Origin of the sequence: Streptomyces sp. NBC_00012 (genome assembly GCF_045040875.1) — a bacterium.
In the GTDB taxonomy this organism is placed as follows: Bacteria; Actinomycetota; Actinomycetes; order Streptomycetales; family Streptomycetaceae; genus Streptomyces.
In genome coordinates this window covers 1,827,463-1,942,134 of record NZ_CP108309.1, presented here as the reverse complement: position 1 = coordinate 1,942,134, position 114,672 = coordinate 1,827,463, and the positions used below count along the sequence as shown (strand labels likewise).

Here is a 114,672-nt window from a genome sequence, read left to right as displayed (position 1 = left end):
GTCCCAGTGATCATCTTCACCATCGCCTTCGTCTACACACCGTCGCTGGCCCGCGTGGTCCGCGCCAATGTGCTCTCCCAGTACGGCGAGGACTACGTCGCCGCCGAGAAGGTCATCGGCGCCCGGCGCGGCTACATCGTGCTCCGCCACGTCACCGTCAACTGCATGGCCCCGGTCATGGTGTTCGCCACCGTCATGGTCGCCGAGGCGATCATCTTCGAGGCCAGCCTCTCCTTCATCGGCGCCGGGGTGCAGGACCCCGACCCCAGCTGGGGCAGCGTCCTCGCCTACGGCCGGCAGATCCTCCTCGCCGGCGGCTGGTGGGCCACCTTCTTCCCCGGCCTCGCCCTGCTCATCACCGTCCTCGCCCTCAACATCCTCTCCGAGGGCCTCACCGACGCCTCCGCCGCGCCCAGGAGCGCCAAGGCCGTCGCCGGCCCCACCGAGGTCACCGCACCCGACCCGGTCGAGACCGCCTCCGCCGTGGACGTCGACGCCGCCCTCACCAGGCTCGCCGACCGCATCAACACCACCGGGCCGACCATCACCCCGGTACGGGACGACGCCGCCGAACTCCTCGTCGTACGGGACCTGTCGATCCGCTTCCCCTACCGATACGGACAGATCCCCGTCGTCGACTCGCTGAACTTCACCGTCCACGAGGGCGAGACGCTCGGCCTGGTCGGCGAGTCCGGCTGCGGCAAGTCCATCACCAGCCTCGCCGTGATGGGCCTGCTCGCCCGCAACGCCGAGGTCGGCGGCGAGATCCTGTACCGCGGCCGGAACCTGCTGGACCTGTCGCCCAAGGAACGCCGGGCACTGATGGGCCCGGAGATCGCGATGGTCTACCAGGACGCGCTCTCCTCCCTCAACCCCTCCGTCCTGGTCGGCACACAGCTCGAACAGCTCACCTCGCGCGGTGGTACGAAGACCCCGGCCGAACTCCTGGAACTGGTCGGACTCGCCCCCGAACGCACCCTGCGCAGCTACCCCCACGAGCTCTCCGGCGGCCAGCGCCAGCGCGTCCTGATCGCCATGGCGCTCTCCCGCGACCCCCGCCTGCTCATCGCCGACGAACCGACCACCGCCCTGGACGTCACCGTCCAGGCCCAGGTCGTCGAGCTTCTCGTGAAACTCCGCGACGAACTCGGCTTCGCCATGGTCCTCGTCTCGCACGACCTCGCCCTCGTCGGCGACCTCTCGCACCGCGTCGCCGTGATGTACGCGGGCCGCCTGGCCGAGATCGGCGCCACCCGTTCCGTACTCACCGGCCCCACCCATCACTACAGCCGCGGCCTGCTCGGCTCGGTCGTCTCCCTGGAGGCCGGCGCCGACCGGCTGCACCAGATCCCCGGCATCGTCCCCGCACCCCAGGGCTTCGGCGCCGGCTGCCGCTTCGCCTCGCGCTGCGACGCCGCCACCGACCTGTGCCGCACCACCGCACCCGAACTCACCACACACGACGCCGTGAACGACCACGGCTTCGCGTGTCACCACCCCGCGAAGGCCGCACAGCCGGAAGGGAGCGCCCTGTGATCAGGATCGACGGCGTCCACGTACGCCACAAGGCACGCAGCGGCGGACTCTTCCGCCGGGACTCCGTGCACGCCCTGACCGATGCCAGCCTGGAGGTCGAGCGCGGCGAGATCGTCGGCCTGGTCGGCGAGTCCGGCTGCGGCAAGTCCACCCTGGCCCGGGTACTGACCGGACTGCAGAAACCCACCGAGGGCCAGGTCAGCTTCCACGGCCGCGATCTGTGGGCGATGTCAGCGGCACAGCGCCGCGACGACTTCGGCTCAGCCGTCGGCGTCGTCTTCCAGGACCCGTCCACCGCTCTCAACCCCCGGCTCACGGTCCGTCAGATCCTCCGCGACCCGCTCGACGTGCACAAGCGGGGCACCCGCGAGGCGCGCGAGGCACGCGTCGAGGAGCTCCTCGACCTGGTCGGCCTGCCCGGCCACACCCTCGCTGCCCTGCCCGGACAGCTCTCCGGCGGCCAGCGCCAGCGCGTCGCCATCGCCCGCGCCCTGGCACTCGAACCGGAACTGATCGTCGCCGACGAACCGACCTCCGCCCTCGACGTCTCCGTCCGCGCCCAGGTCCTCAACCTCCTGGTCGACCTGCGGGAACGCCTGGGCCTGGGCATGGTGTTCATCTCGCACGACATCCAGACGGTGCGCTACCTCGCCGACCGCCTCGCTGTCCTCTATCTCGGCCGGATCGTCGAGGAGGGGCGGGCGGCCGATGTGGCGGGCGCGCCCGCGCACCCCTATACGGAGGCGCTGCTCTCCGCGACCCCGAGCCTGCTGGAGACCACCGAGCGCATCGTGCTCACCGGCCCCGTGCCCTCGGCCACCAACCCGCCGTCCGGCTGCCCGTTCCGCACTCGCTGCTGGAAGGCCGACGACGCCTGCGCCCCGGTCTTTCCCGTCGCGGCCTCCGGCCGGGACGGACACCGCTGGCACTGCGTCCACCCCCAGATCCCCACGTCCCCCGTACCATCCGCAAGGAGCACCGTATGACCTCCCGGAACCCCCGCTGGACCGGCGTGATCCCGCCCGTCGTCACCCCGCTCACCGAGGACGGCGAGATCGACCGCCCCTCCCTGGAACGGGTCGTGGGGCATCTGCTCGACGGCGGTGTCAGCGGCCTGTTCGCCCTCGGCAGCTCGGGTGAGACCGCCTATCTGACGCCAGGCCGGCAGGACGAGGTCATCGAGGTCATCACGTCCGCCTGCGCCGGTCAGGTCCCGGTACTCGTCGGCGCGATCGAGACCACCACCGACCGGGCGATCGAGCGGGCCCGCGCCGCCGAGGGGCTCGGCGCCGACGCCGTCGTCGTCACCGCCCCCTTCTACACGCGCACGCACGCCACCGAGATCGACCGCCACTTCCGCGACATCGCCGCCGCCCTCGACCTGCCGGTCGTGGCGTACGACGTACCGGTCTGCGTACACAGCAAGCTCGACCCGGAGCTGCTGCTGCTGCCGCTCGCCGCGGACGGTGTGCTGGCCGGGGTGAAGGACTCCAGCGGCGACGACGGCTCGTTCCGCCGTCTGGCCATCGGGGCCCGTGAACTCCCGGAGTTCTCCGTGCTCACCGGGCATGAACTGGTGGTCGACGCGATGATGCTGGCGGGCGCGGACGGCTCGGTCCCCGGGCTCGGCAATGTGGACCCGCACGGCTACGTACGTCTGCACGAGGCTGCGGTACGGGGCGACTGGGGCGCGGCCAGGGCCGAACAGGACCGCCTGGTCGCTCTGTTCGACATTGTTCGCGCGGCCCGTCCCGGCACGGCGTCCGCCACCGCCGCGGGCCTCGGCGCCTTCAAGACGGCACTCATGCTGCGCGGGATCATCGGGACGAACGCGATGAGCGCGCCGATGCGCCGCTTGGACGCGGTCGAGACCGCCGAGATCGCGGCCTGCCTGGACCGGGCGGGGCTCAGCCGGGTCTGAGCCCCGCCCTGGAACCGGAGGACAGCGGTCCGTCGTCACAGCCCCGGCTGCGACGACGGACCGCTGCATTTCGGGGGTCCGCTGTCTGTCGACTATCCAGCGCCTGAGCCGGTCAGCTCCTCGAGGCGCGGGTACGGCGGACCAGCAGGGTTCCCCCGAGCACCATGGCCGCGGCGGCCCCGCCGGCCATTCCCAGGTTGGCATCGGCACCGGTGTGCGCCAGCTGCCCGGCGGTGGCCTTGGGCTCGACGCCGGTCCGCGGTTCACCGTCGCGAGGCGTGACCGGGGGCGTGACCACCGGGGGCGTGACCGGGGGCGTGACCACCGGGGGCGTGACCGGGGGCGTGACCACCGGGGGTGTGACCGGGGGCGTGACCACCGGAGGCGTGACCGGAGGCGTGACCACCGGAGGCGTGACCGGAGGCGTGACCACCGGGGGTGTGACCGGGGGCGTGACCACCGGAGGCGTGACCACCGGAGGCGTGACCACCGGAGGCGTGACCGGGGGCGTGACCACTGGAGGCGTGACCGGGGGTGTGACCACTGGAGGCTCGACGGGCGGTTCGACCACGGGAGGCTCGATCACCGGCGGCTCGACGGCCGGCCCGTCCACGTTCCCGCAGGTGTTCCCGGCAGCCGGGTTCAGCGCACCGATGACACCCACGGTGTTGCCGCAGGCATTGACCGGAACGTCCACCGGAGCCTGGATGTTGTTGCCGGACAGGACCCCGGGGGAACCGATCGCGCCGCCTTCGGCGCTTGCGCCCCGGCCCCCCGCGCCCTGGCCGTCCGCGTTCACGCACTCGTTGCCGAACGCGGGGTTCAGCAGGCCGATCACATTCACCGTGTTGCCGCACACATTGACCGGCACATGCACCGGCACCTGCACGTTGTTGCCCGAGCCGACACCGGGCGAGCCGACGGCCGCACCGTCGGCGGAGGCGTCCGCGAACGCGTATCCACCGGCTGCGGTCAGGATCCCCGACGCCGCCGCCATCACCAGCACGCTCTTACTCAAGGCTTTTCGCATTGGTTGCCCCTTCTTAGGACATTCCGTGCGAGCAGAAGGCTCGCGGTTCTTCATCAGGCCGGTGCGGAGACCGCCGGGCGGCCATCCCGGCGGCGCCCGTGCACGACGCGGCAAGCGGCGGTCACGGAAAGCGCAGAGACCACGAAGAGGCGTTCTTCGTGTGATGAGTCCTGCTTCTGCCGGTCAAGCGCGCCCGAACCTGCACGCTTGTGTCACTCATAACGAGGAGAATTTGTTGAGGAAACCCGATCGGTCGTGGAAATTTTATGACCACCCGAATGGAGTACACATACGGCTCGGCACGGGCTCGTCCGGCGCGCATGGGCGCTCGACTCGACGGGTGCGAAAAAGGCTGTTGGGTGCGGCGGGGCGACGGGGCGGAAACGTTTTCGCCCGCACCCCTCCGAAGTGCCGTTTCGTACTGCTGTGCGCACCCCTGGGCATTCGGGTGAATGGAGAGAACCAAACGCCCGGTGGTGAGTTGGGCAGGGGGCTCCGGTACGGGGCATCCAGCACGAGAAGGGTTAATCGTGATCAAGAAGGTTCTGGCTACGGGTGCCGTTGCCGCCTCCATCCTTGGCCTGGGCGCGACGCAGGCCATGGCCATCGGCGACGACGGCGGCACGACCTCGGTCAACGGCAACGGAGCCTCGCAGTCGTTCGGCAACGCCGAGACCCACGGTGACGGCAGCCCCCAGTTCGGTCTGGTCCAGGGCAGCCTGAACAAGCCCTGCGTCGGCCTGCCGGCCAAGGTCAACGCCGGTTCGCTCATCGGCCTGGTCCCGGTCGCGGTCCAGGACGTCAACGTGCTGTCCTCGCCGCAGAACCAGCAGTGCGCCGAGAACTCCACCCAGGCCAAGGGTGACGAGCCGCTGTCGCACATCCTGGACGGCATCCCGGTGCTCTCCGGCAACGGTGCCGGCAATAGCTGATCCGCAGCTGATCCAGCCGCAACGACAGGCCCGGGCCGCCGGCGTTCCTCCTCCGCGCGGCCCGGGCCTGTTGCTGCCATTCCCCGGAATGGATGCATCAGATTGTCGGAAGATCCGGCCGGCGATGTCGAGCGTTCGGCATTGCGTCATTCGGGCGGTTTTCCGAGAATCTTCTGACTGAAGAGTTTCGTCTCCAGTCTTAAATCGTTATGAATTGCAGCGGCGGAGTTACGAGTGATCAGGATCGCGCTCGTGCGGCACGAAAGACGTTGCTGCTTCGGACTCCGTCGAAGAAAGGGAACAAAAGTGAAGTACACCAAGGTTGCCGCCATCGCCGCCGGAACCCTGATGGCGATGGGTGCCGCCGCCCCCGCCTTCGCCGACTCGGGCGCCGAGGGCGGTGCCGCCCTCTCCCCGGGCGTGCTGTCCGGTAACTCCATCCAGATCCCGGTTCACGTCCCGATCAACGCGTGCGGCAACACCGTGGACGTGATCGGTCTGCTCAACCCCGCTTTCGGCAACAACTGCGCCAACGTCTGACCTCTGGTCGGACGGGCCGAACGCTCGTGACCGGAAGGCCCCGGAACGCATTCGATGCGATCCGGGGCCTTCCTGCTTTCTCTCCGGCATTCGATCGGGTGGTTCCGCAGAAAAGCGGCCCCGTCCAGTTGCCGTGTCGCAACCGCATCGTTACCCAGGGCGAAAGCGGCAGAAGGCACGGCTAAAGAAGGCTCGTGCGGCGCGGGTGCGCGACCGAAGAGATGCCGCTGCAGAAGGGAACCCGAAAAAAGTGAAGTACGCGAAGACTGCTGCGTTCGTTGCCGGTTCCGTGGTTGCGCTCGGAACGGCTGCTCCCGCCTTCGCCGTCACCAACGCCACGGCCCCCAACTTCAGCCTCAACGGAGGCATCAACCAGGTGGTGGAGAGCGCCCCGCAGGCTGTCGACCCGATCGTCGACACGGTCGGTGGCGCCGCCGAGTCGGTGCAGAAGAACGGCACCGTCACCAAGCTTGCCGACCAGGCCACCGGTGCGGCCAAGGGCGCGGCCCCGCTCATCGGCGGCCTGCCGGTCGGCGGCTGACCGGTCGCGGCACAGCGGTTCCCGGCCGGCCCCGGCCTTTCGCATTCCTCCGGTGCTGTGAATTCGGCGAACAACCGAACATATAAGCACCGTTCGAGTGAACCGGCACAACCATCCCCGTCGTCGCGAGTTGATCAGGACGCTCCGGACAGGCGGGAAACAGAAAACCCAGAAGGGCTATTTCATGATCAAGAAGATTATGGCCTCGGCAGCAGTCGCTGCTTCGATCGTCGGCGTCTCCGCCGCGATCGCCCCGCAGGCCATGGCCATCGGCAACGACGGTGGCACGACGTCGGTCAACGGCAACGACGCCATGCAGTCGTACGGCAACTCCGCCACCCACGGCGACATGAGCCCGCAGTTCGCGCTCATCCAGGGCTCGCTCAACAAGCCCTGCATCGCGCTGCCGGCCAAGGCCAACGTCGGTTCGGTCCTCGGGGTCGTTCCGGTCTCGGTCCAGGACATCAACGTCCTGGCCTCCCCGCAGAACCAGCAGTGCACGGAGAACTCCACCCAGGCCAAGGGTGACGAGGCCCTCTCGCACATCCTGGACGACATCCCGATCCTCTCCGGCAACGGTGCCGGCAACAACTGAGGCCGTACCGCTCCGGACGCTCCTCGCTGACCTCTACGGATCGGCACGGGAGCGTGCCGCGGGCAGCTTCGAGCCCGCCTGCACGCAGTAGCTGAAACACCCGTGGGGCCGTCACATCGACGCGGCAGCCGTTCTCCGGCCGCCCGGATGTACCGGTCCCACTCGTGTGTCCGGGGCGCCGCGCCCCCTCGAAGGGGCGGGCGGACTGGGCCGGTTGCCGTAGTGCGGGCAGCCCTCACCCGTCGCACCGGGTAGGGGCCACACATGGACCAGTACGACAGTCAACGCCCCAGCGGCCCGCAGTGGCACGCACAGGACGGCACACCCATCTACGACCGGCTGCTCGCCGAGTGGCAGGCGGCCCACGGCGGTCCGGGGCACGCACCGCCGACCGGGCCCGACCGGTCGTGCGCGGGCGGCCGGGTTCCAGCGGCCCGCACCTCCGGCGAGGTCGCCGACGGGTAACCACCAGCCGTCGAACTCATGCCGGATCGAACCCTTTTGAGTGGTACTGCGGAACCGACGCTTCCGTAGCGGGTTGATCAGTACGTTCCACAACGGGACGCTCCGAAAGGTGAAGCGTGATGAAGAAGATGATGGCCGGCGCAGCAGTGGCCGTGTCCCTGGTCGGTCTGTCCGCCGCCGCGGCCCCCGCGGCCATGGCGATCAGCAATGACGGGGGCACCACGTCGGTCAACGGCAACGGCGCCGTGGACGAGTTCGGCAACAGCGTGACCCAGGGCGACGGCAGCCCGCAGTTCCAGCTCGTCCAGGGCACGCTGAACAAGGCCTGCGTCGGTCTGCCGCTCAAGGCCAACGCCGGTTCGCTCGTCGGCGTACTGGTGCCGGTCGCGGTCCAGGACGTCAACGTGCTGTCCTCGCCGCAGAACCAGCAGTGCGCCGAGAACTCCACCCAGGCCAAGGGCGACGAGCCGCTGTCGCACCTGGTCGACGACATCCCGGTGCTCTCGGGCAACGGGATCGCCAACGACTGACGCACCCGAGGTGCGGGCTGCCCGGGGGATTCACCCCGCGGCCTCCCGTACCGCGGTGCACAGCAGGATCCGGGGCAACCGCCCCAGGGCCCCACGCACAAGGATGCCCACCGCGCCACGGGGACGGTGGGCATCCGGCGCACCCGGGGCGGGTCAGCCCAGGCTGCGTACCGGGACGACGCAATGGGCGGAGGTCGTGATGACCTCCGGGTCGGCCGCGAAGGACCGCAGCAGCTCCTCGCTCACCGGCCGGCCCGGTGTGCCCTGCGGCCACGGGCGGGTGGCGAACATGGTGTGCACCTCGCCCCGTTGGCCGGCCGCGGCCAGCCACTCGGGCGGTGCGGGGTACTGCGCCGTGAAGTGGGGCAGCGTGAGGACCGCCTGGCCGGCCTGGACGAGCAGCTTCACGGGGAGGCCCGGGTTCTCGGCGGCGTACACCGGAGCGCTGCCGACCGGCAGTCCCGCTCGCTCCAGGGCCGTGCGCATGGCGGCCTCGCCGACGGCCGGGCCCTCCGCGCCGTCGCCCAGCGAGTAGACGAGCAGGAAGGCGACATCGTGGCCGTCGGCAGGGTGTTCGCCGCTCCATCCGATCAGCGTGATCGTGCCCAACTGGGCTTGTGTGAACGTGCCGGTGGAGGTCTGGGGTGAGGTCATGCTCGGCACCATAACGGCCCCGGACTGGTCGTTGTGCATGTGTTTCACCTGATCGAGGTATATAGCTGGATATCTCCGGTGAAACTGATCCGGGCCGTCTCTGTCCGAAGTGCTCAGGGACGCGGATCGCCGGCCTCGATCAAATGTGTTGAGCCGGTCGATGCGCCCGGGCTATGGTGTCCACTGTTCCGGACGGCGGAGACCGATTCCCGCTGTCGGTCCCGTGCTTGAACCTGGAGGTGAGGACTGTGATGACTGTCGTTGCGATGGGCGCTGCCCACAACTCGAAGAGCATCGTTCCCACCCCCGTGGTCGCCGGCTGACCTACTCCGCAACTCTCCGCGCCCGTGTGCGCGTTGCCGGGGCCACCCTTTGAAGGGTTTCCCTTGTCTTTCCCGTCCTTCCTTTCTTCTGTTTCCTCTCTTCAGGGTTCGTCCGCGTCGCATCCGCTGTCCCCGTACGGCTGGGACGACGCGTGGGCGGCCGAATTCGCACCGTACGCCGAGCAGGGTCTGCTGCCCGGGCGCGTGGTGCGGGTGGACCGTGGTCAGTGTGATGTCGTCACTCCGCAGGGCACGCTCCGCGCCGACACCGCCTTCGTCGTCCCGCGCGATCCGATGAAGATCGTCTGCACCGGCGACTGGGTCGCGGTCGACCCCGACGGCGACCCGCAGTTCGTACGGACGCTGCTGCCGCGGCGTACCGCCTTCGTCCGCTCGACGTCCTCGCAGCGCTCCGAGGGCCAGGTGCTCGCCACCAATGTGGACCACATCGTCATCTGCCTCTCGCTCGCGGTCGACTTCGACCTGGGGCGGGTGGAGCGCTTCCTCGCGCTCGCCATGTCCAGCTCCAGCGGTGACGCGCTGCTGGGTGGCGGGGGGCCGGCCGGTGACGGCGCGACCGAGCCGATCGTCGTGCTGACCAAGGCCGACCTCGTACCGGACGCCACCACGCTGTCCTACCTCGTCCAGGACATCGAGGGCGTCGCGCCCGGTGTGCAGGTGCTGACCGTCAGCTCCGCCACGGGGGAGGGCGTCGATGTCTTCTCCGCCATCGTCTCGGGCGGTACGAGCGTGCTGCTCGGGGCGTCGGGCGCGGGCAAGTCGACCCTCGCCAACACCCTGCTCGGCCGTGACGTGATGGAGGTGCAGGCCGCGCGGGACGTCGACGGCAAGGGCCGGCACACCACCACCACGCGCAATCTGCTGCTCCTGCCCTCCGGGGGCGTACTGATCGACACCCCCGGGCTGCGCGGGGTCGGACTCTGGGACGCGGAGGCCGGCGTCGGCCAGGTCTTCTCCGAGATCGAGGAGCTGGCCGAGCAGTGCCGGTTCCACGACTGCGCCCATGAGTCGGAGCCCGGCTGCGCGGTGCTCGCCGCGGTCGAGGACGGTTCGCTGCACGAGCGGCGCCTCGACAGCTTCCGCAAGCTGATCCGGGAGAACCAGCGCATCGCCGCCAAGACCGATGCCCGGATGCGGTCGGAGATGCTGCGCGACTGGAAGCGCAAGGGCGCCGAGGGCCGGTTCGCCATGGAGGCGAAGCGGGGCCGGGTGCGGTAGGCGGTGTTCCCCGGTCGGTGGCCGCTCATGGCCGCCGACCGCTGGTCCACGTCCGAAAACCGCCAGTCGGGGACCGGTGGGTGCCGCACACTGGACGGTGTGATGGACGAACGGACCAGGTACGAGGCGGTGAGCAGCCGCGACGCCCGTTTCGACGGGGAGTTCTTCTTCGCCGTCGAGACGACCGGCATCTACTGCCGGCCGAGCTGCCCCGCCGTCACGCCCAAGCGGAAGAACGTCCGCTTCTACCCGACCGCGGCCGCCGCGCAGGGCCACGGCTTCCGGGCCTGCAGGCGCTGCCGCCCGGACGCGGTGCCGGGCTCCGCGGAATGGAACGTACGCGCCGATGTCGTGGGCCGTGCCATGCGGATGATCGGCGACGGTGTGGTGGACCGGGAGGGCGTGCCCGGTCTCGCGCACCGGCTCGGCTACAGCTCACGCCAGGTGCAGCGGCAGCTCAACGCCGAGCTGGGCGCCGGCCCCGTGGCGCTCGCGCGTGCCCAGCGGGCCCATACCGCACGGGTGCTGCTCCAGACGACGGCGCTGCCCGTGACGGAGATCGTTTTCGCTTCGGGCTTCGCCAGCGTGCGCCAGTTCAACGACACGATCCGGCAGATCTACGCCCGCACACCGAGCGCGTTGCGGGCCGAGGCCAGGACGGGGCTGGGTGCGGCGGTCCGGGAGGCACGCACCACCGGGATCCCGCTGCGGCTCGCCCACCGCGGGCCGTACGCGACCCGCGAGGTCTTCGACCTCCTGGCCGCCGAGACGGTCGCCCGGATCGAGGAGGTCAGCGGTGAGCCGGGTGCCCGTATCTACCGGCGCACCCTGCGGCTCCCGTACGGCACGGGCATCGTGGCCGTCGACGAGCGGTCCGCCGGGGCCTGGCTGGACGCCCGGATCCATCTCACGGACCTACGGGACCTGACGACGGCCGTCCAGCGGCTGCGGCGGCTGTTCGACCTGGACGCCGATCCGTACGCCGTGGACGAGCGGCTCGGCGCCGACCCGCGGCTCGCACCGGGCGTCGCCGCCCGTCCGGGGCTGCGGTCGCCGGGCGCCGCGGACCCGGATGAGTTCGCGGTACGGACGCTGGTGGGGCGGGAAGAGGCGGAGCGGCTGGTGGAGACGTACGGGAAGGTCCTGGACGTGCCCTGCGGCGGGCTGACGCATGTGTTCCCCGAGCCGGGAGTGCTGGCCGGTGCCGACGGCGGCCCGGAGCTGCGGGCGCTGGCCACCGGACTCGCCGACGGGGACGTACGGCTGGACGCCGGGGCCGACCGCGACGAGGCCGAGCAGGCGCTGCTGCGGCTGCCGGGGATCGGCCCGGCAGCCGCGGCGCTGATCAGGATGCGTGCGCTCGGTGACCCGGATGTGGATCCGGCCGGCCGGCCCGAGGCGGACCGGTGGCGGCCCTGGCGTTCGTACGGGGTGCGACACCTGGGGCTGTTGTGACGTTCGAGATCCGGTGAGTTGCTCCGGATCTCGCTGATCCCCGCACACGATCAGCTTCCGCCGACGAGCCCGTTCCGGACGAAACCGAGGTCGACAGGGGTCGCGGGCGCACCGGCTTCCCGCACGGCGGCGAGCAGTTCGGGCAGTTGCGGCGGCCACAACGGCTCGGAACCACCGGCCATATCGGCCGGCGACCACCATCGCCACCGGAGGATCTTGTCCGCGGCGTGCGAAGCAGCGAGGTCTCCGACCGGGTCCTGGCGGGGGCCACGCGCGAGGAAGATGTGCTCGTGCTGGCGAACCGGCACCCCGGCCCTGGTGAAGTCGTGCTCCCACAGGCAGAGCAGGGTGCCGTCCATCTCGATGTCGGTCCATCCGGTCTCCTCGCGCAACTCGCGCCGAGCCGCCTGCAGCGGTGATTCGCCCGGATCCATCCCGCCGCCGGGCATGGCCCAGTGGACGCCGACTTCCTCGTTGTCGTACCGGAGCATGAAGACCGACCCCGTCGGGTCCAGGATCGCGACTCTGGCTGCACGTCTGGGTATCCGCATCGCGCCAGCCTGCCAGTTGCCGGACGCCGCTGTCGATCGGCTCACTCGGGCAGGCCCCAGCGCGGCGCGGGTTCGTTCGCCGGCACCGGGCGGACGGTCAGGTCCGGGCGGTCGCCCCGTGCCGTGATCAGTGCCGATTCGCCCTTGCCCAGGCGGATGCGCACCATGCCGTCGGCCTGCTCCTCGTGTTCCAGCGGCCGTCCGTGCCGGTCGCGGACCTCCACCGGGCCGTCGATGCCATGGCGTACGACGCAGGGTGCGCCGGCCTCGCTGGTCAGCCGCACCCAGCGGGTCCGGCCCTCCTGGCGTACCGCGCTGAGCAGGAAGGCGCCCTGGGTCCGGAAGTCGTGCACGGTCAGCTCGCGCCAGGCGGCGGGCAGCGCCGGGAAGACCCTGATCGTGCCGCCCCACGACTGGCAGACCATGTCGTGCAGGGACTGGGCCGCCGAGAGCGGGGTCTCGATGACCGGGCCCGACTCCTTGTACATGGTGTTCGCCTGGATGAAGTGGCTCATCAGCTGCCCGAGGTACTTCAGCGCGTCCTCGCCCTTGCCGAGCAGCGCGGACATCGACGCGGCACCGGTGAACGTGTAGCCCTGCAGGGCGCCTTCGAAGCCCACCCAGTGGGCGAGGGACTTCTCGATCAGGGCGCGTTCGTCGGCCGTCGCGCCCGTCAGTTCGTACAGCGGGTACACGGCGAGCATGTGCGAGTAGTGGCGGTGCGACTTCGCGAACGGCACCCCTGCGCCGATCACGAACCCGTTGGTGTCGACCGGGTACGGCGCGAGCCTGGCGAGCACCTCCTGCCAGCGGGCGGTCAGCGGGTCGCGGACACCGAGCTGCTCGGCGGATTCCAGCAGGGTGCGGCAGCCCCAGCGCAGCAGCATCAGGTCGTAGTTGCAGTCGGGGGCGTTGACTCCGTACTCGGGGGAGAACGTCGCCGGGAGGTGCAGTCTGCCGTCCGCGCCGGGCGTCAGGAAGTGCAGGTAGTAGTTGACGGCCTTGCGCAACAGCGGGAAGAGCGTGTCGCGCAGGATCGACTCGTCCATGGTGTGGCGGTAGGAGAGCCAGACGTTGTGCAGCGCCCAGGTCAGATTGCCGACCTCGGGGGTGGGCGGGTCCTGGCCGGGGATGCCGACCCCGTAGCCGCCGTCGGTCACCGAGGCACCGTTGACCAGTTGGGGATCGGTGGTGCGGGGGATGCCGGCCGAGTCGGCCCGGTAGGGGCGGCGACCTCGCGCGAGAGCTGGTCCCGGAATTCGCTCAGGGCGCGGGTGACGGCGTCCAGTTCCAGGTGGTTGGAGCCGTGGATCAGCCAGTACTCCAGCTGGACGTTCAGGTTCCACCAGGTGTTGGGCCAGGGCGTGGGCTCCAGCCAGGGGCCGGAGGTGGCCATCACCGGGGCGTCCTTGCGGGCCGCCGACGCGGTCTTGTAGAGCTGGATCCAGTAGAAGCGCTGCAGCCGGGCGTCGGGCAGGGACAGGAAGCTCTTCCGGTAGAACCGGTCCCACCAGGTGCGATGGGGTGCGGCGAGCGCGCTGTACGGGAGCTCGGAAGCGGCACCGACGGTACGCAGCGCACGGTCGCGGGCCGAGGTCGCGGGGTGGGAGTGCGCAACCGTGACGTAGAGGGTGCGGGTCGTGCCCCTGGCGCGTTCGCGCCAGGCGGTGACGTGGTGGCCGCCCGCGAGCAGTGGCTGGACGGCGGCGGTGGTGTCGCCGTGCTGTTCGGTCACCGCGGGAGGGTTGCCGGTGTAGCCGTCCGGCAGGGGCTTGAAGGCGGCACGCGGGCTGATCGCCTCCGCCGGGTGGAAGACCCACCGGAAGTCCTGTTCGCCCGCGCTCGGGGTGATCTCCACGGCGAGCAGATCACTGGTGGAGTGGACGAGGGCGCGGAGCTTCAGGGTGCCCGCGGTCGTGGTGATGGTGCCTTCGAGCTGGGCGGTGCGCAGCCGCATCCACCACTCGATGCCCGTGATGGTGCCGACCGGCTCCAGGGTGAAGTGGCCGATGGGGAGGCGGGCGAGGCCGAAGAGCGAACCGAACTCGGCGCGGTGGTCCTGGACCTCGGAGTGCTGGACGTTGAAACGCACGGCGCGGGTGGTGGCGCCGGGCTCCGCGTAGATGCCGGAGCCGAGGCGGCCGTTGCCCAGGTACGGGCCTTCGTACCAGGTCTTCGGCAGCTTCTGCCAGAGCAGGTCGGCGTCGTCGAGGACCGTGCGCCAGCTGTCGTCGGGGGAGTGCACGGTGGTGGGGGCAGGGGCGGCCGGTGCGGCCGGGGTGGCGGCCAGGACGGGGACGGCCGTGCCGGCCGTCACGAGTGCGCCGCCGATCGCGGTGCCGGTGGCGAGCACGGTCCTGCGCGAAGGGGCGGGGCGGGACGGGGATGAGGCTTCGGTCCGGGGCGGGCGGGAGGGGTCCGGTGCTGTGGGCAAGGCTTCTCCTGGCGACTCGTACGCAGGCGCTTCAATTCATCCGAGCTATTCCTTGAGGGAAGGTAGGTGCGGGGTATTGCCGCGTCAATGGAGCAGGAGAGATCCGATGTATTTTCGCGTATCTGGACAGTGTCCAACCAGATGTCAGGAGGGTGGGATCTGATCCAGATGCCACAGGGGCGGGACGTGATCCAGATGCCACGGGCCGGGATGTGATCAGCCCCAGATCACCGCGCCGAGCCAGGCTCCTGCCACCAGCAGGCACGCGAAGAGCTCGACGAGTACCGAATAGCCGGTCGCCCGCATCACCGAGCGCACCGATGTCCACCCCGCCCCGTGGCTGCCGAGCCGCAGCCGCTCCGCCCCGTAGATGGTCCCCACGTATCCGGCGACCGCACCGATCACCGGCACCACGAAGAAGCCCACGATCGCGCCGATCCCGCCGAGCATCAGGGTCTTGCGCGGCGCTCCCGTCTCGCGCGGGCGGCGCGGCGGCAGCAGTGGCTTCAGCGCCTGGTTCAACAGCAGCAGTGCCGTCGCGCCGATGAGTACGCCCCAGGCGACCGGCGTCATGTCGGTCAGCGCCCACCACAGCACGGCGGCCCAGACGATCGCCTGCCCGGGTGCTCCCGGTACCAGCACGCCCAGCAGGCCGAGGAGCATGACGAGGCCGACGGCGACGAGTTGCCACACGCTCATCTGACCAGCCTGCCGGAGTCCGGCCGGTCCCGCCCGTCAGCGCACCCGGGGCCGAGGGCGTCGGCGCAGCTCAGGGCCGTACCGGAGGCGTGACGGTGTGCTGTCGCGGCTGCCGGGCCGGGGCTTCCCAGGCCGGGCCGGGGCTTCTCAGAACCGTGGCGTGCGGGAGACCCAGCCCCGTTCGTACGCGTGCCAGCCCAGCTGGAGCCGGGTCGACACGCCGGTCAGCTCCATCAGGCCCTTCACCCGGCGCTGCACGGTCCGCAGCCCCAGCTCCAGCTGTTTCGCCACGCTCGCGTCCGTCAGGCCGGCCAGCAGCAGCGACAGGATCTCCAGGTCCGTCGGATCGGGCCCCGTCTCCTCGTCCCGGAGCTGGTTGCCCTCGCCCAGCCTGAGCGGCATCGCCTCGCGCCACACCGCCTCGAAGAGCCCCATCAGCGACTCCAGCAGCCCGGAGGCATGGACCACCAGGGCGGCGGGCTCCGCACCGCGCCCGGTCAGCGGCACCATCGCCAGGGCGCCGTCGGCGACGACCAGCTTGGTCGGCACCCGGTCGATGACCCGGCACTGCTCGTCGCGGCTCAGCGCCGCCGACAGCTCCATGATCCCGGACGGCATCGAGAGCAGCTCGCGCTCGACCACCACCCGGTACGACACCCCGCGCGTCGCGGCCTGCTCCTCGGCCTCGTTCTCCATTCCGCTGACCGCGATCGGCTTCCCGGTGACCAGGGCGCACACCTCGCTCGTCGCGCCGAGCTGCAACTGGTGGAAGCGGTGCGACACCGCACTCGCCCCCGTGACCACCTCGACCAGATCGTGCACGGCCGGCTCGGCGGCCTCCGCCCGGTACTCCTCGGCGAGCAGCGCCGCCGCCAGCTCCGCCTGCTCCAGCTCGTGGCGCTGCTGGGTCAGCAGCGCCCCCAGTGCCACGCCGGGCGGAGCCGCCACCCAACGTCCCGTGCGGGCCGAAGCCTGCGCGGCCAGGCCGTGCTGCTCCAGCCTGCGCAGGGCCCGCTCGGTGTCCGGTTCGGGAAGCGCCAGCCGGTGCGCGAGATCGGACACCTCCGCGGCCCCCACCGCCACGAGCGCGCGGTACGTCGACTCCTGTATCTCGTCGAGCCCTATGGCTCCCAGCATCCCCGGACCCCTCCCGGACGCGTTGATTCCGCACGATGTCGCCGTCGCCGGGTGTCCGTCCATGGCGGAAAGCGGCCACGGCGTAAACCCGCCGTGTACATCATCCCTTTATCGCTCGGCGCTCTGCCAATGTGGCGCCACCGAAGTACCAACAACCTCCGGAAGACTACGGTTTGCTCCGGTTGGTTACGGATTCAATTGGGGAGAGCGATGCGTCCGATATCGCGCACGGCCCTGGGGGCGGCCACCGCCGCCGTCCTGGCCGTCACCGCGATCGCACCGTCCGCGGCTCAGCCGCAGGACGAAGCGACGGGGAAGAGACCACTGACCGGCAGTGCCGCAGCCGGCGCCAAGCAGGGCAAGCCCGTCACCGTGACGCTGGTGACCGGCGACAAGGTCCTGGTGAGCACGGACAGTTCGGGGACCGAGTCGGTCACCGCACTGCCCCGCGAGGACGGAACCGTTCCCCTCCTCCAGACCAGGCAGTCCGGCAAGAACCTCTACGCCTACCCCGACACCGCGGTGGAAGCGCTGGCCGCCGGCAAGGTCGACGAAGAGCTCTTCAACGTCACCGGCCTCATCCGCCAGGGCTACGACGACGCGCACACCAAGTCGCTGCCGCTGATCGCGGTCCACGGCGAGGGCCAGGCCCGTTCCGCCTTCGCCACCCCGCGCGGTGCCAAGCGTGGAATCGCGCTCGACGCCATCGACGGCGTCGCGCTCAAGGCGGACAAGGAGAAGGCCGCCGACTTCTGGGCGGACGTCACCGACACCCGTACCCGCTCGGCCTCCGGCGTGAAGAAGCTGTGGCTCGACCGCAAGGTTCGGGCCACCCTCGACAAGTCGACCAAGCAGGTCGGTGCCGACCTCGCCTGGGCCGCCGGATACGACGGCAAGGGCACCAAGGTCGCCGTCCTCGACACCGGCGTCGACGCCGAACACCCCGACCTCAAGGGCCGGGTCGCCGCCTCGGAGAACTTCACCGACTCCGACTCCACCGACGACCGGCAGGGCCACGGCACCCACACCATCTCCACCGTCGGCGGCTCCGGCGCGGCCAGCGGCGGCAAGAAGAAGGGCGTCGCCCCCGGCGCCGACCTGCTCGCGGGCAAGGTCCTCAACGACAACGGCTCCGGCGCCGAGTCCTGGATCATCGCAGGCATGCAGTGGGCCGTCGACCAGAAGGCCGACGTCGTCTCCATGAGCCTCGGCAGTCCGGAACCGACCGACTGCACCGACCCGATGAGCGTCGCCGCCGAGGAACTCGCCCAGAACAAGGGCACCCTGTTCGTGATCGCGGCCGGCAACTCGGGCCCGACGCTGAACACCGTCTCCTCGCCCGGCTGCGCCCCGAGCGTGCTGACCGTCGGCGCCGTCGACCGCGACGACACCACGGCCCAGTTCTCCAGCCGCGGCCCGGTGATCGGACCGCACACCCTCAAGCCCGAGATCACCGCTCCCGGCGTCGCCATTTCGGCCGCCGCGGCAGGCGGCCGGGGCGTCTACGCGTACCAGTCGATGTCCGGTACGTCGATGGCCACCCCGCATGTCGCGGGTGCCGCCGCCATCGTGAAGCAGCGTCACCCGGACTGGACCGCCCAGCAGATCAAGGCGGCCCTCGTCTCGTCCGCTAAGAGTGACATCCCCGGCGACGTACGCGAGACCGGCGGCGGCCGCCTCGACGTCAAGGCCGCCATCGACACCACCCTCGTCGGCGCCCCCGCCGTCCAGGGCGGCACCTTCAACTGGCCGCAGGACCGCTCCGACCGCACCACGGTCGACGTCCCGTACACCAACTCCGGCACCAAGCCGGTGAAGTTGTCACTGAAGGTCCAGGACGTCACCGGAAACGACGGCTCCGCCGTCCGCTCCTCCGTCGCGAAGCTCGACGCGAGCACCGTCACCGTCCCGGCCGGAGCCACCGTCAAGGTTCCGCTGGAGATCGACCCGACGGCGAAGCTGAAGGCCGCCCAGTACGGTGACGTCACCGGACGGGTGCTGGCCACCGGCCCCGCCGGCGCCAAGGTCTCCACCCCGTTCTCGCTGTACGTCGGGGCCGAGACCGTCACGCTGCGGGTCAAGCTCGTCGACCGTGAGGGCAAGCCCGCCGCCGGCGCCTCCTCGCTGGACGTCATCGGCACCGACACCGCCGGCGGCGAGCGCCGCTTCAACGACGGCGCCACCGACCAGGTCTTCCAGGTGCGCCCCGGTGCGTATTTCGTCTCCAGCTTCGTCACCACGTCCGACCCGAAGGACGCCACCGGGCGACTGGCCGAGTCCGTCGCCTACCTCGCGCGGCCGCAGCTGAACGTCACCAAGGACACCACCCTGGTCCTGGACGCCCGCAAGGCCCACCGGCTCCAGGTGAAGACCGCGGACCGCGCCTCCGAGAACCGCTCCACGACGCTCGCGTTCGGCCGCAGCTGGGACGACGTCTGGCTGCACTCGGGCTCCATCACCGGCGGCTCGGCCGTCAAGAACTACCTGGCCGATGTGCAGGGCAGGGCGAGCGACGGCGACTTCGAGTTCGCCAGCTTCTGGCGCGCGTACGCCCCGCAGATCTCGAAGCTGTCGGTCGTCGGCGGTGCCGAACTGCACCCGAGGGTGGCGAGCACCGGCTCCGTCAACCTCGACGGTACGGGCGAGGCGGCACTCGTCGACGCCGGAAAGGGAACCCCCGACGAGCTGAAGGCCGCGGGCGTCGACGGGAAGATCGCCCTGGTCGAGGTCGGTGACGAGGGTTCCATGTACACCCAGGCGCGCGACGCCAAGGCCGCCGGCGCCAAGGCCGTCATCGCCCACCGCCCCTCGGCGGGGCCCTGGCAGCCGTCCGTCGGCTACGCCCAGGCGCCGGTGCCCGCGCTCGGTATCGAGACGGGCGAGGCCGACGCGCTGAAGGCCGCCCTGGCCGAGGGGCCGGTCGAGCTGAGCTGGAAGGCCACCGCCGTCAGCCCGTTCGTCTACAACCTGGCCTTCCCCGAGACCGGCCCGGTCACCTCGGACCGCACCTACACGGTCCGCGACACCAAGCTCGGCAAGGTCACCGCCAACTACGAGGCGATGGGCCTCGCGGCGGACTACGTCGACTTGATGATCATCAACCGGCCGTACGGCGGGACGTTCTCCGCCGTCACCGACTCCGTCGCGGTCCCCGGCAAGCGCACCGAGTACTACTCGGCGGGCGACACCGCGTGGGTGCGGTACCTCTCCTCCAGCTTCCCCTGGGGCGAGATGATGGTCGACCAGCCGCGCACCTACACGGCCGGTTCGAAGCGTACGGAGAACTGGTACCGGGGCATCCTGGTCCCGGCCGCCCCGCGCGACGCCGCCGGCAAGCTCCAGCTCGCCGGCGAGCGCCAGGACAACCTGATCGGTGTCGCACCGGGCTTCTGGAGCGACAGCGAGCACGCCGGTCTCCAGGGTTCCTTCGGTGACATGGGCAACATGCGTCTGAGCAGCGGTGGCAAGGTGATCGGTGAGTCCGGCTGGCCGTCCGGGGCGTTCACCGTCCCGGCGGAGGACGCCGCGTACGAACTCACCATGCAGACAACCAAGTTCGGTCAGCCCGCCGCCGTATGGAAGCGGTCCACCAGCACCGAGACCACCTGGAAGTTCCGTTCGAAGCGGGACGAGAACGTCTACTCCCAGAGCCTTCCACTGCTCTTCCCGGGCTACGACCTGGCGGCCGACGGGCTCAAGACCCTCGCGGCGGAGGACGGCCAGAAGATCGGCCTGAGCGTCACCGGTCACGCCGGCTACACACCCGGCAAGCTGACCGCGGCCAAGGTCTCGTACTCCTACGACGGTGGGAAGACCTGGACCGAGGCGGCCACCGCACAGCAGGACGGCCGGTGGACCGCGACCGTGAACCACGCGGGCGCGGCCGGCAAGCCGGTCACGCTGAAGACCGAACTGACGGACGCCAACGGCAACTCCGTCGTCCAGACCGTGAACGACGCGTACGCCGTGCGTTGATCACTGCCTGACCGGTCCGCCGGGCGTCCTTCCCGTGGGGGGTGGGGGCGTCCGGCGGACCCATGTTCGCGGCCACTTTTTCCGGATGACCCGTTTTCGTACGGCCCGCGCGGTCGACAATAAGGACATGAGTCAGCAGGGGGAGAGGCCCGCCGCCCACGAGGACGACTGGTGGCGCAGGCTGTACGACGAGGACGCCCGGGACACCGGGACGAGCGACGCGGCCGACAGCCTCGACGACCGTTTCGACTCGGCGTCCGACGCGGTGGGTCCGGGCGGACGCGGGGGATCCGACGGGGGTGCGGGGGCGCCGTCCGAGGCGGAGACGGCGGTGTCCGAGCCGGGGACGGTGGAGCTGCCCCGGCCGGTGCGGGAGGGCGCGGTGCGAGAACGTGCTCCGTGGGAGCCGCCCGCCGCGACCGTACGTGCGCCGGGGGCGCCCCCGGCCGGCCCGACGCAGCCGCGCACCTTCGCCGCCCCGCCGGTTCCCGTGGGTCCTCCGCCCGTGCCCGGCCCGGCTCCGGAGCTGCTGCCGTCCTCGATGGAGCGGAGTGCTCCGGAGCATCCGATCGCGCCTCCGATCGCGCCTCCGCCTCCTTTGTCTCCGCCGGCGGTGCCGACCGCGCCTGCGTCTCCCGCCTCTCCGCCGGCGGTGCCGCCGCTGCCCAGGCGGCCGGTCGCCGAGAAGCCCGTCGCCTCGCAGGCACCCGTCACCGCGTCCACCGCACCTGTCGCACCTGGCAAAACACCTGGCACACCCGCCGCCCCCGTCGCGCCCGCACCGGAGGCCGAACGCGGATCCGGTCCCGTCCCGCGCCCGGTGATCGGCCATGTGGGTGACCGGCCGCCCACCTACGACGCCGAGCCCACCGCGCTGCCCGCCACCGTCCCGCAGGAGCTGGACGGCATCGTCGCCGACACCGTGCTCGACGGCGCCCGCTACGGCACGTACACCCTGCGCGCCGCCTCCGTGCGCGGGGACTCCGCACGGTTTCGTGGCGAGCCCCGCCGCGACGCACTGCTCACGGCGCGCTTCGGCACCGACGAACGCGCTCTGGTCCTGGTCGCCGTCGCCACCGGGGCCCGCGCCGCCGATTCGGCACACCTGGCGGCGGCCGACGCCTGCCGCTGGATCGGCGCAGCGGTCGGCCGCAGCCACGTCCGGCTCTCCGAGGACATACGGGCGGGCCGCCGCGGAGACCTCAAATCCGGCCTGAACCGCCTCACCGACCGGACGTACGGCAAGCTGCGGGCCCGCGCCGCCGAGCTGGGGGTGGAGCCGCATCAGTACACGGCGGGCCTGCGCTGCCTCCTGCTGTCGGCGGACCCCGACTGCCGTACACGGGTCTTCTTCGGCATCGGCGCCGGTGGACTCTTCCGGCTGCGCGACGGCGTATGGCAGGACCTCGAACCGGTGGTCCCGGCAGCCGGTGGCACCGGCACGGACCCCAGGTCCGGAGCCGGGACCGGCCCCTGGGCCGGATCCGGCCCAGGGGCCATGTCCCCCGCGAGCGGCCCCGACGGTGACCGGCTCACCACGGATCAGGCCGTCACCGCACCCGCACCGACCCATGCCGAGGTGCCGCCCGACCCGCCCGCAGAACCGTTCCGCTTCCGGGGCTCGGTGGCCCGGCCGGGAGACACCCTGCTGCTGTGCAGCCCCGGACTGGCCGAACCGCTGCGCGGCGAGCCCGCTCTGGCCCAGGAACTCGCCGGACGCTGGGCCCCCGACCCCGTACCCGGGCTCGTGGCGTTCCTCGCGGACACCCAGCTCCGGGTGAAGGGGTACTCCGACGACCGCACGGGCGTGGGCGTCTGGGAGGCGTAACAGCGCTCCCCGTGGGTTGATGGATCCGGAGTCCGGAAGCCGAAGCGCGGAAAGGGTACGCACCCATGGCCAAGCAGAACGTGTCGGAGCAGTTCGTCGACATCCTCGTCCGGGCGGGCGTCAAGCGTATGTACGGCGTCGTCGGCGACAGCCTCAACCCGGTCGTCGACGCCATCCGCCGCAACCGGGCCATCGACTGGATCCAGGTCCGGCACGAGGAGACCGCCGCCTTCGCCGCCGGTGCGGAGGCCCAGATCACGGGGTCGCTGGCGGCCTGCGCCGGATCGTGCGGCCCCGGCAATCTGCACCTCATCAACGGCCTCTACGACGCCCACCGCTCCATGGCTCCCGTGCTCGCCCTCGCCTCGCACATCCCGTCGAGCGAGATCGGGCTGGGCTACTTCCAGGAGACCCACCCGGAGCTGCTCTTCCAGGAGTGCAGCCACTACAACGAGATGATCTCCAACCCGCAGCAGATGCCCCGGCTGCTCCAGACGGCCATTCAGCACGCGATCGGCCGGGGCGGGGTCAGCGTCGTCACGATGCCCGGTGACATCGCGTCGCTGCCCGCCCCGGAGAAGTCCATCGAGCACGCGCTGGTCACCTCGCGGCCGACGGTCCGGCCCGGTGACGAGGAGATCGACAAGCTCCGCCGGATGGTCGACGAGGCGAAGCGGGTGACTCTGTTCTGCGGCAGCGGCACGGCGGGCGCCCACGCCGAGGTGATGGAGTTCGCCGAACGGGTGAAGTCGCCGGTCGGGCACGCGCTGCGCGGCAAGGAGTGGATCCAGTACGACAACCCGTACGACGTCGGGATGAGCGGTCTGCTCGGCTACGGCGCCGCCTACGAGGCGACCAACGAGTGCGATCTCCTCATTCTGCTCGGCACCGATTTCCCGTACAACGCCTTCCTCCCGACCGATGTGAAGATCGTCCAGGTCGATGTGCGCCCCGAGCACCTCGGCCGCCGTTCCAAACTGGATCTGGCGGTCTGGGGAGATGTCCGCGAGACCCTGCGCTGTCTGACCCCGCAGGTGAAGGTCAAGACCGACCGCAGGTTCCTCGACCGGATGCTGAAGAAGCACGCCGACGCGTTGGAGGGTGTGGTCAAGGCGTACACCCGCAAGGTCGAGAAGCACGTCCCGATCCATCCGGAGTACGTTGCCTCGGTGCTGGACGAACTGGCCGACGAGGACGCCGTGTTCACGGTGGACACCGGTATGTGCAACGTGTGGGCCGCGCGGTATCTCTCCCCCAACGGCAAGCGCCGGGTCATCGGATCGTTCAGCCACGGCTCGATGGCCAACGCGCTCCCGCAGGCCATCGGCGCCCAGTTCACCGACCGGAACCGTCAGGTCGTCTCGATGTCCGGCGACGGCGGATTCACCATGCTGATGGGCGACTTCCTGACGCTGGTGCAGTACGACCTGCCGGTGAAGGTCGTACTGTTCAACAACTCCTCGCTGAGCATGGTCGAGCTGGAGATGCTCGTCGCGGGTCTGCCGTCGTTCGGCACGACCAACAAGAACCCGGACTTCGCCGCGATCGCCCGCGCCTCCGGGGCGTACGGGGTGCGGGTGGAGAAACCCAAGCAGCTCGAAGGCGCCCTCAAGGACGCCTTCAAGCACAAGGGACCGGCGCTCGTCGATGTCGTCACCGACCCCAACGCCCTCTCCATCCCGCCGAAGATCAGCGCCGAGATGGTGACCGGCTTCGCGCTCTCCGCGAGCAAGATCGTGCTGGACGGGGGAGTGGGCCGGATGGTCCAGATGGCCCGCTCCAACCTGCGGAACGTGCCCCGCCCCTGAACCGGGCCGGCCCCTGGGCCGGGCTCGTCCCTGGGCCGGGCCGGTCCTTGAACCGGGGCCCGTCACGCCGGGGTCAGGCGCAGTGTCAGGATCTGGAACGGCCGGAGCGACAGCACGAGGCCGTGCTCGTCGGTGTCCGCCTCGCGCAGCGGCCGTTCCAGCAGGTCGGTGACCATGGCCCGTACGACGGGGAAGCCGACCCGCAGTGTGGTGCCGGCGCGGCCGCCTGCCGACTCGTACAGCCGCACGATCACATCGCCACCGCGGTCCTCGGCGAACTTCACCGACTCCACCGTGACCGCCGGATGCCCCGTGTCGACCAGCGACGGCAGGACCGGCGCCACCGCCGCCCGCAACGGCAGGTTGAGCGCGAGCCCCTCCCGTACCGCGTCGGTGATCTCGCCGCCCGGCACCAGCGCGTAGCGGAACCGGTGCCGGCCGAGGTCGGTTTCCGGGTCGGGGCTGTGCGGGGCGCGCAGCAGCGTCAGCCGTACGGTCGTGCCGAGGCCCGAACCGTGCTGGGTCCGGGTCACGTCGTGCCCGTACGTCGAGTCGTTGAGCAGGGTGACGCCGTATCCCGGCTCGGCGACCCGTAGCCAGCGGTGGGCACAGATCTCGAAACGGGCGGCGTCCCAGCCGGTGTTGTCGTGCGTGGGACGGTGGATGTGGCCGAACTGGATCTCGGACGTGGAACGTTCGGCGTGCACATCGAGCGGGAACGCCGCCTTGAGGACCTTCTCCGACTCCCGCCAGTCGACCTCGGTGTCGATGTCGATCCTGCGGCTGTCCGCGCTCAGCCGGATGTCCTGTGTGACATGTGACTGCCCGAAGGACCGCCGGACGCGGACCGCGGCCCGCAACGGGCCCTCCTCCACCAGCTCGACGGAGTCGGCGTCGGTGAGATTGGTCCGGGTGCGGCGGTAGTGCCGGTCGATGTCCCAGGCGTCCCAGCGGTTGGGGTGATCCGGGTGCAGCTGGAGGAGGTTGGCCCGGTGGCCCGGAGCGAGGATGTCCCGCCCGGCGCCGAGATCGCGGACGGCGGCGATCAGTCCGTCGCCGTCGACCACCACCCGCAGCAGGCCGTTGTCGAGCACGAGACCCTCGCCCGCCGACCCGGTCGCGGAGACGGGGTGCTCCGGCACCGCCGAACCGTTCAGCGGACCCGCGCCGAGGCCGGGTGACTCGGCCGGCACCACCGTACGGCCGTCGTCCAGGTGCTGCACCCGGGCGCCGGACGGCAGTACCGCGCTCGCCTCCGGGTCCAGCTCGACCACCTGACGGCGGTGGTACGGGGAGGAGTTGAGCGCCACCAGGCCTTCGGCGCCGCCCAGGGCCGCCACCGCGTCCGCCACCAGATCCGCCAGTTCCGCCCGCACCCGCTCGTAGGTCTCGCGGGCCTCACGGTGCACCCAGGCGATCGACGAGCCGGGCAGGATGTCGTGGAACTGATGCAGCAGGACCGTCTTCCACAGCCGGTCCAGCGCCTCGTACGGATACTCGTAACCCCGGCCGGGGTTGCGCAGGGCGGCCGCCGTGGCCCACAGCTCCGCCTCGCGGAGCAGGTGTTCACTTCGTCGGTTGCCCTGCTTGGTCTTGGCCTGGGTGGTGTACGTGGCCCGGTGCAGCTCCAGGTACAGCTCGCCCGACCAGACCGGAGCCTGTGCGCCGTACTCCTCCTCGGCCGCCGCGAAGAACGCCGCCGGCCGCTCGACGGTGACCTTCGGCGAACCCTCCAGGTCCCTGAGTCTGCGTGCCTTCTCCAGCATCTCGCGGGTGGGCCCGCCCCCGCCGTCTCCCCAGCCGAACGGGACGAGGGAGCGGGTCGCCAGTCCCTTCTCGGCGAAGTTCCGTTCGGCGTGGGCGAGTTCACTGCCGTGGAACTGGGCGTTGTAGGTGTCCACGGGCGGGAAGTGGGTGAAGACCCTGGTCCCGTCGATGCCCTCCCACCAGAAGGTGTGATGCGGCATTCTGTTGCTCTGGTTCCAGGAAAGCTTCTGGGTCAGGAACCACTTCACCCCCGCGAGCCGGGCCAGCTGCGGGAAGGCGGCCGTGTAGCCGAAGGAGTCCGGCAGCCAGATCTCCTCGGTCTCCACCCCCAGCTCCTGTTCGAAGAACCTCTTGCCGTGCACGAGCTGCCGGGCCAGTGCCTCACCACCGGGCATGTTGGCATCGGACTCCACCCACATCGACCCGACGGGCGCCCAGCGACCGTCCGTCACGGCCTGCTTGATCCGCTCCCAGATGTGCGGCTGGTGTTCCTTCACCCACGCGTACTGCTGGGCTTGCGAGGCCGCGAAGACCAGCTCCGGATAGTCCTGGGCGAGCGCGGTGACATTGGCGAAGGTGCGTGAGGCCTTGCGCACTGTCTCCCGCAGCGGCCACAGCCACGCCGAGTCGATGTGCGCGTGACCGGCGGCCGAGATCCGGTGCGCGCTCGCCGAGGCCGGGCGGGACAGCGCTTGGGCCAGCTCGTCCCGGCCGGCCCGCGCAGTGCCCGCTACATCGTGCAGATCCAGCGCGTCGAGCATGCGCTCCAGCGACCGCAGGATCTCGTGGCGCCGGGAGCGTTCGACGGGGAGTTCCCGCATCAGCTCGGAGAGCACCTCGATGTCCAGGACCAGATGCCAGACCTCCTCGTCCAGCACCGCCAGGTCCGCGACGGCGAACCGGTAGAGCGGCCGGCCGCCCGCCGTCGTCAGGTCCCCGAGCGATGTCGGCGCGAAGCCGTGCTCCAGCACCGACGGGTTGGCCGCCGCCTCCAGCAGCAGCGACACCGGCTCGCCGCCCGCTGCCGGGGAGGCCAGCGTCAGATGCCGATTGCGCGGATGGATGCCCTTGATGGGGACGCCCGCGGGGTCGTACAGCATGCCCTCGGCCTGGAAGCCCGGTCCCTGACCGGAGAACCCGGGATCGACGACCACCTCGACCCGCTGCCCCGCCCACCGTGCGGGCACCGTCCCCTCCAGCCGGAACCAGCTGGTGGACCAGGGCTTCCCCCATTCGGTGCCCGTACTGAACGGCTCGAACGACTGCTGGAGGACCTGTGCCACCGGAACGGGTTCGCCGGGGATGTGCCGGACCGAGAGCGCGAGCGGGGTGCGGGCCGGGTACTGGGCGGGGCGGATGAACTGGTGAAGGGCGCGTTCGAGGCGGTCCTCCACCAGGGTGCGGTCGTCGTGCATCACGGCTCCAAGGGGTCGGCGCCTGCGGGTGTCCAAGGCTCCACTTCCCCGGCGGCCGATCCGGCACCCCTGCGGGCGGCCCGACGGGGTGACGATTGATCAACTGGCCCTGTGCGCACCCTTGGCGACCCTTGAGCAATGTGACATATTACTGTCGTGCTCACGAGACACTCCCTGGATGTCGTCATCGTCGGGGCCGGAATGGTCGGTGCCGCCTGCGCCTACTACACCTCCCGGTCCGGACTGTCCGTAGCCGTCGTCGACCGCGGGCCGGTCTCCGCCGGCACCACCGGAGCCGGCGAGGGCAACCTCCTGGTCTCCGACAAAGTGCCTGGACCGGAGTTGGAACTGGCCCTGCTCTCCGCCTCCTTGTGGCGGGAACTGGCCGAGGAGCTGCCCCCGGAAATCGAGTACGAGCTCAAGGGCGGCGTGGTCGTCGCCGCCTCCGAGGACTCCCTGGCCACCCTGTCCGCGACCGCCGCCGGTCAGCGGGCGGCGGGTGTCGAGGCGCACCACATCGCATCCGACCAGCTCCGCGACATCGAGCCCCACCTCGCACCGGACCTGGCCGGCGGCTGCCACTACCCGCAGGACGCCCAGGTCCAACCGGCCCTGGCAGCAGCCGAGTTGTTGCGTTCGGCTGCTCGTGCCGGCGCGCTCGTGTGCCCGGGGGAGGAGGTGGTCGGGATACTCAGGGACCGGGAGGGCGCTGTACGCGGGGTACGTACGACAAGGGGCGAACTGCGCGCCCCCGTCGTGGTAAACGCGGCAGGTACCTGGGGCGGCGACCTGGCCGCACTGGCCGGGGTGAACCTGCCGGTACTGCCGCGCAGAGGGTTCGTACTGGTCACCGAACCACTGCCCCGGCTGATCCGGCACAAGGTCTACGCGGCGGAGTACGTGGCCGACGTGTCGAGCGGGTCCGCGGCGCTCCAGACCTCGCCCGTGGTGGAGGGCACGCCCTCGGGTCCGGTGCTCATCGGGGCGAGCCGCGAACGGGTCGGCTTCGACCGGACGTTGTCTGTGCCGGTGGCCGCCCGGCTGGCGGCCGGGGCTGCCACGCTCTTCCCCGTACTCGCCGATGTGCGGGTGATGCGCGCCTACCACGGATTCCGCCCCTACCTGCCCGATCACCTCCCCGCGATCGGACCGGACCCCCGGGTGCCGGGGCTCTTCCACGCCTGCGGCCATGAAGGGGCCGGGATCGGGCTGGCGCCCGTGACCGGACTGCTGATCGCCGACGCGATCCGGGGAGAGCGGCCCGCACTCGATCTCGGACCGTTCGCACCCGACCGGTTCGATGCCACATGCGATGTCACATGACGGTGGAGAGCGGGGCGCCCGTGCCCCAGGAGAGGACCCAGTGAGACGCACCCGCGCACGCACCCCCGCCGAACTTGTCGGGGCCGCGCCCGAACCGGAGTTCCAGCTGACCTTCGACGGCCGCCCGATCCGCGCACTGCCGGGCCAGACCATTGCCGCCGCACTCTGGTCGGCGGGCATCCTGACCTGGCGCACCACCCGGGTCCACGGCCGCCCGCGGGGCGCCTTCTGCGGCATCGGTGCCTGCTACGACTGCCTGGCCACCGTCAACGGCCGGCCCAACCAACGTGCCTGCCTGCTGCCCGCGGGACCGGGCGACGCCATCACCACACAGGAGGGCGACGGGCATGCCGCACTCGACGGATGAGCCCCGGGCGCGGGAGGCCGACCGCGCCGCGCTCGCCGTGGTGGGCGCGGGACCGGCGGGCCTGGCCGCAGCCGTCACAGCCGCCGACCATGGGCTCGACGTGATCCTGCTGGACGCGGCCGACGCACCCGGCGGGCAGTACTACCGCAGCCCGGCCGACGGACTCGGCGCCACCCGGCCCGGGGCCCTGCACCACAACTGGCGCGCCTTCACGGAACTCTCCGCACGGCTGGCCGCACACCGCGACACCGGCGCGATCCGCCATCTCGCCGGCCACCAGGTGTGGACGGTCGAACGAACCGGTGACGGGGACTGGATCCTGCACGCGGTCACCGGGGAAGCCGACGACGAGGCTCGTACCGCCGTCCGGGCCCGCCGGATGATCCTGGCGACGGGCGCCCACGAGCGCCAACTGCCCTTCCCGGGCTGGACCCTTCCGGGGGTGGTGGGCGCGGCGGGGGCCCAGGCCATGCTCAAGTCCGGGCTGGCGCTGCCGGGGCGCCGCATCGTGGTCGCGGGCAGTGGGCCGCTGCTGCAGGCGGTCGCCGTCTCGCTGACGCGTGCGGGGGCGTGCGTCCCGGCGCTGGTCGAAGCCGCCGGCTACGGGGCGTACGCCCGTGCTCCCCGAGTGCTGGCCGCCAACCCCGGCAAGGCGGCGGAAGGGGTCCGCTTCGGGGCGGAGCTGGCCCGGGCCCGGGTCCGGGTGCTGAGCCACCGGGCGGTCACCGAGGTGCACGGCGACGAGCGGGCGGAGGCGGTGACCGTCAGCAGAGTGGACCGCCAATGGCGCCCCGTCGCGGGGACCGGCCGCCGGATCGCCTGCGACGCGCTCGCCGTGGGACATGGGCTCGTGCCACAGCTGGAACTCGCCGTGGCAGCCGGCTGCGGTACGCGTACGGGCCCCGACGGCACTCACGCAGTCACCCTCGACGAAGAGCTGAGGACCACCGTCCCCGGGATCTGGGCGGCCGGCGAGTCCGGCGGCATCGGCGGTGTGGAACTCGCTCTGAATGAAGGCGAGTTGGCGGCACTGTCCATCATTCGTGAGGTATGGGGCGGGGTACGGAGGCAGGAAGCGCGCAGAGCCGTCGCGCTGCGCCGCTCCCGCCGTCGCCTGCGGGCCTTCGCCGCGCTGATGGGGACCGTGCACCGGCCGGGGCCCGGCTGGAGCGAGTGGCTGACCGGCGACACGGAGGTCTGCCGCTGTGAAGAGGTCACGGCGGGCCGGATCCGTACGGCGTGCGAGAAGCTGGGAGCCGGTGACACCAGGACCGTCAAACTGCTCACCCGGGCCGGAATGGGGTGGTGCCAGGGCCGGACGTGCGGATTCGCCGTCCGTGAACTGGCCGCCGCGCACGGCGCCGGACAGGAGCCGGGTGGCCCGGACCGGCGCCCGCTGGCCTGCCCCGTGAAGCTCTCCACGCTCGCCGACCTGTCCGGCCCCGGGTAGTCCGCGGCCGGTTCTCCACTCGGAGCCCGACGGCACGCCGCGACAGGTTCCCGCACACCGGAACGTCGCGTCCATCGACTGTCCTCCGCCTTTCCGCCACACCGTGACATGTCACACCTCTCAAGGAGCCACGATGCAGACGAACACCGACTCGCGCACCCGCCCCTGGCACGGGGTCATGGTCGCCACCCCGCTCACCCTGCGCGACGACTGCACCATCGACTACGACGCCTACGCCACGCATGTGCGGCAGCTCATCGAGGCGGGCTGCGACGGAGTGGTGCCCAACGGCTCACTGGGGGAGTACCAGACCATGACCGACAGCGAACGGGACGAGGTCGTCCGGGTCGCCGTCGAAGCCGCGGGTGACGGCAGCCGCGTCATGCCGGGCGTCTCCGCGTACGGCAGTGCGGAGTCAAGGCGCTGGGCGGAACGGGCCGCCGAGGCGGGCGCCGGTTCCGTACTCCTCCTGCCGCCCAACGGCTACCGCTGCGACGAGGCGGCGGTGCGCGCCCACTACGCCGATGTGGCCGAGGTCGGGGTGCCGGTCGTCGCGTACAACAACCCGTACGACACCAAGGTGGATCTGACTCCGGACCTGCTTGCCCGCCTCCACCAGGACGGCAGCATCGTGGCCGTCAAGGAGTTCACCGGCGATGTCCGCAGGGCGTACGAGATCGCCGAACGAGCGCCCGGCCTCGACCTGCTCGTGGGCGCCGACGACGTACTGCTGGAGCTGGCACTCGCCGGCGCCGTCGGGTGGATCGCGGGTTGCCCGAACATGCTGCCGTCCTGCTGCGTCGATCTGTACCGGGCTTCTGTCACCGGTGACATGGCAACTGCCCTGCCGCTGTACCGGGAGCTGCACGAGCTGCTGAGGTGGGACTCGAAGCCGGAGTTCGTCCAGGCCATCAAGGCATCCATGGACGTCGCCGGACGCCACGGCGGCCGCACCCGGCCGCCGCGGTTCCCCCTCCCCGCCGACGACGCGGCCGCCGTACGTGCCGCGACGGAGAAGGCACTCGCCGGGGGCCTGCACTGAGACCGGCGCCAGGCCCGTACGTCCGGGCGGAGCCGCGCCAGGCTCTGCCCGGGCCGGGCTGTTCCGCCCCGTTCCCGCGTTCTTCGTGTACGCCGTGACCCATCAGGGGGAGCCTTGCAGACACGTCACATTTTCCATGCCGTCGACTCACACACCGAGGGCATGCCCACCCGCGTCATCACCGGCGGCATCGGCACCATCCCCGGTGCGACGATGGCCGAACGGCGCAGTTACTTCCAGGAGCACCGGGACGCCGTACGCACCCTGCTCATGTACGAACCGCGCGGCCACGCCTCCATGAGCGGCGCGATCCTCCAGCCGCCCACCCGGCCGGACGCGGACTACGGCGTCCTGTTCATAGAGGTCTCCGGCTATCTGCCGATGTGCGGGCACGGCACCATCGGGGTGGCGACCGTTCTGGTGGAGACCGGCATGGTGGAGGTCACCGAACCCGTCACCACCGTGCGGCTGGACACCCCGGCCGGGCTCGTCAGCGTCGATGTGCAGGTGACGGACGGCGCCGCCACCGCCGTGACCCTCACCAACGTTCCGGCGTTCAGCGTCGCGCTCGACCGGGCGGTGGACGTACCCGGCTACGGGAAGTTGCGCTACGACCTCGCCTACGGCGGGAACTTCTACGCGATGGTTCACCTGTCCGACCTCGGACTGCCCTTCGACCGGGTGCGCAAGGACGACATCCTGGCCGCCGGGCTCGCCCTGATGGACGCGGTCAACGCCACCGACCGGCCCGTCCACCCGGAGGACCCCGACATCCACGGCCTCAAGCATGTGCAGTGCATCGCACCCGGGTCCGACGCCCGCCACTCCCGGCACGCGATGGCCATTCACCCGGGCTGGTTCGACCGCTCACCCTGCGGGACCGGGACCTCGGCACGCATGGCCCAGCTGCACGCACGCGGCGAACTCCCCCTGGACACCGACTTCGTGAACGAGTCGTTCATCGGTACCTCGTTCACCGGACGTCTCGTCCAGGAGACCACCGTGGGCGGGCTGCCGGCCGTTGTCCCCACCGTCACCGGCCGTGCCTGGATCACCGGTACCGCACAATTCTTCCTGAACCCGTCCGACCCCTTCCCGGAAGGATTCCTGCTGTGAACCTGCCCCTGCTCGGCGCCGACGACATCGAGGCCCTGGGACCCACCGGAGCCGTGGACGCACTGGAGGCGGCGCTGCGCAGGGGCCTGGATCCGGAGACGGCCCCCGCCCGGCACCATGTCACGGTGCCCGGCGGGGAGCTGTTGATCATGCCCGCCACCACCCAGCAGGTGACCGGCGTGAAGATCGCCGGGGTGGCCCCTGCCAACCCGGCGCGCGACCTGCCCCGGATCACCGGAAGCTATCTGCTGCTCGACGCCCCCACCCTGCTGCCGCTCGCCCTGCTGGACGGGGCCGCGCTCACCACCCTGCGCACCCCGGCCGTTTCCGCGCTCGCGATCCGCCACCTCACCGGGCCCGTCGTGCATCATCTGGTGCTCTTCGGAACGGGCCCCCAGGCGTACGGGCACCTGGCCGCGGTGCTCGCGGAACGCCACGTCGAACGGATCACCGTGGTCGGCCGCAATCCGCACCGGGCAGACGCGCTGGCAGCGCATGCCCGTCGACTCGGGGTGGACGCCCGTACGGCGGAGGTGCCCGGCGTCAAGGAGGTCGCCACGGCCGACCTGGTGCTCTGCTGCACGACCTCCGCCACTCCGTTGTTCGACGGCGCCCTCGTACCGGACGGGGCGACGGTCGTCGCGGTCGGTTCGCACACCCCCGATGCCCGGGAGGTCGACACCGCGCTGGTGGCACGCTCCGCCGTCTTCGTCGAATCGCGGTCGGCGGCGCTGTCCGAGGCGGGCGATCTGCTGATCCCGATGGCGGAGGGAGCCTTCCGGGCCGAGGACATCCACGGCAACCTCGCCGAGCTGGTGACCGGTTGCGCCCCCGGCGGAGAGCCCGCCCGCTTCGAGGGCCCCCGGTTCTTCAAGAGCGTCGGAATGGGCTGGGAGGACCTCGCCGTCGCCGCCGCGGTGCACCGGAATTCGGCGCTCTGAGCGAGTTGTCCACAGCTCCGGAGCGACGGGCCCTGACGGAAACGTGACATTGTATTCTGAGGCCCCGCACGGTGCTGGAGGAACAGATATGGCCCGCCTGACGACGCTCAATGCCATCTCCGCGCAGGAGCACTTGCGTGACCAGGTGGCCAACGCCCTCAGGGCGGCCCTGATCGCAGGGGAGCTCCGTCCGGGCATGATCTACTCCGCTCCCGCGCTCGCCGCCGACTTCGGGGTGTCCGCCACTCCGGTCCGTGAGGCCATGCTCGACCTGGCGCGTGAGGGCCTGGTCGAAGCGGTGCGCAACAAGGGCTTCCGGATAACGGAGTTGACCGAACAGGATCTCGACGACTTCACCGAGCTGCGGGTCTTGATCGAGGTTCCCACCGTCGGCCGCATCGCCCGGATGGGCAGGACCAAGGAGCTGGAGGCGCTGCGGCCACTCGCCCAGGCGATCGTCGCAGCCGCCGCCGAGCACGACATCCTCGGTTATCTGGAGGCTGACCGCCGCTTCCATCTCGAACTGCTCGGCCTGGCGGGAAACCGCCGTTTGGTGGAGGAGGTCGGCAATCTGCGCAAGCGGTCGCGCCTCTTCGGGCTGAACCGACTCGACGAAACCGGGCTGTTGGTCCAGTCGGCGGAGGAGCACGCCCAGCTGCTCGACCTCCTGATCGCGGGGAACGCGGAGCGCGCGGAGCGGTGCATGCTGGGTCATATGTCACATGTCAGGAACCTCTGGGCCGAGGACGAACCCAATGACACGGGCGCGGGAGGCAAGCGGATCAGAAGCGTGAGGATGCCTGCCGCAGAGGCCTGATCCACCGCTCGCCGCTCGCCGCTCTTCCACGGAAGCCCTCGACCACCGGCTGCCCCGACCCTCAACGGCCGCCCACCGGACGGCCGTTGAAGCGGCTCTCAGGCCCGGCTCTCAGACCCGGGTCTCCAGCAGCGAGCCCATCCACTCCTCGATTCCGTCGGCGGTGCGCGGCAGCGCGGACGACATGAGGCGGGCGCCGTCGGCAGTGATCACGAGGTCGTCCTCGATCCGCACCCCGATCCCGCGCAGCGCCCGGGGCAGCGTCTCGTCGTCGGGCTGGAGGTAGAGCCCGGGTTCCACCGTCAGCACCTGACCGGGCTCCAGCCGCCCGTCCAGATAAGTGTCGGCACGCGCCTGCGCACAGTCGTGCACGTCCATGCCGAGCATATGGCCGCTGCTGCAGAGCGTGTACCGGCGGTAGAAGCCGTTGTCCGCGTCGAGCGCCTCGTCCGCAGACATCGGCAGCACACCCCACTCGTGCAGCCCTTCGGCGATGACCCGCATGGCCGCCATATGGAAGTCACGGAATCGCGCCCCCGGGCGCAGGGCCGCGATGCCCGCGTCCTGTGCCGCCAGCACCAGTTCGTAGACCGTTCGCTGGACAGGGGAGAAGCGGCCGGACAGCGGCAGGGTGCGGGTGATGTCGGCCGTGTAGAGCGAGTCGGTCTCCACCCCGGCGTCCAGGAGCAGCAACTGATCCCTTTCCAGCGGTCCGTCATTGCGGATCCAGTGCAGCACACAGGCGTGCGCCCCGGCTGCGGCGATCGTGGAGTAGCCCGGACCGTTCCCCTCCGACCGGGCCCGGAGATCGAAGACGCCCTCGATCCAGCGCTCGCCGCGCGGGTGGAGCAGCGCCTGCGGCAGGCTGCGCACCACATCCTCGAACCCGAGCGCCGTGGCATCGACGGCCTGCTGCAACTGCCCGGTCTCCCACGGGTCCTTCACGAGCCGGAGCTCGCTGAGCACCGCTTCGAGCCCGGCCGGTGCCGAGCGCCCGAGCGGGAACCCGCGGCAGGAGCGCAGGAGTTCGTCGACGGACGGGTCCACGCCGGCCAGCACCCGGACCGGCGGCTGCGGCCCGGTGAGCAGCTTCTCCCGGTCGTCCAGATGTGCGCAGCGGATGCCGGTCAGCCGGGCGGCCTCCGCCAGGTCGGGCCTGCGCCCGACCCAGAACTCCCCGTATCTGCGGTCGCAGTAGAACTCCTGGCCGGTGCGCGGTGACCGGGGCCGCAGGTACAGCACCGCTTCGTGCCGCTCGTCGCCGTCCGGTTCGAGTACGAGGACGTGGCCGGCCTGGTCCTCGCCCGTGAGGCCGGTGAGCCAGGCGTAGCCGGTGTGCGGCCGGAAGCGGTGGTCGGTGTCGTTGGAGCGGACCGAGAGCGCGCCCGCCGGAATGATCAGGCGCTCGCCGGGGAAGCGGGCGGCCAGCCGGGCCCGGCGGGCGGGGGTGGCGTCGATGGAGGGGACACGAAGGTCCGTCGGCAGCGGGGACTTGGCCCACCCGGTGCCCATGAAGGCGTCCAGGGCGGGTGACACCGGCAGATCGTGGCTGCCGCTGCGGGGCGCGGAGAAGGAACGGGACACGGGCATTGCTCCTCGGGGGCTCTGTGGGACCGGGGTCGGGGCCGGAATTCCGGCTCTCCGGGGACACGGTGGTGCGGTGGTCGGGAAACCGGTGGTGGCGGCCGGTGCGTTCGGGGCCGTGTGTCATATCCCGTGCTGCGACGAGAAGTTGTCGCGCAGATGAATGTGCGCGAGAGGGGTTCCAAAGAACATGTGACATGTGCCATTGTACAGCGCGCAAGGGGAAAGGAGCCGTGCTCATGTCACGACGTGAGTGCAGTTCAGACCCGGTCCGGCACCGACCTCTTGCATTCCCCCACAACCGCGCCTTGTCGCGCGGTCACCACTCCGCTGGAGGCGGCACGTGAAGAACCTGAGGGTTCGGCAAAAGATAACCGGCTTGTCCACTGCGGCCCTGGCAGCATGCCTGGGCGTGGGCCTGTTCACGGCACCGAGCCAGGCCGTCGAGCAACGCCCCGCCGTGTCGACCGCGACCCCCCACTCCTCGGGCGCCGCCCAGAAAGGGGCGCAACCCCGGACCGAGGAACCCGGTGGCCCCACCGCCGAGTCGCTGACGGCACCCGCCGACGATGCCGCTCACGTCCAGCGCAAGCCGCTCAAGGCCGCCGACCAGCCGCCGCTGTCCGCGTCGAAGGACGCGCTCAAGCGGGACTACGACGACCAGACCACCGCGCTTCCGAGCCACCAGGCACCTTCGATGAAGGCCGAGGAGCGCCGCGCCAAGAAGCTCGGCAGGGCCGCGGCCGAGTGCAACATCACCGATTTCACCAACAACACCGGAAGCGCCCTGGTCGAGAAGGTCAAGGCGGCGACCACCGATTGCGTCAACACGCTGTTCCGCATCCAGGGCCAGGACGGCTACAACGCCTTCCGCGAGGACCAGATGGTCACCATCGCCGATGCCATGCGCGACGCATCGGCCTCCTACCCCGGCGACGACAGCACCAGCATGGCCCAGCTGGTCCTCTTCCTCCGGGCCGGCTACTACGTGCAGTACTACGACCCCGACACCGTCGGAGAGTACGGGCCGCGCCTGCGCACGGCCATCCAGGGCGCGCTCGACGGCTTCTTCGGCTCCTCGCACGCCTTCGACGTCACCGACGCCAACGGCGAGAGCCTGTCCGAGGCGATCATCCTGGTCGACAGCGCCGCGGAGAACGCCCGCTACCTGAACATCGTCAAGAAGATGCTGGCCGACTACGACGAGTCGTACAACAGCTCGTGGTACATGGTCAACGCCGTGAACAGCGTGTACACGATCATGTTCCGCGGTCACCAGGTACCGGAGTTCATCAGCGCCATCGAGGCCGATTCCAGCGTGCTGACCTCGCTGCGCGACTTCGCCGCGAACCACCTCGACTTGCTGGGCACCAAGAATTCGTTCCTGGCCGCCAACGCGGGACTCGAGCTCGGCCGCTTCCTCAAGGAGGACTCGCTTCGCGACAAGGCGAGCCCGCTGGCGATCGACCTGATGGGCAAGAGCTCCATCGACGGTCCCACCGCCCCGCTCTGGGTCAACCTGGCCAAGATGGTCGACGCCTACGACAAGGACAACTGCGCGAAGTACGACGCCTGCAACCTCGCGGAGCGTCTTGAGAAGTCCGTCCTGCCGGTCAAGCACACCTGTAGCGACAGCATCACCATCCGGGCGCAGGACATGGCCGCGGCGGAGCTGGAGGCCAGCTGTACCAGCCTGAACAACCAGGACGCCTACTTCCACGAGGTGGCCCGGGACAACGGTGCGGTCGCCGATGACAACAACAAGACCATCGAGGTCATCGCCTTCGACTCCAGCGCCGACTACCAGACCTACGCCGGCGTGATCTTCGGTATCGACACCAACAACGGTGGCATGTACCTGGAGGGCGACCCCAAGGCCGAGGGCAACCAGCCCCGGTTCATCGCCTACGAGGCCGAGTGGGCCCGTCCCGACTTCCAGATCTGGAACCTCAACCACGAGTACACGCACTACCTCGACGGCCGCTTCAACATGTACGGCGACTTCGCCGCCGGAATGACCACGCCGACCGTCTGGTGGGTCGAGGGCTTCGCGGAGTTCGTCTCCTACTCGTACCGCAAGCTCGCCTACGAGGACGCCATCGCCCAGGCCGCGAACCGCACCTACCCCCTGAGCACCCTGTTCGACACCACCTACGAGAACGCCGACCAGACCCGCGTGTACAACTGGGGCTACCTGGCCGTCCGTTACATGCTCGAGTCCCACCGCTCGGACGTCGACACCCTGCTCGGTCTCTACCGCAAGGGTGACTGGGACGGTGCCCGCACCCTGCTCACGTCGACCATCGGCAACCGTTACGACGCCGACTGGAACACCTGGCTGGCCGCCTGCGCGGCCGGTGCCTGCGGCGGCGGGTCCACCAACCCGCCCGGCGAGATCACCGAGTGCAAGGACGCCGACACCAGGATGCTGGACCGGAACTGCATGCGCAGCGGGCTGAAGGCCGTCAAGGGCGACTACGCCTACCTGGCCGTCATCATCCCGGCCGGCACCACCCAGCTGAAGATCACCTCGTCAGGCGGCACGGGTGACGCCGACCTCTACTACAGCTCGCAGGACTGGGCGACCACCAAGGTCAACACCGACAAGTCGGTCGGGGCGGGCAACGAGCACACCCTGACCATCAACAACCCGGCGCCGGGCTACCACTTCATCAGCCTCTACGGCAACGAGGCGTTCGACGGCGCCAAGGTCACCACTGAATTCTGATCCCCGCGACCCCCACGGTATCGGCCGGCCGAGTGATGTTCCCGCTCGGCCGGCCGGTGCCGTCGCCCGGGGCCGGCCCGCCGGGCACGGCCCCGGGCTCACGACAGCCGCAGTGTGCCGGGGGTCGCCTCGTCCGCCAGGACCGCCGCGATCAGGTCGAAGAGGGTCGGACCCCGTCCGGCCAGGGCCTCGTCGAGCCGCTCCCGCATCGCGGGCCGGTTGGTGGGATGCGCCCGCTCCAGACTCCCTCGCAGCCGGCGGGCCGTCTCCTCGTGGCCCAGGGCCCGTGCGGAGAGCGCGTGGTCCCGCCACTCGAAGACGAAGTCGCCGTCGTCCGGGGTGCCCATCCCGCCGCTCAGACAGTCCGCGAGAGCGTCGAGGTTGCGGCCGAAATACCCGCCCGGACCGTTCACGGCCTCGCCGATCACTTTCCAGAACTGCTCCAGGCCGGTGACCCGGGAGCCTTCGATCACATAGGTCACGGTCATGAGGGGAGCGTACAAGTCCGTCCGCCTCGTCCGGTCCGTGATCCGCGCCGCAGGTGGGGGGCTACGGCGCGGATCGGTCCGGAGGGGCCGGGCTTCAGCAGCCCTGGTCGATCAGGTCGAAGGTGGCGTAGTGGTCGCTGGTGTAGTAGTCCTCCTGCGCCTCCTCGCCGGTGACGATCCGACGCGCACCGCGGGTCGGGGAGTTGGGTGTGACGACCGTGTACTCGTGGTAGTAGCCGGTGCTCTGGCCGGGAAGGACGCCTTCACGGTTCTGGAAGACGGAGCCGTCCTGCGAGTACGGGAACGGGCCGCCCTCATCGATCAGATCGAGGGTGTCGTGGGCCTGGGAGGGCAGCGCCGAGTAACAGATGCTGCCCACCGAGTCGGTGGACGGGTTCGATGCGGTGGCCGTGGTGACCGGGCCGCCGACGAGGAGGACGGACAGGAGGGCGGCTGCGCCACCGAGCGTGGTGATCCGTGGGGGGATTCGCATAGCCACCATGATGACGCGCGTAGACACGGTCCCGTCAACGCCAACCGATGTGAATTTTTTGGAAGTTAACCCAGCGGTAGGAAATGTGACGGGCTGATGTCCTGGGGTCCGCGGGCCGGCGCCGGTCCTCCGTTCACTTATTGATGAGTCGACAAGCGTGGCGGCCCGTCAGTGGGGCATGCATCCCCGTGAACGTGTTCCGCGAAGGAGTTCGACGAGCAGCAGACACCCACGGGAAACGGGACCACGAGCAGGGGGCGATGCACTGTGCGGGCGGGGGAGACGATGGAGTGTCAGGGAGATGCCGAATTCATGACGGGCGAGGCCTCGCACGATCAGGGGGCGCAGGACCGGCGGCCGGTCCGGCTGCATCGCAGACTGGCCCACACCGATCTGTCGGCCGTGGGCGAAGTCAGAGGTGCGTTACGGGAGTTCCTGCGCTACCGGTGGAAGGAGGAGCCGGCCCAGGTGGCGGAGCTCCTGCTCAGTGAGTTGGTGACCAATGCGCTGATCCACACCCGGCACGGCGCAGTCGTCACGGTGAGCGTGGCGCCCGCCAAGTTACGGGTGGAAGTACGGGACTTCGTGTCCAGACTGCCCATGTCGTACGTACCGAACGCCGACGACGGTACGCATGGCCGGGGGCTGTTCCTGGTGCAGAGCCTCGCGGACGCCTGGGGGGTCGGTGCCCATGCGCTGGGCAAGGTCGTCTGGTTCGAGCTGGACGGCGAACGGCCCTGACCGAGGCCGCCGAACCCATGACCGGACGGCGAAGGGCCCTGACGGACCGGATGGGACCGGGCCGTCAGGGCCGCCGGCTTCAGCCGAACTGCTGCTCCAGATCTTTCAGTTTCTGCTCCAGTGAGTCGAGCCGGGGCAGTGCCTGGGTGTCGTCCTCGGCAGTGAGGTCGACGGTGACCGGATCATCCGGGCTCCGGTCCGAGGTGCCGGTACTCGGACCCGTCACGGCTTGCAGGGATGGCCGGGGGCGCAGAGGCAGTTGTCCCGGCTCGGATATGGCGGGCTCCACGACGGACTGCGCGGAGCCCGTCGTGGCGGGGAGGGCCTGGACATCCACCTGGGTGCCGCGGCCGACCCGGCGCCAGGCCCGGTTCTGCCGGTTCAGTGCCTTGATGTGGGCCCGGTCCAGCTTCTCCTGGTCCTTCCTGCGGAGACGGTTCTGCTCCTTCTCCCGCCTGTCCTCACGCACCTCGTCGACCGCCTCGTCCAGGGTGCGTACGCCTTCCAGCAGCATCAGCGACCAGGCGCCGAAGGTCTCCCGGGGGGCGCGCAGCCACCGTACGATCCGGATCTGCGGCAGCGGGCGGGGCACCAGGCCCTGCTCGCGCAGTGCGGCCCGGCGGGTCTGCTTCAGTGCCCGGTCGAAGAGCACGGCCGCCGAGAGCGACATCCCGGCGAAGAAGTGCGGGGCGCCCGCGTGATCGATCCCGCGCGGCGCGTGCACCCAGTTGAACCAGGCGGCGGCGCCGGCGAACGTCCACACGAGCAGGCGCGAGCCGAGCGCCGCGTCACCGTGGCTGGCCTCGCGCACCGCCAGTACGGAACAGAACATGGCCGCTCCGTCGAGGCCGAACGGGACGAGGTACTCCCAGCCCCCGGAGAGGCCGAGGTTCTGCTCGCCGAAGCCGACGAGCCCGTGGAAGGAGAGCGCGGCGGCGACCGCCGCACAGCAGAACAGCAGGACGTACGAGGCCGTGGCGTACATGGCCTCCTTGCGTCTGCGGCGCTCCTCGCTGCGTTCCCAGCTGTCGTCGGCCGCGGATGTGTCAGCGGCACGCTTGCCGCGTGCGACCACCGCCACCGCCGCCAGGACTCCCACGAGCAGCACGGCGCCCGGAAGCAGCCAATTCAGCGATATGTCGGTCAGTCTCATGCGCGGTCCCTTGCATTGCGTAGGGCATTTCGGGCGCCATGATTGCCGAAACCCCCACATGCACAGGGGGTTTCGGGGCAAGAGAACGCCATTGGGTCGGCACGGCGTGCGGATGACGGGGATCCGGTCGAATGACCGTACGCGGCCGACGAGTTGCGTTCGAATTGTACTACTCGCGCGGGTGGTGTTGATCAGTGAGCGGGCGTCAGCTTCCGTACGCGGTCGGCATCGCAGGTACGCGGACACGTGACGCAGGTGTCCTCGGGGCGCAGCGTGTAGAAGAGGCAGCAGCTCGCCCGGTCGCGGGTCGGCAGCGACTCGCCGTCCGGCCCGGTCAGTTCACGGAAGCCCGCGGTGCCGACGTAGGGCTTCGTGGTGCCTGGCAGCAGCGCCTCCAGCTCGGTCATCGCGCGCCGCTCCTCGCCGAGCAGATGGGCGATGTACCAGAGTCCCTCGACGATCTCGTCCGTCGCCATGCCCCACAGTGCGCGCCTGCCGCGCCGCATCCGAGGTCCGAAGCCGTCGAGCACCGGGCCGATGTGGTCGGCCACCGCCGCCAGCACCTCGGCCCGCAGCGCCGCCTCGTCGGGCACCACACGCGCGCCCGGCAGCGCGGCGGCCGGATCGTCCGGCAGGCAGGCGAACTCCCGCACCCGGAGGGTCAGATGGCCCAGCGCCCGCTGGAACGCCACATCCCCGACGGGAATCCGGGGCACCCGCCGGTGGAGGAACCAGGGCACCGTCACCAGCAGACAGGCGGGCCAGGCGTAGCGGTGCAGTCCGAAGCTGGCGACCACGTCGGGGCGGGGCTGCTGCCCGTAGTCCCGGACCACCTGGGCGTGGTCCCAGTCGAGGAAGGTGTCGAGTGCCGGGCCCCCCGCCGCGAGCTCGTCCGCACCCACCCAGCCGGCCCCGCGAGGCGCGGTCTCGTCGTCCGCCAGCACCTGGGCCCGCAGGCCGGGAAAGACCTCGGCGAGGCGCGCGTACGCGTCCGCCACGGCGGACGCCGTGGTGCCGGGAAGCAGGGCGGGGAGTGTCATGCGGGGACCACCGAATCGCTACCGTTTGCAGGTTAGCCTTACCTTACCCGAACGGATCGATGTTTGAACTGCGGCGTCCTGCGCCTATCGTGCACAAGGGGCATGGCGCACGCGAGCCGCGCCCACGGCAGGCCGAGGAGGTCCGAGTGGAGCAGGGCAGAGCGCGTGAGGCGTACGGCACCGCCGTGCCCGCGACCGCCCCGGCGGCCGTCCGGGTGCCCGAGCAGGCACGTGGCGAGCACACCCACAGCGAGCCGCCCGCACCGCGGGCGACGGTGCAGCGGCACTCCGTACGCGGCCAGATCCTGGAGGCGCTGCGTGCCGCCCTGGTCGACGGCCGGCTGGCGCCGGGGCAGGTCTACTCGGCCCCGGCCCTGGGCGCCCGGTTCGGGGTCTCCGCCACCCCGGTGCGCGAGGCGATGCAGCAGCTGGCCATCGAGGGCGCCGTCGAGGTCGTGCCCAACCGGGGGTTCCGGGTGTCCGAGCGGGGCCCGCGCGAGCTCGCCGAACTGGCCGAGGTGCGGGCCCTGATCGAGGTCCCCGTGATGCTGAGGCTGGCCCGTACCGTCCCGCCCGGTACCTGGTGCGCCCTGCGCCCGCTGGCCGACGCGACGGTGGCCGCCGCGGCCGTCGGCGACCGGGCGAGCTACGCCGAGTGCGACCGGGCCTTTCACGGGGCGGTCCTCGCGCTCTGCGGGAACGACCAGCTGGTGCAGGTCGCCGACGAGTTGCACCGCCGCTCCCAGTGGCCGCTGGAGAGCAACCCCGCCACCCGCCGCGCCGACCTCCTAGCCGACGCCGCCGAACACACCGCGCTGCTCGACGCACTGATCGCCCAGGACCTGCCCGTCGTGCAGTCGCTCGTACGGGAACACTTCACCGGCGCCGAGGGACAGGGCCCGTCCGGCGGATCAGGACCGGACAGGCGCTGACCGGGCCGGCCGGAAGCTGCTCGGCCCCGGCCTCAGTTGGCCTCGGCCGTCTCCGCGGGAGGCGGGTCCAGGTGCGGGGCCAGCCACGTCGGTACGCCCCCGAGCAGCCGGAACAGCCGGCCCGCCTCGGCGCGCAGCCGGGTCGCCAGCTCGGGCTCCGGCTCGGAGTCCGCGAGGGCGATGAGGGCCGGAGCCGTACCGATCAGGTAGCCCAGTTCCTCCCTTATCCGCAGGGACTCCGCGAAGCCGTGCCGGGCTTCCGCCACTTCGCCCTCGCGCAGCGACAGCAGAGCGAGGTGGCGCCAGGTGGAGGAGAGCAGCAGCGAGTCGCCCTGGGCGGTGGCCCCGGCGTGGGCCCTGCGGTACGCGGCGCGGGCGGCCTGCGGTGAATCGGCGATGTTCTGCGCGATCAGGCCCCGCCGGAAGTCCAGCAGCGGGCGGCCCGGCGCGGACGGGGCGAGCAGGGCTGCGGCCCGGCTCAGGGCGACACTGGCCTCGTCGGCCCGGTCGCGCACCCCCAGGAGTGTCGACGCGTAGGCCAGATGGCCGCGTTCACAGGCGGCCGCGCCGCGTTCGGCGTCGTCGTGGGCCAGCGCCTCCGCGGTGCGCAGCGCGTCCTCGGCGTCGGTCCAGCCCTTTCCGGTGTACAGGCACCGTTCGGTCAGCAGGGCGGTCCGCTGGAGCGCGGCGGCCGGATCGGTGTCGGCGCCGGGTTCGAGCAGAGCGGCGGCGTCCGTCCAGCAGGCGCGTGACCGCAGCCGCCATACCGCTGTCTGGAGCGGCGGATCGTCATCTGCTGTCGTTCCGGAACCAGACATGGCGGTATGCGCCACATTGCCCTCCCCGAGCGCGCCATCGAGCTGTTGAGTCTGGCGGCATCTCAGCACGGATCCGCACGCCGGGCCAGAGGTTCGTTCAATCTCAGGTGAAAGATTTCACAAACGAACGGAGCCGCCAACAGCCCTGAGCGGGCCGGGAGATCAGCTCATACGCAGGGCGAGGAAGAAATCGAGCTTGTCCTCCAGCCGCGAAAGATCACGTCCCGTCAACTGCTCGATTCGTCCGACCCGGTAGCGCAGTGTGTTGACGTGCAGGTGGAGCCGGGCCGCGCAGCGGGTCCACGAACCGTCGCAGTCCAGGAACGTCTCCAGCGTCGGGATCAGCTCCGCGCGGTGGCGCCGGTCGTAGTCACGCAGCGGGTCGAGCAGGCGTGCGGTGAACGCGCGGCGCACGTCGTCCGGCACGAACGGCAGCAGCAGCACGTGCGAGGCCAGCTCGTGGTGGCCGGCCGCGCAGACCCGGCCGGGGCGGGCCGCCGCCACCCGGCGGGCGTGCCGGGCCTCCTCCAGCGCGCCGCGCAGCCCCTCGGGCGAATGGACGGCCGCACTGACCCCCAGCGTCAGCCTTCCGTCGTCGGCGAGGCCCGCGGAGAGCGGTTCGCGGACGGCGGCGAGCAGCACGTCGGCATGGAGCGCCGGATCCCCGTCCGCAGGCTCCTCGGCGCGTTCGGCCTCCGGGTCCGGTGCGGGCGCGCCGACGGCGGGCAGCGGTACGAGGGCGACGGCCTCCTCGCCCGTGTGGGCGACCGCGATCCGATCCGCCGAGTCGGGGCCGGTGACCGCGGGGTCGACCAGGATCTCCTCCAGCAGCGCCTGGGCGACCGGGCCGCCCGCGATGTCGGAGCCGGGGCCCGTCGGGGCGCCGGCGGCGGACCGGCCCTCCGCATCGCCCCACTCGACCTGCGCCACCACGACCTGCCAGTGCGGTGCCGTCCCGAGGCCCGGCAGCAGCACCGGGGCCGCGACGCGCAGCCTGGCGGCGATCTCGGCCGGCGGGGCGCCCGCCTGGACCAGCTCCAGGACCTCCTGGGCGAGTCTGCGGCGCACCGTACGGGCCGCGTCGCGCCGGTCACGCTCGACGGCGATCAGCTGGGTGACGCCCTGGAGCAGGTCCAGCCGGGCCGGCGGCCAGTCGCTCGCGTCCGCCTCGACCGCGAGCAGCCAGTCCGAGAGCACCGACTCGCGGACGTCGCGGGAGGCCGGGAGGGCGCCTCGGCCGGTGTTCCGGATCGGGAAGAGCGAATACGTGGTGCCTTCGACCGTGGCCCGGTGCGGGGCGCGGCGGCCGGTCCGGGCGGCGGCCAGATGATGGCCCGCGAGCGCGGCACCGACCGGTCCGGGCAGTGGCGTCTCACCGGCACCCGCGATCTGTCGCCCGGTGGGTGAGAGCACCCAGGCATGCAGGTCGAGGTCGGATCCGAGCAGATCGAGCACCACCTCGGGCCCACCGCCCGCCGGGCCCGAGGTCATCAGCCTGCGGTGCCGGTCCACCACCGCCGCCAGATCGCCCGCCCGCTCACCGGACACCTGGCGCACCACATGCTCGGTGATCGTCGCGAACGCAACGGTCTCGTTGACGGCGAAGAGCGGCAGCCGGTGCTGGGCGCAGGCCTCCACCAGATCGCCGGGGATGTCGCCCAGCTCAGCCTCGCCCGCCGCGAGCCCGGCGACGCCGGCACCCGCCAGGATCCGCACGAACGGCTCCGCGTCCGCCGCGTCCCGGCGCCAGGCCAGGCCCGTGAGGACCAGCTCACCGCCCGACAGGTAGCGGCTGGGATCCCGCAGGTCGGTGGTCATCACGCCGCGGACCGTGCGGTCCAGCTCGTCCTCGCCGCCGAGCAGCCGCAGGCCCAGCGCGTCGGTCTCCAGCAGTGCGCGCAGCCGCATCTCGTCGCCGCCGATCTTTTCCGTTGGTGCGGGTGAAAACTGGGTATTGCGGTGAGGTCACCGCTCCCCGTCATTCGTTCGAATCTACAAGACGAGGAGATCGCCCAGCCAACTCCTTCATATTTTCGGTGACTGCACCGGGTGGAGCACGGCTTGTGTACTGGGCCCCACACCGCGTTAACAAAACATGGACGCCAAGTCGAGGGCCGGCCGCACACCGCCCCCAGTGAACGACCCGATTGAGAAGAAGAGAGCCACTCATGGACTTCCTTCGCCCCGCCAGCTGGGAGGAGGCGCTCGCCGCCAAGGCCGAGCACCCGACGGCTGTGCCCATTGCGGGTGGCACCGATGTGATGGTCGAGATCAACTTCGACCACCGGCGGCCCGAGTACCTCCTGGACCTGAACCGCATCGGAGAGCTGACCGAGTGGGAGGTGGGCCAGGAGAGCGTACGGCTCGGCGCCTCCGTCCCGTACAGCCACATCATGGAGCACCTGCGGGCCGAGCTGCCCGGACTGGCGCTTGCCTCGCACACCGTCGCCTCGCCGCAGATCCGCAACCGCGGCGGCGTCGGCGGCAACCTGGGCACCGCCTCGCCCGCCGGGGACGCCCACCCGGCCCTGCTCGCCGCGGGTGCGGAGGTCGAGGCCGAGTCCGTACGCGGAACCAGGATGATCCCGATCGACGCCTTCTACACCGGCGTCAAGCGCAACGCCCTCGCACCGGACGAGCTGATCCGGGCCGTGCACATCAAGAAGGCCGGCGGGCCCCAGCAGTACTCCAAGGTCGGCACCCGCAACGCGATGGTCATCGCCGTCTGCGCCTTCGGCCTGGCCCTGCATCCCGAGACCCGCACGGTGCGCACCGGAATCGGATCGGCCGCCCCCACGCCCGTACGGGCGAAGGAGGCCGAGGAATTCCTGAACGCCGCGCTGGAGGAGGGCGGGCTCTGGGACAGCCGCAAGATCATTACACCGTCCGTCGCCAAGCAGTTCGCGATGCTCGCCGCCGGCGCCTGCAACCCGATCGACGATGTGCGCGGCACCGCGAGCTATCGCCGGCACGCGGTCGGGATCATGGCCCGCCGCACCCTCGGCTGGACCTGGGAGTCGTACCGCGGCAACGGCCGCAGCACCGAAGGAGCTGCCTGATCATGCGCGTCAATTTCACGGTCAACGGACGCAGGCAAGAGGCGGACGACGTCTGGGAGGGCGAGTCCCTCCTCTACGTGCTGCGCGAACGGATGGGCCTGCCCGGCTCGAAGAACGCCTGCGAACAGGGCGAGTGCGGCTCCTGCACGGTCCGCCTCGACGGCGTCCCGGTCTGCTCCTGCCTGGTCGCGGCCGGGCAGGTGGAGGGCCGCGAGGTCGTCACGGTGGAGGGCCTCGCGGACTTCGCCGCCCACCGCGCCGAACAGCACCCCGGCAGCGGCTGCGCCTCCGGCGCGTGCGGCACGACGCTCGACAAGGCCCGGCGCTGGGAGGCGGAGCCGTCCGGCGAGGAGAGCCGGGAAACCGGTGAACTCTCCCCGATCCAACAGGCGTTCATCGACGCCGGAGCCGTCCAGTGCGGCTTCTGCACCCCCGGCCTGCTGGTCGCCGCCGACGAACTGCTGGAGCGCAACCCGGAGCCGTCCGACGCGGACATCCGCGAGGCGCTGTCCGGCAACCTCTGCCGCTGCACCGGCTACGAGAAGATCCTCGACGCGGTCCGCCTCGCGGCCGCCCGCGCGGAAGAAACGGTCTGACGATGGGCGTAACCGGCAACCCCACCAGCATCAACCAGGGCACCCGCACCAAGGGCGGCATCGGCGAGTCCACGCTCCGCCCCGACGGCATCCTCAAGGTCACCGGAGAGTTCGCCTACTCCTCCGACATGTGGCACGAGGACATGCTCTGGGGACACACCCTGCGCTCCACGGTCGCGCACGCCGAGATCGTCTCCATCGACACCTCGGAGGCCCTCGCCACGTCCGGCGTCTACGCCGTACTCACCTACGACGACCTGCCGAGCACGGTGAAGAACTACGGGCTGGAGATCCAGGACACCCCCGTCCTCGCCCACGGCAAGGTCCGCCACCACGGCGAACCGGTGGCGCTCGTCGCCGCCGACCACCCGGAAACGGCCCGCCGCGCCGCCGCGAAGATCAGGATCGAATACCGCGAACTGCCCGTCATCACCGACGAGGCCTCCGCCACCGCCCCCGACGCGATCCTCGTCCACGAGGGCCGCGACGACCACCACGCGGGGCACGTACCGCACCCCAACATCGTCCACCGCCAGCCCATCGTCCGCGGCGACGCGGACGCGGCGGCGGCCCGCGCCGATGTCGTGGTGAGCGGCGAGTACGTCTTCGGCATGCAGGACCAGGCCTTCCTCGGCCCCGAGTCCGGTCTGGCCGTGCCAGCCGAGGACGGCGGCGTCGACCTGTACGTCGCCACCCAGTGGCTCCACTCCGACCTGCGCCAGATCGCCCCGGTCCTGGGACTGCCCGAGGACAAGGTCCGCATGACGCTCTCCGGCGTCGGCGGGGCCTTCGGCGGTCGCGAGGACCTGTCGATGCAGATCCACGCCTGCCTTCTCGCCCTGCGCACCGGCAAGCCGGTCAAGATCGTCTACAACCGGTTCGAGTCCTTCTTCGGCCACGTCCACCGGCACCCGGCGAAGCTCTGGTACGAGCACGGCGCCACCCGCGACGGCAAGCTGACACATATGAAATGTCGCATTGTGCTGGACGGCGGCGCCTACGCGTCCGCCTCCCCGGCCGTGGTCGGCAACGCCTCCTCGCTCTCCGTCGGCCCGTACGTCATCGACGACGTCGACATCGAGGCCATCGCGCTCTACACCAACAACCCCCCCTGCGGCGCCATGCGCGGCTTCGGCGCGGTGCAGGCCTGCTTCGCCTACGAGGCGCAGATGGACAAGCTCGCCGCCGAACTGGGCATGGACCCGGTCGAGTTCAGGCAGCTCAACGCCATGGAGCAGGGCACCCTCCTGCCGACCGGACAGGTAGTCGACTCGCCCGCACCGGTCGCCGAACTGCTGCGCCGGGTCAAGGACATGCCGCTGCCGCCCGAGCGCCAGTGGGAGGTGGCCGGCGAACAGGCCGACGTACGGGCGCTTCCCGGCGGGTTGTCCAACACCACCCACGGCGAAGGCGTCGTACGCGGCATCGGCTACGCGGTCGGCCTCAAGAACGTCGGCTTCTCCGAGGGCTTCGACGACTACTCCACCGCCCGGGTGCGCATGGAGGTCATCGCCGGCGAACCGGTCGCCACCGTGCACACCGCCATGGCGGAGGTCGGGCAGGGCGGCGTCACCGTCCACGCCCAGATCGCCCGTACCGAACTCGGCGTCTCCCAGGTCACCATCCACCCGGCCGACACCCAGGTCGGCTCGGCCGGTTCCACCTCCGCGTCCCGGCAGACCTACGTCACCGGCGGCGCCGTGAAGCACTCGTGCGAGGCCGTCCGCGAGAAGGTCCTGGAGATCGGCCGCCGCAAGTACGGCACGTACCACCCCGCGTGGGCCACCGCCGAACTGCTCCTGGAGAGCGGCAAGGTCGTCACCGACGGCGGCGAGGTGCTGGCCGACCTGGTCGACGTACTGGAGGACGAGGCGGTCGACATCGAGCTGGAGTGGCGCCACCGGCCCACCGAGGCGTTCGACCTGCGCACCGGACAGGGCAACGGCCATGTCCAGTACTCCTTCGCCGCCCACCGCGCGGTCGTCGAGGTCGACACCGAACTCGGCCTGGTCAAGGTCATCGAACTGGCCTGCGCCCAGGACGTCGGCAAGGCGCTCAACCCGCTCTCGGTCGTCGGCCAGATCCAGGGCGGCACCATCCAGGGCATGGGCATCGCGGTGATGGAGGAGATCGTCGTCGATCCCAAGACCGCGAAGGTCAGGAACCCGTCCTTCACCGACTACCTGCTCCCCACGATCCTCGACACGCCGACCATCCCCGTCGACGTGCTCGAACTCGCCGACGACCACGCCCCGTACGGGCTCCGTGGCATCGGCGAGGCACCCACCCTGTCGTCGACCCCGGCCGTCCTCGCGGCGATCCGGAACGCGACGGGCCTGGAGCTCGACCGGACGCCGGTACGACCCGAGCACCTCACCGGCACCTGAGGGCCCGTCGGGTGACCTCTGACCGGGGATCGCCCGACAGGCTCCGGGCCGCGGCTCCATCCAACTCTCCGGGCGGTGCGTGCCTCCCGGGAACCTCACACTTCCGTCGCCCGCGCCGCCCGGAGAAACCGCGGTACCGCAGTGCAGTACCGCGATGCCGCAGCACAACAGCGCGATGCCGCAGCGCAGTACCGCACCGCAGTACCCGCACCACAGCACCAGCAGTGCGGGTGACGCCGCACATGTACCACGTCAGACCGCTATACCACGTCACACGTCACATTCCACTCTGCATGCACAGTTCGTCTCGGGCCGTCCCCCGGGTCGTGCCGCCCGCGCAGTCATCCCAAATCCCGCATTTCGATTCTTCATCGCGGGTGCCCCTGTGAACCTTGGGAGTCAGGCATCATGACCCAGCAGTCAGTGGAGCCCAGGACCAGTGCGCAGGACGCGGGCTCAGGCTCGCGCGTCCCCGCCGGAAGATCCTGGCTCGACCGGTACTTCCACATCTCCGACCGTGGCTCCACCGTCGCACGCGAAGTGCGCGGCGGCATCACCACGTTCATGGCGATGTGTTACATCCTTCTGCTCAACCCGCTCCTGCTGTCCGGGCCGGACGCGGCGGGCCACCGGCTCAGCCACGCCGGGCTCATCACGGCGACCGCCCTGGCCGCCGCCGTCTCCACTCTGCTGATGGGCTTCATCGGCAAGGTGCCCCTCGCCCTCGCCGCAGGACTCTCCGTCTCCGGCGTGCTCGCCACCCAGGTGGCACCCCACATGACCTGGCCGCAGGCCATGGGCATGTGCGTGATGTACGGCGCCGTGATCGTGCTGCTGGTCGTCACCGGGCTGCGCGAGATCATCATGAACGCGATACCGCTGGCCCTGAAACACGGCATCACCATCGGCATCGGCATGTTCATCGCGCTGATCGGCCTGGTCAACGCCGGCTTCGTCGGCAAGGGCGCCCCCGTCACGCTCGGCACCGGCGGACAGCTCACCGGCTGGCCCGTACTGCTCTTCTGCGTCACCCTGCTGCTCATCTTCATGCTCCAGGCCCGCAATGTGCCCGGCGCGATCCTGATCGGCATCGTCGTCGGCACGGTCCTCGCCGTCATCGTCAACGCGGTCACCGACATCAGCCCCAAGGCATGGGGCGGCAGCGCACCCGAACTGCAGGGCAGCGCGGTCTCGATGCCCGACTTCGGACTCTTCGGCCATGTCGAGTTCGGCGGCTGGGGCGACATCGGCGTGATGACCGTCGGCATGATCGTCTTCACTCTGGTGCTGGCCGGTTTCTTCGACGCGATGGCGACCATCATCGGGGTCGGCACCGAGGCCGGACTCGCCGACAGCAAGGGCCGGATGCCGGGCCTGTCCAAGGCCCTGTTCATCGACGGTGCGGGCGGCGCGCTCGGCGGCGTCTCCGGGGCGTCCGGGCAGACCGTCTTCATCGAGTCGGCGACCGGGGTCGGCGAGGGTGCCCGCACCGGTCTGTCCTCCGTCGTCACCGGTGTGCTCTTCGCCGCCGGACTGTTCTTCACCCCGCTCGCCCAGATCGTGCCGGGGCCGATCGCCGCCGCCGCACTGGTCGTCATCGGCGCGATGATGATGCAGAACGCCCGCCACGTCGACTGGAGCGACCGTGCTGTCGCCGTGCCGGTCTTCCTGACCGTGGCACTGATGCCGTTCACCTACTCCATCACCGCCGGTGTCGGAGCGGGAGTGATCTCCTTCGCCGCGATCAAGGCGGCACAGGGCAAGTTCCGTGAGGTGGGCGTCTTCATGTGGGTACTGAACGGAGTGTTCGTCGTGTACTTCGCGCTCAGCCCGATCGAGAGCTGGATCGGCGCCAAGTAGAACCGGGACCGGTCCGCACCGGGCCTGTCCCGTCCTCCCCTCCGTACCCGTAGGACCTCCGCCCCTCCGTACACCCGCAGAAGGAGAAACGCCATGCTGGACATCGCCGAGGAGCTCAACCGGTGGGTCGAGCAGGGACGCGAATTCGCCGTGGCCACAGTCGTGGCGGTCGGCGGCAGCGCCCCCCGGCAGCCCGGAGCCGCGCTCGCCGTCGACCGCGACGGCACGGCGATCGGATCGGTCTCCGGCGGTTGTGTGGAGGGCGCGGTCTACGAACTGTGCGAGCAGGCGCTGGACGACGGCGCCGCGGTGCGCGAACGGTTCGGCTACAGCGACGAGGACGCCTTCGCGGTCGGACTGACCTGCGGCGGCGTCATCGACATCCTGGTGACTCCGGTCCGTGCGGACGATCCCGCACGGACCGTGTTCGCCGCCGCGCTCGCCGCCGCCGCGCGGGGGACGGCGGCGGCGCTCGCCAGAATCACCGAAGGGCCGGCGGAGCTCCTCGGCCGCCCCTTGCTCGTCCACCCCGACGGCTCGTACGAGGGCAGGCTCGGCGGACACCCGGAACTGGACCGCACCGCCGCGGCCGATGCCCGCGCCATGCTGGATGCGGGCCGCACCGGCTCCGTCACCATCGGGGCCGACGGCTCGCGCTGCGGGCAGCCGGTCACCCTGCTCGTCGAATCGAGCGTCCCGCCGCCCCGGATGATCGTCTTCGGGGCCATCGACTTCGCCTCGGCACTGGTCCGGGCGGGCAAGTTCCTCGGGTACCACGTGACATTGTGCGACGCCCGCCCGGTCTTCGCCACGAAGGCCCGCTTCCCCGAGGCCGACGAACTGGTCGTCGACTGGCCGCACCGATACCTCGCGGCGACCGAGGTCGACGCGCGCACCGTGCTGTGCGTCCTCACCCACGACGCCAAATTCGATGTCCCGCTGCTGGAACTGGCGTTGAGGCTGCCGGTCGCGTATGTCGGGGCGATGGGATCGCGCCGCACCCATCTGGAGCGCAACGACCGGCTGCGCGAGGTCGGCGTGACGGATCTGGAACTGGCCAGGCTGCACTCGCCGATCGGACTCGATCTCGGGGCGCGCACCCCCGAGGAGACCGCGCTGTCGATCGCCGCGGAGATCGTCGCCGACCGGCGCGGCGGCAGCGGCGTACCGCTCAAGGGCGCTCACACCCCGATCCACCACGAGGCCGGTCAGCCGCCCACCGGAGTGATCACCTCCGTGGCCTGAACCGGCCCCCGGAGCGCGACCGCTGCGGGCGGATTGCCGCCACGGCGGCTTCACGCCAGGTTCGAACTCGGCCGTAGCCATGCTTTTGACGGTAGATCAGCAGCATGACATTCACTCCCCCCTCCGCCTCCGGCCGGGCGAGACCCGTTCGCGCGGGACGCAGAGCTCTGCTCATAGCGACCTCGGTCGCCCTGGTGAGCGGTGCGCTGCTGCCCGCGACGGGCTCCGCGTCCGCCGCCCCGGCCCGGCCCGGGCCCACCGACCACCAGGCCGCCGCCCCCGCCAAGGAGTACGACATCACCCTGCTCACGGGCGATGTCGTGCACTACACCGACGGCGTCGGCAAGCAGGACACCGTCACCGTGGACCGCCCCGACGGCGCGGTCGGCGGGGTGCACGTCCAGCAGGCCGGCGACGACATCTACGTACTGCCGGACGAGGCCACCGCGCTGCTCGCGGCCGGGAAGCTGGACCGCAGGCTGTTCAACGTCTCCGCGCTCGCGAAGATGGGGTACGACGACAAGCGGTCGGGTGGCATCCCGGTGATCGCCACCTACCCGGCGGCCAGGGGCCGTTCGCTGCCCGCCGCCCCACGAGGCGCCAAGAAGATCCGTACCCTCGAAAGCATCCACGGTGCCGCGCTGAAGGCGGACAAGGACACCGCCCGCACCTTCTGGAACGGCGTCACCACCGCCCCGGCGGCCCGTTCGCTGGACGGCGGCATCACGAAGCTGTGGCTCGACGGCCGGGCGGAGGCAGCACTCAAGGACTCCGTTCCGCAGGTCAACGCCCCGCAGGCATGGGCCGAAGGGTACGACGGCAAGGGCTCCAAGGTCGCCGTCCTGGACACCGGCATCGACGCGACGCATCCGGACGTCAAGGACCGCATCCTGGAGACCAGGAGCTTCGTGCCGGGCGAGGAGGTCGTCGACCGCCACGGGCACGGCACCCACGTCGCCTCCACGATCGCGGGCTCCGGCGCGGCTTCTGAGGGTGTCAACAAGGGCGTCGCCCCGGGCGCGGACCTGATCATCGGCAAGGTGCTGAGCGACGAGGGCTCCGGTGCCGACTCCGGCATCATCGAAGCCATGGAGTGGGCGAAGGCCGAAGGTGCCGACGTCGTCTCCATGAGCCTCGGCTCCAGCATTCCGGACGACGGCTCCGACCCCATGTCCCAGGCCGTCGACGCGCTCTCCGCCGACGGCGGTCCGCTGTTCGTGATCGCCGCGGGCAACGCGTACGGCGCGGGCACCATCGGCTCGCCCGGCTCGGCCCAGAAGGCGCTCACCATCGCCGCCGTCGACAAGCAGGACAACCGCGCGGACTTCTCGTCCATGGGCCCGCTGGTCAGGTCGTACGGACTGAAGCCGGACCTCTCCGCGCCGGGCGTGGACATCAACGCGGCCGCCTCGCAGTCGGTCCCGGGCGTCGACGGGATGTACCGGTCGATGTCCGGTACGTCGATGGCGACCCCGCATGTCGCGGGCGCGGCGGCGATCCTGAAGCAGCGTCACCCCGACTGGTCCGGCCAGCGGATCAAGGACGCGCTGATGAGCTCGTCCAAGGAGCTCCCCGACCACACCCCGTACGAGCAGGGCACCGGCCGGCTCGATGTGAAGGCGGCGATCGACACCACGATCGAGGCCACCGGCTCCGTCGCGGTCGCCTCGTACGACTGGCCGCACTCGCCGTCCGACCCGGTCGCCGAGCGGACCATCACCTACCGCAACACGGGTGCGAACGACGTCACGCTCGACCTGGCCACGGACACGGACTCCGACGCCTACACCCTCTCCGTGAAGCAGCTCACCGTCCCGGCCGGCTCCACCGCCGAGGCCGTGCTCTCGCTGGACCCGTCCGAGGTCGCGAACAACACGCAGTTCTCCGGCCAGGTCGTAGCCAAGGACGCGGCGGGCACCACCGTCGCCCACACCGGCTTCGCCCTGAACAAGGAGCAGGAGCTGTACGACCTGACGCTCAGGCTCCGTGACCGCGCCGGCAAGCCGATGGACGGCCCGGTCGTCCTCGGCGCGCTCGGCGACCCGAACCTTGGCGTGGTTCAGGTCTCGGGCGAGACCACGCTCCGGCTCCCGCCGGGCAACTACACCGCGTGGGCGGCCGCCGACATCGCCGGAGACCGCGCCGACTCCAAGGCCGTCGCCTTCCTCGCGGCCCCCGAGATCATCCTGGACAAGGCGTCCACGGTCACCCTCGACGCCTCCAAGGCCCGCAGGATCGGGGTGCGGACGCCCAAGGAGACCGAGACCCGGCAGCTGCGCTACGACATGGCACGCACCGCACCGGACGGCACCGTCCTGCGCGACGCATACCAGATCCCGTTGACGTACGACCAGCTGTGGGCGAGCCCCACCAAGAAGGTCACCCAGGGCAGCTTCTCGTTCCTGACCCGCTGGCGGCAGGGCGAGAAACTGATCGACCTGACGGCCGGCGGCCGCGACGTCCCGGTGACCGCACAGCTCGGCTCGCCGGTCGCGGAGAGCCGCACGCAGCAGCTCCCCGCCGTCTTCGCGGGCAACGGCGCCGAGGCCGACTACAAGGGCCTGGACGCCAAGGGCAGGGCCGTCGTCGTCCGCCGCAGTGACGCGGTCGCCCCCGCCGACCGGGTCGCGGCCGCGGTGGCCGCGGGCGCCGACGCGCTCTTCGTCGTCAACGACGGCGACGGCGTCCTGATGGAGTCGTACGCCCCCTACGGCACCGAGACCGCCGTCCCGGTCGCCTCGGTCCAGCGCCTCGCGGGCGAGAAGCTGATCGAGTCGGCCCGGCAGGGCTCGAAGGTGACGGTCGCGCAGCGGAAGTTCGCCCGCTACGTGTACGACCTGGTCGACCGCCACGACGGCGTCGTCCCGGACCGCTCGCTGGAGTACGCCCCGTCGGACCGTCAGCTGGCGAAGGTGAAGAACACCTTCTACGGCCACAAGGGCGTGCTCGGCGGCGGCTACCGCTACGACATCCCGGACTACGGACCGGGGATCGGCTTCGAGGAGTACGAGAAGTTCCCCGGCACCCGCGACGAGTGGGTCACCCCGCTTCCGGGCGCCTCCTTCTGGTACGAGAACCACTCGGTCCTCAATGCCGACGAGTCGGGGTCCGCGCTGGAGATGCGCAGCGGCGAGCTGGACTACACGGCGGGCCGCACCTACCCGGCCGAATGGTTCGCGCCGGTCACCCGCCCGCGCCTGGGCACCGGCTACTGGGGTCCGTTCCGGTCCGTCTACAACGACATCCAGTTCAACCTCACCCCGTGGACGGACTCCGGCGCGGGCCACTCGGGCGCCATGCCGCAGGACGAGTACGACACCACCGCCACGTCCTTCTACCAGGGCGACACCCTGATCAAGAAGGTCGCGGGCCGGGCGGGCTTCGCCTGGGACGTCTCGCCCGAGAAGCTGCCGTACCGCTTCGTCCTCGACTCCGCCCGGGACAGCGACCTGTGGCGGACGTCCACCCGCACCCACACCGAGTGGAACTTCGTCTCGGGTGCCATGGACGAGAACGGCCCGTTCCAGGCCGACATCCCGATGCTCCAGCTGGACTACCGGGTCGACACCGACCTGGCCGGTGACGTCGAGGCCGGCCGGTGGACCGAGGTCGGGCTCTCCTCCGGGACGCAGGAGTGGCTGGACGGGGCGGTCAAGGCCACCGGGGCCTCGCTGTCGGTCAGCTACGACGACGGGGAGACCTGGGAGGCGGTGCAGCTCCGCAAGGACGCGGCCGGTTCCTGGACCGCCCGGTTCAAGACCCCGAAGAAGGCCGGTTCGTTCGTCTCGCTCAAGGCGCACGCCGAGGCGGCCGACGGGCTGGGCATCGACCAGGAGATCATCCGGGCCTTCGGCCTGAAGTGACCTGCTGAGCTCCGTTCTTGAGGCGGCCGTACACCCCCGCCGGGGGTGTACGGCCGCCTCTCTTTACCGTTTCTTGATGGACAAAATTTGTCTACTTTGCCCGTATATGGTGGGCGATAAGGGCAGAAAGGGACTTATCGCGGAGCGCTGCAAGTTGCCACGGCGCGGTCGGGAGGCTTATAAGAGGAACGTGGCCAGGGCGATTCCGGGAATTCCGGGGACTGCCGCCACGGAGGTTTCCCAATGTTTCTCACTCCGTCCGACACGGAGAAATTGCTGCTGAGCGTCGCCGGAATGGTCGCTCGTGACAGGCGGGACCGTGGCGTTCGGCTCAATTATCCCGAGGCCGTCGCGCTGCTCTCCTGCTGGGCCATGGAGCAAGCCCGGGAGGGTGCCCGCGTCAGCGACCTGATGACCGCGGGGCGGAATGTCCTCACCCGCGCTGACGTGCTGGAAGGTGTTCCCGAGATGCTGCATGACGTCCAGGTCGAGGCGACCTTCCCGGACGGGCGCAAGCTCGTCACGATCACCTCGCCGATCCCGTGATCCCGGGTGAGATCCGGACGGGGGCCGGTGAACTGAAAATCAATGACACCCGTGCGCAATTGCATCTGACCGTGGTGAATGACGGCGACCGTCCGATTCAAATAGGCTCGCATCTGCATTTCTTCGACGCCAATCCGGCGCTTTCCTTCGACCGGTCCCTGGCCGAAGGATTCCGGCTCGATATTCCTTCCGGTACTTCTCTGCGCTTCGAGCCCGGAGTCGGCGCCGAGGCCACCCTCGTCGAACTGGGAGGCCGCCGGAAGGTGCCCGGCATCGTCGTGCCGGGGACCAGGGCCGCCCGGACGGATGACCCGCCGGCGGCCCGGACGGATGACCCGTCGGCGGCACGAACGGAGGACATGTGACATGGCACGGATGACCCGTGACGCCTACGCGTCGCTCTACGGCCCCACCACCGGCGACCGCGTCCGCCTCGCCGACACCGACCTCTGGATCGAGGTCGAGGAGGACCGCTGCTTCGGCGGCGACGAGGCGGTGTTCGGCGGCGGCAAGTCCATCCGTGAATCCATGGCCCAGTCCACCGCCGCACGCGCCGACGGCGCCCTCGATCTGGTCATCACCAATGTCGTCGTCCTCGACCACTGGGGCATCGTCAAGACCGACGTCGGCGTCCGGGCCGGCCGCATCGTAGCGCTCGGCCGCTCCGGCAACCCCGACATCAGCGACGGCGTCCACCCCGACCTGGTCATCGGGCCCGGCACCGACGTCATCTCCGGCGAGGGCCGCATCCTCACTGCCGGGGCCGTCGACACCCATGTCCACTTCCTCATGCCGGAGACCCTGCACGAGGCCCTCGCCACCGGCACCACCACCGTCATCGGCGGCGGCACCGGCGCCACCGAGGGCTCCAAGGCCACCACCGTCACCCCGGGAGCCTGGAACCTCGCGATGATGCACCGGTCCCTGGACCGGGTCCCGCTCAACGTCATGCTGTTCGCCAAGGGCTCCACCGTCGGCGAGAAGGCGCTGCGCGAGGCGGCACTCGGCGGCGCGGGCGGCTACAAGGTCCACGAGGACTGGGGCGCCACCCCCGCCGCCATCGACGCGGCGCTGAAGGCGGCCGACGAACACGGCCTCCAGGTCGCCCTGCACGCCGACAGCCTCAACGAGGCCGGCTACGTCGAAGGCACCCTCGACGCCATCGCCGGACGCGGCATCCACGTCTTCCACGCCGAGGGTGCGGGCGGCGGCCACGCACCCGACATCATCACCGTCGCCTCCCACCCCAACATCCTCCCGGCGTCCACCAACCCCACACTCCCGCACACCGTCAACACCGTCGCCGAACACCTCGACATGCTGATGGTCTGCCACCACCTCAACCCACGCGTCCCCGAGGACCTCGCCTTCGCGGAGTCCCGCATCCGGGCCAGCACCATCGCCGCCGAGGACGTCCTGCACGACATCGGCGCACTCTCCATCACCTCCTCGGACGCCCAGGCCATGGGCCGCATCGGTGAGGTCATCTGCCGCACCTGGCAGGTCGCGCACACCATGAAGCAGCGCTTCGGGGACCGGGGCAGCGAACTGCCCGCCGACAACGAACGCGCCCGCCGCTACGTCGCCAAATACACGATCTGCCCGGCGGTCGCCCATGGCATCGACCATGTCGTCGGCTCCGTCGAACCGGGCAAGCTCGCCGACCTGGTGCTGTGGGACCCCGCCTTCTTCGGCATCCGCCCCGCCGCCGTCGTCAAGGGCGGCATGGTGGTGTACGCGCCGCTCGGCGACGCCAACGCCGCGATCCCCACCACCCAGCCCGTCCTCCTGCGCCCCACCGCCGCCGCCGAAGCCGCCCCGCACCTCTCGGTCAGCTTCGTGGCCCCGGCGGCCCTGGCCGATGGCCTGGCGGAACGGCTCGGCCTGGTAAGGGAGTTGGTCGCCGTACGCCCCACCCGGCACCTCACCAAGGCGGACCTGCCGAACAACACGGCGCTCCCGGACATCGACGTCGACCCGGAGACCTTCGCCATCCGGATCGACGGAGAACTCGTGGAGCCCGCGCCCGCCACCGAACTGCCGCTGACCCAGCGGTACTCCATGTTCTGATGGCCGGCCTGGCACGCCTGCTGCTCGGCGACGGACGGCTCCCGGTCGGCGCGTACACCTACAGCGCGGGACTCGAACCGGCCGTCGCGGCAGGTCTCACCCGTGACCGGATCCCCGCACTGCTGCGGGCCCGGCTGCACACCGCGGCCGTCACCGAGGCCGCCGCCGCCGTGCTCGCCCTGCGGGCCGCCGGGCGCGACCCGGTGGACTACGGGCCCGTACAGCAGGCGCTCGCCGCCCGGACGCCGGCCGCACCCCTGCGCGAGGCGTCGGCGACGCTGGGCCGCGGCGTGCAGCGCCTGGCGCGAAGGCTGGCCCCCGGCCACCCGGCGGTCACCGCCCTGACCGGTATCCGCCCCCGACCGCTGCGGCCGGTGGCCCTCGGCGCGCTCGGGGCCGTCATGAAGGTGACGGAGGAGGAGCTGGCGCGGGGCGTCGTCTACGACGAACTGCAGACCATCACCTCCGCGGCGCTCAAGCTGCTGCCCGGCGACCCGCTGGACTCGGTCGCCTGGATCCTTGACGCCGAGCCGCACGCGGCGGCCGCGGTGGCCGAGGCCCTCGCCGTGCGGACCCCGGCCGAACTGCCCGCCCGTACGCCCCCGCTCACCGAGCAGTGGGCGCTCGAACACGCACAACGAGAACGGAGACTGTTCCTTGCCTGACCAGCACCTCGGCACCACGCCCGACCAGCACATCGATCACAACACCCCGCACCTCTCGCACGACCACCCGCCGCGCGCCCTGCGCCTCGGTGTGGCAGGCCCGGTCGGCACCGGCAAGAGCTCGATCCTCGCCACCCTCTGCCGCGAGCTGGCCGGCGAACTCGCCATGGCCGTCGTCACCAACGACATCTACACGGACGAGGACGCCCGCTTCCTCCGCTCGGCCGGGGTGCTGCCCACCGAGCGCATCCGGGCCGTCGAGACGGGTGCCTGCCCGCACACCGCGATCCGGGACGACGTCAGCGCCAACCTCGACGCCGTCGAGGATCTGGAGGAGGCGTACGGGCCGCTCGACCTGGTGCTGGTCGAGAGCGGCGGCGACAACCTGACCGCCACCTTCAGCCCTGCCCTCGCCGACGCCCAGCTGTTCTGCATCGATGTCGCGGGCGGCGGCGATGTCGCCCGCAAGGGCGGCCCCGGCATCACCGGAGCCGACCTCCTGGTCATCAACAAGACCGACCTCGCACCCCATGTGGAGGTCGACGTGGCCGAGATGGTGGCCGACGCATCGCGCGCCCGCGACGGCCTGCCGGTCCTCGCGCTCTCCAAGCACGACCCGGCGTCGGTGGCCGAACTCGCCGACTGGGTGAGGGAGTTGCTGGCACGCCACCGCTCCGGAACCCATGTCCCCACGGACCCGGGCCCGATGGCACCCCACAGCCACAGCCACAGCCACGACGGCTCGTGACCGGGGAGTCCGCCGAGCCCACGGTCGTCACCGTGGAGCTCGACGGTTCGGGCCGCCACGTCGCCCGGGAACTGCGCCCCGGCGCCTTCCTCGCGCCCCGGCCCCTGCTGCCGTCACCCGGCCGTCCGCGGATCGCGCTGGTCGGCACCCGGGCGGGGCTGCTCGCGGGCGACGATCTGCGGCTGGACATCTCGGTCGGCCCCGGCGCCCGGCTGGAGCTGGTCGAGCCGTCCGGCCTGGTCGCGTACGACCACCGTGGCGGCACGTCGAGCTGGCGGGCCCGCGTCGACATCGCCGAAGGCGGCGAACTCCGCTGGGACGCCCGGCCGTTCGTGATCTCGACGGGTGCCCGGGTCGAGCGCTCGATGGAGGTGTCACTGGCGGCCGGGGCGCGGATGCTGTGGCGCGACACCCTGGTCCTCGGGCGTTCCGGCGAGCGGGGCGGAGGTGTCCGGGCGATGACGCATGCCACGTACGACGGCTGCGAGCTGCTGGTCGAGGACCTGGATCTCATGGACCCGGAAATGCGTGAACTCCCCGGCATCCTGGGACCCAACCGCGTCATCGGTTCGGTCACCGCCCTCGGCACCGCCCCGGGCGGCCGGCCCCACCCGTACCGCATGGACCTGGCGGGGCCGGGGGCGCAGGTACGGCTGCTGGACACGGTGGCGCCGGCCACCGACGCGGAACTGGCCGCCGTCTGGGAGGAATGGCTCGCGGACGGCGGACCGGGAGTGCCGGAGCAGCCGGTCACGGACGGCTGACCGTACCGCCGTCCGCCGAGCCGCGTGTCACCGCGGCCGCACACAACAGCGCGGGGACCGCCGCGACCGCGAAACAGACGGCCGGCGACAGGTGGTCCACCAGCAGACCCACCACCGCGACGCCCACCGACGACCCCGCGTTGATCGCGGTGTTCACCCAGGCACCCGCCTGGGTACGGCTCCCCGCGCCCACCGACTCGTCCGCGATGAGGTACGCGGTGGTCAGGGCGGGTGCGATGAACAGCCCGGCCACCGCGGTGACCACGACCAGGACGTACACATTGGGCGACAGCCCCGCTCCGACCATGGTGGCGCCCAGGCCGACGGCCAGCAGCGGCAGCCGCACCCGGTTCGACGCCCGCCAGGAGACGGCGCCGTAGGCCAGTCCACCGACCGCGCTTCCGGCCGAGAGCGCGGCAAGCACCCACGACACCGCCCCGCTCTGGTGACGCTGCTCGGTGAACGCCACCACCAGCAGATCCAGACCTCCCAGGCACAGCCCCACGGCCGCCGTCACCAGCACCGCGCGCCGCAGCCCGACGATGCCGAGCAGCCGCCGTCCGGCCGGCGGGACGTCCGTACCGGCGGCCGTGTCCTCGGACGGCGCCGCGCCCCTGCCGCGCACCGCCGGTGAGGAGACCAGTGCCAGAGTGCCCACGAACACCAGCGCGGCGCTGATCGCGACCCCGGCCGCGGGCGGGGCGAACTTCACCACCACGCCCACCAGCAACGGACCGCTGACGAAGAGGAGTTCCTCGGCCACACCATCCAGGCTGTAGGCGCGCCGCAACAGTTCCCGGTCGGCGACGAGGTCGCTCCACAGGGTCCGCATCACCGGCCCCAGCGGTGGAGTGGAGGCACCCGCCGCGGCGGTCAGCGCCCCCAGCAGGATCGCCGAGGCCCCCGGCCGCCAGGTGGCGTACGCCAGCGCGGCGAGCAGCACCGCGTAGAGGCCGGCCATCGGCGGCAGGACCCGGCGCGGCCCGTACCGGTCGATCAAGGCGGCACGGGCAGGGGAGAGGAAGACGCTGGTCGCCCCGAACACGGCCATGACGGCACCGGCGACGGAGTAGGAGCCGGTGGAGGCGTTCACCGCCAGCATCAGGGAGAGGGAGATCATCCCGTACGAGAGCCGCCCCAGCAGGGCGGCGCCGAAGGTGCGGGTGGCATGACGGGTACGCAGGACGGCGGCGTACGAAGGCGTGCGCGAAGGCACGGGTGATGGCGAAAGCATCGATACGTTCCTCGGGAGGGCAGCGCGGCGGACGGCGCTGCGGGCATGCGGGGACACCGAAGTGCCGCACCCGGCGGGAAGCGGGGTGCGGTCAGCGCGGGGTCCTACGCACGGGAGAGGAACATGCCGGCCAAGGTATCAGGGCGACGGGCCGGGGTGGAGGGGGAGTTGGGCGCAGGGGCAGGGGGAGAGAGGACGGCCGGGCGGGCCACTGCTGATCCGCCCGGCGTCCGTCACCGCTCGCTGCGTGCCGCCTGGCGTCAGCCACCGACTTTCGCCCGTGTCATCCCGTGATCTCGGTGTTGGCCGTCAGGATCTGCCCGGCGGTCCGGCGGAGTCCGGGAAGGAAGGCGATGACCTCCTCGCCCCGCCGGAGAAGGTCCTCGGTGGACGTGATGCCGAGATCGGCGACGGCCTCCCGGAAGGCCGGTAGGCGTGCGTGGTGCAGCTCGGGGGCGTCCGCCGCCAGTACGGTGTGACATCGCGCGAAGGTCGCGATGATCCAGAACACGGCCTCGCGATGGTCGCCCCGCTCGATGAGATGACGGCTGCCGTCGATGGCGACCGGCCGTGCCCCGGTGGTGATGTCTCCGCTGAAGAAGAACGGCGTGCGGGCGACCGCCGCGGCGGCGTCGAAGGTTCGGGCCAGCTCGTCCAGGTGGTGCCCCGTCCTGGGGGCGGACAGCCGTGCGCACCCGAGCAGTTCCAACAGCTCCGGGTACAGCTGCGCCTGTCCGTACGCGTCGAGGACCTCCCGGGCCGCCGGGTACCGCAGCCGGACCGTGGGGTTGCGCAGCGCGGCGACCAGCAGGACGTGGGTGGTGACCCCGGTGGCGAACAGCCAGGACGTCACCTGTTCGTGGAACGGTGCGCAGGAGTCGAAGGCGGCGAGGCGGGCCTCGATCCGGCGCTCGGCGTCCCGGCATCGGCGGCGCACCCAGGACCGCTCGGCGAACCGGCGCGACACGTCCACCCGCAGCTCGCGCAGCCGGCCCGTCGGGTCGTCGATGACCGCGTCGCGGCGGAAGCTGCCCGCCAGGTGGTACGAGGAGAGCACCTCGTCCGCCGAGGCGAGTTCGTCCCACGGCAGAAGGCTGACCTCCAGCAGCGCGTCCCGGAAGCGGAGCTTGCCGGGCTTGGCGGGCTTGGCGGCGTCGGCGGTGACGACCACGATGTCCACGTCCGAGTACGGGGAGAGTTCGGCGTCGTCCGGCAGGCCCACCGTGGAGCCGCTGAAGAAGGCGCCACGGAAACCGGGATCGGGCCTGGCGTGCTCGGTGACCCACTGGACCGCGGCCGATCGGGCCGTACCGACTCTCACACCGAACCTCTTTCCGGGCCGTGGGGACGCACCGGCCACAGCGATGCCGCTTCGACGGAATCACCATATGCCGGTCCTGGCGCACTGCCGCACTGCCGCACTGCCGCGTGCTGTGGCCGGGCCGATGCGGGCCGCGCCCGCGATGCGTGTCACTCGTTGCCGGGGCCGTGACCGTGGCGTCAACTGTTGGGGTGCCGGACTCCCGTGCGGCGCGACGGCTCCGGCGGAAGAGGATTGCGATGCGGAAGATCGTCCTGATGAGTTCGGTGTCCCTCGACGGCTTCATCGAAGGGCCGGACCGCGAGATCGACTGGAACCTGGTCGACGACGAACTGCACCGACACTTCAACGAGTTGCTCAGGACCATGGGCGGCTTCCTCGAAGGACGGGTGACCTATCAGCTCATGGAGGATTTCTGGCCGACCGCCGACTCCGATCCCTCCGCCAACGAAACCGTGGCGGAATTCGCCGGGATCTGGCGGGGCATGCCCAAGATCGTGTTCTCCCGGACCCTGGAACATGCCGGCCGGAACACCACGATCAAGCGGGAGGTCGACGCGGAGGAGATCAAGGCCCTGAAGGCGCAACCCGGCGGGGACCTGTGTCTCGGGGGCGCCGATCTCGCCGCGGCCTTCATGCGGCTCGACCTGATCGACGAGTACCGCATCTACGTCCATCCGGTACTCATCGGCCGGGGAAAACCCCTGTTCCCGGCCTCGGCGAGCCGAACCGCACTCCGTCTGACAGAGACCCGGGAGTTCGGCAACGGGGTCGTGCTGCTCCGTTACGACCGCCGCGCCGTTGCTCCAGCGGAATGAACTCGCCGGGCCGCGGCGGTGCGCGACCGGTGCTGTGCCGGGTCACCCGGGAGCTCTCCCCGTATAACTGCCGCACCGTCGCGAGAGCTCTCACGAAAGGACCGGCGATGACGCTCAGTGTCGAGGACCGTCTGGACATCTCCGAACTGCTCGCCCTGCACGGGCACTTGGTCGACAATGACGAACTGGACCGGCTGGACGAGCTGTTCACCGAAGACATCGTCTACGCCACTTCGAACCTCGGGCACGGGGAGCTGCACGGGCTGGCCGCCTTCCGGGACATGGCACGGACGCGTGCGGGCCGGCCGGGCGCACCCGTCGGCCACCACGTCACCAATATCGTCCTCACCGAGGCCGGGGACGGCCGGGTCCACGCGCGGTCCAAGGGGATCGGTGCCGGCGCGGACGGTCAGTGCGGAAGCGTGACCTACGAGGACATGATCGTGCGCGGCGAGCGGGGGTGGCGCATCAGCCGCCGCGAGATCACCTTGCACTTCACACCCGCCGATGCGCCGGACACGGAGGAGGCCGGCAGCTGATGGCCGACGGCCGGCGGCGCCCCCTCGGGCGATCGGGGGCGCCGCCGGCCGGGCCGGGACCGGGCGTCAGGCGTCCAGCATGCCCGAGGTGTCGATGACCTGGCGGATGGCCCGGCCGGAAGCCAGCTCCTCCATCGCCGCGTTGATGTCGGTCAGCGGCAGGGTGCCCGTGTGCATCAGCTCCACCGGCATCAGGCCCGCCCGCCACAGGTCCAGGAACCTCGGGATGTCACGGCGCGGCACCGCGTCGCCCATGTACGAGCCCAGCAGGGACTTCCCCTCGCCCGCGAACGCCAGGGCCGGGACCTCCAGCACCCGGTCGGGTGCGGGCAGGCCCACCGACACGACCTTGCCGCCCCGGGCCACGGCGCTCAGGCACTCGGCCATGACCTTGGGGCTGCCCACCGCCTCCACCGCCGATTCGGCTCCACCGGAGGTGAGTTCGCGGATCTGCCGCACCGCTTCGTCGGGGGCGTACGCATGCGAGGCACCCAGCCGGAGCGCCAGTTCGCGCTTCTCCGGGACCGGGTCGACCGCGACGATCGGGTACGCCCCCGCCGCGCGGGCGCCCAGCACCGCGGAGAGGCCCACCCCGCCCAGGCCGTAGACCACCGTCGACTGCCCCGGGCGCAGGGCCGCCGTGTTGATGACCGCGCCCGCACCCGTCAGCACCGCGCAGCCGAACATCGAGGCGACGGTGAACGGGACGTCCTTGGGGATCGGCACCACCGACTCCTGGGCCAGCACCGCGTGTTCGGAGAACGCGGAGACGCCCAGCTGGTGGTGGACCGGGTTGCCGGCGGCGTCGGTCAGCAGCGACGGGCCGTGCAGCAGCGCCCCCGAACCGTTGGCCGCCGCGGCCTGTGCGCACAGGGCAGGCCGGCCCGCCGCGCAGTCGCCGCAGAAACCGCAGCTCGGCACGAAGACCAGCGCCACATGGTCGCCGGGGGCGACCCGGCCGACGCCCGGCCCGGTCTCCTGGACCACGCCCACCGCCTCGTGGCCCAGCGCCATCGGCAGCGGGCGGACCCGGTCACCGTTGACCACCGAGAGGTCGGAGTGGCAGAGCGAGGCGGCCGCGATGCGTACCAGCACCTCGCCCTCGCGCGGGGCGCCCAGCTCCAGCTCCTCCACCTCGACCGGACGGGACTCGGAGTACGGACGGGCCGTCGATGTCCCGCGCAGCACCACCGCACGGGTCTTCACGCCGCCACCTCCGGACGCGGGGCGCAGCGCAGCACGTCACGGCTCTCCAGCAGCGGGACGACCTTGCCGAGCACGATCTCCTGGAAGTGCGCGGTGGCGCAGTGCTCGGTGAAGTCGGCCTCGGAGGCGTACTCCTCGTACAGCACGATCGCCCGCGGGTCCTCGGTGCCCTGGTGGACCCGGTAGGCGAGGTTGCCGGGCTCCTCGCGGGAGGCGGCGGCCATCGTGTCGAGCAGGGGGAGGACGGTGTTCTCCTCGCCGGCCCTGGTGCGGTAGCGGGCTACGACCACGTATGTCATGGGGTTACTCCTGGGGTGGGGCGGGCCTCTTCAGGGCGCCGGACGGGACCGGCGGCAGCTGGTCCCGGCGCAGGTGCCAGAGGCGGGGGTCGGACGTGGCGGCCGCGGCCGAGCCGAGGGCCAGCGCGAGTGCCACGTCGGCGGGGGTCTCCACGAAGCCCGCGGCCACCGACGGGGACATCGCGCGCTGTGCCTGCGTGCTCATCCGGGCGATGATCGGGGCGGGCATGATCTCGACCAGGTCCGGCGCCCCGCGCGAGATCGCGTCCGTGGAGCGGCGCAGATTGGAGCGGTCGGTGACGAACACCTTCATCATCGTCAGCAGGCCGATCGGGCGGCCCTTCTCTATGAGCGAGAGCCGGGTGCTGACCACGCCGTGCGCGCCCATGTTCTTGATGAACTCCAGCGCGCCCCGGTCCTGAGCCAGACCGGGGCTGCTGTCCACGTTCACGAACACGGTCTTCCCCGCCCGGCCCAGCGCCGGCACGACCTGGGGCAGCTGCCCCACCGCGAACGACGCGAGGATGCACACCTTGGCCGGTGCGGTCAGGAACTCGCGCAGCGGCTGGGTGCCGACCACCGAGGCGACGACCGGCACCTCGGCGAACGCCGCGGTGAGCCGGGGGTCGAGTGCGGCACCGGACCGGGAAGGGGAAGGGGTCATGGCGAGGGCCTGCCTGGGGGAAGGGGTTCGTGGCTGCCGGCTCAGGGTCTTCGTTCGGATCATGCCGGGGTCGCGGCCTGATCCGAACGAAAGACCCTGGCGTCAGTTCAGCGGAGACGTACCGAATCGGCTGGGAAGGCCCAGTTTGCCAGGGTTGAGAATGCCGGCCGGGTCCAGGGCCTTCTTCACCGCGACGAAGGTCGCGAAGCCCGCCCCGAGGGATTCCTCCAGGTAGGGGCCTCGCAGCAGCCCGCAGCCGTGGTGGTGGCTGAGCGCAGCCGCGTGCTCGATCAGTACGGCGTTGGCGGCGTCCCACACCGAGCGGTACCAGTCGCGGCGCGACTCGGGAGCCACGTCGCCGCGCAGCGAGAAGTAGACGCAGGCGCCGTCGGTGTACGCGTGGGACTGGTGGGCCGAGGCGGCCAGGGTGCCGGGCACCGACTGGATCGCGGCGACCACCTCGTCGTAGATCACCGGGAGGTCGGTCCAGGACGCGGCCATCTCCAGGGTGTCGGCGACGAAGCCGGGGCCGGGCTTGAAGCCGTCGGCGGACTTGCCGACCAGCATCCGCTCGTCCAGCCAGCGCTCGAAGACCGCCTTGCTGTCCAGCTCGGGGCCGTACGTCTCACAGACCTCCTTCGCCACCTTGATCGAGGCGTCGACGATGGCCGGGTCGCCCTCGTCGGCGACCAGCAGGAGGTTGGTCTCCGGGTGGCCGAAGTGGGTGCCCGACTCCAGGGCGTCGTACAGCCGCAGCACGGCCGGGGTCGCGCCGCGCTGCATGATCCTGCGGCAGGCGTCCAGGCCCTCCGCGAAGGTCTTGAAGCCGTACGCCACGGCATCGGCGTACTCCGGCAGCGGGTGGACCCGCAGCCGGGCCGAGACGATGACACCGAGGGTGCCCTCGGAACCGACGAACAGCTGACGCAGGTCCGGGCCGACCGCGGCGCGCGCGTAGTCGCCGTACGTGGCCCGCGTACCGTCCGCGTGCACCACGTCCACGCCGACGACCATGTCCTCGATCTTGCCGTAGCGCGTCGAGAGCTGACCTGCTCCGCGGCAGGCGATCCAGCCGCCGACCGTGGAGACGGCGAACGCGGACGGCCAGTGGCCGGTCGTGACGCCGTACTCCTCCTGGAGCTGCTTCTCGAAGAGGTCGCCGAACATCCCGGCCTGGACGTCCACCACGTTCGACTCGGCGTCGAAACCGGTGATCTCGTTCAGCCCGCACACGTCCAGGACGACGCCGCCGAAGACGGGCAGCGCCGCACCGGTGACGTTGGAGCGCCCGGCCGACGGGGTGACCGGGATGCCCGCCTCGTGGCAGATCCGCAGCACGGCCGCGACCTGGTCGGCGTCGGCCGCCTCGACGATCACGGCGTCCGGCGTCGCGGGACGGCCCTCGGTCTCGCCGATCATCGAGCCGGCCCACCAGTCACGGGTCCGGGTGACGACCTCCTCGCGGGCGGTGTGCACGGCGTGCGCGGCCTCGCGCAGCGCCTCGACCACGGTCTCGGGGACCTCGACCGGGTTCACCTGGAGGGCGGCCTCGCCGGCCCCGATCGGGGTGTTCTGCGCCCACTTGGCGAAACTGGGGGCGCCGATCGTGTAGTTGCCCCGGTTGAACGGGTGGGTGATGGTCTGACGGCTGATCATGCTGCTGCCCCTTCGAGGAGTACGGACTTTTCGTGACGGACGGCTGCGAGGTACTCGGAGACCGAACGCTCCACCTCGGCCTGAGTGAGGTTCAGTTCCCGGCCGAGGATCGCGCCCACGGCCCCGGCGGCCTCGGCGGACGCGTCCCGGGCGAACAGCCGGGCGCGCGTCCGGCGGGAGAGCACGTCGTCGACCGAGCGGGCCAGTTCGGCGCGGGCCGCGTAGACGACCTCCGCCTTGGTGTACGGGAGTCCCGCGACGATCGGCTGGGCCAGCGCCGGGTCGTCCTGGATCAGGTCGCCGACGAAGCGCGCCTCGGTGCCGAAGCGCTCGCCGAGGTGCGCGGCGATGCCGCCGGAGGCCGCGACGGCCTCGGCGTCGTAACCGGCGCCGCCGAGCAGCGGAAGATCGGAGGTGCGGCTCTTCGCCCTGCGGCCGAGGACGGTCATCACCTTGTCGATGACGAGTTCGCCCATGTGCCGGCTGGTGGTGAGCTTGCCGCCGGTCACCGTCACCATGCCGGTGCGGCCGACGGTGATGTGGTGGTCGCGGCGCATGTCGAGGGTCGCGCCCTCCTTGCCGCCGACCAGCGGGCGCAGACCGCCGATGGAGCCGACCACGTCGTCCGGGGTGAGCTTCCCCTCGAAGGCGGTGTTGGCGCCCTCCAGCAGGAAGTCCATCTCCTCGCGGGTGCAGTGCACATCGTCGGGGGAGCCCTGGTAGTCCTCGTCGGTGGTGCCGAGCACGACGCTGTTGCCCCAGCGGGTGCAGGTCGCGCGGCGGGCCCGGCCGGGGATCGGCACGGTGACCGTGCAGTTGATCCGCACCTTGTCCCACGGCACCACGATGTGGACGCCCTTGGCGGGCCTGACCTGCGGCTCGTGGCCGTCGTCCGCCTTCGCGTCGAGCTCGTCGGTCCATACGCCGGTGGCGTTGACGACGGCCCGCGCCCGGATGTCGAAGGTGTCGCCGTCGGCCGATACCCGGGCGCCGGACACCTTGCCCGTCTGCATCAGCAGACCCTCGGCCCTGGCCCCGTTGAGGATCGTCGCGCCGAGCGCGGCGGCGGTCCGCACGATGGTGAGGACGAGGCGGGCGTCGTCGGTGCGGGCGTCGAAGTACATCAGCCCGCCCTTGAGGTTCTCCGCACGCAGCGTCGGCGCCTGCGCGAGGACCTCGGGAACGGTGAGCCGCTGGTGCAGCTTGCCGATCCGCCAGCCGCCGACCAGGTCGTACGTCCACAGCAGGCCCTCGAAACCCTTGGCGAGGCGGGCGTCGAAGATGCCCTCCTTCTCCAGGATCGGGAAGAGGAACGGCAGCCGGTGCACCAGGTGCGGGGCGTTCTTGCGGAAGCGGTGCCGCTCCAGGAGCGAGTGGCGGACCAGGTTGACGTTGCCCTGCTCGATGTAGCGCAGACCGCCGTGCACCATCTTCGAGGACTTCGACGACGTACCGGAGGCGAAGTCGTCCTTCTCGACCAGCGCCGCGCGCAGCCCGCGCGAGGCCGCGTCGAGCACGGCGTACGCCCCGGTGATGCCGCCGCCTATGACGAGCACGTCGTACGTGTCGTCGGCCAGCCGGCGCTTGAGGGCCGTCCGGTCGAGCAGCAGGGGCGTTCGGCGGGTCGCCGCGGCGCTGCGCCGCGGCTTCCGGGCGGGCATGGTGATCACAACATCAACTCCTGGTGTTTCGGTGCGGCGGCCGCGTGGTCGGTACCGGCCGCCGGGTGACGGTCGGGGGCCGTCAGTGGGGGGTGTGAGGTTCGGGGGCCGCCAGGGGGAGCAGGGCGGGGTCGTTCAGGTGGGCGATGAGCACGTCGCGCCAGGCGGACCGCTGCGCGGTGCGTTCGGCCGTCGTGATCGAGGGCTCGAAGATCCGGCCCAGCGGCTGTGCCTCGACGACCTCTTCGAGCGAGGACCACAGGCCCTGCGCGACACCGGCGAGATACGCGGTGCCCCGCAGGCTGGCGGTGGCGGAGTCGGAGACCCGCTCCAGCGGCAGGCCGGTCAGGTCGGCCTGGATCCGCATGAGCGGGTCGCTGCCGGAGACACCGCCGCCGACCCGGAGCCGGGTGAACGGGGTGCCCATGGTGCCGGCGACCCCGTCGATCAGGTCGCACACCGAGTGCGCGATCCCGTCGAGCACGGCGCGGGCGAGATCGGCGCGGGTGGTGGCGAGGGTGAGCCCGGTGAGGGAGGCGGTGGCCTCCGGGTGCCAGACCGGCGTACGGACCCCGGCGAGCGCCGGGACGAAACGCGGGGTGCGGCCCGGCCGGGTGGGGACCCGGCCCGCCTCCTCACCGAGCTCCTTCGGCGATGCGAACAGGCCCAGGTCGTCGCAGAGCCAATTCAGCGCCGAGCCCGCCGTGGAGGTGTACGCCTCCAGGCTGTAGTGGCTGATGTCGCCCTGCCGCCGGCCGGGCTGGGCGAGCACCCCGGAGATGTCCGGCCGGGGCAGGGCGGGCGTGGTGCCGGTCGCCGCGTCGACGAAGGCGCCGGTCCCGTAGACGCACATGCCCTGCCCGGCGGCGAGGCCGCCGAGCGCGACGAGTGCGGCGTGCTGGTCGCCCATGGAGGCGGCCAGCGGGACGGCGATCCCGAGGGCGGCCGGGTCGGTGGTGCCGAATCCGGCGTCGTCGGAGCGGAGCTCCGGAAGCAGGTCGAGGGGGAAGCCGAGGTGGCCGATCCACTCCTCGTCCCAGGCGTGCCGCTCCAGCAGATAGCCACCGGTGGAGGCGGCGTTCGTCGGTGTCGTGGCGTGCACGGCGCCGCCGGTGAGCCGCCAGATCAGCCAGGTGTCGACGGTGCCGAAGAGCAGCCGGCCCTCCCTGTGCGCGGCGGCCACCTCCGGGTGGGCGGCGATCTGCCGGGCGGCCCAGAGGAACGGCGCGCGGGCGCCGACCGGCCGGCCCTGGCGGGCCAGCAGGGCGGCGTCCCACTCCGTTTCGTACGCGGTGAGCTCGGCCGCGTACCGCCGGTCCTGCCACACCACCGCGGGCAGCAGGGGCCGCCCGGTCACCCGGTCCCACAGCATCGCGGTCGCCCGCTGGGTGGACAGCGCCACCGCGGTGATCCCGATGCCCTCCTCGCGGGCCCGGCCGACGGCCCGGCGCGCCACCTCGACGGTGGCGGTCCAGATCTCCATCGGGTCCTGCTCGACCGAGAGGTCGTCCGGATGGCTGACCTTGATCGACCGGTAGAACACCTCGTGGGCGGCGCCCGAGTCGAGGACGACTCCGGCCCGGGTGCCCGTGGTGCCCTCGTCGATGGACAGCACACCGCGCCGTGCGGCGGCGCCGGGGAACGTCTGCGTCATTGCAGCCCTTTCATTGCGAGCATCACGAGCGAGCCGTGCGGAGGAGGGGGAGGGGAGGGGACCATCGTGTGGTGCGAGGGGCCGGGCGGCCGGTCAGCGCGCGGTGACGGACTCCGCGGATTCCTGCGGACCCGCCTGGGCGCCGACGGCATCCCGGTCCTGCCCGGCGGCCTCGTCGGGGGACGCGGCCTTCGTCGGGTCCCACTTGATCGCCAGGCAGGTGATCAGGCCGAGCAGCGGCACGACGGAGAGCACCAGGAAGGTGTCGGCGAGCCCGAGGGAGTCCTTGATCTGCGGGAAGACGTACAGACCGACGACACTGCCGAAGCTGCCGACCATCCCGGTGACACCGGTGCCGAGCGCCCGGACGTCGCTGCTGTACGAGAGCGCGGCGATGGACTTGCCGTTGGCGCCGGGGCCCGCGGAGTGGCAGAGGATGAACAGCACCGGCAGCAGGAACGCCACGGCCGTGGGCACCTTCTCGAAGGTCAGCCCCATCGCGAGCAGCGCCACGAACACCCCGGCGAAGCCGGCGGCGGAGCTGAGCCGCAGTCCCAGCCGGCGGCCGAAGTAGGCAGAGAGGAGACCGCCCGCGATACCGAAGGCGTTGAAGACCATCGAGCCGATCGTGGCCTTCTCGAAGCTCTCGCCGAAGATCGTCAGGCTGATCAGCGGGAGGTACCAGCCGACCGCGAAGTACTGCATCGACTGCCCGAGCGAGATGACCGAGGAGAGGACCGTCCGGGGCAGGTAGTCGCCCTTGAAGAGCAGCCCGGCCTGGCGGAATCCGATGGCGGGCGCCTCGGTGGCGGCGCGGGTCGCCTCGTCCGGCTTCCCGGCGACGGCCTTGATGCCGTAGATCCGGTCCAGGTTGACGACGGCCTCGTCCAGCCGCCCCTTGCTCGCCAGCCAGGTGGGGCTCTCCCGCAGCATCAGCCACTGGCCCAGCAGCAGGACGGCGGCGACGACCGCGGCCGAGCCGACCGACCAGCGCCAGATGTCCGCGCCCACGTCCAGGTTGAAGAAGACCAGGGCGAGCGCGAGATTGCTGGTGGTGGCGACGTACCAGACGGCCTGCCACAGGTTCAGCCGGCCGCCCAGCTTCGCCGGCGTGTACTCGGCCAGCAGCGCCATGGCGACGGCGAAGTCGATGCCGTACGCGACACCCACCAGCACCCGGCCGAGCCAGACGACGGTGAAATCACCGGCGAAGGCGGCCAGCAGAGCGCCCGCGATGGCGAACACCTTGGCGATGAGCAGCGGGGGAACGCGGCCGATCCGGGTGGCGAGCCAGCCGCCGACCGGGTTGAAGACGATCGCCAGGGCCGGAGCGGTGGCCGTGAGGATCGAGACCTGCGTGCTGGTGAGCTCCATCTGGGACGTCATCGGCCCCAGACCGGCGCTCAGCGCGGCATTCGAATAGGCGTCGAGGAACAGCCCGCCGAACACGAGGAACCAGATGACCTGCGCCCGGCCGGTGATCTTTCCCAGCCCATCGATGAGCGCAACGACGTCGCCGACGCCTTTGACGCTCGGACGTTGTGCCATGAATCCGCCTTCGAGGAAGACCCATCGGCGGCACGGGGAGCACAAAAAACAGGCATGACGAAACCACCGACAGGTGGTCTATGTCTGTGCCTGTCAAAACACTGCGGAAAGCGCCGCAGCACGTGAACTGCAAGGAATGCGAACTACGCAGTGAGGTTAAGAACGCGCCAGGAGAAACGTCAAGGGTTTCCGGCAGGTTACTTGAACGTGACATGGCCCCCGGGAGTGGCGCCGGTGTCATGGGAGGGGCGCGTGCGGGACGGGGCGAGCCGCACCCGCCCCGCCCCGTCCCACCTGCGAGGACGACCGTCAGCGGCCCGTCTGCAGGGCCGACCAGGTGGCCGGGCCCACGATGCCGTCGGCCGTCAGCCCCCGGCTCGTCTGGTAGCTGCGCACCGCCGTCACCGTTGCCGGGCCGAAGCTGCCGTCGATACCGACCGTCGAGCCGAGCGCCGCGGTCAGTGAGCGCTGGAGCCGCTTCACCCCGTCGCCCGAGGCGCCCTGCTGGAGGCCCGGCGTCGTCCCGGCCGACAGCAGCGCGGTCCAGGTCCTGGCTCCCACCACGCCGTCGGCGTTCAGCCCGCGCGCCGCCTGATACGCCGTCACCGCGCCCGTCGTCGCCGGGCCGAAGCTGCCGTCCACGGCACCCGCGGAGTAGCCCTGGTCGTTCAGCAACTGCTGGACCGCCTTGACCTGCGCGCCCGTCGCGCCGCTCTGCTGGGTCGCGTACGAGGTGAAGCTCAGCCCGTCGCCGTTGTTGCCGCCGCCGGTGTCACCGCCGACCAGCTCCATGTAGCGATTCCAGTCCCAGTAGGGACCGGGGTCGGTGTGGTCGTTGCCCGGTGCCTCGCTGTGCCCGATGATGTGCGCCCGGTCCTTCGGGATCCCGTAGCGGTCGCACAGGGCCTTGGTCAGGGCGGCCGACGAGCGGTACATCGTGTCGGTGAACCAGGACGGGTCGTCGATGAACCCCTCGTGCTCGATGCCGAGCGCCGAGGCGTTGGAGCTCCTGGCGTGGTACGCGGTGTCGCTGTCGCGCACCATCTGGGTGATCTGGCCGTCCGAGGAGCGCACCACGTAGTGGGCGCTCACCTCCGCGGTCGGGTTCTGGAACCAGCTGATCGAGCCCGCGTACGAGCCCTGCGTGACATGGACGATCACCTTGTCGATCTTCGCCGAGCGGCCCGACGCGAAGTTGTTCGGGTTGGCGGGGACCCACAGCGCGGAGGGGTAGTCGGGGCTCTGGGTGCGTACGTCGGTGGCGGCGAGCGAACCCTTCTGCGGGGCGACCGGACGGCTCGTCACCGAGATCCGCTCACCGTCGGGGGCGACCGTGTCGAGCCCGGCGGCCAGGAAGGTGTAGACGGTGTCGGCGTAGAGGGCCGCGGCGGGGCCCTGCGCGCCGCCGTACTGGGCGACGACCGGGTACCAGGCGTCGATGTCGTCGCGGTCCCGGGCGTCGAGGCCGAGCTTGTCCGCGTAGCCGCGCAGCACCGCCGCGCCGCCCAGGATGTTGGTTTCGGTGTCGGTGCGCAGCTCGGCGAGCGGCTTGCCGGTGAGGGCCGCCGCCCGCTCCAGCGTCCGGTTGGCGGGGTTGCTCACCAGATGCATCACGCCGTAGCCGTTGGCCTGGCTGGGGCGCCCGGAGTGGCCGTCGAGCCGGGTCTCGCCGTAGCCGACGGCGGCGAGCAGATCGCGCGGTACGTCGAACTCCGCGGCGGCCCGGGTGAACGCCCGGTCCATCGGGTGGCCGTCCTCCGGAGCGGCGAAGGCCGGCGTGCCGGTCACGGTCAGGACGGTGGCGGTGAGGGCCGCCAGGACGGATGCGCGGCCCTTGGTGTGGGCGGCGGTGCGGCTGGGCATACCTGCTCCTGCTCGGTGGGGGGAATGAGAACGGCCCCCGGGCCCGAGTGGGGTGGGCCGAGGGCCGTGAAGCCCGCTCAGCGTATCCATCTGGTCAGTGCATGACAATCATTTGCCGGTGTGTCGAACTGCCTCTCACTCCAATGGAGTTGATGCGGAAGCCGGTGCCCTGCCCGGTGAACGGACGGGCCGTCACCGGGCAGGGCCGACGCGGCTCCGTGCTACCAGCGGTCGCGGTGGACGACGTCCGCCACCGGGCGGCGCCGCACCGGGCCGAAGCTGCCCAGCGGCCATCCGACCGGAATGGCGGCATAGGTGTGCATGTCCTCGGGGATGCCGAGGGCTTCCTTCCACTCCTGCTCCAGCATCAGATGCCAGATGGTGATGTTCGCCGCGAGCCCCAGGGCCCGCGCGGCGAGGAGGACGTTCTGCACGCCCGGGTAGACGCAGGAGCCCTCCGCGAGCGCCTGGAAGCGCGTCTGGGTGTTCATCATGTGCTCGGTCGCGGCCGGGCCGAGCGCCTGCGCGGAGGCCAGCAGCCCCTCCTCGTCCAGGCGCGGCTCCGGGAACCGGTAGCACGGCACGATCAGCGCCGGTGTGTCGGCGAAGTGGTCGCGCTGGTGCTCGATCGCGGCGACCATCCGGTCGTACGCCGCGTCGTCCATGCCTTTCGGGGCGTACTTCCCGGTCGTCGCCAGATAGGCGTCCACGCAACGCTTCCACAGCGGCGCCAGACGGGCCATCACCTCGCGGTCGGTCACCACGACGTACTCGTAACACTGCATGTTGCCGCCGCTGGGGCCCCAGACGGCTGCCTGTACGAGCTGCTCCAGCGTCTCGTCCGGCACCGGTTCCGGCTTCAGACGGCGCATCGCGCGCATGGTGGACATCGTCGGGAAGAGCGCGGGGCCGTCGGCGTGGGTCATGTCGATCGTCATGATCGCGGAGTGTACGGACCGGGCGCCGGCCCGGGGACGGCGGGCGAGCGGGTTCGCTGCCGCCATCGCAACGGCCGCCGCGGACCGCCGCGACCGGTCACCGTGAACCGCTGAATTCGTACACCTGGACAGCCCCCCACCGCACGGGGGAACGCGGATCGGCCTCACCTTCGCGAAGGCGTATAAATGGTTCCTCCGGACCAGCCGGCGTCCCCCGATGGCACTCACACCTCACGCGGCAGGGCGTCACCGCGTACGAGAGCGCAGGAGCGCCACCATGAGCACGGCAGAAGAGATCAGCACCTTGCTGGTGGCGAACTTCGGCACCGACCCCCTCGCCATCGGCGCGGAAGTGCCGCTCCGTCAGCTCCGGCTCGACTCACTGGCGTTGGAGGAACTGCGGCTGATCATCGAGGACCGGATGAGTGTCGATCTGGACGATGTCCAGCTGACCTCGCGGGACACCGTCGGACGGCTCGTCGAATTGGTGCACCGCAAGGCAGCCGCGTGACGGGCCGCCCGTACCGCCCCGATCCGTTCGCCGCCGCCGTCACCGGGATCGGCATGGTCACCGCCGCGGGCGTCGGGGCCGAAGCGACCTGGCGCGCCGTCCGTGAGGCGTCGACCGCCCCGTCGGTGCTGCACCGGCCCGAACTCCACGGCCTGCCCTGCGACTTCATGTACACCATCACCGGTCTCGACCCGCGGGCACTGCTCGGGGTGGCGACCGCGCGGCTGATGGACCGCTTCTCGCAACTGGCCGTCATCGCGGCCCGCGAGGCCGTCGCCGACGCCGGTCTCGACCCCTCGGCCTGGGACGGCGGACGGGTCGCCGTCGTCATCGGCTCCGCCCACGGCGGACTGCCGTTCTACGACGAGCAGCACACCGTCCTCACCGAACGCGGCGCCCGCCGGGTCTCCCCGAAACTCGCCCCGCTCACCGTGGTCAACGGCGCGGCCAGCAGCGTCGCCACCGACCTCGGCGCCCTCGGTCCGAGCCAGGCCGTCTCCACCGCCTGCTCCTCCGGCACCGTCGCCATCGGCACCGCCCATCAGATGCTCCGCATCGGCGCCTGCGACATCGTCATCGCGGGCGGCGCCGAATCGGTCTGCTCCCGGCTGCTGATCGCCAGCGCCTGCCAGCTCAAGGCCGTCTCCACCCGGCGCGACGACCCCGAGGCGGCCTGCCGCCCGTTCGACACCCACCGCGACGGCTTCGTCGTCGGCGAGGGTGCCGGGCTCCTCGTGCTGGAGCGGCCGGAACACGCACTGGCCCGCGGCGCCGACGTCCGCGCGCACATCGCCGGCTACGGCGCCTCCAGCGACGCCCACTCCGCCGTCGCCCCGGACCCCGACGGCCTGGGCATCGAGCGGGCGCTGCGCTCCGCGCTCGCGGACGCCCGGATCACGGCCCGGGACATCGGCCATGTCAACGCCCACGGCACCTCGACCGTCTCCAACGACCTCATCGAGGCGACGATGCTGCGCCGGGTCCTCGGCGAGCACCCCCTGGTCACCTCGACGAAGGCGATGACCGGACACACCCTGGGCGCCGCCGGTGGCATCGAGACCGCACTGACCGTGCTGGCGCTGGAACACCGACTCGTACCGCCCACCGTGAATCTCGACGCCCCCGACCCCGCGATCCCCATCGAAGTGGTGAGCAAGGAGGCCCGGCGGGGCACCTTCGACGCGGCCGTCAAGACCTCGCTCGGGTTCGGTGGACACAACGCCGCACTCGTTCTCACCAGGGCCTGACCCGGAAACCAAGAGGCAGGCGAACCACCATGGCCGACGAGATCATCCGGACCCTGTCGGTGCACGGGCTGCGCTACGGCTACCGGGTCCTGAGACGGCCCTCGCCGCGCACCGAGCCGGTCATCGTCCTCGGCGGCGCGCTCCAGGGGATGTACGGCTGGCCGCAGATGGACGACCATCTGGGGCCGCTCGCCTCCGTGGTCACCGCCGACCTGCCCGGCATGGGCGACGCGGACCCGCTCCCGCCCGGTGCGGGCGACGACGTCCTGCACGCCGCCGTCACCGGGATCATCGACGATCTGAACGTGCCGAGGGCCAACCTCTTCGGCTTCTCCTACGGCACCTCGATCGCCTTCGGCTGCGCGCAGCGGCATCCCGGCCGGATCGCCCGGCTGATGCTCGGCGGGGTGCCCGCCCACATCACCGACGACCAGCGGGCCCGGTGGGGCCGCGCCGTCGACCGGCTGGAGACCGGTGACCTGGAGGGGCTGGCCGGACTGGCCGCCGGGGTGCTGATGTGCCAGGACCCCGAACGCAGGGTCCACCGGGGCGAGTTGGCGCGACGCTATGTGAGGCGCTCGTTCCTGTACGCCCTCACCCACTCCCCGCACGCCGCGCAGTCGCTGCACCGGGCCCTGGGGCACCGGCCGGACTTCTCCGGCGGGCTGACCGGCGTACCGGCCCTGGTCTTCGCGGGCGAGCACGACACGGTGACCTCGCCGGAGCGACAGCGCGCCTTCGCGGCCACGATCGAGGGCAGCCGGTTCCTCACGATCGGTGAGTCCGACCACTGGGTCGTCCTGGAGCGTCCGGACGACGTGGCGGACCTCGCGGCCCGCTTCTTCACCGACCGCCCGCTGGAGCCGGCCCCCGGACTCGCCGCGCTCCCCGAGCAGCCGCGGACCTCCCGCTCACCGGCGGGACGGGACTTCGCCGACACCCCGTAGACCCGTCCCGGCGCGGGGGACGGCCCGGGCCCGGACCCGGGGGGACGGGTCTGCGGGTGCCGCTCCGTTCGACGGGCGACCGTTCGGCTGCCTACGGTGGAGGACCGTGAGAGGGACTCCGGAAGGAACGGCCATGGGCAAGCCAGAGTTCGTCTACGTCATCTACATCCAGACCACCGCCCAGAAGCTCTACGAGGCGTTGACCGACCCGGAATCCATCAAGGTCTACATGGGCGGTTACGGCCCCGAATCGACCTGGGAGACCGGTGCGCCGGTCCGCTGGAAGATGGACCCGGACGGCGAGTTCGAGGAGGTCGGCCAGCGGGTCCTGGAGGCCGAGCCCGGCAAGCGGCTCGCGTACACCTGGCACACCCTCCAGCCCATGCACCGCCAGATGTTCGACTTCGCCTCGGACGAGGAGTGGGAGCGGGCCGTCCGGGAGCGGTCGAAGGTCGCCCTCGGCATCGAACCGGCCGAGGAGCCCGAGATGGGCATCAAGCTGACCCTCACCCACGACGGGTTCGACAGCCCCGACAGCAGGATGCTGGAGGGTGTGAGCGGCGGCTGGATCATGATCCTCTCGACGCTCAAGACCATGCTGGAGGGCGGAAGGTTCCTCGACGAGCCGGCCTGACGGCGGGGCGGTGCGAAGGAGGCGTGCAGCGGCACCGGGCCCGCCTCCCGGTAACGCTCAGGCGCCCGGCACCCGGTCGAGGAAGCCGCTGACCGAGGCGATGCGTCCGTCGTCGGCCAGGGTGATCACGTCGAAGCCGGCGACGGGCCCCGAGCCGTCGGCGGTGGAGACCAGCTCCCAGCCGAAGCGCGCGATCCCGTGATGGCCGTCCGGCGTGCCGGTGAGCCGGAACTCGAAGCCGGGGAACTGCTGGTGGGCGCCGTCGATCGTGGCCGCGAGCTCTTCGTGGCCACGCACATCGGCCAGCGGGTCGGTGTAGGTGGCGCTCTCGGTGAAGGCGGCCGCCACGGCCTTCGCCAGCTCCTCGGCGGTGGCCGCGTTCCAGGCGGCGAAGTAGCGCTGAACGGCCTCGGCGTATGCGGTCATCGTGGTGCCCTCTCCTCGCGTCCCGGCTCCCGGCCGGGCTCTCGTGTGCTGGTGAGGAACACGATGTCCGATGGCGGTGAGGGCGTCGATTACCTCCGGCGTAAGGGTCCGGGCGGGGGAGGCGCCGTCTCAGATCCGGCCGTCCGACACCACGTGCATGGCGGCTTCCTCCGCCGATGCCGCGGCCCCGTCGATCCCGACGTCCTCGCCCGCCATGGTGTCCGGCTCGTCGATGTCCAGCTGCCGGGTGAGCCGGCCGGCGCGTAGTGTGCCGACCTCCGCGTCCCAGAGCTCGCCGTCGCCGTCGGGCAGGTCCCCGAGGCCGTCGCCGACGGTGTCGGAGGACTCGGGGAGCTCGCGGGCCAGGCGGCCCTCCAGCGTCTCGCCGTCGTGCTGTTCGGCGGCGGTGGTGCCCCGGTCCTCCACCGCCCACGGCCGCTCGGGCGGGGAGTAGCCCTCGTCGAGCGCGTCGGTCAGCCCCCGGTTGTCCAGGGTGTCCTCGACGTCGAGCTGCTCGGTGAGGTCCGAGGCCTCCGGCTGCTGGGGCTGGTAGACATCGTCTCCCCTGTCGGCATCGTTCATGGCGTTGTCCCTTCCCGGTCTCGGGGATCCCGGGCGTGCGTGCCGTGCACACGACTCGGGGGAAAACGGGTCATTCATGCGGTATGTGCCCGAGTGCTGTCGAACCGCCCGTATGGCTTCAGGATAACGGTCTCCCGCGCGGGAGGCCGAGGGTCGCCGGGGCATGTGCCCGCCGCCGTGGACCGCTGCTCGGGCGCCGAGGGCCGGTCGGAGGGACCATGGAAGATGCGGGCGGAACATGCCCTGCCCCATCCGCTATCGGAGAACGGTCATGGATTACCCGGAGAGCTACCAGTTGGTATTTCAGGCGTCCGCGGTGGAGGACGACACGGTGACCGTCCGGCGCACGGCACAGTCGGGGGCGGGCGGTTTCCCGATCTACGAGGACGAGACCGGGATCGTGCGCGCGGAGATCAGCGACCGGGGCGAGGTGCGCATGCTGGCCAGCGGCGGACACCAGGTGCTCGGCACCCCATTGGTGGTGCGGGAGCCGAGCGGCCGGACGCCGAGGTGACGGCCGCGGGCGGACGGCCCGGCGGCCGTCAGCCCTCGGTCCAGCCGTGGTTCTTGGCGAACTGCAGCAACCCGCGCCGGATCTGCAGGATCTGAGCACCCGTCAGCGTCGGTGCGGACTCCAGCAGTACGTCGGTCACGTCCCTGGTGTACTCGGCCGCGCTGAGCACATCGCACAGGGTGTCGTCGTCGGGCGCCCCGGAGGCGGATACGCCCACGGGCCTCGGCGGAGTCAGCGGCTTCCCGTCGGGCCCCTCGGCGAGCCGGACGGACGACGCCTTCAGGCCGCGGTCACCGTCCTCGATCTCGAACTCGACCGCCGTGCCCGTGTGTACGTAGGACTCGGGGATCAGCATGTCGTTCACATGGAGGAAGACGTCCTCACCCCCATGATCCGGCGAGATGAAGCCGTATCCCCGAGCTCCGTCGAACCGCACAACGCGACCAGAAACCACACCGACCCCCAGAAAAGAACCGGGCCCCTTGCCCGTTCGCCACACATGGCTCGACCGGAGAATAGCTCCGAGAGGCCGGGCGGCGCGACCCGGTCCGGCGCAATCGCCCCGGTCCGGGCCGGGGCCCGCGGCCGGCTCATCTCACCCGGCGCGCGGGCGGGGCCGGGTTCCCGGCCGCCAGCGGGGAGCGGGCCAGCTCGACGCAGCCCGCCGTGATCAGGGCGATCGCGACCAGTTCGGGCAGCACCCACCACCCGGTGCGCAGCTCCTCGCCGAACAGCGTCACCCCGTACACCACGCTGATCAGCGCGTCCCCGAGGGTCAGCATCGGCTGGACGGCGACCAGCGTGCCCGCCTGAAGGGCGTTCTGGAGGAGGAACAGGGCGCCCGCCCCGGCCGCCGCGGTGGCGTACAGCTGCCAGGACGTCAGGAGCGCTGCCGCCCCGCCGCCCCCTTCGAGCCGTGCCATGGCGTCCTTCATGAGCGCTGCCGTCAGGGCGTACCCGCACGCGGCGGCGAGGCCGAGCAGCGCGCCCCGGGTGTTGCCGCGGCTGCCCAGGGCCGCGCCGATCAGCGCCGCCTCGAAGAGCCCGGTCAGGATCAGCGCGGGGACCCAGGCCAACCCGTGCACGCTCGTACTGCCACCGCCGGGAGCCGCGGAAGCCATGCCCAGGGCCAGCCCGAGCGTCACGGCCGCCACCCCGTACCAGACCCGCCGGGACAGCCGGACGCGCATGACGGACGCGGCCATCAGCAGCGTGGCGGGCAGTTCGATCACGAAGATCGGCTGGACCACGGCGATCGGCCCGGTGGCCAGCGCCACCGCCTGACAGACGGCCGCGACGATCACCAGGCCGATCCCCGCGAGCCACAGCCGCTGGCGCACCAGATGCCCGATCAGCGACAGACGCATCGCCTCGTTGTCGGGGACGGTACGGGCGGCACGGCGCTGGAGTACGGAGGCGGCGCCATTGCTGAGCGCGGTGAGGACGGCGAACAGAACACTGATCACCGACCCATGATGCGGGCGGCCGTCCGCCGATCCCGGGTCCTGCGGCAGGGCGGCATGGCGGGCGCACGGCGGCGGAACGCATTCCCCGAAGAGGACGGAAGCTGTCCGCAAGGCCGCGTACCGTGCACCCCATGGCCGTCAGGAAGAACCTCGCCGTACCCGCCGTGCTGTCCCCTCGCGCGCTGAACCGGGCCACTCTGGAGCGCCAGCTGCTGCTGCGCCGCGCCGAGATGTCCGCGAAGGACGCCGTGGAGCACCTGGTCGGCCTGCAGGCGCAGAACACCAGACCGCCGTACTACCAGCTCTTCGCCCGCCTCGACGGCTTCGACCCGGCAGAGCTCGCCGACCTGATGGAGTCCCGCGAGGTGGTCCGTATCGTCACCCTGCGCTCCACCATCCACCTGCACACCGCCGCCGACGCGCTCACCCTGCGCCCGCTGGTCCAGCCGGCGCGCGACCGGGAGCTCAACATCTTCCGCAAGGGGCTCGTCGGGGTGGACCGGGACCGGCTCAGGTCGGTCGGCAGGCAGTTCGTCGAGGAGCGGCCCCGTACGCCCAAGGAGATCCGCGAGGCGCTGCACGCCGAGTGGCCCGACGCCGACCCGCAGTCCCTGGGCATGGCCGCCCGCTGCCTGCTGCCGCTGGTCCAGGTGACCCCTCGCGGGGTGTGGGGGAGGAGCGGCCAGGTAGCGCTGACCACCGTCGAGCACTGGCTCGGCGCCCCGTCGCAGCCGGCTCCCGCGCCCGATGCCGCGGTACTGCGCTACCTCGGGGCCTTCGGGCCTGCCTCGGTGCGCGACATGCAGACATGGGCCGGGCTGACCAGGCTGCGGGAGGTGTTCGAGCGGCTGCGGCCGCAGCTCGTCACCTTCCGGGACGAGAACGGGGTCGAGCTCTTCGACCTGCCGGACGCCCCGCGCCCGGACGAGGACACGCCGGCCCCGCCGCGCTTCCTGCCCGAGCTGGACAATGTGCTGCTCAGCCACGCGGACCGTACCCGCGTGATCCCGCCGCGGTACCGGGGGCGCAACGGGAACGGCAACCAGGTGTACGGCACGGTGCTCGTCGACGGGTTCCTCGCCGCGATCTGGCGGCTGGGCGACGGCGGCGGACCGGGCTCCGGGGCGGGGGCGCTCACCGTGCAGCCGCTCGGCACCCTGAGCCGGGCGGAGCGCGACACGGTCACGGAGGAGGCCGTACGGATGCTCTCCGTCATGGCACCTCCGGCGGGCGGCACCGACGGGTACGACATCCGGTTCGCGACGTTCCTCGACTCAAACGAAAGACCCTAGGGCAGCAGCCCCGCCCGCCGGGCCGCCACCACCGCCTGCAACCGGGTGTGCGCCCCCAGCTTGCGCATCGCCGAACGCAGATAGCCCTTCACCGTCTCCGGTCGCAGCCCGAGCCGCTCCGCCGCCACCGCGTTCGTCGCGCCCGCCGCCACGCAGGCCAGCACGTCCAGCTCGCGCGGCGCCAGCTGCACCCCGCAGGGCCTCGGCGTCCGGTCCCCGGCCGCCGAGGCCAGGAGCCCGCACACCGTGAGCAGTTCGTCGCGCAGCGCCGGGTCTACGACCTTCGGGACCAGGGCCCGGAGTTCGCGATGCGCCTCGCGGACGTTCTCCCACGCCTCCGGGGCCGCCCTCGGGTCCGTGACCTGTTCCCGGGTCACGGACAGCAGCTGCTGCACCTCGTCCCGCACCACCAGGGCCTGCTCCACGTCGCGGGCGGCGGCGACCGCGGCGTCGAACGTACGGTCCCCGAGCGTGATCGGCTCACGCAGCGCCCCGTACAGCACCCCGCGCACCTTGCGCCGCACCACCACCGGGACCGCGACCACCGAGCGCAGGCCCTCAGCCGCGACCGCCAGGTCGTACTCGTGGCTGATGTGGCGCGAGGAGTGGTAATCGGTGACCGCGCACGGCCGGGACAGCGCGATCGCCTTGCCGCCGAGCCCGCTTCCCGCCGAGATGACGAGCCCGCGCAGCACGCTGGTCTGCGCCCCGTTCAGCTCGGCGATCCGGGCATGACGGGCGTCGGCGAGCAGCCCGCCGAAGGCCACCGGCAGGCCACTGGTCCGGCGCAGCCGCAGCAGCGCCGTCTGCATCTCGACCGCATCGACGGATTCCGGCACGCTGACGCCTCCCTGCCCGGCTCCGGGGGCTCGACCGCCCCCCTCGCTGCACCCCCGTTCGGGGGTGGTGAGACCTGGGTCACTGTTTACATGATGTCAGGAGCGTCCGGCAATTGAGGGGTGGGTGAACGAGCGGGGCCGGGCGCGTGCAGCTGCACGGCGGAGGATCGAGGCATGGCGGAGCCATGGTGATCGACGACGACGCGGCAGATGTGCGCACCCGGCCCCGCGACACCGCCCCCAATTGCCGGACGCTCCAGGTGACCGGTCCGGTCCGCAATGAGGAGGGCACATGTCGGCAACCAGCGCGACGGAAACGTTCCGGGCTGCCCGGGACTTTCTGCTGAAGCACCGCGAGGACTACCAAGCGGCCTACGAGGGCTTCAGCTGGCCCAGGACCGACCACTTCAACTGGGCACTCGACTGGTTCGACGCCATCGCCGAGAACAACGACCGCACCGCCCTGCACATCGTGGAGGAGGACGGCAGCCGCACCGAGGTGTCCTTCGCCCGGATGTCCGCCCGCTCCAACCAGGCAGCGAACTGGCTGCGCGCCCGGGGCGTGCGCGCCGGGGACCGCATCCTCGTCATGCTCGGCAACCAGGTCGAGCTGTGGGAGACGGCCCTCGCCGCGATGAAGCTGCGCGCCGTGGTCATCCCCGCCACCCCGCTCCTCGGCCCGGTCGACCTGCGCGACCGGGTGGAGCGCGGCCGGGTCCGCCACGTCCTGGTCCGGGACGCCGACACCGCGAAGTTCGACGAGGTGCCCGGCGGCTACACCCGGTTCGCGGTCGGCGCCGAGGTCCCCGGCTGGCTTTCGTACACCGGGGCCGACGAGCAGCCGGACACCTTCGAGGCGGACCGGGAGACCGACGCCGACGAGCCGCTGATGCTCTACTTCACCTCCGGCACGACCGCCAGCCCCAAGCTCGTCGAGCACACCCATGTGTCCTACCCCGTGGGCCACTTGTCGACGATGTACTGGATCGGCCTCAAGCCCGGGGACGTCCACCTCAACATCTCCTCGCCCGGCTGGGCCAAGCACGCCTGGTCGAACCTCTTCGCGCCCTGGAGCGCCGAGGCGACCGTCTTCATCTTCAACTACACCCGCTTCGACGCGGGCCGGCTGATGGCCGAGATGGACCGCTCGGGCGTCACCAGCTTCTGCGCCCCGCCCACCGTCTGGCGGATGCTGATCCAGGCCGACCTCTCCCAGCTGAAGACCCCGCCGCGCGAGGTCGTCGCCGCCGGTGAACCGCTGAACCCGGAGGTCATCGAGACGGTGCGGCGCACCTGGGGCATCACCATCCGGGACGGCTTCGGCCAGACCGAGACCGCCGTCCAGGTCGCCAACACCCCGGGCCAGCTGCTCAAGGCCGGTTCGATGGGGCGGCCCAGCCCCGGCTTCAAGGTCGAGCTCCTGGACCCGGTCACCGGCGAGCCCGGCGCCGCCGAGGGCGAGATCTCCCTCGACCTGTCCGGCCGCCCGGTGGGCCTGATGACCGGCTACCACGGCGACCCGGACCGGACGGCCGAAGCCATGGCGGGCGGCTACTACCGCACCGGCGACATCGGTTCGCGCGACGCGGACGGCTACATCACCTACGTCGGCCGCGCCGACGACGTGTTCAAGGCCTCCGACTACAAGATCTCGCCGTTCGAGCTGGAGAGTGCCCTGCTGGAGCACGAGGCGGTCGCCGAGGCGGCGGTCGTCCCCGCCCCCGACCCGGTCCGGCTCTCCGTTCCCAAGGCGTACGTCGTGCTCGCGGAGGGCTGGGAGCCCGGCCCGGAGACGGCGAAGGTGCTGTTCGAGCACTCCCGGGCGGTCCTCGCCCCCTACAAGCGGGTCCGCAAGCTGGAGTTCGCCGAGCTGCCCAAGACCGTCTCCGGCAAGATCCGCCGCATCGAACTCCGCGAGCGCACGGCCAAGGGCACCGGCACCGAGTACGACGAGGGCGATCTGCGATGAGCGAGCTCTCCTACGCGCACGGCACCGGCACCACGGCGCTCCTCGGCGACACCATCGGAGGCAACCTCGACCGCGCGATCGAGGCGTTCGGCGACCGCGAGGCACTCGTGGACGTCGCGTCCGGGCGGCGCTGGACCTACACCGAGTTCGGTGCGGCGGTCGGCGAACTGGCCCGTGCCCTGATGGCGTCGGGGGTGGTCAAGGGGGACCGGGTCGGGATCTGGGCGGTCAACTGCCCGGAGTGGGTGCTGGTGCAGTACGCCACCGCCCGCATCGGCGCCATCATGGTCAACATCAACCCGGCGTACCGCGCGCACGAGCTGGAGTACGTGCTGAAGCAGGCCGGGATCTCGCTCCTGGTCTCCTCGCTCTCGCACCGCACCAGCGACTACCGCGCACTGGTCGGCCAGGTCCGCGCCGACTGCCCCGCGCTGCGCGCCGTGCACTACATAGGCGATCCGTCATGGGACGAGCTGCTGGCCGCCGCGGGTTCCGTGACGGTGCAGCAACTCGCCGCCCGCGAAGCGGAGTTGTCCTGCGGCGACCCGATCAACATCCAGTACACCTCCGGCACCACCGGCTTCCCCAAGGGCGCCACCCTCTCCCACCACAACATCCTCAACAACGGCTACTTCGTGGGTGAGCTGGTCGCCTACACGGAACAGGACCGGGTCTGTCTGCCGGTCCCCTTCTACCACTGCTTCGGCATGGTCATGGGGAACCTCGGGATCACCTCGCACGGCGCCTGCATCGTGATCCCGGCCCCCGCCTTCGAGGCCGCCGCCGTGCTCGCCGCCGTGCAGCAGGAGCGCTGCACCTCGCTCTACGGCGTCCCCACCATGTTCATCGCCGAGCTCAACCTGCCGGACTTCGCCTCGTACGACCTCTCCTCGCTGCGCACCGGCATCATGGCGGGATCGCCCTGCCCGGTCGAGGTGATGAAGCGGGTCGTCGCCGAGATGCACATGGACGAGGTTTCCATCTGCTACGGCATGACGGAGACCTCGCCGGTCTCCACCCAGACCCGCCGCGACGACGACCTGGAGCGCCGCACCGGAACCGTCGGCCGGGTGATGCCGCACATCGAGGTCAAGGTCGTCGACCCGGTGACCGGCGTGACGCTGGAGCGCGGTGCGGCGGGCGAACTGTGCACCCGCGGCTACAGCGTGATGCTCGGCTACTGGGAGCAGCCCGACCGGACCGCCGAAGCCATTGACGCCGGCCGCTGGATGCACACCGGCGACCTCGCGGTGATGCGGGAGGACGGCTACGTACAGATCGTCGGCCGGATCAAGGACATGATCATCCGCGGTGGCGAGAACGTGTATCCGCGGGAGATCGAGGAGTTCCTCTACGGTCACCCGAAGATCGCGGATGTGCAGGTGGTGGGCGTACCGGACGAGACCTACGGCGAGGAGATCCTGGCCTGTGTGATCCCGAGGAATCCGGCGGAGCCGCCGACCCTGGACGAGGTGACGGCCTACTGCCGCGAGCAGTTGGCCTACTACAAGATCCCGCGGCGGCTGCGGATCCTGGAGACCTTCCCGATGACGGTCAGCGGGAAGGTCCGGAAGATCGAACTGCGGGAGGGCTACGGGCAGTAGGGCCGGATCGCTCCGGGCGCGGTCAGGCGGCCTCGATGATGTCGCCGGTGCCGCCCCGGGTCGCGGCCGCCCATTCGATCAGCAGCACCTCGTAGGCGGCGGACTCCACCGAGGACCAGTCCTGGCCGGCGCGCGCGTCCACGAACGCCCGTATCGCCTCGTTCGCCCGGGCGGCGGACGGAGGCGCCGGCCGGGTCGCGCGCGGCCGGTCGTCAGGTGTGTTCCGTGGAGTTAAAGCCATGTGCACCACCTTAAGGCCCGCCACTGACAGCGAGCCGAACATTTGTGGCCCCCTGGCCTGAACGTGACCGATCGCACTCAGTGTTGCCGGTCGGCTCCGGTGAGCTGCCGGAGCCGCCCGGAGTGCGGGATCTCGCGTCGCATGCAGACCCTTGGCCAGTGATCCAGGCCGTGCTCGGCCTCCTGAATCCTGATCTTCCGCAGTCCGTCGGTGAGTTCGCCGTCGTCAAGGGTGCGGAAGCCGAGGCGGGCGTAATACGGCGCGTTCCAGGGGGCGTGGGAGAAGGTCGTGAGCGTGAGCGCGACCAGACCGCGCTCGCCGGCCCATCCGGCGAGATGGTCGATGAGCGCACTGCCCAGGCCGCGCCGCGCGGCGGACGGGTGCACGGAGACCTGCTCGATGTGGGCGGCCCCGTCGACCGGGTCGGCGATCAGGTAGCCGACCGGGCGGTCGTCCGGTTCCACGGCCACCCAGGCGCGGCCGGCCCGGCGGTAGTCGTCCAGCAGCGCGAGCGCCGGAGGATCGTCGTCCGCGACGGCGGACATGCCGAGCATGCGGAACGGCTCGCCGGCGGCACGTTCGATGTCCTGGAGCAACGGGAGGTCGGCATGGCGGGCGGTACGGATGCGCATGTGACCAGTATGTCGCTCAGGCCCCGCTGCTGAGCAGTTCGTCGGCCGGGCCGTTGACCGGCTGGGGTGTCCCCGCCGGGTCCATCACGAAGAGCGGCATGCCCAGCCCCTCGGCGCGCGCCGAGGCGTCCGGCGCGTACCCCGGGAGCGAGAAGAAGACCCCGGTGACCGATGCGCTGAGCGCGTCCAGCCAGAGGCATTCGACGGCGCGCAGGGTGGTCGGCCGGCCGGCCGTGTCGACCTGGGCCAGCAGTCCGGTGGCCACCAGGTCGATCAGTGCGGGGGAGGGCTTCGAGAGCTGCACCACTTCGCGGTAGCCCAGCCACCTCAGATACCGGGCCGCGGTCGCCAGCGCGTCGCCCGCGCTGTGGATGGCGACGGCGCGGAACGCGGGCCGGGGGGCCGGGGCCGTGCGCGGCAGCGGGATGTGCGAGGGGCCGGCCGGACGGGCTCCGTCCCCGGACGCGGGTGCGTCGCCGGGCGCCGCCACCGGCCGGACCGGGATGCGCAGTACCGTCCCGCACGGGCAGCACAGTTCGGGCTGCGGCCACTGGTCCTGGCGCCCGCAGGCGGGGCAGCGCACCCTCACCCAGTCGTCGTTCCAGGTGCGGTGGGTGATCGGCACGACCTGGGCGCCGGGCAGCAAGGGCGGGGCGGTCGGCGCACCGCACGGGCAGGGGTAGGCCGGTGGACTGTACACATGGTCGCGGCAGCAGGCCGGACAGCGTACCGGCACCGACTCCACCGTGATCTCCCTCCGGCCCCGGGCGTTCCGCGTCGTTCTCCGCCGACGGGCGCTTCCCCGGCGCACGGAACGCGCCCGCACCGGCCGTGACGGACCGGCTCCGCTCCGAATCCCATCGTCCACCAAGAGCGACGCCCTGGGGAGGGACTTGGCGTACTTCGCGGACGGGTGGGCGCATCGGCGGTCGTGTGCGCCGTCTCTTGACGGTCGCCGGGGCGCGCTTTAGATTTACTTCCGTATCACAGAATCAAGTTTCCGTAATGCGGAATTGGTGCTCTCAGGTGGCGCGACAGAGCCCGACTCCACCAGGTCCGAGCAGGAGCACTCAATGCCTCGAATGACCGCTGCCCGAGCGGCAGTTGAGATCCTCAAGCGCGAAGGCGTCAGCAACGCGTTCGGTGTGCCGGGCGCGGCGATCAACCCCTTCTATGCGGCCCTCAAGGCCTCCGGCGGGGTTCATCACACGCTGGCCCGTCACGTCGAGGGCGCCTCCCACATGGCGGAGGGCTACACCCGGGCGCGACCGGGCAACATCGGCGTGTGCATCGGCACCTCGGGGCCGGCCGGCACCGACATGATCACCGGCCTCTACTCCGCCATCGCCGACTCCATCCCGATCCTCTGCATCACCGGCCAGGCCCCGACCGCCGTGCTCCACAAGGAGGACTTCCAGGCGGTCGACATCGCCTCGATCGCGGCGCCCGTCACCAAGGCCGCGACGACCGTTCTGGAGGCCGCCCAGGTCCCCGGCGTCTTCCAGCGGGCCTTCCACCTGATGCGCAGCGGCCGTCCCGGCCCGGTCCTCATCGATCTGCCCATCGACGTCCAGCTCACCGAGATCGAGTTCGACCCCGATCTGTACGAACCGCTGCCGGTGCACAAGCCCGCCGCGACCCGCAAGCAGATCGAGCGGGCCCTGGAGCTGCTGAACGCCTCCGAGCGCCCACTGCTCGTCGCGGGCGGCGGCATCATCAACGCCGACGCGTCCGAGCTCCTCGTCGAATTCGCCGAGCTGACCGGCGTCCCGGTCGTCCCGACCCTGATGGGCTGGGGCATCATCGCCGACGACCACGAGCTGAACGCGGGCATGGTCGGCCTGCAGACCTCGCACCGCTACGGCAACGCGAACTTCCTGGAGTCCGACTTCGTCCTCGGTATCGGCAACCGCTGGGCCAACCGCCACACCGGCAAGCTGGACGTCTACACCGCGGGCCGGAAGTTCGTCCACGTCGACATCGAGCCCACCCAGCTCGGCAAGATCTTCGCCCCCGACCTCGGCATCGCCTCCGACGCCAGGGCGGCCCTGGAACTGTTCGTCGAGGTGGCGCGCGAGCTGAAGGCAGCCGGAAAGCTCAAGGACCGCTCGCGGTGGGCCGCCTCCACGCAGGAGCGCAAGGCGACCCTCCAGCGCCGCACGCACTTCGACAACGTGCCGCTGAAGCCGCAGCGGGTGTACGAGGAGATGAACCGGGCGTTCGGCCCCGAGACCCGGTACGTCACCACGATCGGCCTCTCCCAGATCGCCGGCGCGCAGATGCTGCACGTCTACCGGCCGCGCCACTGGATCAACTGCGGCCAGGCGGGCCCGCTCGGCTGGACGATCCCGGCCGCACTGGGCGTCGCCACGGCCGACCCGGACGGCTCCGTCGTGGCGCTCTCCGGCGACTACGACTTCCAGTTCATGCTGGAGGAGCTGGCCGTCGGCGCACAGCACCGCATCCCGTACGTCCACGTCCTGGTGAACAACTCCTACCTGGGGCTGATCCGCCAGGCGCAGCGCAACTTCGACATCGACTTCCAGGTCAATCTGGAGTTCGAGAACCTCAACTCGCCGGAGCTCGGCGTGTACGGCGTCGACCACGTCAAGGTCGTCGAGGGCCTGGGCTGCAAGGCGATCCGGGTCACCGAGCCCGACCAGCTGCTGCCGGCCTTCGAGGAGGCCAAGAAGCTGGCCGCGGAGTTCCGGGTGCCGGTGGTCGTCGAGGCGATCCTGGAGCGCGTGACGAACATCGCGATGAGCGGTACGGACATCGCGTCCGTCAACGAGTTCGAGGACATCGCGACGGACCCGTCCCACGCACCGACGTCGATCCGCCCGCTCACGGCGCCCTGACGGTCCGCCGACCGGTCCTGTTCCCCCGCTCCGGGCTCCCGGGGCGGGGGAACACTGCGTGCCCGGAACGGTCGGAGCACCTGCGCGAGCGGTGTCACCGTCTCCCGGTCCCCGAGGTGCTCCGGCGCGGGACGGGGATCGCTGTGGCCGACGTCGAGCCCTCGTCGAGCCGGTCGGCCTGCTTCTGGCGGCCGTCGGCGCGCAGGGTGCGTCGGCGCGCCCACCCGCTCCGTCCTCAGCTGCTCCTGGGTCTCGTCCTCGGGACCGGTGCCGTGCACCATGACCAGCTCCGGCCAGGCGTCTCCCGCCCGCTCCGCGTCCGTGCCGCCACGGGAGCGGGCCGCCCGCTGGACGGGAAAGGCCGGGCCGGGCGACCCGGCCACCGCTCCGACCGCGCTGGACGACCTGCCGGCCGGGTGACCGGCCCGGAACGCCGCGAAGGGCGTGGAGCACGGGACCGTATCCGTGCTCCACGCCCTGGTCTGTGGGAATGAAGGTGATGACAGGGGCCGCGGCGGCGGCGATCGGGCCGGGAGGGTTCGTCCTCTTCAGGTCAGAGAACGAGGAGGCATCCCGGCCCTCACCACCGCACTGGCATCGCACAACCGCCGCGGCCTCGTCCTGCCCGCGCCACGCGACACCCCTCATCCGGGTGCGCGGCGCGAGCAGGGCTCAGAGGGAGGTCAGTCCTCGCGCAGGGCGCGGACCGCCTCCTCCACGCGCTTGCCGTAGTCGGCGTCGGCGGCGTGGAAGTGGGCGAGGTTCTTCTCGGTCACGTCGTCGCGGGTCACCTGGGAAAGGCCCCCTGCGATGTTCGCGACCAGACGGCCCTTCTCGTCCTCGGTCATGAGCCGGTACAGCTCACCCGCCTGGAAGAAGTCGTCGTCCTTGGTGTGGGCGGGCGCCGCGTGGGTGCCGGTCCAGCCGTGGACGGCGAGCGGGGCGGAGAGCACCGCGTCGGTCTGGGCCGGTCCCGCGTACGAGTTGGGCTCGTAGTTCTTGTCGTGACGGGCACCGCTGCGGGTGGCGTGCAGCCCGTCGCGGCCGTAGTTGTCGACGACCGCGGTGCGGGGCGCGTTCACCGGGAGCTGGGTGTGGTTGACGCCCAGCCGGTAGCGGTGCGCGTCCGCGTAGGCGAACAGGCGGCCCTGGAGCATCTTGTCCGGCGAGGGACCGATGCCGGGCACGAAGTTGTTCGGGGAGAACGCGGCCTGCTCGACCTCGGCGAAGACGTTGTCCGGGTTGCGGTCCAGCACCAGCCGGCCCACCCGCTGGAGCGGGTAGTCGCTGTGCGGCCACACCTTGGTCAGGTCGAACGGGTTGAAACGGTAGTCCGCGGCCTCGGCGGCCGGCATGACCTGCACGTACAGCGTCCAGGACGGGTTCATGCCCCGCTCGATGGCCTGGAGCAGGTCGGTCTGGTGCGAGCTGCCGTCCTTGCCCGCGAGTTCGGCGGCCTGCTCGCTGGAGAGGGACCGCACGCCCTGGTTCGTCTTGAAGTGGTACTTGACGAAGAAGGCCTCGCCCGCGGCGTTCGTCCACTGGTAGGTGTGCGAGCCGTAGCCGTTCATGTGACGGTACGAGGCGGGGATGCCGCGGTCGCCCATCAGCCAGGTCACCTGGTGCGTGGCCTCGGGGGCGTGCGCCCAGAAGTCCCAGACGTTGTCCGGCTCCTGACGGCCCGTGAACGGGTCGCGCTTCTGCGAGTGGATGAAGTCGGGGAACTTGATCGGGTCCTTGATGAAGAACACCGGGGTGTTGTTGCCGACCAGGTCGTAATTGCCCTCGTCCGTATAGAACTTGAGGGCGAAGCCGCGCGGGTCGCGTACCGCGTCCGCGCCGCCCAGCGAGTCGGCGACGGTGGAGAAGCGGATGAACGTCTCGGTGCGCTTTCCGACGGCGGAGAGGAAGTCGGCGCGGGTGAAACCGGTGACGTCGTCGGTCACCTCGAAGTAGCCGTACGCGCCGGAGCCGCGGGCGTGGACCACGCGCTCCGGGATGCGCTCCCGGTTGAAGCGGGCCAGCTTCTCCAGCAGGTGCTGGTCCTGGAGGAGGATCGGGCCACCGACACCGGCGGTGGCGGAGTTCTGGTTGTCGGCGACCGGGGCGCCTGACTCGGTCGTAAGCACACGCTGCGTCATGGTGTCGGGGCGACCTTCCGTACGGGAGCTGCTGAACTGCGACGGCTCGGGGCTCCAGGAGCGTAAGTAGGCCCCGAACCCGACGTCAACAGTTTGTTGAATTGGGTGGCTGGTATTCCGGACGGCGCCGACGCCTGGGCGCGACAGGACAGGTGTCAGCGCCGACGCCGTCCGGAAGTCTCTGGGGTGCCGGGCCGGTCAGGCCTGGACGGGCTGACCCGACAGGCGCTCGACCGAGCGCAGCAGTGCCGAGTGGTCCAGGCCGCCGTCGCCCTGTGCGCGCAGCGAGGCGACGAGCTGGGCGACCACGGCGCCGACGGGCAGCGCGGCACCGACATCGCGGGCGGCGTCCGTGACGATGCCCATGTCCTTGTGGTGCAGGTCGATCCGGAAGCCCGGCGCGAAGTCCCGCTTGAGGAAGTTGTCCTTCTTACGGGTCAGGACGGTCGAGCCGGCCAGTCCGCCGTTGAGCACGTCCAGCGCCGCTGCGAGGTCGACGCCGGACTTCTCCAGGAAGACGACGGCCTCGGCGCATGCCTGGATGTTGACCGCGACGATCAGCTGGTTGGCGGCCTTCACCGTCTGGCCGGAGCCGTGCGGACCGCACAGCACGATGGTCCTGCCGAGCGCCTGGAGGATGGGCTGGGCCGCGTCGAAGTCGGCCTGCTCGCCGCCGACCATGATCGACAGCACCGCCTCGATGGCACCGGCCTCGCCGCCGGAGACCGGGGCGTCCAGCACCCGGATGCCCTTGTCCTTCGCGTTCTTCGCGAGGTCCACGGAGGTCTGCGGGGTGATCGACGACATGTCGATCAGCAGCGCGCCGGACTTCGCGTTCTCCAGGATGCCGTCGGGGCCGTAGGCGATGGCCTCGACCTGCGGGGAGGCGGGCACCATCGTGATGACGACATCGGCGTCCCGGACCGCCTCGGCGATCGAGCCCGCACCGGTGCCGCCGGCCGCGACCAGCCGGTCGATCTTCGCCTGCTCCAGGGTGTGACCGGTGACGTCGTAACCGGCCTTGATCAGGTTCTCGGACATGGGGGAGCCCATGATGCCGAGTCCGATCCACGCAACCTTGGGGAGGTTGTTGCTCATGAGGGTGCCTTCCGATAAACGTGTGTACGAGAGGGAGTCCGCCGCCCTCAGCGGGCGGCCCGCGCGGTGGCCGGGAGCCACTCGAAGGCATCGGCGCTCGCCTGGTCGCCCGGCTTGTACTCCAGGCCGACCCAGCCGTCGTAACCGGCCTTCGTCAGCTCGTCGAGGAGCTGCTCCAGCGGGAGCGAGCCGGTACCGGGCGCGCCGCGGCCCGGGTTGTCGGCGATCTGGACGTGGCCGGTCTTCGCGGCGTAGGCCGTGATGACCTGGCTGAGGTCCTCGCCGTTCATCGACAGGTGGTACAGGTCCAGCAGGAACTTGGCGTTCCCGAGTCCGGTCGCCGCATTGACCTTGTCGACGATCTCGATCCCGGCCGGTGCGCTCACCAGGGGGTAGCGCGGCGACTCCGGTTCGTTGAGGGTCTCGATCAGGAGTACCGCACCGATCCGGTCGGCCGCACGGGCGGCGACCACCAGGCTCTCCAGGGCGAGTTCGTCCTGTACCGCCGGGTCCACGCCGTCGACGCGGTTGCCGTACAGCGCGTTGAGCGCCTTGCAGCCGACCGAGGCGGCGAAGTCGGCCGCCACGTCGATATTGGCGCGGAAGCGGTCCGACTCCGTGCCCGGCACGGAGAGCGCGCCGCGGTCGGGGCCGGGCAGCTGTCCGGCGTAGAAGTTCAGCCCCACCAACTGCGTGCCCGCCTCGTCGAGCGCCTTCTTGAGGGCGTCGAGCTCGGCCTGCGGCGGAGTGGGGGTCTCGATCCAGGGCCACCACAGCTCGACCGCCGTGAAGCCGGCCGCGGCGGCGGCCGCGGGACGCTCCAGGAGCGGGAGTTCCGTGAAGAGGATCGAAAGGTTCACATCGAAGCGCTGGTCCGGGTAGCCCATGAGGGTTCGGCGCTCCTTCCGTATTGCGGAAGTTACTTTCTACGTAACGGAAGATTGCCCGGAGCTGCGGAAGCTGTCAAGGGGGTGCCCGGAATTCGGTCCAGGGCCTTTCGAGCGGGTTGCGCCGGCCGGCGCCCCAATCGCGCCGGTTGCCGACGGGGGCCGGGTCGCGCCAGGGTTGCTGGTGCCGACCGATGCAGCCGACCCCGTACGAGGTGCCTCGCATGAACCACGCCACCAGCCGGCGCGCCGTCCTCGGAGTGCTCGTCGCGGGCGCTGCCCTGTCGGTGGCTCCCGCGCCGCCCCGCTCCCCGCGGCCCGGCCCTGCGGCCGCCGTGGGCCCGCACCCGCGTACCGCCCCGCGGCTGCTGATCGGCACCCGCACCTCGGCCGAGGGCGGCGGCACCGGAATCGGGACGGCCACCTACGACGCCGTCACCGGGGCGATCGCCGCCGGTCCCGTGATCACGGGCGTGGCCGACCCGTCGTACCTGGCCATGCACCCTTCGGGTGCCACCGTGTACGCGGTCCACGAACAGGACCGGGGCGGCGTGAGCGCCATCGCCCTGTCACCGGACGGCGGCCACCGGGTGCTCGGGACGCGCGGTACGGGCGGGGCCGGGCCCACCCATCTGTCCGTCCACCCCACGGGGCGGTGGCTGCTCACCGCGAACTACACCTCGGGCAGCGTCGCGGTGCACCCGATCCGGGGTGACGGTTCGCTGGGCGAGCGCACGGACCTGGTCACCCATACCGCGCCGCCGCCCGGCCCCGGCCAGGACGGGCCGCACGCCCACCAGATCATCACCACCCCCGACGGCGGCCACGTCCTCGCCGTGGATCTCGGCAACGACGCCGTGTACACGTACCGGCTGGACGAACGGCGCGGCACGCTCGACCAGGTCTCCTGCGCGGTGCTGCGCCCCGGCGCCGGACCCCGGCACCTCACGTTCCACCCCGGCGGCCGCCACGCCTACCTGGCCTGCGAGGTCGACAACACCGCGGTCGTCTGCGGCTACGACCCGGCCACCGGCACCCTCTCCCCGGGCGCCCCGCGGCCCACCGGGACCGGCACGGATGCTCCGCGGAAACCCCCCACGGACGGCAAGCACCCACGCCCCCGGCCCACGCCGGCCGCGGACCGGGGTGACGCGGGGACCAGCTACCCCGCGCAGTTCCTGGTCACCGCCGACGGCCGGTTCGCCTACCTCGCCAACCGGGGGCACAACAGCCTGACGCGCTACGCCGTCGAGGACGACGGGGCGGCGCTGCGGCTGCTCGACACCGTGCCCGTCGGCGGCGACTTCCCCCGGCACACCGCCTTCTCGCCCGACGGGAAACTGCTCTTCGCGGCCAACCAGCGGTCCGGCACGGTGACGGTCTTCCGGGTCGACGCCCGCGACGGCGCCCTGACCCGTACAGGTGAGACATTCACCGCCCCGGCCGCCGTCTGCGTCCTGCCGTACCCGGGCGCGCGCCCGGCCGGTCACTGAGGGCGGTTCGATCTCCCCACGGCCCCGGCGCAGGTCCGTTAGGGTCGGGCCCGAGCCGCGGGCTTTCACAGCGACGCGGCGAACGCATGAGGGAGGCACAGTGCGCTTGAGAGTGGAGTTCACCACCGAGCCGTTCGATCTCGACGAGGCGCCCGCCCACGCGGTCGTGGCCCGCGAGGTCATCCAGTCGGCCGACCTGGACGCCGTGGACGTCGGTCCCTTCGGCAATACGGCGGAAGGCGGCGCGGACGAAGTGCTCACCGCGGTGGACTCACTGCTGCGCCGTGCCCTGGCATCGGGTGCCACCCGGGTGTCCCTCCAGGTGAATGTGGTCGGGGAGGACTCCAAGTGACCGAACCGGCCGACCACCCGCTCGTCACCGCGGTCAAGCCGCTCGTCGACGCCATGGGCGCCGAACTGCTCGGTCCCGATCAGGCCCAGCCCGACGATGTCGTACTGGCCTGGGAGGGCGAGGACGTCATAGCCGTCCGGCTGCCCCAGCTCTCGGAGTCGCTCGACCACATCCTGGCCGCCATGGAGCGCCGGCACGGCATGCCGCTCGCCGAGCTGGACCGCAGGACCAAGCAGTCGGTGGTGCGGACCCTGGAGGCACGTGGTGCCTTCTCGGTGCGGCACGGTGTGGAGACGGTGGCGGGTGCGCTGGGGGTCAGCCGCTTCACCGTCTACAACTACCTGAACAGGGAAAATGCCGCCAAAGGCGAGTAGTTGAGGCGGTAGGTGAGCGAAGGTCGTGGAAGACCGCGGCGGGCTGTCGTCCGGAGCACCGGGCGGCGGCTTTTTACGTTCGCGTAATTTCAACAAAGTGTTGACGTGGTGTTGTGGAGGGCGTTAGCTATCCGCAGCCCGACCGACGCGAAGCGAAAAACGCACAGCGAAAACAGCCACGGAGGCTCCCGTGACTTCGAGCTCCACGCCGGGCCTCGCCCGGTTCAACACCCTGGCGGACGACGAGGCCACCACCGCGTTGCACGAGGTGTGCGCCAGCGCGGCATGGGGAAGAGCGATCCTCTCCCGACGCCCGTACGCCACCGCGGAAGCCCTCCTTCTCGCCAGTGACGCCGCCACGGCCGCACTGACCGCGCAGGATCTGGCCGACGCGATGGCCGGTCACCCGCCGATCGGCCGCCCGAAGCCCGGAGACCCGACCTCCTCCCGCGAACAGCGGGGGATGGCCGGCGCCACCGAGGAACTCAAGGCCGAGATGCTCGAACTGAACCTGGCCTACCAGGAGCGGTTCGGACATGTCTTCCTGATCTGCGCCACCGGAGCCACCGGCGAGCAGATGCGCGACGCGGTGAAGTCCCGGATCGGGAACTCGCCCGAGCAGGAGCGTGGGAACGTGCGCACCGAGCTGGGCAAGATCAACCGCATCCGGCTGACCCGTCTCGTAACCGAAGGAGAGTGACGGTCTTGAGCACCGACACCACCGCATCGGTGTCCACCCACATCCTGGACACCAGCATCGGCCGCCCCGCCGCGGCCGTCGCCATCACGCTCGCCGCCCGCAGCGGCAGCGAGGCACCGTGGGCGGCGCTCGGCGGATCCGCGACCGACGCGGACGGGCGATGCAAGGACCTGCCGGCGCTGCCGGAGGGCACCACCCATGTACGTCTCGGCTTCGAGACCGAGGCGTACTTCGCAGCCAAGAAGCAAGCCGAGGCGCAGCAGGACGCCCCCCGCGTAAGGGACAGCGGTGCCTTCTTCCCGGAAGTGGCGATCACCTTCGCCGTCGTACCGGGCGAGCACTACCACGTACCGCTGCTGCTCAACCCGTTCGGCTACTCCGTTTACCGAGGGAGCTAGCAGACATGCCCACGATTCTCGGCCAGAACCAGTACGGCAAAGCAGAGAACCGCGTCGTCAAGATCACGAGGGACGGCGACACCCACCACATCAAGGACCTGAACGTCTCCGTCGCCCTCTCCGGCGACCTGGACGACGTCCACTACAACGGCTCGAACGCGCACTGCCTTCCGACGGACACCACGAAGAACACCTGCTTCGCGTTCGCCAAGGAATACGGCATCGAGTCGGCCGAGCAGTACGGCATCCACCTCGCCCGGCACTTCGTGGACAGCCAGCCCTCGATCCACCGCGCGCGCATCCGCATCGAGGAGTACGCCTGGGAGCGCATCGCCGGCTCCGACGGCAACTCCAAGTTCATCGGCGCCGACGAGGTCAAGCACTCCTTCGTCCGCAAGGGCCAGGAGACCCGCCTCGCGCAGATCACATACTCCGCCGAAGGTGACGGGGGGGCGAAGTTCGAAGTCCTGTCCGGGCTCAAGGACCTGACCGTGATGAACTCCACGAACTCCGAGTTCTGGGGGTACATCAAGGACAAGTACACGACGCTCCAGGAGGACTACGACCGCATCCTCGCCACATCCCTGTCGACGTGGTGGCGGCACAACTGGACCTGTGACGAGCAGCGCATGCCGCAGTGGGAGAAGTCCTACGAGCAGTCCAGGAAGCACATCCTGCAGGCGTTCGTGGAGACGTACTCGCTCTCGCTCCAGCAGACGCTGTACCAGATGGGTTCGCGGGTCATCAACAGCCGCAGCGAGATCGACGAGATCCGCTTCTCGGCCCCCAACAAGCACCACTTCCGGCAGGACCTCTCCGCCTTCGGCCTGGAGAACGAAGCCAAGGACGGCGCCGTGTACTACGCCGCCGACCGCCCCTACGGCCTGATCGAGGCCACCATCCTGCGCGACGGCTGCGAGCCGCACATCCCGGTCGACATGACCAACCTCTGACGCGGGGCGCGCATCCCCGCCGCCCGCAGTCGGCGGGGATGCGCCACACCGGAGGGAACAGCCAGCCATGGCAACGCCTGCAAAAGGGCCGGCAGAAGGCCCGTGTTCCACCCGGCCGGAAGGACCCGAGGTCCACCCGGTCGACCAGAAGCTCCACCCCTCGCGGCTCGTGCCCGCCGCGCTCCAGCACATCGCCGCCATGTACGCGGGAGTGGTCACACCCCCGCTCATCATCGGCCAGGCCGTCCGCCTCGACACCGCGGGCCAGACCCGGCTCATCGCCGCGAGTCTGCTCATCGCCGGTGTGGCCACCCTCCTGCAGACCCTCGGGGTCAAGGGCTTCGTCGGCAACCGGCTGCCCTTCGTCAACGCCGCCTCCTCGGCGGGTATCGCGCCGATGCTCGCCATCGCCGAGACCAACGCCACGGGGGACCAGCTCCCCGCCATCTACGGTGCGGTGATGGTCGCCGGCGTCTTCTGTCTCGCCATCGGGCCCTTCTTCGGCAAGCTGCTGCGCTTCTTCCCGCCGCTGGTCACCGGCGTCGTCATCACGCTCATCGGGGTGACCCTGATGCCGGTGCCCGTCGCCTGGGCACAGGGCGGCGACAGGACCGCCGCCGACTTCGGCGACATGAAGCACCTGGCACTCGCCGCCTTCACGCTCCTCGTCATCCTGCTGATCCAGCGCTTCGGCCGCGGCTTCGTCAAGCAAGTGGCCCTGCTGCTCGGCCTGTTGGTCGGAACCCTGGCAGCGATCCCGTTCGGCATGGCGGACTTCGGAGCGCTCCGCTCGGCCCCGGTCGCCGCGCTGCCCACACCCTTCGCGTTCGGCGCGCCCGAGTTCCAGCCCGCCGCGATCATCTCGCTCTGCCTGGTGACGCTCGTCCTGATGACGGAGTCCAGCGCCGGAATGCTCGCCATCGGCGAGATCTGCGACCGCGAGACCGACGGCAGGACCATCACCCGGGGTCTGCGCACCGACGGCATCGCCACCCTCCTCGGACCCGTCTTCGGCGGCTTCCCCACCTCCGCCTTCGCCCAGAACGTCGGCGTCGTCTCACTGACCAAGGTCCGCAGCCGCTACGTCGTCGCCGCCGCTGGAGGCGCGCTCCTGGTCCTCGGTGTCTTCCCGGTGCTCGGCGCGGTGGTCTCCACGGTGCCGATGCCGGTCCTCGGCGGCGCCGGCATCGTCCTGTTCGGCTCGATCGCGGTGAGCGGCATCCGTACCCTCTCCGAGGCCGGACTCGACGACAGCTCCAACATCATCCTGGTCGCCGTGGCGCTCGGCGCGGGCATCATCCCGCTCGCCGCGCCCGAGTTCTACGCCGGATTCCCGTCCTGGGCGCAGACCGTACTGGGCTCCGGCATCAGCGCCGGAGCGCTCGTCGCGGTCCTGCTCAACCTGTTCTTCCACCATCTCGGCACCCACGGCCGCCCGGCCGTGGCACTCAAATCCTCCTAGGGTCCTGCCGTGCCCGCACCGCCGGAAAGAGAAGGAAGCGCCATGGCAGCATCGGCAACCCCCGAGCACGTGGAACGCATCGTCATCGAGAACTGTTCGATCGCGACGGTCGACGCCGACGACACCGAGTACGCCTCGGGCCATGTCGTCGTCGCGGGCAACCGCATCGAATCCGTCGGCGCCGGCCGGGCCCCCGAGAGCCTGGCGAACGTCGTACGCCGCATCGACGGCACCGGGCACCTGGTCACCCCCGGCCTGGTCAACACGCACCATCACTTCTACCAGTGGATCACCCGGGGACTCGCCACCGACCACAACCTGTTCGACTGGCTGGTCGCCCTCTACCCCACCTGGGCGCGCATCGACGAGCCGATGGTCCGTGCCGCCGCCCAGGGCTCGCTCGCCATGATGGCCCGCGGCGGCGTCACCACCGCCATGGACCACCACTACGTCTACCCGCAGGGGTCCGGCGACCTGTCCGGCGCCATCATCGGGGCCGCCCGCGACATGGGCGTACGGTTCACCCTCGCCCGCGGGTCCATGGACCGCAGTGTCAAGGACGGCGGGCTGCCGCCGGACTTCGCCGTGGAGACCCTCGACGGCGCGCTCGGCGGCACCGAGGCGACCATCGACGCGCACCACGACGCGTCGTTCGACGCGATGACCCAGGTCGCCGCCGCACCCTGCTCCCCGTTCTCCATCTCCACCGAACTGCTGCGGCAGGGCGCCGAGCTGGCCCGCCGCAAGGGGGTGCGCATGCACACCCACGGCTCGGAGACCGTGGAGGAGGAGAAGTTCTGCCACGAGCTGTTCGGGATGGGACCGACGGACTACTTCGAGTCCACCGGCTGGCTCGGCGAGGACGTGTGGATGGCGCACTGCGTCCACATGAACGACTCCGACATCGCCGCCTTCGCCCGCACCGGAACCGGCGTCGCGCACTGCCCCTCGTCCAACGCCCGGCTCGCCGCGGGCATCGCCCGGGTCCCCGACATGCTCGCGGCCGGCGTCCCGGTCGGCCTCGGCGTCGACGGCACCGCCTCCAACGAGTCCGGCGAACTCCACACCGAGCTGCGCAACGCCCTGCTCATCAACCGCCTCGGCGCCCACCGTGAGAAGGCCCTGAACGCGCGCCAGGCGCTGCGCCTGGGAACGCACGGCGGCGCCCAGGTGCTCGGCCGCGCCGACCAGATCGGCTCCCTGGAGCCCGGCAAGCTCGCCGACCTGGTGCTCTGGAAGCTCGACACCCTCGCCCACGCCTCCATCGCCGACCCGGTGATCGCACTCGTCTTCGGCGCGGCGGCCCCCGTCACGCTCTCCCTCGTCAACGGCAGGCCGGTCGTCGAGGACAACCACCTGATCACCGCGGACGAGGACGCTATCGCCCGCGCCACCCGCGACGAGGCCCGCCGCCTCGCCCGGATCGCCGCCGGGGCCTGACCCCGCGGCACCCCCGATACCGGCCGGCCGAGGGGGACGGCCCTCGGCCGGTCGCCGTGGACCCGAGCGGGGTCCACGGCAACCGGTGCGGTGGCGCGTGCCTGGACGCACGTGCCCCGTACCGGTGACCAAAGCTGCCCGCACCAGCTGCACGACCTGCCCCACCTGCACCAACGCACCACCTCCCTGACACCCACGTCACCGCAGACGTGTATCCGACCGGAGGAACCGCCGTGGCAGCCAAGCCCAGGTTTCGCAACGACGCAGTCGCTGGATCCGATTCAGACCCCCATCTCGACACCGCCCCCGATCCGGCCTCGCCGGACCGGAAACACCCGGTCGACGAGACCCTCCCCCCACTGAAGATGTTCACCAGCGGCCTCCAGCACGTGGCCGCGATGTACGCGGGCGTGGTGGCCCCGCCGATGATCGTGGGGCCCGCCGTGGGCCTCACCGCCAAGGAGACCGCGTTCCTGATGGGGGCGAGCCTGTTCACCGCGGGCATAGCCACCCTGCTCCAGACCCTCGGCTTCTGGCGGATCGGCGCCCGGCTGCCGTTCGTCAACGGAGTCTCGTTCGCCGGGGTCACCCCGATGGTGGCGATCGGCAAGGACCGCGGACACGAGGGCATCGCCGTCGTCTTCGGCGCGATCATCGTCGCCAGCCTGATCGGTTTCCTGCTGGCCCCGTACTTCTGCAAACTGGTCCGCTTCTTCCCGCCCGTGGTCACCGGCACCGTGATCACCCTGATCGGTGTCTCGCTGCTGCCGGTCTCCTTCAACTGGTCCCAGGGCGGGAACGCGACGGCTGCGGACTACGGGTCCACGACCAACATCACCATGGCCGCCGTCACCCTGGTGATCGTCCTGGCCCTGCGCAAACTGCTGCGCGGCTTCCTCCAGCAGATCGCCATCCTGCTCGGTCTGATCAGCGGCACCCTGATCGCGATCCCGGTCGGCATCACCGACTTCGGTGCCATCAAGGACGCCGGCCTGGTCGGCTTCCCGACGCCGTTCCACTTCGGGGCGCCGCAGTTCGAGATCGCCGCGATCGTCTCCATGAGCATCGTGATGCTGGTCTGCATGACCGAGTCCACCGCGGACATGCTCGCGCTCGGCAGGATCGTCGGCCGGCCGGCGGACGAGCGGACCATCGAGGGCGGCCTGCGCGCCGACACCCTGGGCAGCGCCATCAGCCCGCTCTTCAACGGCTTCATGTGCAGCGCCTTCGCCCAGAACATCGGCCTGGTCGCCATGACGAAGGTCCGCAGCCGCTTCGTGGTGGCCGTCGGTGGCGGCATCCTGGTCGTGCTCGGGCTGGTCCCCGTCGCCGCGTCCGTCATCGCGCTCGTCCCGCTGCCGGTCCTCGGCGGAGCGGGCATCGTGCTCTTCGGTTCGGTCGCCGCGAGCGGCATCCAGACCCTGGCGACCGCCGCGCTGGAGAAGGGCGAGAACGCGCTGATCGTGGCCGCGGCCGTGGGCGTCGGCCTGATCCCGATCGCCGCGCCGGAGTTCTACCACTCGTTCCCGAAGGACCTGCTCGTGGTGCTCGACTCCGGGATCTCGACCGGCTGCGTGGTGGCGATCGTGCTCAACCTGGTCTTCAACCACCTCGGCAGGAAGCCGGAACCGGAACCGTCGGAGCGGGAGCAGAGCCCGGCGGTCGCGGCCCCGGTCGCCGCGCACTGATCCGGTCCGGTCCGGTCCGGTCGGTACGGCCCGCTCCGGTACGGCCCGGTACGAGGCCGGTACGCAGCTGTGGCGCGTACGGCGACCCTCGCGGGTGCTGCCGTACGCGCCACAGCCGTGTCACCCGGTGCGTCAGCCGATGTGGAAGCTGTCGCCGTAGACCTTCCAGTCGAGCGGCGGGTCCAGGTTCAGGTTGCCCTTCTTCAGGAAGACCCGCTGGGCGGTGTCCACCCGGCTGGTGTCCTCGTGGGCCTCCTCCTGCTTCATCGCCCAGACGCGGGCGTCGAGGAAGGCGTTGAGGTACGTGACCTCGTTGCCGCCCTGGGACGGCGGCTTCGCCTTCGACAGGGCCCGCTTGCGGATGGAGCTGAAGCTGGTGCTGTCGCCGCCGTCGCCGTGCATGACGATGGCGTCGTAGTACGCGAACTGGCCCAGAGTGCCGATGCCGTCGGCCTTGCCCTGCTTGACGGCGGGGTTGAAGTACACCCGGTCCCGCTCGTCGTTCTGCGCCTGCTGGAACGCCGAGTCGGAGGCGGCCTTCACCCAGTCCTTGGTGAAGTTCGGGTCGAGCCCGCTGTGCGAGGGGGTGCCGTTGACCTTCCGCAGCGCGGGGAGGTACTTCGCGAGCACGTTGCCGGGCTTGCGCTCGGTGTACAGCTCGACGAGGTCGAGCATGTCGCCAGTACCGGAACAGAAGCCGATGATGCCCGCGGTGTAGCCGCGGTCGTCGTCGATGTCCTCGATGTACTTGTACTGGGACTTCCAGTTGAGCGAGGAGTTCTCGGCGCTGGAGACCAGTTTCATGGCGATCTCCTTCTTCGCCGGATCGTCCAGCCCGGTCGCGGCGGCGGCCACGGGAGCCGCTGCCGCGGGCTCGGGGGCCGCCTGGTGTGTGAGGCCACCGGCGTAGGCGGTGACGGGAATGGCCGTGAGGGCCAGTCCGACCGCGATGACCGTGATGCGCACGGGGCGGGTGTTGCGACGTGCGGCGCGCTTAGGGGGAGCGTGCACCAGTCCTCCAAAGGGAGTTCTTCGTTCCGACGGTCTGTTAGGAAGCTTTCCTATCAGAGTGTAGGGTGGCCGTACACCCCTCCGGCGCCGGGGAGTTGAGAAGCTCCCCCGGAACGCGGGAGGCCCCGCACCGCGCCAGAGGCGCGATGCGGGGCCGATTCGCGTGGCCGAGGTGCGGGTCGGCGGGTGGACCGAGGTGTCGCGGCGGCGGTCAGCAGTCGAGGTAGGCCACGTGGATCCAGACGCCGGTCGGGCCGCCCCACAGGTCTCCCATGATCCAGTTGCCCTGCTGGCCACGGTAGTTGAGGTTCTGGCCCCGGTTCACCTGGCCCAGGACCGGGTAGTCGGTGCCCGGCCCGCCGCGGAAGTTCACCCCGTTGTCGTTGACGGTGCAGACCGCGGCCGGTGCCTTCAAGGCCTGCACGGCGGTGGAACCCTGCGCGGCCTGGGCGGCGGGGCTCACGGCCAGCCCGAGGCCGGCGGTCAGCGCCATCGCGGCCAGCATCAACTTCTTCGTCATGTGGTTCTCTCCTCCGTATTCCGGCCCACGTCGGCGTGAGCCGTCCATCAGCCCAACGGAGCTGCCGACCGGCCGGTCACGGGTCCGGACCGATCTTCGGACAGGAGTGAAAGCGCAGGTCATACAGGCTGCGCACCGGCGTGCGCAGGCATCGGGGCGGACGCTTCCCGCGCCCGTCGATCACAGGTTTGAGCGGAGCCGAATCCGGAAATCACCGCCGGACGCCCGTCACGCGCCCGCCGGCGGCGGCCACCGCGGATGCGGCGGCAAGATCCGCGCCCGTGCGCCTGTAGCGTCATGGGTATGGAAGATCAGTCTGTAGTGGATGTCGGCGACGTACGGCTCGCGTACCGGACCTGGGGCGACCCCTTCGGCTCGCCCGTGGTCCTCCTGCACGGCCTCGGCGGCTCCGCCGCGAGCTGGGAGGCGGTCGGCGGCCTGCTCGGCGAAGAGTGGCGGGTGTACGCGCTCGACCTGCGCGGCCACGGCGAGAGCGACTGGCCGGACGAGTACTCCTTCGAGCTGATGCGGGACGACGTCCTCGGCTTCCTGGACGAGTGCGAGCTCGACCGGGTCGGCCTGGTCGGCCACTCCATGGGCGGTGTGGTGGCCCATCTGCTCGCCCAGGAGCACGCGGACCGGGTGGAGCGGCTGGTACTGGTGGAGACCCCGCCGCCGTTCCCGAGCGAGCCGAAGCCGGCCGCCGAGCCGGAGGGGCCGGTGGACTACGACTGGGCCGTCGTCGCTCCCGTCCGGGCCGAGGTGGCCGACCCCGATCCCGAGTGGGTGGCCGGCCTGGGCGAGATCGTCGCGCCGACGCTGATGATCTCGGGCGGCCCGGAGTCCACCATGCCCCAGGGGCGCCTCCAGGAGATGGCCTCGCTGATCCCGGACTGCCGGCTGATCACGCTCGGGGGCGGCCACCGGGTGCACGAGATCCACCCCGACCAGGTCGCCCAGCAGATCACGGAGTTCTTCACCAGCTGAGGAGCGGCGTCCGTGGAAGCGGGGAAGCGGCGTCCGTGGAAGCGGAGAATCGGAGTCCGGGGCAACCGGGAAGCGGCCGCCGGGTGTTGTCAGTGCCGGGTGGCAGGATCCGCTTCATGGATCTCGTATCGTTCCTCGCCGACGTCGACGCCCAGCCCTGGGCAGACCTCCAGCATGCCTACGGGAGTGCGGCGGACGTCCCCGGTCATCTGCGTACGCTCGCCGGGCGGAGCGATGACGCCGCGTCCGAGGCGATCTCCGAGCTGTACAGCAGCATCCTGCACCAGGGTTCGGTCTACGAGGCGTCGGCCCACGCCGTTCCGTACCTCGCACGGCTCGCCGGGGCCGGGTACCGCACGGAGGACCTGCTGGTACTGCTCGGCGGGATAGCGGAGTGCGGGGCGGACGACGGTGACAGCGACGCAGCAGCCTGCCGGGCGGCCGTCGTCGGCGAGCTGCCGCTGATCCTCACGACGGTCGACGCCGAGGACCTCGGGCTGCGGCGCGCCTCGGTGTGGGCCGCCGCGATGACCGGCGCGGCCGAGCGGGTGCTGCCGGTGCTCCACCGGCGCTGGAAGACCGAGACGGACCCCCTGGTACGGGCCGAGCTCCTGGGCGCCATGGCGCATCTGGACCCGGCGGGCACGGCAGCCGCGGCGACCGCGGCCATCGGCGCGGACGAGCCCGGCGAGGTACGCATCGCGGCACTGCTGGCCTGCGTGGACGGCGGACTGCCCTGGGGGCCCGCGCACCGCGGGGCGATGCTCTCCCTCCTGCCGGTGAACGGCCTCGTCGAGGACCGGCTGGACCTGGAGCGCAACGAACCGCTCCAGTACATCGTCGAGGCGCTGCTGCTCCGCGACACCGAAGCCGACCGTGACGCCACGTACGCCCTGCTCGACGCCGCCCTGCGCAGCGCGGACCCCGCGGCGCGGGAGGAGGCGCTGTGGGCCGCCGAGACTGCGTGCCTGATGTCGCGCAGCGCGCCGGAGCGGCTGTCCGGTGCCGTGGAGGCGTTGATCGCCGACCCGGCGGACGTGCCCTCGGCGTACTCGCTGCTCGCGAAGCTGGGCGTCCGGGCCGCGGCGGCCGCTCCGGAGCTGGCCCGGATCGCCGCGGGGGAGGGCGATCCGGCGGACTGTGCGCTGGAGGCACTCGTCGTCGTGGACCCGGACCGGGCCGCCCCGCTCCTGGCCCGTGACCTGGAGTGGCGCCCACGGGCACTGGGCGCGGCATGCGGGTTCCCGTCCGCAGGGGAGGCCGGGGCCTCGTTCCCGTGCGACCCGGAATTGCTGGACGCGATCCGTGCCCGGCTGGCCGCGGCGGACGGTCCCGACGCGGGGGAGGCCGTCCGGCTGGTCCTTCTGCTCGGCGCGTGGGGGAGCCGGGCATCGGCAGCACTGCCCGAACTGCAGGCCGTGCTGCCGGTGTGCCCGGGGGCCGTACCGAAGGCGATGGCCGCGATCTGCCCGCCGGAGCACCGGGAGGCGACCGCGGAGCTCCTGACGGCCGCGGCACGCACCGGCCCGGAGGAGGGCCGGCTCGCCGCGGCGACGGCGGTGCGCGAGCTGACCGGGGAGACCGGCCCGCTGCGGGCGGCCGTCGCCGCACGGCTCACCCCCGGTGATCCGGCGGTGCGGGAGGCCGCGAGCCTCGCCGCCGGGCTGGGCCCGGAGGCGGCCGCCCTGGTTCCCGCCCTCCGGTCCGCGCTGAGCGACCGGGCGGGCGACCGCAGCGTCCCGCAGAAGGACGCCGACGTCGAGATCGCCGCAGCCCTGTGGCGGATCACCGGCGACGCGGAGGAAGCGGTGCCCGTGCTGGCCGGTGTTCTCGCGGAGGCAGGGCCGCTGTGGCTTCGCTGGACGTTCGGCCGTGCCGCGCGGGCGGCAGCCCGCATCGGCGACGCGGCCCGGCCGCTGGTCCCCGCGCTGGAGGGCCTGCTCACCGAGCCGATGCTGGTTCCGTCGGCGGTGCTCGCCCTGCACGCGATCGCGCCCGAGTCCCTGGACGGCCCCCGCACGGCCGGACTGCTCCTGGAGGCGGCGGAGCGGGACGCCGACGCGGAGACCGCGCTGGAGGCCCTGGCCGTACTCGGCCCCGCCGCCCTCACCGAGGACGGTCGTCGCCGCCTGACCGCTCTGGCCGAACGGGACCTCCGGGTGCGGGCCTCGGGCCTGGAGCCGGGGATAGCCCCGGCCGACGAACGGCTGCGGGAACAGGCACGCGCGGTGGCGCGGGCATCGGCCGGAGCCTGACCGTGTCCGCGCGGTCCGCGCCGCCCGGAACCCCCGAGCGGCGCACCCCACCCCGCGCGCCGCTCAGTGACCGGGCTCCCAGTCCGGGCGGCGGCCGCTCATAGCGATGGTCCGGTCGACGAGGGGCGCGTCGGCCGGGACCGGGACCGGCGGGCCGAAGATGCTCTCCGGCCGGGGGTTGGCCTCGCTGGGGGTCAGCATGGCCAGCGAGGCGCGGAGGCTCGCCTCGTCCCCTTCGTAGGTCTGCCCGGTCGACCGGGCGAGGTCCCAGCCGTGGATCACCAGCTCGTCCAGCGCGACCAACTGCGCCACCTCGCCCGGCAGATCCACGCTGCCCGCCCTGGTCATTCCCTGCCGGGCGGCAGGATCGCGCCAGGCCGTCACCAGCTCGTCCAGCAGCGGCGGCAGCGCCTCGCGCCAGTCGTCATTGAGGACCGGAAGGCTCGCGTCCGGAGGAGTGTCGGTCGTCGGGCCGAAATCCTTCCGCGCAGCGTCACGGAACGCCGTGCTCAGCCCGACCAGATGGGCGAGCAGCTCGCGCACGGCGTAGTCCGGACAGGGGGTCGGTCCGTCCAGCTGCTGCTCGTCGATGCCGTCGAGCAGGGAGGCGATCTGCCGCGCGGCGGGCTCCAGATCGATCGTGGGAGTTGTCTCCGTGTGCGTGTCCATGCAGTGCTGACTCCTCCGTCGTCCGGAACTCATCGCACGATGCGTCCACGGAGCACGATCCGGGTCGGGTGGTTCAGTGCACCGGGGTCGAGCGTGGGGTCGGTGGCGTACGCGACGACATCGGCGGGTGCGCCGTCCACCAGGCCCGGCAGCCCGAGCCAGGCCCTCGCTGCCCAGGACGCGGCGCCGAGTGCGGCCTGGGCGGGAAGGCCCGCCCGTACCAGCCATTCCATCTCACCCGCGACCGTTCCGCACGGGAAGGAGTCCGTCCCGGCCAGCACCGTCACCTTCGCCTCGTGGGCCGCGCGCACATTGTCGAGCATGGTGTCCCAGCCGGCCAGCCACAGATCACGGCGCGCGCCCGGCTCCCGTGCCCGCATCGCCTCCTCCTTCGCGCCGAACACGCTCAGCGTCGGCACGAACGCCGTGCCCTGCGCGGCCATCCGGTCGAGCAGGGCCGGGTCGAGATGCATCCCGTGCTCCAGGCTGTCGGCGCCCGCCAGGACGGCGTTGCGGGTGCCCTCGGCGGTCTGGCAGTGCACCGCCACCTTGCCGCCCGCGGCGTGCACCGCCCGCACCACCGACGTCAGCAGCGGCAGCGGCACGGCCGGTTCGTCGGCGGCCCAGTCACCGATGACCTTGCACCACCCGCCCGAAGCGGCCGCCTCCTCCACGGCCGCACGCGCCAACTCGGCCTCGCTCACATCGCGTCCGAAGCCAGGGAAGAACCGGCCGGGCGTGGCCAGCCACCGCCCCGCCGACGTCACACGCGGCAGCTCCGGGTCCGTTGCCACCCATGCGGGCATCCGCCGCGAGGTGCCGGGCGTCCGCACCGCGAGCACCCCGGCGTCCCGGTGCTCGCCCAACTGCCTGCGCAGCAACTCCTCGTCGAACGGCGAACCGGGCTCGAGTGCGCCCGGATGCGTATGCACATCGACGAGCCCGGGCAGCAGCCAGCCGCCGTCGACGACCGTCTCCGCGTCCCGCCCGGCGAGTCCGCCGGGCGGACGGCCCGCGCGGAGCACCTCACCGTCGATCCAGAACGTGCGTTCCTCGCGTTCGGGCAGCACAACACCCCGTATGCACAACATCGTCCGACCGTACGGCACGTCGGGAACCGGTCGACGGGCGAACGCCGTTCACCAGCCGCTTGCACACATCGCCACATTGCGGAAGCTTCCGCTCCACCCTCTTGTCGGAGACCCCCGCGCCGTGCGATACAGGTCTGGACCATTGCTTCCGGACGGAAGGCACGACCGTGCAACGCCCCCACGCAACCGCCGCGTCGGCCTGCTCCGCCGCTCTGCTCCTCGCCGTGCTCACTGCCTGCGACTCCGCTCCCCGGGCCGACACCGGCAAACCGACGGTGCCGGGCCATGTGACGGCGCAGGCGAGCAGCGCCACCTCCGTGCACGTCATGTGGGAGCGGGCCTCGGACGACAAGGCGGTCACCGGCTACGAGGTCTACCACGAGGGCAAGCGGGTCGAATCGGTCCCGGCCGCGAAGGTGATGACCGACGTCGACGGGCTGACGGCGTCGACCGCCTACACCTTCACCGTCCGTGCCCGCGACGCCGCCGGAAACCTCTCCGCACCGAGCGCCGCCGCACGCGTCACCACGCCGGCCCCGGCCCCGGCCGACCACGAAGCGCCCACCCGCCCGGTGAAACTGCGCGGCACGGTGGACGGCAGCCGGGCGGTGCGCCTCTCCTGGGGAGGCTCGACGGACGACGTCGGCGTCACCTCGTACGACATCTATCAGGAGGACTCCCGGATCCACAGCGTGCCCGGCAGCCGGACCACGGCCCGTCTGACCGGCCTGCGCCCCGGCACCGTCTACACCTTCACCGTCCGCGCCCGCGACGCCGCCGACACCTCCTCGCCGGACAGCGACTCCATCGACCTCGCCACCGCCGCCGCCCCGGGCGCACCCGCGAGCACCGCCCCCACCGACCTCCGGATCAGCAACCGCGTCCAGGGCAAGGAGTACGCCATCGACCTGGACTGGAAGCAGCCGGAGACGGGCGGCGAGATCCCCGCGTACCAGCTGTTCATCGGCGGCCGCCTGACCACCACGATCGTCTGGGGTGCCACCCCGCCCGCGGGCCGGGCGAACTACCGGCTCACCGTGAGCGACCCGCGCGGCACCCGGTACTCGATGAAGCTCCGCGCCAAGCTGCCCGACGGGAAGTGGGGAGACTTCTCCGCCCAGCGCACGGTCGTCCTCGGCGACTGAGCCCCGTACGGGATGACCGGCCCCGGACCGGCGGGTGGCGGTGGCACGACGTCAGGGCCGGGCCCGGTCGGTGACGCGGACGGTCTCCACCCACCTCGGGGGCTCCGGGGCGTCCGGACCGATGAGCGAGGCGACGAGCCGGCACGAGGGTGCCTCGTCCGGCCAGGGCGTGTAGCCGTCGGTGAGTACGACGACGATGTTCGGGCGGTCCCGCGCCGCGAGGGCGGCGGCGATGCCCACCCGCATGTCGGTACCGCCGCCCCCGCCCAGGGTGATCTGCTCGGCGGCCGTCACCCTGGACACGCTCTGCACATCGGCGTCGCAGGCCAGCACGGTGACGCGGCTGCCCCGGATGCCCACCTCACGCAGTACCCCGGTGACCTCCGCCAGCGCCGAGCCGAGTTCCTCGTCCGTCATGGAACCCGAGGTGTCGATGACGACGGCGACACGGGGCAGCGGCCGGCGCAGGCTGGGCAGTACGACGCCCCGGAGCGCCGCGCTGCGGCGGGACGGCCGGCGGTAGGTGTAGTCGACCGCTCCGGCCGCCCAGGCGGCGGCCTCCCGCACCGCGCCCGCGAGCGCCTGCCGCCAGTCGACCGTGGGCTCCAGGAACTGCTCCGCCCAGCGCTCCCAG

General features: G+C 71.2%; 100 protein-coding genes and 1 pseudogene (2 of these 101 cut by a window edge). 60 read left to right on the top strand and 41 right to left on the bottom strand.

From position 1 onward, the window contains the following. The 3 genes in view from OHA19_RS09025 to OHA19_RS09015 are tightly spaced (each overlapping or abutting the next) and all read left to right on the top strand, a layout consistent with a single transcriptional unit that may run on beyond the window. Positions 1-1,536, top strand: partial view of a dipeptide/oligopeptide/nickel ABC transporter permease/ATP-binding protein gene (locus tag OHA19_RS09025; protein WP_405717699.1) — the 3' portion only. The gene continues 432 nt to the left of window position 1, outside the view; the window shows 1,536 of its 1,968 coding nt (coding positions 433-1,968); its start codon lies off the left edge, out of view; the stop codon is at positions 1,534-1,536. Next, entirely contained in the window at positions 1,533-2,522 is a 990-nt protein-coding gene (locus tag OHA19_RS09020; protein ID WP_405717702.1) for an oligopeptide/dipeptide ABC transporter ATP-binding protein, read from the top strand. The genes OHA19_RS09025 and OHA19_RS09020 overlap by 4 nt, the downstream gene beginning before the upstream one ends. Beyond that, entirely contained in the window at positions 2,519-3,457 is a 939-nt protein-coding gene (locus OHA19_RS09015) for a dihydrodipicolinate synthase family protein (protein WP_405717705.1), read from the top strand. The genes OHA19_RS09020 and OHA19_RS09015 overlap by 4 nt, the downstream gene beginning before the upstream one ends. 112 nt (positions 3,458-3,569) lie before the next feature. Here the strand turns inward: OHA19_RS09015 and OHA19_RS09010 are convergent, their stop codons facing one another. Then, positions 3,570-4,487 carry a chaplin gene (locus OHA19_RS09010; RefSeq protein ID WP_405749855.1) on the bottom strand — a complete coding sequence of 306 codons (918 nt, stop codon included), beginning with the start codon at positions 4,485-4,487 and terminating at the stop codon, positions 3,570-3,572. A gap of 530 nt (positions 4,488-5,017) precedes the next feature. On the opposite strand from OHA19_RS09010, the gene OHA19_RS09005 reads away from it, so the two are divergent. From OHA19_RS09005 to OHA19_RS08980, 6 genes are all read left to right on the top strand, one after another. Further along, the gene (locus OHA19_RS09005; protein ID WP_405717710.1) at positions 5,018-5,419 is read left to right on the top strand and encodes a rodlin; all 402 of its coding nucleotides are present in this window, start codon (positions 5,018-5,020) and stop codon (positions 5,417-5,419) included. A gap of 306 nt (positions 5,420-5,725) precedes the next feature. Next, the gene (locus OHA19_RS09000) at positions 5,726-5,959 is read left to right on the top strand and encodes a chaplin (RefSeq protein ID WP_358948515.1); all 234 of its coding nucleotides are present in this window, start codon (positions 5,726-5,728) and stop codon (positions 5,957-5,959) included. 250 nt (positions 5,960-6,209) lie between these two features. Then, complete coding sequence (locus tag OHA19_RS08995) at positions 6,210-6,500, top strand: hypothetical protein (protein WP_124721268.1); 291 nt, start codon at positions 6,210-6,212, stop codon at positions 6,498-6,500. A 184-nt stretch (positions 6,501-6,684) separates the two neighbouring features. Beyond that, complete coding sequence (locus tag OHA19_RS08990; RefSeq protein WP_405717714.1) at positions 6,685-7,095, top strand: rodlin; 411 nt, start codon at positions 6,685-6,687, stop codon at positions 7,093-7,095. A gap of 264 nt (positions 7,096-7,359) precedes the next feature. Then, the gene (locus OHA19_RS08985; protein ID WP_405717716.1) at positions 7,360-7,560 is read left to right on the top strand and encodes a hypothetical protein; all 201 of its coding nucleotides are present in this window, start codon (positions 7,360-7,362) and stop codon (positions 7,558-7,560) included. Between the two features lie 119 nt (positions 7,561-7,679). Next, complete coding sequence (locus OHA19_RS08980) at positions 7,680-8,090, top strand: rodlin (protein WP_405717718.1); 411 nt, start codon at positions 7,680-7,682, stop codon at positions 8,088-8,090. Positions 8,091-8,243: 153 nt separating this feature from the next. Here OHA19_RS08980 and OHA19_RS08975 read toward each other — a convergent pair whose 3' ends face one another. Beyond that, complete coding sequence (locus tag OHA19_RS08975; RefSeq protein ID WP_405749854.1) at positions 8,244-8,744, bottom strand: DUF5949 family protein; 501 nt, start codon at positions 8,742-8,744, stop codon at positions 8,244-8,246. Between the two features lie 386 nt (positions 8,745-9,130). Here OHA19_RS08975 and rsgA point away from each other — a divergent pair, with 386 nt between their 5' ends. Together rsgA and OHA19_RS08965 are read left to right on the top strand one after the other, a co-directional pair. Continuing rightward, on the top strand, positions 9,131-10,306 hold the full coding sequence (gene rsgA, locus OHA19_RS08970; RefSeq protein WP_405717724.1) for a ribosome small subunit-dependent GTPase A: 1,176 nt from the start codon (positions 9,131-9,133) through the stop codon (positions 10,304-10,306). A 102-nt stretch (positions 10,307-10,408) separates the two neighbouring features. Next, a complete protein-coding gene (locus OHA19_RS08965) occupies positions 10,409-11,761 on the top strand; it encodes a DNA-3-methyladenine glycosylase 2 family protein (RefSeq protein WP_405721964.1) in 1,353 nt (450 codons plus the stop codon). A gap of 50 nt (positions 11,762-11,811) precedes the next feature. Here OHA19_RS08965 and OHA19_RS08960 read toward each other — a convergent pair whose 3' ends face one another. From OHA19_RS08960 to OHA19_RS08945, 4 genes and pseudogenes are all read right to left on the bottom strand, one after another. Beyond that, positions 11,812-12,312, bottom strand: a complete 501-nt coding sequence (locus OHA19_RS08960) for an NUDIX hydrolase (RefSeq protein ID WP_405717727.1) — start codon at positions 12,310-12,312, stop codon at positions 11,812-11,814. A gap of 41 nt (positions 12,313-12,353) precedes the next feature. Then, positions 12,354-14,665, bottom strand: a pseudogene (locus OHA19_RS08955) (glycosyl hydrolase family 95 catalytic domain-containing protein). A 297-nt stretch (positions 14,666-14,962) separates the two neighbouring features. Further along, positions 14,963-15,445, bottom strand: a complete 483-nt coding sequence (locus OHA19_RS08950; protein ID WP_350985301.1) for a DUF456 domain-containing protein — start codon at positions 15,443-15,445, stop codon at positions 14,963-14,965. Positions 15,446-15,592: 147 nt separating this feature from the next. After that, entirely contained in the window at positions 15,593-16,582 is a 990-nt protein-coding gene (locus OHA19_RS08945; protein ID WP_405717731.1) for a helix-turn-helix domain-containing protein, read from the bottom strand. Positions 16,583-16,792: 210 nt separating this feature from the next. On the opposite strand from OHA19_RS08945, the gene OHA19_RS08940 reads away from it, so the two are divergent. From OHA19_RS08940 to OHA19_RS08930, 3 genes are all read left to right on the top strand, one after another. Beyond that, complete coding sequence (locus tag OHA19_RS08940; RefSeq protein WP_405749853.1) at positions 16,793-20,557, top strand: S8 family peptidase; 3,765 nt, start codon at positions 16,793-16,795, stop codon at positions 20,555-20,557. A gap of 127 nt (positions 20,558-20,684) precedes the next feature. Further along, positions 20,685-22,385 carry a protein phosphatase 2C domain-containing protein gene (locus OHA19_RS08935; RefSeq protein WP_405717737.1) on the top strand — a complete coding sequence of 567 codons (1,701 nt, stop codon included), beginning with the start codon at positions 20,685-20,687 and terminating at the stop codon, positions 22,383-22,385. Between the two features lie 65 nt (positions 22,386-22,450). Continuing rightward, complete coding sequence (locus OHA19_RS08930) at positions 22,451-24,193, top strand: pyruvate dehydrogenase (RefSeq protein WP_405717739.1); 1,743 nt, start codon at positions 22,451-22,453, stop codon at positions 24,191-24,193. Between the two features lie 62 nt (positions 24,194-24,255). On the opposite strand, the gene OHA19_RS08925 is transcribed toward OHA19_RS08930, so the two are convergent. Beyond that, positions 24,256-27,375 carry an alpha-mannosidase gene (locus OHA19_RS08925; protein ID WP_405717742.1) on the bottom strand — a complete coding sequence of 1,040 codons (3,120 nt, stop codon included), beginning with the start codon at positions 27,373-27,375 and terminating at the stop codon, positions 24,256-24,258. A gap of 156 nt (positions 27,376-27,531) precedes the next feature. Here OHA19_RS08925 and OHA19_RS08920 point away from each other — a divergent pair, with 156 nt between their 5' ends. The 7 genes from OHA19_RS08920 to OHA19_RS08890 all read left to right on the top strand — a co-directional run bounded on the left by OHA19_RS08920 (position 27,532) and on the right by OHA19_RS08890 (position 34,431). Beyond that, positions 27,532-28,698: an NAD(P)/FAD-dependent oxidoreductase gene (locus OHA19_RS08920; RefSeq protein ID WP_405717744.1), complete on the top strand. Its 1,167-nt coding sequence runs from the start codon at positions 27,532-27,534 to the stop codon at positions 28,696-28,698. Between the two features lie 40 nt (positions 28,699-28,738). Beyond that, positions 28,739-29,065: a (2Fe-2S)-binding protein gene (locus tag OHA19_RS08915; RefSeq protein ID WP_405717747.1), complete on the top strand. Its 327-nt coding sequence runs from the start codon at positions 28,739-28,741 to the stop codon at positions 29,063-29,065. After that, positions 29,046-30,515 (top strand): NAD(P)/FAD-dependent oxidoreductase, encoded by a 1,470-nt coding sequence (locus tag OHA19_RS08910; protein ID WP_405749852.1) that lies wholly within the window; start codon positions 29,046-29,048, stop codon positions 30,513-30,515. Before OHA19_RS08915 ends, OHA19_RS08910 begins: the two co-directional genes overlap by 20 nt. Positions 30,516-30,648: 133 nt before the next feature. Then, positions 30,649-31,557, top strand: a complete 909-nt coding sequence (locus tag OHA19_RS08905; RefSeq protein ID WP_405717752.1) for a dihydrodipicolinate synthase family protein — start codon at positions 30,649-30,651, stop codon at positions 31,555-31,557. A 114-nt stretch (positions 31,558-31,671) separates the two neighbouring features. Further along, a complete protein-coding gene (locus OHA19_RS08900) occupies positions 31,672-32,673 on the top strand; it encodes a proline racemase family protein (protein WP_405717754.1) in 1,002 nt (333 codons plus the stop codon). After that, the gene (locus tag OHA19_RS08895; RefSeq protein ID WP_405717757.1) at positions 32,670-33,614 is read left to right on the top strand and encodes an ornithine cyclodeaminase family protein; all 945 of its coding nucleotides are present in this window, start codon (positions 32,670-32,672) and stop codon (positions 33,612-33,614) included. Before OHA19_RS08900 ends, OHA19_RS08895 begins: the two co-directional genes overlap by 4 nt. Positions 33,615-33,702: 88 nt before the next feature. Continuing rightward, entirely contained in the window at positions 33,703-34,431 is a 729-nt protein-coding gene (locus OHA19_RS08890) for a GntR family transcriptional regulator (protein ID WP_405717760.1), read from the top strand. A 111-nt stretch (positions 34,432-34,542) separates the two neighbouring features. On the opposite strand, the gene OHA19_RS08885 is transcribed toward OHA19_RS08890, so the two are convergent. Continuing rightward, positions 34,543-36,021 (bottom strand): aminopeptidase P family protein, encoded by a 1,479-nt coding sequence (locus OHA19_RS08885; RefSeq protein ID WP_405749851.1) that lies wholly within the window; start codon positions 36,019-36,021, stop codon positions 34,543-34,545. Positions 36,022-36,358: 337 nt separating this feature from the next. Here OHA19_RS08885 and OHA19_RS08880 point away from each other — a divergent pair, with 337 nt between their 5' ends. Next, positions 36,359-38,743 carry a M9 family metallopeptidase gene (locus tag OHA19_RS08880; protein WP_405717765.1) on the top strand — a complete coding sequence of 795 codons (2,385 nt, stop codon included), beginning with the start codon at positions 36,359-36,361 and terminating at the stop codon, positions 38,741-38,743. A gap of 98 nt (positions 38,744-38,841) precedes the next feature. Here OHA19_RS08880 and OHA19_RS08875 read toward each other — a convergent pair whose 3' ends face one another. Next, positions 38,842-39,231, bottom strand: a complete 390-nt coding sequence (locus OHA19_RS08875; protein WP_405717768.1) for a barstar family protein — start codon at positions 39,229-39,231, stop codon at positions 38,842-38,844. A 94-nt stretch (positions 39,232-39,325) separates the two neighbouring features. Then, positions 39,326-39,724 carry a ribonuclease domain-containing protein gene (locus OHA19_RS08870; protein ID WP_405749849.1) on the bottom strand — a complete coding sequence of 133 codons (399 nt, stop codon included), beginning with the start codon at positions 39,722-39,724 and terminating at the stop codon, positions 39,326-39,328. A gap of 378 nt (positions 39,725-40,102) precedes the next feature. Between OHA19_RS08870 and OHA19_RS08865 the strand changes: the two genes are divergently transcribed. Then, positions 40,103-40,465 carry an ATP-binding protein gene (locus OHA19_RS08865; RefSeq protein WP_405753232.1) on the top strand — a complete coding sequence of 121 codons (363 nt, stop codon included), beginning with the start codon at positions 40,103-40,105 and terminating at the stop codon, positions 40,463-40,465. A gap of 79 nt (positions 40,466-40,544) precedes the next feature. On the opposite strand, the gene OHA19_RS08860 is transcribed toward OHA19_RS08865, so the two are convergent. Both OHA19_RS08860 and OHA19_RS08855 read right to left on the bottom strand, forming a co-directional pair. Next, entirely contained in the window at positions 40,545-41,618 is a 1,074-nt protein-coding gene (locus tag OHA19_RS08860) for a DUF2637 domain-containing protein (protein ID WP_405749848.1), read from the bottom strand. Positions 41,619-41,809: 191 nt separating this feature from the next. Further along, positions 41,810-42,658 (bottom strand): (2Fe-2S)-binding protein, encoded by an 849-nt coding sequence (locus tag OHA19_RS08855; protein WP_405717776.1) that lies wholly within the window; start codon positions 42,656-42,658, stop codon positions 41,810-41,812. A 146-nt stretch (positions 42,659-42,804) separates the two neighbouring features. On the opposite strand from OHA19_RS08855, the gene OHA19_RS08850 reads away from it, so the two are divergent. Continuing rightward, a complete protein-coding gene (locus OHA19_RS08850) occupies positions 42,805-43,590 on the top strand; it encodes a GntR family transcriptional regulator (RefSeq protein ID WP_405717779.1) in 786 nt (261 codons plus the stop codon). 32 nt (positions 43,591-43,622) lie between these two features. Here OHA19_RS08850 and OHA19_RS08845 read toward each other — a convergent pair whose 3' ends face one another. Together OHA19_RS08845 and OHA19_RS08840 are read right to left on the bottom strand one after the other, a co-directional pair. Then, positions 43,623-44,408 (bottom strand): hypothetical protein, encoded by a 786-nt coding sequence (locus OHA19_RS08845; protein WP_405717781.1) that lies wholly within the window; start codon positions 44,406-44,408, stop codon positions 43,623-43,625. Positions 44,409-44,570: 162 nt separating this feature from the next. Beyond that, positions 44,571-46,316, bottom strand: coding sequence for a PucR family transcriptional regulator (locus OHA19_RS08840; protein ID WP_405717783.1), 1,746 nt, complete (start codon positions 46,314-46,316; stop codon positions 44,571-44,573). 260 nt (positions 46,317-46,576) lie between these two features. Between OHA19_RS08840 and OHA19_RS08835 the strand changes: the two genes are divergently transcribed. The 12 genes from OHA19_RS08835 (at position 46,577) to OHA19_RS08780 (ending at position 62,211) form a co-directional block, all read left to right on the top strand. Next, positions 46,577-47,467, top strand: coding sequence for an FAD binding domain-containing protein (locus OHA19_RS08835; protein WP_405749846.1), 891 nt, complete (start codon positions 46,577-46,579; stop codon positions 47,465-47,467). A gap of 2 nt (positions 47,468-47,469) precedes the next feature. Continuing rightward, positions 47,470-48,063 carry a (2Fe-2S)-binding protein gene (locus tag OHA19_RS08830; protein WP_405717789.1) on the top strand — a complete coding sequence of 198 codons (594 nt, stop codon included), beginning with the start codon at positions 47,470-47,472 and terminating at the stop codon, positions 48,061-48,063. A 2-nt stretch (positions 48,064-48,065) separates the two neighbouring features. Then, positions 48,066-50,450 carry a xanthine dehydrogenase family protein molybdopterin-binding subunit gene (locus tag OHA19_RS08825; protein WP_405749844.1) on the top strand — a complete coding sequence of 795 codons (2,385 nt, stop codon included), beginning with the start codon at positions 48,066-48,068 and terminating at the stop codon, positions 50,448-50,450. A gap of 408 nt (positions 50,451-50,858) precedes the next feature. Continuing rightward, positions 50,859-52,310: an NCS2 family permease gene (locus OHA19_RS08820; RefSeq protein WP_405749842.1), complete on the top strand. Its 1,452-nt coding sequence runs from the start codon at positions 50,859-50,861 to the stop codon at positions 52,308-52,310. A 93-nt stretch (positions 52,311-52,403) separates the two neighbouring features. Next, entirely contained in the window at positions 52,404-53,555 is a 1,152-nt protein-coding gene (locus OHA19_RS08815) for an XdhC family protein (RefSeq protein WP_405749841.1), read from the top strand. 104 nt (positions 53,556-53,659) lie between these two features. Beyond that, positions 53,660-57,418 (top strand): S8 family serine peptidase, encoded by a 3,759-nt coding sequence (locus OHA19_RS08810; RefSeq protein ID WP_405749839.1) that lies wholly within the window; start codon positions 53,660-53,662, stop codon positions 57,416-57,418. A 243-nt stretch (positions 57,419-57,661) separates the two neighbouring features. Beyond that, complete coding sequence (locus tag OHA19_RS08805; RefSeq protein ID WP_405749838.1) at positions 57,662-57,964, top strand: urease subunit gamma; 303 nt, start codon at positions 57,662-57,664, stop codon at positions 57,962-57,964. Then, entirely contained in the window at positions 57,961-58,329 is a 369-nt protein-coding gene (ureB, locus tag OHA19_RS08800; protein WP_405749836.1) for an urease subunit beta, read from the top strand. The genes OHA19_RS08805 and ureB overlap by 4 nt, the downstream gene beginning before the upstream one ends. A 1-nt stretch (position 58,330) precedes the next feature. Then, positions 58,331-60,034, top strand: coding sequence for an urease subunit alpha (locus OHA19_RS08795; RefSeq protein WP_405749835.1), 1,704 nt, complete (start codon positions 58,331-58,333; stop codon positions 60,032-60,034). Beyond that, positions 60,034-60,699, top strand: a complete 666-nt coding sequence (locus tag OHA19_RS08790) for an urease accessory protein UreF (RefSeq protein ID WP_405749834.1) — start codon at positions 60,034-60,036, stop codon at positions 60,697-60,699. The genes OHA19_RS08795 and OHA19_RS08790 overlap by 1 nt, the downstream gene beginning before the upstream one ends. A 31-nt stretch (positions 60,700-60,730) precedes the next feature. Continuing rightward, positions 60,731-61,447: an urease accessory protein UreG gene (gene ureG, locus OHA19_RS08785; protein WP_405753230.1), complete on the top strand. Its 717-nt coding sequence runs from the start codon at positions 60,731-60,733 to the stop codon at positions 61,445-61,447. After that, positions 61,444-62,211: an urease accessory protein UreD gene (locus tag OHA19_RS08780; protein ID WP_405717810.1), complete on the top strand. Its 768-nt coding sequence runs from the start codon at positions 61,444-61,446 to the stop codon at positions 62,209-62,211. Before ureG ends, OHA19_RS08780 begins: the two co-directional genes overlap by 4 nt. Here the strand turns inward: OHA19_RS08780 and OHA19_RS08775 are convergent. Continuing rightward, positions 62,198-63,445: an MFS transporter gene (locus tag OHA19_RS08775; protein ID WP_405717812.1), complete on the bottom strand. Its 1,248-nt coding sequence runs from the start codon at positions 63,443-63,445 to the stop codon at positions 62,198-62,200. The genes OHA19_RS08780 and OHA19_RS08775 overlap by 14 nt on opposite strands. A 283-nt stretch (positions 63,446-63,728) precedes the next feature. Next, positions 63,729-64,766, bottom strand: coding sequence for a hypothetical protein (locus tag OHA19_RS08770; RefSeq protein ID WP_405717814.1), 1,038 nt, complete (start codon positions 64,764-64,766; stop codon positions 63,729-63,731). A 239-nt stretch (positions 64,767-65,005) separates the two neighbouring features. Here OHA19_RS08770 and OHA19_RS08765 point away from each other — a divergent pair, with 239 nt between their 5' ends. Continuing rightward, the gene (locus OHA19_RS08765; RefSeq protein ID WP_405717816.1) at positions 65,006-65,584 is read left to right on the top strand and encodes a dihydrofolate reductase family protein; all 579 of its coding nucleotides are present in this window, start codon (positions 65,006-65,008) and stop codon (positions 65,582-65,584) included. Between the two features lie 107 nt (positions 65,585-65,691). Further along, positions 65,692-66,123, top strand: coding sequence for a nuclear transport factor 2 family protein (locus tag OHA19_RS08760; protein ID WP_405717819.1), 432 nt, complete (start codon positions 65,692-65,694; stop codon positions 66,121-66,123). Positions 66,124-66,189: 66 nt separating this feature from the next. Here the strand turns inward: OHA19_RS08760 and OHA19_RS08755 are convergent, their stop codons facing one another. The 9 genes from OHA19_RS08755 to OHA19_RS08715 form a co-directional block, all read right to left on the bottom strand. Continuing rightward, complete coding sequence (locus tag OHA19_RS08755) at positions 66,190-67,329, bottom strand: zinc-binding dehydrogenase (protein ID WP_405717821.1); 1,140 nt, start codon at positions 67,327-67,329, stop codon at positions 66,190-66,192. Further along, positions 67,326-67,628 (bottom strand): putative quinol monooxygenase, encoded by a 303-nt coding sequence (locus OHA19_RS08750; RefSeq protein ID WP_405717823.1) that lies wholly within the window; start codon positions 67,626-67,628, stop codon positions 67,326-67,328. Before OHA19_RS08750 ends, OHA19_RS08755 begins: the two co-directional genes overlap by 4 nt. 4 nt (positions 67,629-67,632) lie before the next feature. Continuing rightward, on the bottom strand, positions 67,633-68,292 hold the full coding sequence (locus OHA19_RS08745; RefSeq protein ID WP_405717826.1) for a glycerol-3-phosphate responsive antiterminator: 660 nt from the start codon (positions 68,290-68,292) through the stop codon (positions 67,633-67,635). Positions 68,293-68,394: 102 nt separating this feature from the next. Further along, positions 68,395-69,948, bottom strand: a complete 1,554-nt coding sequence (locus OHA19_RS08740) for an FAD-binding oxidoreductase (protein WP_405717829.1) — start codon at positions 69,946-69,948, stop codon at positions 68,395-68,397. Beyond that, a complete protein-coding gene (locus tag OHA19_RS08735) occupies positions 69,945-71,618 on the bottom strand; it encodes an FAD-dependent oxidoreductase (RefSeq protein ID WP_405749833.1) in 1,674 nt (557 codons plus the stop codon). The genes OHA19_RS08740 and OHA19_RS08735 overlap by 4 nt, the downstream gene beginning before the upstream one ends. A gap of 73 nt (positions 71,619-71,691) precedes the next feature. Further along, positions 71,692-73,263: an FGGY family carbohydrate kinase gene (locus tag OHA19_RS08730; RefSeq protein ID WP_405717833.1), complete on the bottom strand. Its 1,572-nt coding sequence runs from the start codon at positions 73,261-73,263 to the stop codon at positions 71,692-71,694. 93 nt (positions 73,264-73,356) lie between these two features. Then, positions 73,357-74,811, bottom strand: coding sequence for an MFS transporter (locus OHA19_RS08725; RefSeq protein WP_405717835.1), 1,455 nt, complete (start codon positions 74,809-74,811; stop codon positions 73,357-73,359). A 309-nt stretch (positions 74,812-75,120) separates the two neighbouring features. Then, on the bottom strand, positions 75,121-76,674 hold the full coding sequence (locus OHA19_RS08720; RefSeq protein ID WP_405749831.1) for a peptidoglycan-binding protein: 1,554 nt from the start codon (positions 76,672-76,674) through the stop codon (positions 75,121-75,123). A 221-nt stretch (positions 76,675-76,895) separates the two neighbouring features. Continuing rightward, entirely contained in the window at positions 76,896-77,612 is a 717-nt protein-coding gene (locus OHA19_RS08715) for a nitroreductase family protein (protein ID WP_405717841.1), read from the bottom strand. Positions 77,613-77,889: 277 nt separating this feature from the next. Here OHA19_RS08715 and OHA19_RS08710 point away from each other — a divergent pair, with 277 nt between their 5' ends. The 4 genes from OHA19_RS08710 (at position 77,890) to OHA19_RS08695 (ending at position 80,951) form a co-directional block, all read left to right on the top strand. Continuing rightward, positions 77,890-78,123 carry an acyl carrier protein gene (locus OHA19_RS08710; RefSeq protein ID WP_405717843.1) on the top strand — a complete coding sequence of 78 codons (234 nt, stop codon included), beginning with the start codon at positions 77,890-77,892 and terminating at the stop codon, positions 78,121-78,123. Continuing rightward, complete coding sequence (locus OHA19_RS08705; RefSeq protein WP_405749829.1) at positions 78,120-79,370, top strand: beta-ketoacyl-[acyl-carrier-protein] synthase family protein; 1,251 nt, start codon at positions 78,120-78,122, stop codon at positions 79,368-79,370. Before OHA19_RS08710 ends, OHA19_RS08705 begins: the two co-directional genes overlap by 4 nt. A gap of 29 nt (positions 79,371-79,399) precedes the next feature. Next, a complete protein-coding gene (locus OHA19_RS08700) occupies positions 79,400-80,317 on the top strand; it encodes an alpha/beta fold hydrolase (RefSeq protein ID WP_405717847.1) in 918 nt (305 codons plus the stop codon). A gap of 133 nt (positions 80,318-80,450) precedes the next feature. Further along, positions 80,451-80,951 carry an SRPBCC domain-containing protein gene (locus OHA19_RS08695; protein ID WP_405749828.1) on the top strand — a complete coding sequence of 167 codons (501 nt, stop codon included), beginning with the start codon at positions 80,451-80,453 and terminating at the stop codon, positions 80,949-80,951. A 57-nt stretch (positions 80,952-81,008) separates the two neighbouring features. On the opposite strand, the gene OHA19_RS08690 is transcribed toward OHA19_RS08695, so the two are convergent. Further along, complete coding sequence (locus OHA19_RS08690) at positions 81,009-81,377, bottom strand: nuclear transport factor 2 family protein (RefSeq protein ID WP_405717853.1); 369 nt, start codon at positions 81,375-81,377, stop codon at positions 81,009-81,011. Between the two features lie 129 nt (positions 81,378-81,506). After that, positions 81,507-81,959 carry a DUF5709 domain-containing protein gene (locus OHA19_RS08685; RefSeq protein WP_405717855.1) on the bottom strand — a complete coding sequence of 151 codons (453 nt, stop codon included), beginning with the start codon at positions 81,957-81,959 and terminating at the stop codon, positions 81,507-81,509. Between the two features lie 271 nt (positions 81,960-82,230). Here OHA19_RS08685 and OHA19_RS08680 point away from each other — a divergent pair, with 271 nt between their 5' ends. After that, on the top strand, positions 82,231-82,473 hold the full coding sequence (locus OHA19_RS08680) for a DUF6296 family protein (RefSeq protein ID WP_405717857.1): 243 nt from the start codon (positions 82,231-82,233) through the stop codon (positions 82,471-82,473). 28 nt (positions 82,474-82,501) lie between these two features. Here the strand turns inward: OHA19_RS08680 and OHA19_RS08675 are convergent, their stop codons facing one another. Beyond that, on the bottom strand, positions 82,502-82,927 hold the full coding sequence (locus tag OHA19_RS08675) for a cold-shock protein (RefSeq protein ID WP_405717860.1): 426 nt from the start codon (positions 82,925-82,927) through the stop codon (positions 82,502-82,504). 136 nt (positions 82,928-83,063) lie between these two features. Beyond that, positions 83,064-83,939: a DMT family transporter gene (locus tag OHA19_RS08670; RefSeq protein ID WP_405749826.1), complete on the bottom strand. Its 876-nt coding sequence runs from the start codon at positions 83,937-83,939 to the stop codon at positions 83,064-83,066. Positions 83,940-84,070: 131 nt separating this feature from the next. Between OHA19_RS08670 and OHA19_RS08665 the strand changes: the two genes are divergently transcribed. Next, the gene (locus OHA19_RS08665; protein ID WP_405717866.1) at positions 84,071-85,231 is read left to right on the top strand and encodes a winged helix DNA-binding domain-containing protein; all 1,161 of its coding nucleotides are present in this window, start codon (positions 84,071-84,073) and stop codon (positions 85,229-85,231) included. Here the strand turns inward: OHA19_RS08665 and OHA19_RS08660 are convergent. Further along, positions 85,228-86,070 carry a response regulator transcription factor gene (locus tag OHA19_RS08660; protein ID WP_405717869.1) on the bottom strand — a complete coding sequence of 281 codons (843 nt, stop codon included), beginning with the start codon at positions 86,068-86,070 and terminating at the stop codon, positions 85,228-85,230. The two genes, OHA19_RS08665 and OHA19_RS08660, sit on opposite strands and share 4 nt — an antisense overlap. Before the next feature lie 292 nt (positions 86,071-86,362). On the opposite strand from OHA19_RS08660, the gene OHA19_RS08655 reads away from it, so the two are divergent. Next, complete coding sequence (locus OHA19_RS08655) at positions 86,363-88,039, top strand: AMP-binding protein (protein WP_405717871.1); 1,677 nt, start codon at positions 86,363-86,365, stop codon at positions 88,037-88,039. Beyond that, positions 88,036-89,643 (top strand): AMP-binding protein, encoded by a 1,608-nt coding sequence (locus tag OHA19_RS08650; protein WP_405717874.1) that lies wholly within the window; start codon positions 88,036-88,038, stop codon positions 89,641-89,643. The genes OHA19_RS08655 and OHA19_RS08650 overlap by 4 nt, the downstream gene beginning before the upstream one ends. A 22-nt stretch (positions 89,644-89,665) precedes the next feature. On the opposite strand, the gene OHA19_RS08645 is transcribed toward OHA19_RS08650, so the two are convergent. From OHA19_RS08645 to OHA19_RS08635, 3 genes are all read right to left on the bottom strand, one after another. Then, positions 89,666-89,884: a hypothetical protein gene (locus tag OHA19_RS08645; protein ID WP_259930576.1), complete on the bottom strand. Its 219-nt coding sequence runs from the start codon at positions 89,882-89,884 to the stop codon at positions 89,666-89,668. Positions 89,885-89,961: 77 nt separating this feature from the next. Next, positions 89,962-90,516 carry a GNAT family N-acetyltransferase gene (locus OHA19_RS08640; protein ID WP_405749824.1) on the bottom strand — a complete coding sequence of 185 codons (555 nt, stop codon included), beginning with the start codon at positions 90,514-90,516 and terminating at the stop codon, positions 89,962-89,964. 16 nt (positions 90,517-90,532) lie between these two features. Further along, positions 90,533-91,261 carry a hypothetical protein gene (locus OHA19_RS08635; protein WP_405717880.1) on the bottom strand — a complete coding sequence of 243 codons (729 nt, stop codon included), beginning with the start codon at positions 91,259-91,261 and terminating at the stop codon, positions 90,533-90,535. Between the two features lie 337 nt (positions 91,262-91,598). On the opposite strand from OHA19_RS08635, the gene gcl reads away from it, so the two are divergent. Both gcl and OHA19_RS08625 read left to right on the top strand, forming a co-directional pair. Beyond that, positions 91,599-93,374 (top strand): glyoxylate carboligase, encoded by a 1,776-nt coding sequence (gene gcl / locus OHA19_RS08630; protein ID WP_405717882.1) that lies wholly within the window; start codon positions 91,599-91,601, stop codon positions 93,372-93,374. A 279-nt stretch (positions 93,375-93,653) separates the two neighbouring features. Then, entirely contained in the window at positions 93,654-93,794 is a 141-nt protein-coding gene (locus OHA19_RS08625) for a hypothetical protein (RefSeq protein WP_405717885.1), read from the top strand. A 263-nt stretch (positions 93,795-94,057) separates the two neighbouring features. Here OHA19_RS08625 and OHA19_RS08620 read toward each other — a convergent pair whose 3' ends face one another. The 3 genes from OHA19_RS08620 to OHA19_RS08610 all read right to left on the bottom strand — a co-directional run bounded on the left by OHA19_RS08620 (position 94,058) and on the right by OHA19_RS08610 (position 97,500). Further along, entirely contained in the window at positions 94,058-95,515 is a 1,458-nt protein-coding gene (locus OHA19_RS08620) for a catalase (protein ID WP_405717888.1), read from the bottom strand. 198 nt (positions 95,516-95,713) lie between these two features. Beyond that, positions 95,714-96,613, bottom strand: coding sequence for a 2-hydroxy-3-oxopropionate reductase (locus OHA19_RS08615; RefSeq protein ID WP_405717890.1), 900 nt, complete (start codon positions 96,611-96,613; stop codon positions 95,714-95,716). A gap of 47 nt (positions 96,614-96,660) precedes the next feature. Then, positions 96,661-97,500 carry a TIM barrel protein gene (locus OHA19_RS08610; protein ID WP_405717893.1) on the bottom strand — a complete coding sequence of 280 codons (840 nt, stop codon included), beginning with the start codon at positions 97,498-97,500 and terminating at the stop codon, positions 96,661-96,663. A 224-nt stretch (positions 97,501-97,724) separates the two neighbouring features. On the opposite strand from OHA19_RS08610, the gene OHA19_RS08605 reads away from it, so the two are divergent. The 9 genes from OHA19_RS08605 to OHA19_RS08565 all read left to right on the top strand — a co-directional run bounded on the left by OHA19_RS08605 (position 97,725) and on the right by OHA19_RS08565 (position 106,360). After that, on the top strand, positions 97,725-98,993 hold the full coding sequence (locus OHA19_RS08605) for a lactonase family protein (RefSeq protein ID WP_405717896.1): 1,269 nt from the start codon (positions 97,725-97,727) through the stop codon (positions 98,991-98,993). A 100-nt stretch (positions 98,994-99,093) separates the two neighbouring features. After that, positions 99,094-99,345: a hypothetical protein gene (locus OHA19_RS08600; RefSeq protein WP_405717898.1), complete on the top strand. Its 252-nt coding sequence runs from the start codon at positions 99,094-99,096 to the stop codon at positions 99,343-99,345. Then, positions 99,342-99,719, top strand: a complete 378-nt coding sequence (locus OHA19_RS08595) for a helix-turn-helix domain-containing protein (protein ID WP_405717901.1) — start codon at positions 99,342-99,344, stop codon at positions 99,717-99,719. Before OHA19_RS08600 ends, OHA19_RS08595 begins: the two co-directional genes overlap by 4 nt. Before the next feature lie 190 nt (positions 99,720-99,909). Beyond that, positions 99,910-100,419: a 2-oxo-4-hydroxy-4-carboxy-5-ureidoimidazoline decarboxylase gene (gene uraD, locus OHA19_RS08590; RefSeq protein ID WP_405717904.1), complete on the top strand. Its 510-nt coding sequence runs from the start codon at positions 99,910-99,912 to the stop codon at positions 100,417-100,419. Between the two features lie 5 nt (positions 100,420-100,424). Continuing rightward, a complete protein-coding gene (uraH, locus tag OHA19_RS08585) occupies positions 100,425-100,817 on the top strand; it encodes a hydroxyisourate hydrolase (protein WP_405717907.1) in 393 nt (130 codons plus the stop codon). Between the two features lie 5 nt (positions 100,818-100,822). Next, positions 100,823-101,770: a factor-independent urate hydroxylase gene (pucL, locus tag OHA19_RS08580; RefSeq protein WP_405717910.1), complete on the top strand. Its 948-nt coding sequence runs from the start codon at positions 100,823-100,825 to the stop codon at positions 101,768-101,770. A 67-nt stretch (positions 101,771-101,837) separates the two neighbouring features. Then, a complete protein-coding gene (locus OHA19_RS08575; protein WP_405717912.1) occupies positions 101,838-103,232 on the top strand; it encodes a nucleobase:cation symporter-2 family protein in 1,395 nt (464 codons plus the stop codon). A gap of 42 nt (positions 103,233-103,274) precedes the next feature. Continuing rightward, positions 103,275-104,672 carry an 8-oxoguanine deaminase gene (locus OHA19_RS08570; RefSeq protein WP_405717915.1) on the top strand — a complete coding sequence of 466 codons (1,398 nt, stop codon included), beginning with the start codon at positions 103,275-103,277 and terminating at the stop codon, positions 104,670-104,672. A gap of 233 nt (positions 104,673-104,905) precedes the next feature. Beyond that, positions 104,906-106,360, top strand: a complete 1,455-nt coding sequence (locus tag OHA19_RS08565) for a nucleobase:cation symporter-2 family protein (RefSeq protein WP_405749823.1) — start codon at positions 104,906-104,908, stop codon at positions 106,358-106,360. Between the two features lie 132 nt (positions 106,361-106,492). Here the strand turns inward: OHA19_RS08565 and OHA19_RS08560 are convergent, their stop codons facing one another. Continuing rightward, complete coding sequence (locus OHA19_RS08560) at positions 106,493-107,371, bottom strand: chitosanase (RefSeq protein WP_405717920.1); 879 nt, start codon at positions 107,369-107,371, stop codon at positions 106,493-106,495. 211 nt (positions 107,372-107,582) lie between these two features. Next, complete coding sequence (locus OHA19_RS08555) at positions 107,583-107,891, bottom strand: SH3 domain-containing protein (RefSeq protein WP_405717923.1); 309 nt, start codon at positions 107,889-107,891, stop codon at positions 107,583-107,585. Positions 107,892-108,194: 303 nt separating this feature from the next. On the opposite strand from OHA19_RS08555, the gene OHA19_RS08550 reads away from it, so the two are divergent. After that, positions 108,195-108,878 (top strand): alpha/beta fold hydrolase, encoded by a 684-nt coding sequence (locus tag OHA19_RS08550; RefSeq protein WP_405717925.1) that lies wholly within the window; start codon positions 108,195-108,197, stop codon positions 108,876-108,878. A gap of 116 nt (positions 108,879-108,994) precedes the next feature. Continuing rightward, entirely contained in the window at positions 108,995-111,133 is a 2,139-nt protein-coding gene (locus OHA19_RS08545) for a hypothetical protein (RefSeq protein WP_405749821.1), read from the top strand. A gap of 63 nt (positions 111,134-111,196) precedes the next feature. Here the strand turns inward: OHA19_RS08545 and OHA19_RS08540 are convergent, their stop codons facing one another. Both OHA19_RS08540 and OHA19_RS08535 read right to left on the bottom strand, forming a co-directional pair. Continuing rightward, positions 111,197-111,802 carry a TIGR03086 family metal-binding protein gene (locus tag OHA19_RS08540; protein WP_405749820.1) on the bottom strand — a complete coding sequence of 202 codons (606 nt, stop codon included), beginning with the start codon at positions 111,800-111,802 and terminating at the stop codon, positions 111,197-111,199. 29 nt (positions 111,803-111,831) lie between these two features. Then, complete coding sequence (locus OHA19_RS08535) at positions 111,832-112,893, bottom strand: amidohydrolase family protein (RefSeq protein WP_405749818.1); 1,062 nt, start codon at positions 112,891-112,893, stop codon at positions 111,832-111,834. A 167-nt stretch (positions 112,894-113,060) separates the two neighbouring features. On the opposite strand from OHA19_RS08535, the gene OHA19_RS08530 reads away from it, so the two are divergent. Further along, positions 113,061-114,038 carry a fibronectin type III domain-containing protein gene (locus tag OHA19_RS08530; protein ID WP_405717936.1) on the top strand — a complete coding sequence of 326 codons (978 nt, stop codon included), beginning with the start codon at positions 113,061-113,063 and terminating at the stop codon, positions 114,036-114,038. Positions 114,039-114,089: 51 nt separating this feature from the next. Here OHA19_RS08530 and OHA19_RS08525 read toward each other — a convergent pair whose 3' ends face one another. Next, positions 114,090-114,672 carry the 3' end of a DUF2201 family putative metallopeptidase gene (locus tag OHA19_RS08525; RefSeq protein WP_405749816.1) on the bottom strand. It continues 629 nt past the right edge of the window, so the window shows 583 of its 1,212 coding nt (coding positions 630-1,212); the start codon falls outside the window, past its right edge — the gene reads right to left on this strand; its stop codon occupies positions 114,090-114,092.

What these genes read in the sequence shown, in the direction of transcription:
- OHA19_RS09010 (WP_405749855.1), bottom strand. Translation starts at nt 4,487, where the DNA reads ATGCGAAAAGCCTTGAGTAAGAGCGTGCTGGTGATGGCGGCGGCGTCG.
- OHA19_RS08860 (WP_405749848.1), bottom strand. Translation starts at nt 41,618, where the DNA reads ATGAGACTGACCGACATATCGCTGAATTGGCTGCTTCCGGGCGCCGTG.
- OHA19_RS08685 (WP_405717855.1), bottom strand. Translation starts at nt 81,959, where the DNA reads ATGAACGATGCCGACAGGGGAGACGATGTCTACCAGCCCCAGCAGCCG.
- OHA19_RS08950 (WP_350985301.1), bottom strand. Translation starts at nt 15,445, where the DNA reads ATGAGCGTGTGGCAACTCGTCGCCGTCGGCCTCGTCATGCTCCTCGGC.
- OHA19_RS08645 (WP_259930576.1), bottom strand. Translation starts at nt 89,884, where the DNA reads ATGGCTTTAACTCCACGGAACACACCTGACGACCGGCCGCGCGCGACC.
- OHA19_RS08795 (WP_405749835.1), top strand. Translation starts at nt 58,331, where the DNA reads ATGGCACGGATGACCCGTGACGCCTACGCGTCGCTCTACGGCCCCACC.
- OHA19_RS08840 (WP_405717783.1), bottom strand. Translation starts at nt 46,316, where the DNA reads ATGCGGCTGCGCGCACTGCTGGAGACCGACGCGCTGGGCCTGCGGCTG.
- OHA19_RS08960 (WP_405717727.1), bottom strand. Translation starts at nt 12,312, where the DNA reads ATGCGGATACCCAGACGTGCAGCCAGAGTCGCGATCCTGGACCCGACG.
- OHA19_RS08625 (WP_405717885.1), top strand. Translation starts at nt 93,654, where the DNA reads ATGACCAGCTCCGGCCAGGCGTCTCCCGCCCGCTCCGCGTCCGTGCCG.
- OHA19_RS08655 (WP_405717871.1), top strand. Translation starts at nt 86,363, where the DNA reads ATGTCGGCAACCAGCGCGACGGAAACGTTCCGGGCTGCCCGGGACTTT.
- pucL (WP_405717910.1), top strand. Translation starts at nt 100,823, where the DNA reads ATGCCCACGATTCTCGGCCAGAACCAGTACGGCAAAGCAGAGAACCGC.
- OHA19_RS08550 (WP_405717925.1), top strand. Translation starts at nt 108,195, where the DNA reads ATGGAAGATCAGTCTGTAGTGGATGTCGGCGACGTACGGCTCGCGTAC.
- OHA19_RS08710 (WP_405717843.1), top strand. Translation starts at nt 77,890, where the DNA reads ATGAGCACGGCAGAAGAGATCAGCACCTTGCTGGTGGCGAACTTCGGC.
- OHA19_RS08725 (WP_405717835.1), bottom strand. Translation starts at nt 74,811, where the DNA reads ATGGCACAACGTCCGAGCGTCAAAGGCGTCGGCGACGTCGTTGCGCTC.
- OHA19_RS08985 (WP_405717716.1), top strand. Translation starts at nt 7,360, where the DNA reads ATGGACCAGTACGACAGTCAACGCCCCAGCGGCCCGCAGTGGCACGCA.
- OHA19_RS08535 (WP_405749818.1), bottom strand. Translation starts at nt 112,893, where the DNA reads ATGTTGTGCATACGGGGTGTTGTGCTGCCCGAACGCGAGGAACGCACG.
- OHA19_RS08720 (WP_405749831.1), bottom strand. Translation starts at nt 76,674, where the DNA reads ATGCCCAGCCGCACCGCCGCCCACACCAAGGGCCGCGCATCCGTCCTG.
- OHA19_RS08945 (WP_405717731.1), bottom strand. Translation starts at nt 16,582, where the DNA reads ATGCTGGGAGCCATAGGGCTCGACGAGATACAGGAGTCGACGTACCGC.
- OHA19_RS08700 (WP_405717847.1), top strand. Translation starts at nt 79,400, where the DNA reads ATGGCCGACGAGATCATCCGGACCCTGTCGGTGCACGGGCTGCGCTAC.
- OHA19_RS08885 (WP_405749851.1), bottom strand. Translation starts at nt 36,021, where the DNA reads ATGCCCGTGTCCCGTTCCTTCTCCGCGCCCCGCAGCGGCAGCCACGAT.
- OHA19_RS08890 (WP_405717760.1), top strand. Translation starts at nt 33,703, where the DNA reads ATGGCCCGCCTGACGACGCTCAATGCCATCTCCGCGCAGGAGCACTTG.
- OHA19_RS08870 (WP_405749849.1), bottom strand. Translation starts at nt 39,724, where the DNA reads ATGCGAATCCCCCCACGGATCACCACGCTCGGTGGCGCAGCCGCCCTC.
- OHA19_RS08965 (WP_405721964.1), top strand. Translation starts at nt 10,409, where the DNA reads ATGGACGAACGGACCAGGTACGAGGCGGTGAGCAGCCGCGACGCCCGT.
- OHA19_RS08690 (WP_405717853.1), bottom strand. Translation starts at nt 81,377, where the DNA reads ATGACCGCATACGCCGAGGCCGTTCAGCGCTACTTCGCCGCCTGGAAC.
- OHA19_RS08610 (WP_405717893.1), bottom strand. Translation starts at nt 97,500, where the DNA reads ATGGGCTACCCGGACCAGCGCTTCGATGTGAACCTTTCGATCCTCTTC.
- OHA19_RS08730 (WP_405717833.1), bottom strand. Translation starts at nt 73,263, where the DNA reads ATGACGCAGACGTTCCCCGGCGCCGCCGCACGGCGCGGTGTGCTGTCC.
- OHA19_RS08555 (WP_405717923.1), bottom strand. Translation starts at nt 107,891, where the DNA reads ATGACGAAGAAGTTGATGCTGGCCGCGATGGCGCTGACCGCCGGCCTC.
- OHA19_RS08835 (WP_405749846.1), top strand. Translation starts at nt 46,577, where the DNA reads ATGGACTTCCTTCGCCCCGCCAGCTGGGAGGAGGCGCTCGCCGCCAAG.
- OHA19_RS08905 (WP_405717752.1), top strand. Translation starts at nt 30,649, where the DNA reads ATGCAGACGAACACCGACTCGCGCACCCGCCCCTGGCACGGGGTCATG.
- OHA19_RS09015 (WP_405717705.1), top strand. Translation starts at nt 2,519, where the DNA reads ATGACCTCCCGGAACCCCCGCTGGACCGGCGTGATCCCGCCCGTCGTC.
- OHA19_RS08545 (WP_405749821.1), top strand. Translation starts at nt 108,995, where the DNA reads ATGGATCTCGTATCGTTCCTCGCCGACGTCGACGCCCAGCCCTGGGCA.
- OHA19_RS08745 (WP_405717826.1), bottom strand. Translation starts at nt 68,292, where the DNA reads ATGACCCCTTCCCCTTCCCGGTCCGGTGCCGCACTCGACCCCCGGCTC.
- OHA19_RS08875 (WP_405717768.1), bottom strand. Translation starts at nt 39,231, where the DNA reads ATGACCGTGACCTATGTGATCGAAGGCTCCCGGGTCACCGGCCTGGAG.
- OHA19_RS08830 (WP_405717789.1), top strand. Translation starts at nt 47,470, where the DNA reads ATGCGCGTCAATTTCACGGTCAACGGACGCAGGCAAGAGGCGGACGAC.
- OHA19_RS08825 (WP_405749844.1), top strand. Translation starts at nt 48,066, where the DNA reads ATGGGCGTAACCGGCAACCCCACCAGCATCAACCAGGGCACCCGCACC.
- OHA19_RS08980 (WP_405717718.1), top strand. Translation starts at nt 7,680, where the DNA reads ATGAAGAAGATGATGGCCGGCGCAGCAGTGGCCGTGTCCCTGGTCGGT.
- gcl (WP_405717882.1), top strand. Translation starts at nt 91,599, where the DNA reads ATGACCGCTGCCCGAGCGGCAGTTGAGATCCTCAAGCGCGAAGGCGTC.
- OHA19_RS08820 (WP_405749842.1), top strand. Translation starts at nt 50,859, where the DNA reads ATGACCCAGCAGTCAGTGGAGCCCAGGACCAGTGCGCAGGACGCGGGC.
- OHA19_RS08855 (WP_405717776.1), bottom strand. Translation starts at nt 42,658, where the DNA reads ATGACACTCCCCGCCCTGCTTCCCGGCACCACGGCGTCCGCCGTGGCG.
- OHA19_RS08575 (WP_405717912.1), top strand. Translation starts at nt 101,838, where the DNA reads ATGGCAACGCCTGCAAAAGGGCCGGCAGAAGGCCCGTGTTCCACCCGG.
- OHA19_RS08930 (WP_405717739.1), top strand. Translation starts at nt 22,451, where the DNA reads ATGGCCAAGCAGAACGTGTCGGAGCAGTTCGTCGACATCCTCGTCCGG.
- OHA19_RS08925 (WP_405717742.1), bottom strand. Translation starts at nt 27,375, where the DNA reads ATGCACGACGACCGCACCCTGGTGGAGGACCGCCTCGAACGCGCCCTT.
- OHA19_RS08910 (WP_405749852.1), top strand. Translation starts at nt 29,046, where the DNA reads ATGCCGCACTCGACGGATGAGCCCCGGGCGCGGGAGGCCGACCGCGCC.
- OHA19_RS08760 (WP_405717819.1), top strand. Translation starts at nt 65,692, where the DNA reads ATGACGCTCAGTGTCGAGGACCGTCTGGACATCTCCGAACTGCTCGCC.
- OHA19_RS08605 (WP_405717896.1), top strand. Translation starts at nt 97,725, where the DNA reads ATGAACCACGCCACCAGCCGGCGCGCCGTCCTCGGAGTGCTCGTCGCG.
- OHA19_RS08765 (WP_405717816.1), top strand. Translation starts at nt 65,006, where the DNA reads ATGCGGAAGATCGTCCTGATGAGTTCGGTGTCCCTCGACGGCTTCATC.
- OHA19_RS08695 (WP_405749828.1), top strand. Translation starts at nt 80,451, where the DNA reads ATGGGCAAGCCAGAGTTCGTCTACGTCATCTACATCCAGACCACCGCC.
- OHA19_RS08810 (WP_405749839.1), top strand. Translation starts at nt 53,660, where the DNA reads ATGACATTCACTCCCCCCTCCGCCTCCGGCCGGGCGAGACCCGTTCGC.
- OHA19_RS08740 (WP_405717829.1), bottom strand. Translation starts at nt 69,948, where the DNA reads ATGATCAGCCGTCAGACCATCACCCACCCGTTCAACCGGGGCAACTAC.
- OHA19_RS08615 (WP_405717890.1), bottom strand. Translation starts at nt 96,613, where the DNA reads ATGAGCAACAACCTCCCCAAGGTTGCGTGGATCGGACTCGGCATCATG.
- OHA19_RS08805 (WP_405749838.1), top strand. Translation starts at nt 57,662, where the DNA reads ATGTTTCTCACTCCGTCCGACACGGAGAAATTGCTGCTGAGCGTCGCC.
- OHA19_RS08570 (WP_405717915.1), top strand. Translation starts at nt 103,275, where the DNA reads ATGGCAGCATCGGCAACCCCCGAGCACGTGGAACGCATCGTCATCGAG.
- OHA19_RS08715 (WP_405717841.1), bottom strand. Translation starts at nt 77,612, where the DNA reads ATGACGATCGACATGACCCACGCCGACGGCCCCGCGCTCTTCCCGACG.
- OHA19_RS08975 (WP_405749854.1), bottom strand. Translation starts at nt 8,744, where the DNA reads ATGACCTCACCCCAGACCTCCACCGGCACGTTCACACAAGCCCAGTTG.
- OHA19_RS08990 (WP_405717714.1), top strand. Translation starts at nt 6,685, where the DNA reads ATGATCAAGAAGATTATGGCCTCGGCAGCAGTCGCTGCTTCGATCGTC.
- OHA19_RS08935 (WP_405717737.1), top strand. Translation starts at nt 20,685, where the DNA reads ATGAGTCAGCAGGGGGAGAGGCCCGCCGCCCACGAGGACGACTGGTGG.
- OHA19_RS08775 (WP_405717812.1), bottom strand. Translation starts at nt 63,445, where the DNA reads ATGCTTTCGCCATCACCCGTGCCTTCGCGCACGCCTTCGTACGCCGCC.
- OHA19_RS08815 (WP_405749841.1), top strand. Translation starts at nt 52,404, where the DNA reads ATGCTGGACATCGCCGAGGAGCTCAACCGGTGGGTCGAGCAGGGACGC.
- OHA19_RS08540 (WP_405749820.1), bottom strand. Translation starts at nt 111,802, where the DNA reads ATGGACACGCACACGGAGACAACTCCCACGATCGATCTGGAGCCCGCC.
- OHA19_RS08750 (WP_405717823.1), bottom strand. Translation starts at nt 67,628, where the DNA reads ATGACATACGTGGTCGTAGCCCGCTACCGCACCAGGGCCGGCGAGGAG.
- OHA19_RS08790 (WP_405749834.1), top strand. Translation starts at nt 60,034, where the DNA reads ATGGCCGGCCTGGCACGCCTGCTGCTCGGCGACGGACGGCTCCCGGTC.
- OHA19_RS08620 (WP_405717888.1), bottom strand. Translation starts at nt 95,515, where the DNA reads ATGACGCAGCGTGTGCTTACGACCGAGTCAGGCGCCCCGGTCGCCGAC.
- OHA19_RS08940 (WP_405749853.1), top strand. Translation starts at nt 16,793, where the DNA reads ATGCGTCCGATATCGCGCACGGCCCTGGGGGCGGCCACCGCCGCCGTC.
- OHA19_RS08845 (WP_405717781.1), bottom strand. Translation starts at nt 44,408, where the DNA reads ATGTCTGGTTCCGGAACGACAGCAGATGACGATCCGCCGCTCCAGACA.
- OHA19_RS08680 (WP_405717857.1), top strand. Translation starts at nt 82,231, where the DNA reads ATGGATTACCCGGAGAGCTACCAGTTGGTATTTCAGGCGTCCGCGGTG.
- OHA19_RS08640 (WP_405749824.1), bottom strand. Translation starts at nt 90,516, where the DNA reads ATGCGCATCCGTACCGCCCGCCATGCCGACCTCCCGTTGCTCCAGGAC.
- OHA19_RS08650 (WP_405717874.1), top strand. Translation starts at nt 88,036, where the DNA reads ATGAGCGAGCTCTCCTACGCGCACGGCACCGGCACCACGGCGCTCCTC.
- OHA19_RS08665 (WP_405717866.1), top strand. Translation starts at nt 84,071, where the DNA reads ATGGCCGTCAGGAAGAACCTCGCCGTACCCGCCGTGCTGTCCCCTCGC.